The sequence below is a fragment of the Cellulosilyticum sp. genome (assembly GCF_982396655.1).
In genome coordinates, this window is record NZ_CEVXFV010000009.1 from 1 (window position 1) to 107,701 (window position 107,701).

The 107,701-nt window shown below is 33.7% G+C and carries 79 protein-coding genes and 1 pseudogene; 68 read left to right on the forward strand and 12 right to left on the reverse strand.

All coding sequences use genetic code 11. The features are described from left to right. Window positions 1–185 precede the first annotated feature (185 nt). The 3 genes from AC1VAQ_RS05650 to AC1VAQ_RS05660 all read left to right on the forward strand — a co-directional run bounded on the left by AC1VAQ_RS05650 (window position 186) and on the right by AC1VAQ_RS05660 (window position 1,600). Window positions 186–458, forward strand: a complete 273-nt coding sequence (locus tag AC1VAQ_RS05650) for a DUF1294 domain-containing protein (protein WP_302600160.1) — start codon at window positions 186–188, stop codon at window positions 456–458. A 63-nt stretch (window positions 459–521) separates the two neighbouring features. Next, window positions 522–785, forward strand: coding sequence for a hypothetical protein (locus tag AC1VAQ_RS05655; RefSeq protein ID WP_302600161.1), 264 nt, complete (start codon window positions 522–524; stop codon window positions 783–785). A 128-nt stretch (window positions 786–913) separates the two neighbouring features. After that, window positions 914–1,600, forward strand: a complete 687-nt coding sequence (locus AC1VAQ_RS05660) for an aquaporin (RefSeq protein ID WP_302600162.1) — start codon at window positions 914–916, stop codon at window positions 1,598–1,600. A 228-nt stretch (window positions 1,601–1,828) separates the two neighbouring features. On the opposite strand, the gene argC is transcribed toward AC1VAQ_RS05660, so the two are convergent. Further along, window positions 1,829–2,800: an N-acetyl-gamma-glutamyl-phosphate reductase gene (gene argC, locus AC1VAQ_RS05665; RefSeq protein ID WP_303244159.1), complete on the reverse strand. Its 972-nt coding sequence runs from the start codon at window positions 2,798–2,800 to the stop codon at window positions 1,829–1,831. A gap of 246 nt (window positions 2,801–3,046) precedes the next feature. Here argC and AC1VAQ_RS05670 point away from each other — a divergent pair, with 246 nt between their 5' ends. Both AC1VAQ_RS05670 and cls read left to right on the forward strand, forming a co-directional pair. Then, entirely contained in the window at window positions 3,047–3,874 is an 828-nt protein-coding gene (locus AC1VAQ_RS05670; protein ID WP_302600164.1) for an alpha/beta hydrolase, read from the forward strand. A 19-nt stretch (window positions 3,875–3,893) separates the two neighbouring features. Then, entirely contained in the window at window positions 3,894–5,423 is a 1,530-nt protein-coding gene (gene cls, locus AC1VAQ_RS05675; protein WP_302600165.1) for a cardiolipin synthase, read from the forward strand. Between the two features lie 190 nt (window positions 5,424–5,613). Here the strand turns inward: cls and AC1VAQ_RS05680 are convergent, their stop codons facing one another. Both AC1VAQ_RS05680 and pfkB read right to left on the reverse strand, forming a co-directional pair. After that, window positions 5,614–7,524 carry a PTS fructose transporter subunit IIABC gene (locus AC1VAQ_RS05680; RefSeq protein WP_302600166.1) on the reverse strand — a complete coding sequence of 637 codons (1,911 nt, stop codon included), beginning with the start codon at window positions 7,522–7,524 and terminating at the stop codon, window positions 5,614–5,616. A gap of 216 nt (window positions 7,525–7,740) precedes the next feature. Further along, window positions 7,741–8,643 carry a 1-phosphofructokinase gene (gene pfkB, locus AC1VAQ_RS05685; RefSeq protein WP_302600167.1) on the reverse strand — a complete coding sequence of 301 codons (903 nt, stop codon included), beginning with the start codon at window positions 8,641–8,643 and terminating at the stop codon, window positions 7,741–7,743. A gap of 364 nt (window positions 8,644–9,007) precedes the next feature. Here pfkB and AC1VAQ_RS05690 point away from each other — a divergent pair, with 364 nt between their 5' ends. The 11 genes from AC1VAQ_RS05690 to AC1VAQ_RS05740 all read left to right on the forward strand — a co-directional run bounded on the left by AC1VAQ_RS05690 (window position 9,008) and on the right by AC1VAQ_RS05740 (window position 21,321). Then, entirely contained in the window at window positions 9,008–10,015 is a 1,008-nt protein-coding gene (locus tag AC1VAQ_RS05690; RefSeq protein WP_302599513.1) for a LacI family DNA-binding transcriptional regulator, read from the forward strand. Between the two features lie 190 nt (window positions 10,016–10,205). Further along, window positions 10,206–10,403: a CLC_0170 family protein gene (locus tag AC1VAQ_RS05695; protein ID WP_302599512.1), complete on the forward strand. Its 198-nt coding sequence runs from the start codon at window positions 10,206–10,208 to the stop codon at window positions 10,401–10,403. 26 nt (window positions 10,404–10,429) lie between these two features. After that, window positions 10,430–12,073, forward strand: coding sequence for a spore germination protein (locus AC1VAQ_RS05700; protein ID WP_302599511.1), 1,644 nt, complete (start codon window positions 10,430–10,432; stop codon window positions 12,071–12,073). A 27-nt stretch (window positions 12,074–12,100) separates the two neighbouring features. Further along, the gene (locus AC1VAQ_RS05705) at window positions 12,101–13,174 is read left to right on the forward strand and encodes a GerAB/ArcD/ProY family transporter (RefSeq protein ID WP_303244158.1); all 1,074 of its coding nucleotides are present in this window, start codon (window positions 12,101–12,103) and stop codon (window positions 13,172–13,174) included. Then, window positions 13,164–14,318 (forward strand): Ger(x)C family spore germination protein, encoded by a 1,155-nt coding sequence (locus AC1VAQ_RS05710; protein WP_302599507.1) that lies wholly within the window; start codon window positions 13,164–13,166, stop codon window positions 14,316–14,318. Before AC1VAQ_RS05705 ends, AC1VAQ_RS05710 begins: the two co-directional genes overlap by 11 nt. Window positions 14,319–14,455: 137 nt before the next feature. Further along, on the forward strand, window positions 14,456–15,370 hold the full coding sequence (locus AC1VAQ_RS05715) for a transposase (protein WP_302599506.1): 915 nt from the start codon (window positions 14,456–14,458) through the stop codon (window positions 15,368–15,370). A gap of 124 nt (window positions 15,371–15,494) precedes the next feature. Continuing rightward, complete coding sequence (gene spoIIR / locus AC1VAQ_RS05720; protein ID WP_479903583.1) at window positions 15,495–16,187, forward strand: stage II sporulation protein R; 693 nt, start codon at window positions 15,495–15,497, stop codon at window positions 16,185–16,187. A 120-nt stretch (window positions 16,188–16,307) separates the two neighbouring features. Next, entirely contained in the window at window positions 16,308–17,360 is a 1,053-nt protein-coding gene (locus AC1VAQ_RS05725) for a D-alanine--D-alanine ligase family protein (protein WP_302599501.1), read from the forward strand. A 134-nt stretch (window positions 17,361–17,494) separates the two neighbouring features. Next, window positions 17,495–17,893, forward strand: coding sequence for a YwiB family protein (locus tag AC1VAQ_RS05730; protein WP_302599498.1), 399 nt, complete (start codon window positions 17,495–17,497; stop codon window positions 17,891–17,893). 167 nt (window positions 17,894–18,060) lie between these two features. Further along, a complete protein-coding gene (locus AC1VAQ_RS05735) occupies window positions 18,061–19,803 on the forward strand; it encodes a hypothetical protein (RefSeq protein ID WP_479903584.1) in 1,743 nt (580 codons plus the stop codon). Between the two features lie 9 nt (window positions 19,804–19,812). Next, window positions 19,813–21,321, forward strand: coding sequence for an S-layer homology domain-containing protein (locus AC1VAQ_RS05740; RefSeq protein WP_479903585.1), 1,509 nt, complete (start codon window positions 19,813–19,815; stop codon window positions 21,319–21,321). Between the two features lie 157 nt (window positions 21,322–21,478). Here the strand turns inward: AC1VAQ_RS05740 and AC1VAQ_RS05745 are convergent, their stop codons facing one another. After that, window positions 21,479–23,410 (reverse strand): polysaccharide deacetylase family protein, encoded by a 1,932-nt coding sequence (locus tag AC1VAQ_RS05745; RefSeq protein ID WP_303244381.1) that lies wholly within the window; start codon window positions 23,408–23,410, stop codon window positions 21,479–21,481. Window positions 23,411–23,619: 209 nt separating this feature from the next. Between AC1VAQ_RS05745 and AC1VAQ_RS05750 the strand changes: the two genes are divergently transcribed. The 9 genes from AC1VAQ_RS05750 to AC1VAQ_RS05790 all read left to right on the forward strand — a co-directional run bounded on the left by AC1VAQ_RS05750 (window position 23,620) and on the right by AC1VAQ_RS05790 (window position 45,013). After that, window positions 23,620–25,566: an LTA synthase family protein gene (locus AC1VAQ_RS05750; protein WP_302599492.1), complete on the forward strand. Its 1,947-nt coding sequence runs from the start codon at window positions 23,620–23,622 to the stop codon at window positions 25,564–25,566. A gap of 129 nt (window positions 25,567–25,695) precedes the next feature. Next, complete coding sequence (locus AC1VAQ_RS05755) at window positions 25,696–27,231, forward strand: phage tail sheath subtilisin-like domain-containing protein (protein ID WP_479903586.1); 1,536 nt, start codon at window positions 25,696–25,698, stop codon at window positions 27,229–27,231. A 488-nt stretch (window positions 27,232–27,719) separates the two neighbouring features. Next, window positions 27,720–29,906 (forward strand): stalk domain-containing protein, encoded by a 2,187-nt coding sequence (locus tag AC1VAQ_RS05760; protein ID WP_303244400.1) that lies wholly within the window; start codon window positions 27,720–27,722, stop codon window positions 29,904–29,906. Between the two features lie 456 nt (window positions 29,907–30,362). Then, window positions 30,363–32,537, forward strand: a complete 2,175-nt coding sequence (locus AC1VAQ_RS05765) for a stalk domain-containing protein (RefSeq protein WP_479903587.1) — start codon at window positions 30,363–30,365, stop codon at window positions 32,535–32,537. A gap of 389 nt (window positions 32,538–32,926) precedes the next feature. Next, the gene (locus tag AC1VAQ_RS05770; protein WP_479903588.1) at window positions 32,927–34,348 is read left to right on the forward strand and encodes a stalk domain-containing protein; all 1,422 of its coding nucleotides are present in this window, start codon (window positions 32,927–32,929) and stop codon (window positions 34,346–34,348) included. 346 nt (window positions 34,349–34,694) lie between these two features. Then, a complete protein-coding gene (locus tag AC1VAQ_RS05775; protein WP_479903589.1) occupies window positions 34,695–37,010 on the forward strand; it encodes a stalk domain-containing protein in 2,316 nt (771 codons plus the stop codon). 294 nt (window positions 37,011–37,304) lie between these two features. Beyond that, a complete protein-coding gene (locus tag AC1VAQ_RS05780) occupies window positions 37,305–39,704 on the forward strand; it encodes a stalk domain-containing protein (protein ID WP_479903590.1) in 2,400 nt (799 codons plus the stop codon). Between the two features lie 240 nt (window positions 39,705–39,944). Then, window positions 39,945–42,389 (forward strand): stalk domain-containing protein, encoded by a 2,445-nt coding sequence (locus AC1VAQ_RS05785; RefSeq protein ID WP_479903591.1) that lies wholly within the window; start codon window positions 39,945–39,947, stop codon window positions 42,387–42,389. A 257-nt stretch (window positions 42,390–42,646) separates the two neighbouring features. Next, window positions 42,647–45,013 carry a stalk domain-containing protein gene (locus tag AC1VAQ_RS05790; protein WP_479903592.1) on the forward strand — a complete coding sequence of 789 codons (2,367 nt, stop codon included), beginning with the start codon at window positions 42,647–42,649 and terminating at the stop codon, window positions 45,011–45,013. Between the two features lie 118 nt (window positions 45,014–45,131). Here AC1VAQ_RS05790 and AC1VAQ_RS05795 read toward each other — a convergent pair whose 3' ends face one another. Further along, window positions 45,132–46,583 (reverse strand): undecaprenyl-phosphate glucose phosphotransferase, encoded by a 1,452-nt coding sequence (locus tag AC1VAQ_RS05795; RefSeq protein WP_479903593.1) that lies wholly within the window; start codon window positions 46,581–46,583, stop codon window positions 45,132–45,134. A gap of 182 nt (window positions 46,584–46,765) precedes the next feature. On the opposite strand from AC1VAQ_RS05795, the gene AC1VAQ_RS05800 reads away from it, so the two are divergent. From AC1VAQ_RS05800 to rfbD, 23 genes are all read left to right on the forward strand, one after another. After that, complete coding sequence (locus AC1VAQ_RS05800; RefSeq protein WP_479903594.1) at window positions 46,766–48,709, forward strand: O-antigen ligase family protein; 1,944 nt, start codon at window positions 46,766–46,768, stop codon at window positions 48,707–48,709. A 199-nt stretch (window positions 48,710–48,908) separates the two neighbouring features. Next, window positions 48,909–49,769, forward strand: coding sequence for a glucose-1-phosphate thymidylyltransferase RfbA (gene rfbA / locus AC1VAQ_RS05805; protein WP_479903595.1), 861 nt, complete (start codon window positions 48,909–48,911; stop codon window positions 49,767–49,769). Between the two features lie 178 nt (window positions 49,770–49,947). Beyond that, window positions 49,948–50,925: a dTDP-glucose 4,6-dehydratase gene (gene rfbB, locus AC1VAQ_RS05810; protein WP_479903596.1), complete on the forward strand. Its 978-nt coding sequence runs from the start codon at window positions 49,948–49,950 to the stop codon at window positions 50,923–50,925. Window positions 50,926–50,996: 71 nt separating this feature from the next. After that, window positions 50,997–51,773 (forward strand): ABC transporter permease, encoded by a 777-nt coding sequence (locus AC1VAQ_RS05815; protein ID WP_479903597.1) that lies wholly within the window; start codon window positions 50,997–50,999, stop codon window positions 51,771–51,773. A gap of 14 nt (window positions 51,774–51,787) precedes the next feature. Then, entirely contained in the window at window positions 51,788–52,522 is a 735-nt protein-coding gene (locus AC1VAQ_RS05820) for an ABC transporter ATP-binding protein (protein WP_479903598.1), read from the forward strand. Between the two features lie 39 nt (window positions 52,523–52,561). After that, window positions 52,562–53,176 carry a CDP-glycerol glycerophosphotransferase family protein gene (locus tag AC1VAQ_RS05825; protein WP_479903599.1) on the forward strand — a complete coding sequence of 205 codons (615 nt, stop codon included), beginning with the start codon at window positions 52,562–52,564 and terminating at the stop codon, window positions 53,174–53,176. 689 nt (window positions 53,177–53,865) lie between these two features. After that, on the forward strand, window positions 53,866–55,800 hold the full coding sequence (locus AC1VAQ_RS05830) for a CDP-glycerol glycerophosphotransferase family protein (protein WP_479903624.1): 1,935 nt from the start codon (window positions 53,866–53,868) through the stop codon (window positions 55,798–55,800). Between the two features lie 13 nt (window positions 55,801–55,813). Next, window positions 55,814–56,227 (forward strand): glycerol-3-phosphate cytidylyltransferase, encoded by a 414-nt coding sequence (tagD, locus tag AC1VAQ_RS05835; RefSeq protein WP_479903600.1) that lies wholly within the window; start codon window positions 55,814–55,816, stop codon window positions 56,225–56,227. Between the two features lies 1 nt (window position 56,228). Continuing rightward, a complete protein-coding gene (locus tag AC1VAQ_RS05840; RefSeq protein ID WP_479903601.1) occupies window positions 56,229–57,407 on the forward strand; it encodes a CDP-glycerol glycerophosphotransferase family protein in 1,179 nt (392 codons plus the stop codon). A gap of 8 nt (window positions 57,408–57,415) precedes the next feature. Then, complete coding sequence (locus tag AC1VAQ_RS05845; protein ID WP_479903602.1) at window positions 57,416–58,594, forward strand: CDP-glycerol glycerophosphotransferase family protein; 1,179 nt, start codon at window positions 57,416–57,418, stop codon at window positions 58,592–58,594. 90 nt (window positions 58,595–58,684) lie between these two features. Beyond that, entirely contained in the window at window positions 58,685–59,686 is a 1,002-nt protein-coding gene (galE, locus tag AC1VAQ_RS05850; protein WP_479903603.1) for a UDP-glucose 4-epimerase GalE, read from the forward strand. 12 nt (window positions 59,687–59,698) lie between these two features. After that, window positions 59,699–60,658: a glycosyltransferase family 2 protein gene (locus AC1VAQ_RS05855; RefSeq protein WP_479903604.1), complete on the forward strand. Its 960-nt coding sequence runs from the start codon at window positions 59,699–59,701 to the stop codon at window positions 60,656–60,658. Window positions 60,659–60,902: 244 nt separating this feature from the next. Next, window positions 60,903–61,781: a glucose-1-phosphate thymidylyltransferase RfbA gene (gene rfbA, locus AC1VAQ_RS05860; RefSeq protein ID WP_479903605.1), complete on the forward strand. Its 879-nt coding sequence runs from the start codon at window positions 60,903–60,905 to the stop codon at window positions 61,779–61,781. Window positions 61,782–61,840: 59 nt separating this feature from the next. After that, window positions 61,841–62,899 (forward strand): dTDP-glucose 4,6-dehydratase, encoded by a 1,059-nt coding sequence (rfbB, locus tag AC1VAQ_RS05865; RefSeq protein WP_479903606.1) that lies wholly within the window; start codon window positions 61,841–61,843, stop codon window positions 62,897–62,899. A gap of 70 nt (window positions 62,900–62,969) precedes the next feature. Next, window positions 62,970–64,343: an ABC transporter permease gene (locus AC1VAQ_RS05870; RefSeq protein ID WP_479903607.1), complete on the forward strand. Its 1,374-nt coding sequence runs from the start codon at window positions 62,970–62,972 to the stop codon at window positions 64,341–64,343. Between the two features lie 15 nt (window positions 64,344–64,358). Further along, window positions 64,359–65,579 (forward strand): ABC transporter ATP-binding protein, encoded by a 1,221-nt coding sequence (locus tag AC1VAQ_RS05875; RefSeq protein WP_479903608.1) that lies wholly within the window; start codon window positions 64,359–64,361, stop codon window positions 65,577–65,579. Beyond that, a complete protein-coding gene (locus AC1VAQ_RS05880; RefSeq protein WP_479903609.1) occupies window positions 65,576–66,985 on the forward strand; it encodes a class I SAM-dependent methyltransferase in 1,410 nt (469 codons plus the stop codon). The genes AC1VAQ_RS05875 and AC1VAQ_RS05880 overlap by 4 nt, the downstream gene beginning before the upstream one ends. Before the next feature lie 11 nt (window positions 66,986–66,996). After that, window positions 66,997–69,447 carry a glycosyltransferase family 2 protein gene (locus AC1VAQ_RS05885; protein WP_479903610.1) on the forward strand — a complete coding sequence of 817 codons (2,451 nt, stop codon included), beginning with the start codon at window positions 66,997–66,999 and terminating at the stop codon, window positions 69,445–69,447. Between the two features lie 96 nt (window positions 69,448–69,543). Then, window positions 69,544–70,515: a glycosyltransferase family 2 protein gene (locus AC1VAQ_RS05890; protein WP_479903611.1), complete on the forward strand. Its 972-nt coding sequence runs from the start codon at window positions 69,544–69,546 to the stop codon at window positions 70,513–70,515. A 62-nt stretch (window positions 70,516–70,577) separates the two neighbouring features. Then, window positions 70,578–71,924, forward strand: a complete 1,347-nt coding sequence (locus tag AC1VAQ_RS05895) for a glycosyltransferase family 39 protein (protein ID WP_479903612.1) — start codon at window positions 70,578–70,580, stop codon at window positions 71,922–71,924. Window positions 71,925–71,997: 73 nt separating this feature from the next. Further along, entirely contained in the window at window positions 71,998–73,233 is a 1,236-nt protein-coding gene (locus AC1VAQ_RS05900) for a hypothetical protein (RefSeq protein ID WP_479903613.1), read from the forward strand. Window positions 73,234–73,295: 62 nt separating this feature from the next. After that, window positions 73,296–73,697, forward strand: a complete 402-nt coding sequence (locus tag AC1VAQ_RS05905) for a GtrA family protein (protein WP_479903614.1) — start codon at window positions 73,296–73,298, stop codon at window positions 73,695–73,697. A gap of 96 nt (window positions 73,698–73,793) precedes the next feature. After that, the gene (gene rfbD, locus AC1VAQ_RS05910) at window positions 73,794–74,630 is read left to right on the forward strand and encodes a dTDP-4-dehydrorhamnose reductase (RefSeq protein WP_479903615.1); all 837 of its coding nucleotides are present in this window, start codon (window positions 73,794–73,796) and stop codon (window positions 74,628–74,630) included. Between the two features lie 80 nt (window positions 74,631–74,710). On the opposite strand, the gene AC1VAQ_RS05915 is transcribed toward rfbD, so the two are convergent. Beyond that, window positions 74,711–75,061, reverse strand: a complete 351-nt coding sequence (locus tag AC1VAQ_RS05915) for a mannan-binding protein (RefSeq protein ID WP_302598874.1) — start codon at window positions 75,059–75,061, stop codon at window positions 74,711–74,713. A 324-nt stretch (window positions 75,062–75,385) separates the two neighbouring features. Between AC1VAQ_RS05915 and AC1VAQ_RS05920 the strand changes: the two genes are divergently transcribed. The 4 genes from AC1VAQ_RS05920 to galU all read left to right on the forward strand — a co-directional run bounded on the left by AC1VAQ_RS05920 (window position 75,386) and on the right by galU (window position 79,705). Next, on the forward strand, window positions 75,386–77,002 hold the full coding sequence (locus AC1VAQ_RS05920) for a hypothetical protein (protein WP_479903616.1): 1,617 nt from the start codon (window positions 75,386–75,388) through the stop codon (window positions 77,000–77,002). A gap of 93 nt (window positions 77,003–77,095) precedes the next feature. After that, window positions 77,096–78,136: a glycosyltransferase family 2 protein gene (locus tag AC1VAQ_RS05925; protein ID WP_479903617.1), complete on the forward strand. Its 1,041-nt coding sequence runs from the start codon at window positions 77,096–77,098 to the stop codon at window positions 78,134–78,136. A gap of 5 nt (window positions 78,137–78,141) precedes the next feature. Continuing rightward, complete coding sequence (gene rfbC / locus AC1VAQ_RS05930) at window positions 78,142–78,717, forward strand: dTDP-4-dehydrorhamnose 3,5-epimerase (RefSeq protein WP_302598870.1); 576 nt, start codon at window positions 78,142–78,144, stop codon at window positions 78,715–78,717. Window positions 78,718–78,832: 115 nt separating this feature from the next. Continuing rightward, window positions 78,833–79,705, forward strand: a complete 873-nt coding sequence (gene galU, locus AC1VAQ_RS05935; RefSeq protein WP_302598869.1) for a UTP--glucose-1-phosphate uridylyltransferase GalU — start codon at window positions 78,833–78,835, stop codon at window positions 79,703–79,705. Window positions 79,706–79,790: 85 nt separating this feature from the next. Here galU and AC1VAQ_RS05940 read toward each other — a convergent pair whose 3' ends face one another. Beyond that, the gene (locus AC1VAQ_RS05940) at window positions 79,791–81,293 is read right to left on the reverse strand and encodes a copper amine oxidase N-terminal domain-containing protein (protein WP_479903618.1); all 1,503 of its coding nucleotides are present in this window, start codon (window positions 81,291–81,293) and stop codon (window positions 79,791–79,793) included. Between the two features lie 403 nt (window positions 81,294–81,696). Here AC1VAQ_RS05940 and galE (AC1VAQ_RS05945) point away from each other — a divergent pair, with 403 nt between their 5' ends. The 14 genes from galE (AC1VAQ_RS05945) (at window position 81,697) to AC1VAQ_RS06010 (ending at window position 97,466) form a co-directional block, all read left to right on the forward strand. Then, window positions 81,697–82,701: a UDP-glucose 4-epimerase GalE gene (gene galE / locus AC1VAQ_RS05945; RefSeq protein ID WP_302598867.1), complete on the forward strand. Its 1,005-nt coding sequence runs from the start codon at window positions 81,697–81,699 to the stop codon at window positions 82,699–82,701. A 135-nt stretch (window positions 82,702–82,836) separates the two neighbouring features. Then, window positions 82,837–83,718 (forward strand): glycosyltransferase family 2 protein, encoded by an 882-nt coding sequence (locus AC1VAQ_RS05950; protein ID WP_479903619.1) that lies wholly within the window; start codon window positions 82,837–82,839, stop codon window positions 83,716–83,718. 57 nt (window positions 83,719–83,775) lie between these two features. Beyond that, on the forward strand, window positions 83,776–84,693 hold the full coding sequence (locus AC1VAQ_RS05955; RefSeq protein ID WP_302598865.1) for a diacylglycerol/lipid kinase family protein: 918 nt from the start codon (window positions 83,776–83,778) through the stop codon (window positions 84,691–84,693). A 666-nt stretch (window positions 84,694–85,359) separates the two neighbouring features. Continuing rightward, entirely contained in the window at window positions 85,360–85,698 is a 339-nt protein-coding gene (locus AC1VAQ_RS05960; RefSeq protein ID WP_302598864.1) for a hypothetical protein, read from the forward strand. Window positions 85,699–86,856: 1,158 nt separating this feature from the next. Next, window positions 86,857–87,051, forward strand: coding sequence for a DUF1659 domain-containing protein (locus tag AC1VAQ_RS05965; protein ID WP_302598863.1), 195 nt, complete (start codon window positions 86,857–86,859; stop codon window positions 87,049–87,051). A gap of 44 nt (window positions 87,052–87,095) precedes the next feature. Then, the gene (locus AC1VAQ_RS05970) at window positions 87,096–87,320 is read left to right on the forward strand and encodes a DUF2922 domain-containing protein (RefSeq protein WP_302598862.1); all 225 of its coding nucleotides are present in this window, start codon (window positions 87,096–87,098) and stop codon (window positions 87,318–87,320) included. Window positions 87,321–87,557: 237 nt separating this feature from the next. Then, window positions 87,558–89,564, forward strand: coding sequence for an S-layer homology domain-containing protein (locus tag AC1VAQ_RS05975; RefSeq protein WP_479903620.1), 2,007 nt, complete (start codon window positions 87,558–87,560; stop codon window positions 89,562–89,564). A gap of 99 nt (window positions 89,565–89,663) precedes the next feature. Further along, complete coding sequence (locus AC1VAQ_RS05980; RefSeq protein ID WP_302598859.1) at window positions 89,664–90,548, forward strand: LysM peptidoglycan-binding domain-containing protein; 885 nt, start codon at window positions 89,664–89,666, stop codon at window positions 90,546–90,548. Between the two features lie 77 nt (window positions 90,549–90,625). Further along, window positions 90,626–91,315, forward strand: coding sequence for a response regulator (locus AC1VAQ_RS05985; RefSeq protein ID WP_302598857.1), 690 nt, complete (start codon window positions 90,626–90,628; stop codon window positions 91,313–91,315). A gap of 4 nt (window positions 91,316–91,319) precedes the next feature. Further along, on the forward strand, window positions 91,320–93,107 hold the full coding sequence (locus tag AC1VAQ_RS05990) for an ATP-binding protein (protein ID WP_302598856.1): 1,788 nt from the start codon (window positions 91,320–91,322) through the stop codon (window positions 93,105–93,107). Between the two features lie 119 nt (window positions 93,108–93,226). Continuing rightward, window positions 93,227–93,775, forward strand: coding sequence for a hypothetical protein (locus tag AC1VAQ_RS05995; RefSeq protein WP_479903621.1), 549 nt, complete (start codon window positions 93,227–93,229; stop codon window positions 93,773–93,775). 13 nt (window positions 93,776–93,788) lie between these two features. Further along, window positions 93,789–95,207 (forward strand): hypothetical protein, encoded by a 1,419-nt coding sequence (locus AC1VAQ_RS06000; RefSeq protein ID WP_479903622.1) that lies wholly within the window; start codon window positions 93,789–93,791, stop codon window positions 95,205–95,207. Between the two features lie 10 nt (window positions 95,208–95,217). Beyond that, window positions 95,218–96,105, forward strand: a complete 888-nt coding sequence (locus AC1VAQ_RS06005; RefSeq protein ID WP_302597698.1) for a hypothetical protein — start codon at window positions 95,218–95,220, stop codon at window positions 96,103–96,105. A gap of 101 nt (window positions 96,106–96,206) precedes the next feature. After that, window positions 96,207–97,466 carry a UDP-N-acetylglucosamine 1-carboxyvinyltransferase gene (locus AC1VAQ_RS06010; protein ID WP_302597697.1) on the forward strand — a complete coding sequence of 420 codons (1,260 nt, stop codon included), beginning with the start codon at window positions 96,207–96,209 and terminating at the stop codon, window positions 97,464–97,466. Between the two features lie 128 nt (window positions 97,467–97,594). On the opposite strand, the gene AC1VAQ_RS06015 is transcribed toward AC1VAQ_RS06010, so the two are convergent. Beyond that, on the reverse strand, window positions 97,595–97,747 hold the full coding sequence (locus AC1VAQ_RS06015; protein WP_303244298.1) for a hypothetical protein: 153 nt from the start codon (window positions 97,745–97,747) through the stop codon (window positions 97,595–97,597). Window positions 97,748–98,167: 420 nt separating this feature from the next. Next, complete coding sequence (locus tag AC1VAQ_RS06020; protein ID WP_303244366.1) at window positions 98,168–100,252, reverse strand: methyl-accepting chemotaxis protein; 2,085 nt, start codon at window positions 100,250–100,252, stop codon at window positions 98,168–98,170. Between the two features lie 322 nt (window positions 100,253–100,574). Between AC1VAQ_RS06020 and AC1VAQ_RS06025 the strand changes: the two genes are divergently transcribed. After that, complete coding sequence (locus tag AC1VAQ_RS06025; RefSeq protein ID WP_302597689.1) at window positions 100,575–102,929, forward strand: ATP-dependent DNA helicase; 2,355 nt, start codon at window positions 100,575–100,577, stop codon at window positions 102,927–102,929. Between the two features lie 41 nt (window positions 102,930–102,970). Here AC1VAQ_RS06025 and asnB read toward each other — a convergent pair whose 3' ends face one another. From asnB to AC1VAQ_RS06040, 3 genes and pseudogenes are all read right to left on the reverse strand, one after another. Continuing rightward, window positions 102,971–104,809, reverse strand: coding sequence for an asparagine synthase (glutamine-hydrolyzing) (gene asnB / locus AC1VAQ_RS06030; protein WP_302597688.1), 1,839 nt, complete (start codon window positions 104,807–104,809; stop codon window positions 102,971–102,973). Between the two features lie 185 nt (window positions 104,810–104,994). Then, window positions 104,995–106,678 (reverse strand): annotated as a pseudogene (locus AC1VAQ_RS06035) (ammonium transporter). A gap of 198 nt (window positions 106,679–106,876) precedes the next feature. Continuing rightward, window positions 106,877–107,263, reverse strand: a complete 387-nt coding sequence (locus AC1VAQ_RS06040; RefSeq protein ID WP_302597684.1) for a hypothetical protein — start codon at window positions 107,261–107,263, stop codon at window positions 106,877–106,879. A 126-nt stretch (window positions 107,264–107,389) separates the two neighbouring features. Here AC1VAQ_RS06040 and AC1VAQ_RS06045 point away from each other — a divergent pair. Continuing rightward, a partial coding sequence (locus tag AC1VAQ_RS06045; protein WP_479903623.1) for a hypothetical protein occupies window positions 107,390–107,701 on the forward strand: 312 nt, incomplete at its 3' end.

Genomic DNA, 107,701 nt, shown 5'->3' on the forward strand with positions numbered 1-107,701 from the left:
TGCATGTTTAAAAGGAGTGCTATTCATTTTTAAACAGTAGTTTCGCAATTACCTAATTAAATGTATAGCTCCATATATACATATGAGGATAACCGTTGAAAAATTATTATTTTTGGAAAAAAGTGAAGAAATAATATAAAATAAAAAGGAGACAAGGATAACATATCAAATAGAAGGAGAGGACAATGGAAAAAATAATTATAATTTATCTTATACTTGTTAATATTATTGCTTATATAAGTATGTGGTCAGATAAAAAAAGGGCTATTAATCATAAATATCGTATCTCGGAAAAGACACTTTTTACTATAGCTATTATAGGTGGATCATTAGGCAGTATTCTAGGGATGAAGAAATTTCATCATAAAACTAAGCATTGGTATTTCAAATATGGTATGCCGTTAATTTTAATTATACAGATTATTATCATAGTCACATTAGTGGGGACAGGTCTTTAAAATTGATGTTTTTGTGCATACAAAAAATAAAGTAGTACATAATAATCCCAAGAGGTGATTACTATGCAAAATAATAATGGAAATTTTGAGAAGTACAAGAACCAAGTGGAAGGCTTTACACAAAAAATGATGGATGATGCTGAGGAATTAAGCTATAAAGCACTAGATGGTATGCAAGATTTAGGGCATAAGGCGATGGAAGGCACAGAGTATTTAGGTGCTAAAGCGGTAGAAGGAGCTAAAGCGCTTAAAAAGGGAACTAAAAATGTGATTAATAAAACCATTCAAGGAATGGAAAATCTAGAAGATAAAATGAAAAATAAATAAAAGAGAAAATAGGATAAGCATGAGCATAGTCATTTTAAAAGTAAACTTATATAAAATGAGTATGCTTTTATTTTGTACTGGCATAAATATTACTTTTAGATAGAGCCATAAGGAGGTTAGTTGTTTTTATGAGAAGGTATATAAGTGAGATGATAGGAACGTTTGTACTTGTATTTTTTGGATGTGGCAGTGCTGCGATTGGTGGAAGGGGATTAGGAAACCTTGGTATAGCAATTGCTTTTGGGTTTGCTTTCATAGCAATGGCTTATGCGATTGGAAATATTTCGGGCTGTCATATTAATCCAGCAGTATCTCTGGCGATGTATATGATAAATAAATTATCACTAAAGGATTTTTTTGCATATATAATAAGTCAGTTTATTGGTGGGATTTTAGCAAGTGGTGTATTAATGAGTATTATAAACTTATCATCAGGTCTAGGTCAAATTTCTGAAGTGGGCTTAGGGCAAAATGGATATGGAGCAGCATCACAAGTGGGGCTCGGACTGTTAGGGGCACTTATTGTAGAATTCATTTTAACTTTTGTATATGTAATAGCATTATTAGGTGTATTAGCATATGACAGAACGAGTCATTTAGGTGGTATTGTTATTGGACTAACATTAGTGGTTGTATATATTGTAGGAATCCCATTAACAGGAGGAAGCGTTAATCCAGCACGTAGCTTAGCGCCTGCAGTTTACTTAGGAGGAGTTGCACTTAGACAAGTATGGGTATTTATTATAGCACCATTTGCAGGAGCAGCAGGGGCAGCAGTATTTTGGAGCTTTATCACTAAGGAATTAACATTATAGAAATTATAAGATAAAGGCCGTTGGAAGACTATCCAACGGCCTTTATCTTATAATTTCTATAATGAGAAACAGCAATATTAGAGACCTGTCCCCAAGTATAGAACAGCAATATTAGAGACCTGTCCCCAAGTATAGAACAGCAATATTGGAGACCTGTCCCCAAGTATAGAACGCAATATTGGAGACCTGTCCCCAAGGGTATAAAAACCATATTGAGAAGTGTCTTTGTTAGATGAGGCTGATAGTTTCGTCTAGGCCGAGCATGATGTTCATGTTTTGGACGGCTGCACCTGAGGCACCTTTTCCGAGATTGTCTAGGCGGGTGATAAGCATAATTTGATCGTCATTTCCGAAGACAAATATTTCAGCATTATTTGTGTTATTGCAGGCGATTGGATTGAAGAAATTAGAGTCTAAGCATTGTGATGGATTAAATGGCATAACTTTTACGAAGTTTTGGTTAGCGTAGTAGTCACTTAGGAATGCATGAACATCTGCAGGTGATACCTTTTTGCTAAGTAATCTTGTGTGGAGTTGAATAGCAACCTCTAAGCCTTCGTAATAGTCGGCGATAATTGGCGAGAAGATAGGGGCATAGGTAAGACCGACTTTTTGTTGCATTTCTGGAATGTGTTTGTGATGAAGTCCTAGAGCATAGTGGCGTGGTGTATCATATGTAGGGAATAATGTAGAACGATCAGGGTTTTCATATTCAGCGATTGCTGATTTTCCAGCCCCACTAAATCCTGAAATACCATGGGCCGTAATAGGATAGTCTTTTGGAATAATACCGCCATTTACAAGTGGGTACATAGGAAGAATGAAAGCACTTGCATAACAGCCAGGTACAGCAGTACGAATGGAAGAAGCAATTTGCTCACGAGCTGATGAACTAAGTTCAGGAATTCCGTAAGTCCAATTAGGGTTTGTACGGTGAGCTGTGCTAGCATCAATGATTTTTGTATGTTTATTAGTTGATTCAATCATAGAAACTGCTTCAATAGAGGCAGCGTCAGGCAAGCATAAAAATACAATATCAGCTGCGTTAATAAGTTCTTTTCTTGCATTATAATCTTTTCTTTTATCGTCGGCGATTTTTAGGATATTAACATAAGGATGATTGACTAAACGCTCATTTATTTTAAGACCAGTAGTTCCGGCTTGACCATCCACATAAATATTAAATTTTTTAGTAGACATAGCATTCTCTCCTTTGAATAAAAATTTAGTAAGTGTATAATTATACATTATAGTTTGAAAAAATAAAAAATTCAACTATAAAAATATTTAATCTATATAAAACAAACTTGATTTAATGTTATACTTGAGTATGTATAAAATAAGCTAGATTGGTATTCAATATAATATTTATTTAAGCAAACTTATGAATGAAACAATATATTTTTTAGATGAAAGATTAGATTAATTCAAGAGGAGGAGATTTTAATGAAATATTTTCAAGTACCAATTAATGTAGCAACGAGTGGTAAGTCAGATTATGAAGCAATGTTAACGGGATATATACCAGATAATATTATGCAAGAACAAAAGGAACGTATGCGCCCAGCTGTATTAATTTTACCAGGCGGTGGTTATGAGTATACATCAGATAGAGAAGCAGAACCGATAGCCTTAGAATTTATACGCAGAGGTGTATGCGCATTTGTATTAAGATATAGCATAGCACCTGCTAGATTTCCACAAGCTTTATGTGAGGCACTTGAATCGATAGCGTATATTAGGGAGAATGCAAGTGAGTGGGATATTGATCCAGACAATATTGCAGTGTGTGGTTTTTCTGCAGGAGGACATTTATGTGCAAGTGTGGGGACATTTTGGAATAATTCTATATTAGATGCGTATATAAATAGAAGTAGAACTGTAATGAAGCCTAATATGCTGATACTTTCCTATCCTGTTATTACAAGTGGAGAATATGCACATCGAGGTTCTTTTGATGCACTTTTAGGAGAGAATCAGAGGGATGAAAGTTTGAGTCTTGTATCATTAGAGAAACAAGTTACGGCAGATGTACCACCAACATTCATCTGGCATACATATGAAGATGGATGCGTACCAGTACAGAATACAATGCTTTTTGCAAATGAACTTATTGCACATAATGTTCCAACTGAAGTTCATATTTATAGAAGAGGGGGGCATGGCCTATCACTTGGAAATTATTTAGTGGATACTGAAAGGCAGTTTGGGGAAGAACATATATCTAGTGAATGGATCAAACATGCAGTAAGGTTTATGTTTGATAATAAGTAGTAGTTTAGGAGAGTAGTGAATGAAATTAAAAAATATCTTTAATAGAATGGTGATAGTGGGAATTCTCATCTTGCTACAGCTAGGCCTTTTGGTGATGGTGATTTGGAAATTGAGTACATATTTCGTGTACTTCTATGGAATTTCTGTTTTACTAAGTGCTGTGGTATTGCTACATTTAATAAGTACGGATCAGAATCCGTCTTATAAGTTAGCATGGACAATACCAATATTACTTTTCCCTGTTTTTGGAGGCTTCTTTTATATATTGGCGGGTAATGCAAAAATGAATAAAAAATTAACCAAAGGATTGAGTGAGATTTATAATCGTACAGTTCCTTTTTTACAGCAAAACCCAGAGATAATAGAGGATATACAAAAACAAGATAAAAACGTAGCTAATCAGGCTAAGTACATTAAAGATTTTTCGTTATTTCCAATTTATAAAAATACAAGTAGTGAGTATTTATCACCAGGAGAAAAGTTTTACGAGAAATTACTAGAAGAGCTAAAAAAGGCTAAGCATTTTATTTTTCTAGAGTACTTTATCATACAGGAAGGAGTTATGTGGGATTCTATATTAGAAATATTAGAGGAAAAGGCTGAGCAAGGAGTTGATGTAAGGTTAATATATGATGATATAGGATGCTTAAAAACATTACCGTATAAGTATGATGAAAGAATAAGAAAATCAGGTATTAAGTGTATGGTATTTAATAGGTTGGCACCAGTTATATCATTTATTATGAATAATAGGGACCACCGAAAGATTACAGTTATAGATGGACATACAGGCTTTATGGGCGGTATAAATTTGGCAGATGAGTATATTAATGAATATGAACGATTTGGCCATTGGAAAGATGCAGCTATTATGCTAAAAGGTGAAGCTGTATGGAATCTAACAATGATGTTTTTACAGATGTGGGAACTTAATCATAAGGTAAAAGAAGACTATGAAATGTTTAAACCCTATAAGTATCATCCAGAACCATTTGAAAGTGATGGCTATGTACAACCATATGGTGATAGCCCATTAGATCATGAGACAGTAGGTGAGAATGTATACTTAAATATTCTTCATAAGGCAACAGACTATGTTTATATTGAGACACCATATTTGATAGTAGATAATGAAATGGTAGTAGCTTTAGAGTTAGCCGCTAAAAGTGGTGTGGATATTAGAATCATTACACCGCATATCCCCGATAAATGGTACGTACATACATTAACAAGAGCATATTACTTACCACTCATTGAGGCGGGTGTAAAAATTTATGAGTACACACCTGGATTTATTCATTCTAAGGCGTACGTAAGTGATGATGAAATCGGGGTAGTAGGTAGCATAAACATGGATTATAGAAGTTTATATCTACATTTTGAATGTGCAACTTGGTTATATAAAACAAAAACAGTTGCTCAGATAAAAGAAGATTTTCTAAAAACATTAGAATTATGTACCCCGATTACAGAAGATGACTGTATACGTATAGGTTGGGGGAAAAAACTTATAAGAGCAATTCTTCGCCTCTTCGCACCACTTATGTAAAAGATATAAGAAAAAGAGTGGGGACAGGTCTCTAATATTGATGTTAACATCAATATTAGAGACCTGTCCCTACTCTTTTTTGGATAAAGCTAGGGTGGTTGTATAGCTACCCTAGCGGAAATATTAAGGTAAAACAGTAATTTTAGAGACCTGTCCCTAAATATCTTGTCCCCAAGTATTTTACTTTCAATTATTTATCTAATGTTTTTTTGAGGAAGCCTAAGATGAGGGCTCCTACTACTGAACCTACTGCTAATGATACGAAGTACATTAATGGGTTTCCGATAACTGGAAGTACGAAAATACCACCGTGTGGTGCATTAAGTGTACATCCGAAGAACATTGCAAGAGCACCAGCGATACCTGAACCGATTACACATGATGGGATAACTTTTGCTGGATCTGATGCAGCAAAAGGAATAGCACCTTCTGTAATGAATGATAATCCCATTACATAGTTAACGATTCCTGATTCACGTTCTTTTTGTGTGAATCTGTTTTTGAAGAATGTTGTACAAAGTGCAATAGCAAGTGGAGGTACCATACCACCAATCATTACAGCGGCCATAAGGTTTAGGTTACCAGCTTCAAGCGCAGCAATACCTACTACATAAGCAGCTTTGTTGAATGGACCACCCATATCGATTGCCATCATAGCAGCTAAGAGGATACCAACGAAAACAGCACTACCTGTTCCCATATTTAATAATGTTTCTGTAAGCCATCCATTAACGAATGCTACTGGAGGGTTAACGATGAATGTAATTGCAACACCAATAAGACCGATACCTAATAATGGGTAAAGGAGAGTTGGTTTAAGTCCTTCAAGAGATTGTGGTAATACAGATAATGCTTTTTTAAGGCCAATCATTAAGTAACCAGCAGCGAAACCAGCAACTAATGCACCTAAGAAACCTGAACCACCAGCATTAGCAAGTGCGCCACCTACGAAACCTACAGCAAGAGCAGGTCTTTCACCAATACTCATAGCAATGTAACCAGCAAGTACTGGAAGCATAAATCCGAATGCAGCATCACCTACTGATTTGAACCAAACAGCAGCTGCAGCATTTGAACCAAGTGCATCTGTGTAACCAAGTAATGAGTCAATTAAGAAGGCGATAGCGATTAATAATCCGCCACCAATTACGAATGGAAGCATATGTGATACACCATTCATAAGGTGTTTGTATAATTGACGGCCAATGCCTTCGCTTGTAGCTGTTTCACTGTCAGTAGCATTACCAGCTTCTTTTGCGTGGTAAATTGGAGCGTCACCAGCAGCAGCTTTATTAACGAGTTCAGTAGCTTTGTGAATACCATTAGCTACTTTAGTAATGATAACTTTCTTACCATCAAAACGTGTCATTTCTACATTTTTATCAGCTGCAACGATGATACACGTAGCATTTTCAATTTCTTCTTTTGTAAGAGCATTTTTGATACCACTTGAACCGTTTGTTTCAACTTTACATGTAATACCAAGTTCATCAGCCTTGTTTTGAAGAGCTTCAGCAGCCATATAAGTATGAGCGATACCTGTTGGGCAAGCTGTAACAGCAAGGATCTGATAGCCACTTTGCACTTTCTCTTTAGTAGCTTCAGATTTTGGCGCTTCTGTTTTAGCAGTTTCAGCACCGAATTTTTCTGTTTCTTTAACATTGATAAGTCTTAGGAATTCTAAGTTATCTTTTGCATTAATAAGTGTTTCTCTAAATTTAGCATCCATAAGGATTGTTGATAACCTAGAAAGTACATCTAAGTGTGTATTATTTGCACCATCTGGTGCAGCAATCATGAAGAAAAGATGAGATGGTGCACCGTCTAATGATGCGTAATCGATACCATCTTTGCTAACAGCAGCAACTAGTGTAGCTTTTTTGACAGCACCTACTTTAGCGTGAGGAATAGCAATTCCTTCACCGATACCTGTTGTACTAAGATCTTCTCTCGCGAGGATAGCTTGTTTGTACTCTTCTTTATTACTGATATTGCCAGTAGACATCATAAGGTCTACTAAATTATCGATAGCTTCAGCTTTTGAATTTGCAGTGAAATTTAAGTTGATACTATCTTGGCTGAGTAAATCTGTAATTCTCATTGTGAGCCTCCGATTAGTCATAAATTAAGTTAGTGTTTTGTATTAGTGTATAGATTTCACATCTATAAATTTGGGTTATTTATTATATTTTAGTAATGTGAAATCATTAAGAGAAACAAATTTGTAAGGTGTATAATTCAATTTTATAGTTTGTTTCTCTGTGCATAATTTAAAGTGTATATTTTATTTTAGTGTGTTAATTAAGTTAGTGTATAATTAAAGTTGTGATAATAAATCATCCACTTTATCTGCAGTTGCAAGCCAAGGTGAGAATGCAGTTGCACTACCTGTAGCTGTAGCAAATTTGAGTGCTTCTTTTAAATCCTTAGATTTAAGATATCCAGCAATGAAACCAGCAACCATAGAGTCACCAGAACCTACAGTATTAATAACTGTTCCTTTTGGTACAGAAATTTTAACTACTTCACCCGCACTTGTAATTAAGATAGAACCATCTCCACCCATTGAAATAAGTACGTTTTGAGCGCCCATTTCTTGAAGTTTACGTGCATAAGTTACGATTTCTTCGTCTGAATTGATTTCTACATTAAACATTTCTGCAAGTTCGATGTGGTTAGGTTTAATAAGGAATGGTTTGTATTTAAGTACATTCTTTAATAAATCTTTTGTTGCATCGACAACTACATGAATGTTTTTGTGAGCGAGTTCTTTCATAATATCTTGATAGATACTATCTGGGACACTATTTGGAATACTTCCAGCAAGAACTAAGAAATCACCTTCTTGGATTTCATCAAGCTTAGCGAAAAGTTCTTTTAAGTCAGCTGGAGTAATTTGTGGCCCCATGCCGTTAATTTCAGTTTCTTTCCCTGCTTCGAGTTTAACGTTAATTCTAGAAATCCCTTGATCTAAAGTAATGAAATCACAGTTTGAGCCAAGATTAGTCATAACTCTTTCGATTTCTTTACCTGTAAAGCCCGCAATGAATCCAAGAGCTTTGTTAGGAACGCGTAAATTATTAAGTACGATTGAAACATTTACACCTTTGCCGCCTGGATATACTTCTTCTTTAAGACTTCTATTAACACTGTTAATATTCATGCCATCTAAGTGCATGATGTAATCTAAAGAAGGATTTAATGTTACAGTATAAATCATGTTGATTACCTCCTTACATAAAAATAAAGTAATGTAAATAATTGAAAGGTTTTTAAGCCATAGATATTATTATAATAATAATGTAGTTTTAAGTAAAGCAAAAACTACCGGATATGGAAATACAAGATTAGTATTTCCAAGAGAAGCAATAATATAAGTGAAATGGGCATAGTAGTTAGTTAAAGTAGGGGAATTAAATGCAAAATAAAACAAAATTATAAAAATAGATAAAGTATGCATTGATTATAAGAAAAATGTAGTTTATAGTAGTTTATAATGATAACCAGTGCATATAAGAGCATCAAATTACATGGATTTTAGACATATTAAGTGAAAAGTTTTTAATAATGTGGGAGATATAGATATGAATATAAAAGATATAGCAAAAATTGCTAAGGTAGGAGTTAGCACGGTATCTAGGGTTTTGAATAATCATCCAGATGTTAGTGATGAAACCAGAGAGAAAGTGTGGCAAATAATAAAAGAAAATAATTATATTCCTAATAATAGTGCTAGAGTACTCAAGCAAACTAATACAAGAAATATAGGTGTGTTAGTAAAAGGGGTATTTAACCCGTTTTTCTCAGAAATATTAAAAATTATTAGTGGTGGTGTAGAAGCAGCTGGCTATACAATGATTTTACAACATCATAATAATGAAAGTGATATTGATACATTGTTAGGATTTATTAAGGAAAAAAGATTGCAGGGAGTTATTTGTTTAGGGGGAAACTTTCTTGAATTAGATGATGAGCATTTAGAAGGTGCAGAAGCTGAGGTGGTATTGGTTTCAGTAGATTTAGTACGTATAAAAAATCTAAAGAAGTGTTCATCTATTAGTATTAATAATAAAAAGGCCGCATATGAAACAATTGAGTATTTAATCAATAATGGGCATAACCATATAGGCCTTGTACTAGGTGATAAAAAGGATATAGGAGTAGGTAAGGAGCGTTTTGAAGGTTATTTAAATGCATTAGAAGCACATAAGATTGAGTTTCGAGAAGAATATGTTACATATGGACAGTATGATAGTGGGACGGCGTATGAACGCACTAAAGAATTGTTAGAAGAGCAAAAAGATATTACGGCGATTTTCTGTACATCAGATATCATGGCTATTGGTGTAGCGAAAGCTATATTTGATAAAGGGCATAAATTAGGTGAAGATATTTCACTTATTGGATTTGATGGTATGGATGTAGCAAAATATTATGAGCCATCTATTGCAACAGTAAAACAACCTAAATATGAAATGAGTAATCTAAGTGTGGAGCTACTCCTTAAATTATTAAATGGGGAAGCTAAGCACCAACATATTATATTACCTGTAGAATTAGTCCAAGGAGGCTCTTGTTGCAAACGTAATTAAATAGTAATTAGATGGGGACAGGTCTCTAAAAGTGTGGTTTAAAGAAGGGGACAGGTCTCTAAAAGTGATGTCAACATCATTTTTAGAGACCTGTCCCCTTCTTTTTGATGTTTTTTGCATATTTTTTTTAGGACTACAAATAATTGTTATGTATATGCAGTAGTTTATGTAGAGGAAAGGGGTATAAAAAATGAGCCGGATAAATAATATTTTTTCTGTTTATATAGATGTAGTGATGTTGTGTATCGGTTTGTATATGGCTTTTGTACAGGGAACGAACTTGATACAAGTAGAACATATGGAACGAGAATCTAGGATTGTTAAAGTAATGGGCTGGATTTATATTGTGGTTTCTATTATTGGATTTATTATATTAGCAATATTTTAGCGTGATATAAGTAGGAAGGAGATAGTATGAAAAAGAAGGAAGACCCAACAAATGTAGTGAATGTGGAAGATCCTTATCATGATAGAGAGAATAAAATAGATATTCCATTATCATTGGATCTTGATGTAAATATAAAAAATGTAAATATACTTTTTGAAAACTGCATGGATGTCGTTAAGCGAGAAGTAGAGCTGGGTACGGATAAGAAAATTAGAATTTATGGTGTTTATACAGATGGGCTAATTAATAGGGATATATTAGAGAAAAGTTTGCTTGGTGTAGCATTTGAATATAAGAATTTAGAGGGAGAAATTGATGATAGTAGGACACCTACTCAAATTATCATGCAACATTTTTCTGCTACTTTTGATGTAAAAGAAGTAGATAAAATGGATGATTTAGTTACAGCAGTCTTATCTGGGGATAGTGCTATATTTGTAGATAAATCTACTAAGGGATTAGTGATAGCAACGCGTGGATGGCCAGGTAGGAGTATTGGTGAACCGAGCACAGAAAGTGTTGTAAGAGGACCTAGAGATGGATTTACTGAAACAATTAGGTTCAATACAGTGCTTGTTCGAAGACGTATTCGTGATACAAAGCTTAAATTTAAAATGATGAGCTATGGTACAAGGAGTAGGACAGATATAGCGATTGTTTATATGGAAGACATAGCAAAACCTGAACTTGTAGAGGAAGTAACTAATAGGTTAGATAAGTATGTAATTGATGGCGTTTTTGACAGCGGTTATATTGAACAACTAATAGAGGATAGCTGGAAGAGTCCGTTTCCACAAACACAGGCAACAGAAAGACCTGATAAGTTTGCATCGAGTTTATTAGAAGGAAAAGTAGGAATTTTGGTAGATACATCGCCTTTTGGGCTTATTGTACCTGCAACGTTAAATTCATTTTATCAAGCATCAGAGGACTACTATCAACGTTGGCAAATTATGAGTTTTATAAGGATACTGCGTTATTTGGTTTCATTTTTATCATTTACATTACCTGGATTGTACATTGCAACTTTAAATTTTCAGCCAGCTATGCTACCAACACCTTTTGCTGTCTCTATTGCTGCGTCGCGGGAGGGCGTATCATTTTCAACGGTAGGGGAGATTGTGGTGATGGAATTGATATTTGAACTGTTTCGGGAAGCAGGAATAAGGGCGCCGGGAGCGATAGGACATGTTATTGGACTCGTTGGTGGTATTGTTATTGGGCAAGCAGCTGTAGATGCTAATATTGTAAGTCCAATGATTATTATCATTATTTCACTTACAGCTATTTGTACATTTGCAGTGCCAGACTATAGTTTGACATCTGCTTTTAGATTGATTCGTTATATGTTTATTGCACTTTCAGCTTTTTTAGGATTATATGGATTCTTAATTGCATTTTTAATTATGCTCATTCATCTATCATCTCTTGAAAGTTTCAAGGTGCCATACCTTTCACCATATAATACTTGTGATCGTAATGAATTTAATGATTTAAAGGATACAATTCTTAGATTTCCTACATTTATGCAAACAATTAGACCTATTTATGCAAGGTCAAATCAAAGACGCCGTTTACGAGTAAAAGGGAAAAATGTACAGGATGTGCCTCCAGGACCTAATAGTGGCACTACTAATGGTCAAGTGGGTGAGAGAAAGGAGAGGAAGTAGATGTTTTCGCATAATGGGAAGATATCAGTGAGGCAAGTAGAGATATTTCTTATACTTCAAATGCTAAATACAGCAATATTGTTTTTGCCAAAGATTGCAGGAAGATATGTGGGGAGAAATGGATATATACTTCCCATTTTAGCTATTATACCTGGGATTATATATATATATTGTATAGATGCTCTTACAAGGCAATTTCCAAAAGAGACGTTAGTGGAATTTGCACCTAAAATTGTTCCTTCATTTATTGCTTATATTATATTAATTTTATTTGCAATAAAAATTGCTATTACAACGGGCCTTGAAGTAAGGATGTTGGGGGAAATGGTATCAGAAGTATTATTGCCCAAGACACCATTGCAAGTTATTATTTTAGTAATGCTCTTTACAGTAGCATATCTTGTAAAGTCAGGGATTGAAGCAACGGGAAGAATGGCAGAAGTGCTTATTTACTTTGTGGCTATACCTCTTATCCTTGTTTTTGTATTGATTGTGCCGCATGCAGAATATAAACAGCTTATGCCGTTTTTTCAAACTAATTTAAGAGGAATAGGGCTAGGGACATTTGTTGTGAGTCTAGCATTTTCACCTATTGAATTTATGTTAATGATGTCTGGACTCATGCAAAAGCCTAAGAAGGCTAAGCGGACAATGCTAGTGGCAGTAATTACGATAGGAGTTGTTGAAGCAATTATTGTGCTTTTAACGTATACAGGTGTTGGATTTAATGAAGTACAACGTCAAGTATGGCCGGTTTTAACGCTTATGCAAAGCATTAGTTTATCTAGCTCAATTATTGAAAATCAAGAGATTTTGATGATGACTGGATGGATATTAAGTATTTTTATGTATATCAGTGCAGGTATTTATTTTACTTCATTAATAGGGAGTCGGAGTTTGAAATATCAAAGGGAAAATGTGTTTATACTACCTCTTGTACCAGTTATTTATTTTATAGCAATGATTCCCGAAAATTTGGTTGCAGCTTATGATTATTATAATAGATTCCAACTTTATTTTGGAATATGGTTTTTATTGCCTATTCCTCTGATATTGGCGCTTATAGCTAAGGGGAAAAGGAGGAGTTTAGATGCAAAATAAATTAAAATGGTTACCTATTTTATTAATGCCTTTTTTATTAACAGGCTGTTGGGATAGTGTTGAAATTAATGAGAGAAATGTAGTCTTAGAAGTAGCTATAGACAAAAATAAAGATGCAGATCAAAGTCAACCTATTCATAAGCGGGATAGCTATCAGATAACCTACACTATTCCGGATATAGGAAAGCTTTCAGGTGAGGATAGCCTTGCAAAGGATGTAAAAACAGCAATCGTGACAAAAAGTCCAACGGTAGAGACGAGTGTAGATGAGGTGGAAAGCAAGTCTCAAAATACAATTACTTTTAGTCATACACAGGCTATTGTATTAGGTGAGGAACTTTTAAAGGATCCCGAACTTTTTAGAGGTGCAGTAGATGGTTTAATGCGAAACATGCAGATAAGTCGTGACACAGATATTTTAGCAGCCCAGGGAGAAGCAGGGGAATTAACACAAGGGGAAAACCCTCAGAATCCAATTTTAGGCTTATATATTATGAAATATTTCAATAACACAGAGCGCCCTGTAAGTTATGCTAAAGAACAAATTGCAGGTAATATGATAAAAGAGCTACAAGATACTAATATTACAACCATTCCACTTATTAGCACGGATGAAAAAAAGGATATTGAAATTGGTGGGGCCGCACTTATAAAAAATTATGAGTTAGTAGATTTCATAGGTAAAGATGTTGTGCGTGGTGAGTTGTTTGTAGAAGGAAAAATTAACCAAGTACCTATTGTTGTTGAGTATAAGGGGGTTCCCTTAACTTATGTGATAGATAAGGAAAACTCTAAAATTACATTTAATAATAATGGAAGTGAACTAGTAGCCAATATAGAAATACTAACAGAAGGGAATATTACGGAATATATCTCAACTAGTACAAAAAATATATTTAATATGGAAGATATTAATGAAATAATAACATTATTACAAGAAGAAATAAGGCATCAAGTCATGGTGGCTGTTAACAAATCTAAGGAACTAAACACAGACTTTCTAAATATAGGCTTACAAATGTACAGAAAACACCCTAAACAATGGCAAAACTATGCGCCAAATTGGAATGAACAAGGCTACAAAAACTTCCCAATTCAAGTTCAAATAATCCCAACTATCAAAAATACCGGAATAATGGATTAGGGACAGGTCTTAAAAAATGGTGTTATACGAATGGGGACAGGTCTCTAAAATTGGTCTTTAAAATTGATGTTTTAAGAGGTGAGGTGATTAGAAGGAGGTATGATGGGCAATACTTGCATTAAAAAAGGAGTATGCGCATGCCAAGGGTACGTAGGGAGAAATGTCCAAATAGCATATATCATCTTATTGTAAGAGGTAACAATCGGGAAAATATTTTTAGAGATTATATGGATCGTGAAGTTTATTTGAATCGAGTAAAACATTATAAAGAGAAGTTTCAAATGGAGATATATGCATATTGTATGATGACTAACCATGTGCATTTAGTGGTTTATGATAATGGACAGGATATTTCTAAGTTTATGCAGGGGCTTAATTTGAGCTATGCTATATATTTTAATAAAAAATATGATCGATGTGGGCATGTGTTTCAGGGGCGCTTTACAAGCGCGATGATAAAGACTGATGATTATTTTATTCATGTATCAAAATATGTACATTTAAATCCTGTAAAGGCAAATATTGTAGCGGATGCAATAGAGTATAATTGGTCTAGCTTTAAGTATTATATGGAGAATCAAGATAGATGGGGAATTGTGAATACAGAGCGTATATTAAAGTATTTTTCTGATGATTTTGGTGAGGCGAGAAAGCTATATTTAGAATATATTCATAATGGAGAAGATATGGATGAGGCTGAAGTAGCTATTGCACTTGAGACACTTCATGAAAAGCAAGAGATTCAAGGAACTAAAAAGGAAAGTAGTATAAGTGTTAGTATCAAAAAGGTTTTTGAGGTAATAGAGCGGGAACTTGAGATTCATAGATTAGATCTTATGAGACGAAACAATAGAAGTCAGGGGAGTAAACGAGATATTTGTATTTATTTAATGGCATTAACGACTAGATTATCTTATAAAGAATTAGCAGATATATTTTGGGTAAAACCTGCAGCTATAGGCAGTAGTATTAAGAGAATGGTGGAAAAAATGGTTTTTGATAACGAAATTTTACACCGAGTAGATAGAATGAGAGATTTAATAATGAATTAGAAATAAAGACTTCAAATAATATATTTTGATTCAAAACTATAAATGAGTTTAAAAATATGCATAACTTATCTCAAATATGGCAAGTATTAAATTAGAAAATATATTATATTTGGAGGGAACGGTAATGAGGAGATTAAGTCAGTTGTGGGGAGACGCACAAATTAGAAATAAAATGATATATATGATTGTATTAGTTTTAGCAATTGTCGTATGCGTGGGCACAGCAGCTATTACAATCTATACAGAAAAGGTAAGTCAGACACTATCTGAAAGTATACTTCGTTTTCATGTAGTAGCTAACAGTGATACTACAGAAGATCAGTTGTTAAAACAGCAAGTAAAAGACGAGATTATAGCATATATGGAACCTTTATTAAAAGATGCTAAAGATGTTGAGGAGAGCAAGGTATTTATTCAAACGCATACAAATGAAATTGCAGATGTGGCTAAAAATGTAGTTAATAAATGGGGAAAAGATTATGATGTTAGGGTGTTTTTAGATAAAGCTAACTTTCCAACTAAGTCTTACGGAGATGTTGTTTTACCTGCGGGAGAATATGAGGCATGTAGAGTTATTATAGGTGAAGGAAAGGGACAGAATTGGTGGTGTATTATGTTTCCTCCTTTATGCTATGTGGATGCAGCTACAGGGGTAGTACCTATAGAAGGGAAAGAGGAATTGCAAGAACAATTAACGCCAGAGCAATATGACCTTATTTGTAAAGAAGATAAGCCATATGAGATTCGCTTTAAAATTGTAGATACAGTAAACTCTCTTTTACACAAGGAAAATTATAAAGAGGCAGAGGTGCATTAAAGTTTTAAAGTTAAAATATGGGTTGTGTGGTTGAATAATAAATAATAACGTACTAAAATATAATAAATGACATATAGAAAAGTACTAGATAATATAGGTTCTGTAAATAGGAGGAACACGATGAAAAAGAATGTATTATTATTATTTGGAGGATGCTCATCAGAACATGAAGTATCACTTAAATCAGCTACAACTATTTTAACTAATATTGATAAAACTAAATATGAAGTACATCCAGTAGGAATTACTAAAGAAGGTAAGTGGTTATTATACAAAGGCAACGATTTAGACCTTACTAAAAACGGATGGCAAACAAATGGTATTCCAGCAATTCTTAGTCCAGATGCTACACAAAAATGTTTATGGATTTGTAAAGAAGGTAATACAGAACAAATTAAAATTAACATTGATGTAGTATTCCCAGTATTACATGGTAAAAATGGAGAAGATGGAACAATTCAAGGGCTTTGTGAGTTAGCACAGATTCCATTTGTAGGTTGTGGTGTATTAGCTTCAGCTGTTTCAATGGATAAAGCATTTACTAAAATAGCGGTAGCAACAAAGGGTGTTCCTCAAGCAAAATATGTAATTGTTAAAGAAAAAGAATTAAAAGATATTCATCAAGTGGTAGAAAAAATAGAAGCTGCTTTCGACTACCCATATTTCATCAAGCCAGCTAATGCTGGTTCATCAGTGGGTATCTCTAAAGCTAAAAACAAGGAAGAGTTAGTTGATGGTTTAAGAGAAGCGATGAAGCACGATAAAAAGGTATTAGTTGAAGAAACTATTATAGGTAGAGAAGTAGAGACAGCAGTATTAGGAAATGAAGACTTAAAAGTATCAGGTGTAGGTGAAATTTTAGCAGCAGCTGAATTCTATGATTTTGATGCCAAATATAACAATGCTGAATCAAAAACAGTTGTAGATGCTGATTTACCACAAGAGACAAAAGAACAGATTAGACAATATGCAAGAGATGTATTTGATGCAGTAGAAGGAAAAGGTATTTCAAGAATAGACTTCTTTGTAAAAGAAGATGGCGGCATTATCTTCAACGAACTTAATACATTACCAGGATTTACATCAATTAGTATGTATCCAATGCTTTTTAAAGCGGCAGGTATTGAAATAACAGAACTTATAACTAATTTAATCGAGCTTGCTAGTTTATAATAAATATAGGTTTAGAATATAATAAGGTTATTTGTGATAGACTATGTACCACAAATAACCTTATTGTGTTGCAAGGGAAAAGTTAAATAGCATAAGAAATAGAAGACGAAAACATAGATATAGAGGAAGAATAGATGAGACAAGTAGAAATAAAGGTATATGATAAACAAACATATGACACACATTTTGATACAAATGAAGTAAGTTATAGTGGTCAACTTACATTTAAAAATGAAGGTATATTTATTACCTATAAAGAAAAAGAAAACAATACGACAACGATGATCAAAGCTAGAGATAATAGAATCTCAGTAAAAAGATATGGCAATATGAAAGCAGACTTGCATTTTGATAAAGAGGTGCCACATAAAACAATATATCATACACCTTATGGAGAAATGGAGATTCAAATTAAGACACATAAATGTGACACATATATTTTAGAAAAAGGGATAAAAATAGCTATCGAATATTCAATTTGGATGCAAGATAAAAAAGTAAGTGATAACGTTTACATGCTCGTAGCTAACTAAAATTAATGGGGACAGGTCTCTAAAATTGCTGTTTGAAAATAAAACAGCAATTTTAGAGACCTGTCCCCATTTTTAGTTCCTATTTTTATAAGTGGAGGACTAAGTTTTTTGAGAATTTAACCGATATATAGGACAAGGTTAGAACTATATTAGGAGGGCAGAGAGTGATGAGAAAACAATGGTGTATACTGGGTTCGATGTTATTGGCTATGAGTATGAGCGTAAATACGATGGCAGATATTCCAGTATATTATGATCAACAAGAATATACAGATGCGTTGTATGATAATTATTCAGAAGATCGAGGGATTGTTGTTGAAAATAATCCGCAATTAGGATATATAACATATAGAAATAGTAGTGGAATAACAATTACTAGAAATTATTATGGAGATGAGGTTAGTGTAGAGAAACAGCCATATTATGAGACAGAGGATAAAATTGGCTATTTAGATGAGATGTTTCCTTATTTCAAATATGACCCAAGAGATACCACGATTAGTAGTATTAAAGCTGGGGATTGTATTTATATTAGAATGGATAAGGATAAGTATATAACATATATTAGTGCTTACAATGACTATATAATGCGCTATGCTAAGGTAAATTCATTTAACTTTAATACTGAGGGTACAGCAAGTATTTTGCTTGAAGATGAAAAGGGGAATATGTACTCATATGATTTAGGGCTTTCTACACCTGTAACTAAGGGTGGCACACCATATTCAATTAGTGCGATTAAGCCTGGAGATTGGGTTAAGGTGCTCGTTTCTCAAAAGATATTAGGTGAAGGAATAATAGAAGAAAACATTGAAGAAGTTGTAATTGACAACGATACGCGTATTATCTCTAATATTTATAGAGGACAGGTGACTTCTGTTGATAAGTATAAAAATGTATTGAATTTAAAGAATGCACAACCTTTAGGAAAGTTAACATGGGGAAGTTATAACAATCTATTAAGCCTAAATATTGACCCACAAAATATAAAATCATACTTAATAGGTAATCAGGTTTCTTTAGATTACGTAAGTAGAAATCTAAAAAATGCTTCTGGATATGCTTATGTAGCTGCTGAAAATTACAAAGGCAAAGAATCAGCTATTAAGCTTAACTTCCAAAGCAAGCTTCAAAATACATTAGCCCCATCAACAGTAACATATGCTTCTTCTGGCGTGATTAAGTTATTATCCGGTGAAACATTATATGTTGCTGAAGATGCTATTATTGTAAGAGATAATAAATTAGTAGAATCACATAACATTATGGTAGGTGATGTATTACAAGCAGTAGTAACTGGTGAAAACAAATTAGCAGTAGCCCAAATATCATCTGATTTAACAACTGCTTCATTGGAGGTATTTAGAGGAAGAATTAAGAAAATCACAGATAGTGAAGAATTCCAATTTGAAACATTCTCATTATTGGATGACAATACATGGTACTTCCATCCAACACCACGTACATTTTCAATTGACCCAGATACTAAATTCTATAATAAATCAGGACTTGTTGAAGATGGTATTGAAAAATTCTTAGCATATGGGGAAGACTCTGAAATCGGAAATGTTTACACAGTAGTAGCAATTGGAGATAAAGCATATATGATTATCGATATGCCATACATAACTAATGTAGCTAAGGGACAGGTCTACAAAGTTGATGGTGAAAACATTAGCATTAAGGATGTATATTATTATCATAAATCACAGAAAAAATGGTTGCAGTATAGTAATAAGAACGTAGGAGCGACTATTGAATTACAACCTAATAGTGTGATTATTAAGGATGGTAAGGTTGTTTCAGCCAAGAGTTTAGAGAAAGGTGATATTATTAGTGCTATGATAGAAACTAATCTAAAAGATACAGAGGGTAGTGTACCAGGTTATATTATAGTCGTAGAAAATTAGGAGGAGCCAATGAAAAAAATATTTGCATTATGCATAAGCTTTATATTAATGGCTAGTTCTGTTTATGGTGCAGAAGGTGAGATGGGATACTTTGGTGGTATTAGTTCGGGAATTAAATTACCAACATCAACATCTTTGGCACAGGCTAGCACAAAAAGCGTTTCTAAGTATACATTACCATATAAAGAGAATATTTATCTTTCAGGTAAAGCAGAAACAGTAGAGGGAACGATTGAGATTAAACCAGGCAAAGAAATGGATAAGGAAGCTGGAAGTGGAAGTTATACAGAAACATATGTAATGAGAGCGCAAAATGCTGGAAATACAGCTAGAGTTACGAGAACAATTACATTTGACACACAATATACATATGATTCAAATTTGAAACAAGCTACAAAGGTATCAAAAGTTAAAAAGTGGAGTGAAATAGTTACTGTAAATGGTAAAACATATAAATTAGATAGTGATAAATCTAGTTATACTAAAAGTATATTAGAAGATTATACACCAGGAGTTTTATATTATAGAGGTGATATCCAATATGATGCAGTATATACTTCAGGAAATGATACACAAGTAACAGTATCAGTTAACGGTCCAATTTACGGATATGATCAAGCTTTTGCAAAATCAGAAACTCAAAGAAGAACTATTACAATAGACCTTGGTAATGGAGATGGATATGCAATAGAGGAAACTCCGACATATACAGTTCATAGAGACATTCAATATGATAGTAATGAGCCTACTGCAATAAGTATGGCTGGAAACTATAAAGAGATTATTAGAGGTGAAGGTGTATTAAGTTATAACATATTACAAGGTAGTAAAAGTTTATATGATGATGAAATGTCAGGAATGATTAGCGTAGAAAGTACACCAACAATAGAACAACTATCTGTTCCAACGGTATTAAATCTTCAAGGACATCCGGCAGAAGCTCAGATTAAAAAAATGTATAGTATGAAATTATTTACTGATAATGCTAGTACATTTTCGGTTAATCAGGTAGTAACAAAAGGTGAATATATTAAAATGCTAGTTACAGCACTACAAATAGAGTTGCCTGAAGATACAACAAGTAAAAAGAGTTCATCTAAGAAAAAACAGACAGTAGTTTCACCATTTACAGATATAAATGAAGGTGATGCTAATTATAGATATGCAGTAGCAGCATATAATGCAGGCCTCATCAGTGGAGGCACATTTGGTGCTAATACATATTTAACACGAGAGATGATGTATATGTATAACATCCGTGCTATCGGATTAGAAAGATTAGGGTTAGGAACTATGGGTGCATATACGCCATTTGTTGATGATAATCAAATTTCATCATGGGCAAAAAGTTCACTTTATGCTGCTAGTAAGTTAGGTATTATAACTGTAAGCAACGGTTATATTTTTCCTAAAAAATATGTAACGAAAGCAGAATGTGCAGCATTTTTAGATCAATTCATTGATTATTTAAGATATGATTTACAAAAAGACTATAATGATAAAATGTTAATAGGATAATAAAAATAGGTTATTTCACACAGCGAATTGTGAAATAACCTATTTTTTATCTCATAATATTAGAGACCTGTCCCCAAGGATAAGACATCAATATTAGAGACCTGTCCCCAAGAGTAAGACATCAATATTAGAGACCTGTCCCTAAGAATTCGTGGAATTATTGGGTTAGGGTTTCTAGGGTTGAGATGAGGTTGGTTGGGGACATGGTGTTTGGCACGTTGATGCGTTTTAAACGCGAAGTTTTGAGATGTGTCCCGGGTTTTGCTAGTTTGGTGATTTGGAAGGTTACATCTTGGGAGATGAGGGTCTTGCGGGTGAAGTAGTTGTTGCGGAATTGTGGGCAAGCAACTGTGAAGACGTCACGGGTACCAAGGTTTTTTTCTAAAATACCTTTTGAGATAGAGATATGATATTTGAGATCTCTAATAGATAGTTTAGTAAATGGTGTGTGGTTGTAACCGTGTGATTCGATGTCTATGAGTCCGCTTTGTTCCATTTCTCTAGCAGCAGCGAAACCGAAGTGGCGCTCTGTATTTTGTTCTTGCATGTAATATGGGGATACAAACAAGGTAGCTGATATATTGTATTTTTTATAGATTGGATAGGCTATTGTATAGTTATTGAGATAGCCATCATCCATTGTAATTAGGATTGGTTTTTCTGGTAGTCCTGCATTGCCTTCTAGGTAGTTTTCTAGGTCGTAGAAGGTGATAGGGGTATAGTTGTTATCTATTAATGCTTTCATTTGGCTATCAAATACTTCTGTTTGTACACAGCTATTCTCATCTTCTGGAGCAACAGTATCTGCTATGGTGTGATACATGAGAATGGGAATATAGTCACCTTTATAAATTGGCGTTTGACCTAAAGGATAAGTGGCTTCAAGTCTAGGTGCACGAAGTGTAGCGTTATCATTGTTAACAATAAGATCAATGCTAGGGGCCTCGATAATTGTATCTGTATCGTTGTAGACTAATACTTTGAGTCTATTAATGCTATTTGGTAATGTGTTTGTATCAATAGTGAGTTCATAAGGGTAATAAGCTTGTACCTTGAATTGCTCTGTATTGATCCTATAATTTGCATAAGCCATGTTTTTTGCAGATTCTTTATGTGTTTTAAGTAAGGCAGAATGCGGTGATAATATGATTTCTTCTTGACCAGCAAGCATATCATAATCCTTTAATACTTGATAAGGTGATATATCTACTACTTCATTAGATTTTGTTGTAATCCAAGGCTTTGAGATAAGATGCTCATAAGTCGTAATATAGCGATTATCTAGTGATGGAAGCAGTGTAGCATCCACATCCTTTAGCCATTTGTTTCTGGTAAGTATCATATAAGGATTATAGATTGTTGTAATGCGAGGATATTCAATAGCTAAGGTATAGTAAATATAATTAAGATCTGTAGCACCATTTTTAATATCAGCAGTATAATGAGCTGGAACTGTATCATTGATGATTAATGTAGTTGAATCACTAAAGGCAGTATAGATTTGGTCTAAGACAGTTAAATCTGCAGATGAACCAATATTTATACCCACATATGATGGTGTAAGTTTTTTGTACTTATTAATAGAAGACCTACTTATTGTAGATGTTGCAGTGTTGGTAGCGTATTGAATTTTTGGATAGCATATAAGTTGAACATTTTCTAGGTTGGCATTTTTGAGTGCATCTGCTACAGCTGAAAATGTAGAAATATAAGCTTCATCAGTAATACCTGTAGTAGGCATTAAAGATAAGAAAATCGGAATATTATTTACAGATAATAATTGAAGGTCATTTAATAATTCACTTTCGTTAAAATCTGAGTTGGAAACCTCTAGAGATAAATTTAATGAAGAGGAACCTTGTAAATTACTAATAAAATCATTAGTTAGATCATGTTTATAAGGTAAAATAGGGGATAAGTTAAACACTGGGTCAGTAGATTGTATTAATTTCATGATTTCTACCGGTTTGTGGTAGCTTTTCCAAATGGGCCAAGTTATGGCTGCAGTACCTAGAATAATAAGCACTAGGATAAACGTTAAGCTAAACTTAAGCTTCTTTGTGTATAGTCTTTTTTTGTTAGAAGACATAATAACCTCCAATATAGTATAGTCTTGTTATATTATAATCTATATTTACATGAAGCTTCAATTAAACTTCAATTAAACTTCAATGAAACAAATGGGAATATATTTTAATTGATTTTAAGGCTCAAAAAATATAAAATTAAAGTTATAGTATGATTAAGATAAATACTTGTTTATGAGGGGTAAGCGAGTAATAAAAGAAGGAGGTACTTATGCAAGGAACGTTAGAAGAAGAAAAAGTTCAGCAGAAGGCGCAGCAAGTACACAGGAAATTTAGCTTAAGTAGTATCAAGAAACTTGAATTAAACTGGACATGGACTGTGATATTTGTATTAGCAATAGCAATGTTCATTACACTGACAACTTTTTATATACAGCCAGGTTCATCAAAAGCTGTTTTAAAACTAATAAAACAGCAACCACTTATATTATTAGTAAATTATTTACCACCATTATTAATGCTCACATTATTATATTTTGTAATCAATAACCTATTTTATTCAGCAGCAGTTACTAGCTTCATATTTAATGCATGTTCATTAATCAATAGACTAAAAATTGAACTCCGAGATGACCCATTTGTACCAAGAGATATACAACTTGTTCAAGAAGCAGTCAATACAGTATCAGATTTTCAAGTAGAAATAAAATATGATTTATTAGCATTGATTATACTAGCAGTTATAATGTTTTTAGTATCAGGTTATTTTGTAAAGGCAAAAAAATTACGTAGAAGTATAAGAATCATTGGCGTTATAACTACTCTTATTATGGCATTTTTAGCAAATAAATATATTTATAGTTCAAAGGTAGTATATTATGATAAGCTTCATGTAAGTAACAGAAGTTATATTACAAGAGTATTTAATGAGTTAGGATTTACATATTGCTTTTTATATAATCTTAATAGTTACCCAGTTGAAAAGCCTGAGAATTTTTCAAAAGAAGAGGTAGAAGGACTCATAAAGCAATATACAGTAGCTGATGCAGTAATGCCAGAAGAAAAGCCTAATGTGATATTTATTATGAATGAGGCATTTTCAGATATAGGGATGAGTGAGCAATTTACTTATACGGCAGAAAATGACCCATATAAATATTGGAGAGAAATTATCGCATCTGAGAATAGTATAGCTGGACATATTGTAACACCGGGATTTGGTGGAGGTACAGCTAATACAGAGTTTGATGTAATGACAGGAATGCAGACGAATATGTTAAATAGTATTCCAACATCAGCGTTTAGAGTAGTAGGTAAAAGTACACAATCGTTAGCTAGAATTTTTTCAAGAAATGATTATCAAACATTATTTATGCATCCAGGAGATAGCTGGTTCTATAATAGATATAGTGTTTATAAATACTTTGGCATGGAAGAAGAAATATTTAATGAAGCATTTAGCAAAGAAGATAAAAAAGGAAATATGATTGCTGATAGTGTACTTACCAAGCGTATTATTGAACAGTTTGAAGCACATACAGATGATGCCTCAAAAGGTCCATTGTTCTCATATATTACTTCTATTCAAAACCATATGCCATATACAACTAAGAAATATGGTGACTTACCAATAGAAGAGGTTCAAGTTTCTAAGACAATCTCACAAGAAGCAAAAGACTTTTTATCAGTTTACATGGAAGGTATTAAAGATGCCAACCAAATGATTAAGGATTTAACTGATTACTTTGAAGCACAAGATGAACCGGTGGTACTTGTATTCTTCGGAGATCATTTACCAAACTTAGGAGATAATTACTTATCTTATAAAGAACTTGGATTAAATATAGGCGATGAAACAAGTGCAGAAAATATCATTAACACTTATAGTACACCATATGTAATTTGGACTAATGAAGAAGCAGCAGAGCTTATTAATTTACAAGACAAAAAAGCAGAATTAGATTTACAAGCAGATAACAAAATTAGTGCTAACTTCTTAGGGGGAATGGTACTAGAATTATTAGGATATACAGGGCAAGATCCATATTTTGATTATATTAATGAAGTAAGAAAAGAAGTTCCAGTAATCTATAAAGAGAATTACAAAACAGCAGATGAAGGCTATACAAAAGACCTAGATGAGTATGACCAAACATTAGTGAACAACTTAAGAAACTGGGAATACTATAAGATGCGTTTTGAAAAGATAGAGAATTAAATAGAAATAAAAAGAGGGAATTTTTAATAAATTCCCTCTTTTTTTATACTTAAAAAAGTAGTAGAATAAAATAGAACATATGTTCGATAAAAAACTTGGGGAAGTCTATAGTAAAAGGGGATAAAGATTATGGAGATACAAAAAGAGATAGAGAACAAATATATAATTGGACAACCTAAAAATAGAGGAATTGTTGCAATGCCACTAGTTTTAGATTATGGAGAAAGTCACAAAGTAATAAGTCTACAAGCTAGTTCAAACTTTAAAGAAATATTAGGATATAGCTTAGAGGCATCGGAGCTAATTTTATTAAAAGAAGCATTTAAAAGGGCTAAACAAGTTTTAATCTATAGATTAAATTCAGGAGAACATGCTACCTGTAAGACGCCATGCTTAACACTCACAGCACAATATCCAGGGACAAGAGGAAATGCTCTCACCGTTTATATTGTTCCCTACAAACAATGGCAGCAAAAATGGGGACAGGTCTCTAAAAGTGGCGCTGAAGAAGAGTGGGGACAGGTCTCTAAAAACGGGGTTGAAGAAGAAAGGGGACAGGTCTCTAAAAGTGGCGTTGGAGAAGAAAGGGGACAGGTCTCTAAAAGTGGTGTTGAAGAAAAATGGGGACAGGTCTCTAAAAACGGGGTTGAAGAAGAAAGGGGACAGGTCTCTAAAAGTGGCGTTGGAGAAGAAAGGGGACAGGTCTCTAAAAGTGGTGTTGGAGAAGAGAGGGGACAGGTCTTTAAAAAGGGTGTTAGATATGTGGTTGTAACGAGGTTGCAGGGGGAGGTTGTAGATTGGCGGGGGGTTAATGAAATAGGAGAATTAAAGGAGAATAGTTATGTGAGGTTTGAGGTGGGGAATAAATTGTGGGAAGTGGATGATGTGATGGAGTTTAGGCTTGATGGTGGGATGGACTATAAGGTGAGTAGTAAGGAGTGGGAAGGATTCCTTGAGACAATTAGGCGATATGAATGGCGGGCTATGGCTATTGCGACGGAGGAGAATAGGGTGAAAAGGAAGGTGACTGAATTTATAAAGGGATTAAGGGAAGTAGAAGGCAGAGGTGTATATGCGGTGATGGCTCATTATGGAGAGGCTAATCATATGGGCGTTATATCTGTTGCGAATGGGGTGAAGCTTGCAGATGGCATGCAGTTAACGAGGTATGAGTGTACTGCATGGATGGCCGGTGTAGTGGCTAGTGCTGGGCTGAGGCAGAATGAAGCGCAGTTTATATACGAGGAAGCTGTGGAAGTGGATAAAAGATTTAATAAAGCACAGGTTAATAAGTTGATAGAAGATGGCCACATTGTATTTGTGAAGCGTAGTAATAAAATCGGTATTGCAGAGGACATAAATACGTTTAAGAAATTTACACCTAAATGGGGAGAAGCCTACCATAGAAATGCATTTGTGAGGATGATAGATGTTATGAAGTATGATTTTCATAGGATGATGAAGATTTATTATTTAGGGAGTATCAAAATGGGAAAAAGCATGCAGGAAAGTAAGTCGTGTTTTAAAGAAATATGTGTTAGATATATGGAAATGCTACAAAGCAAGCATGTGTTTGTTATACCAGGTGAATCCTGTTACGGATATAGAAGTATTTTTGGCAGAAGACATGAGGGGCGTAGATATAAGCTTGGTTTTAAAAGATAGTGAGATAGATAAGAAGACATATGTAAGCATTTTATATAATAAATTCATAGGATAAAGTTAAAAAATAAGATATAAATATTATAAGAATGTTAAATTTGTTAAGCAATTGATGGAAAAATAAACTTGTGTTTAATAAACTTGCAGCTTATAAATATCAAGGCCTAGGGCCTTGTTTTTTTATAAATATATACGTTACAAAAATGTAAATAACATATGAAAATACGTCGATTCCAAGAAATGGGTGTTGAAAAAGGAGCTAGGCCCACGCTATAATAAGCACATGGAGCACGGGAGTGTTCGAAAACGCAAAAGACAATTAGGGATTAAAAAAGTATTACGAAATATTACAGAAATATTAAAGTACATAAGCACATAAGTTGCTTATTAAATATAACAACGCACCATACCTCCCTAGAAGTATGTGTCTTTGCGAAACTTATAACTAACAATAACTTAAAACACACACCATATTAGGAGGCTTATATAATATGAAATTACGTCAAAAATTAGCAGTAGTTCTTGCATCAGCAATGGTAGTTACAGCTGTACCAGTAGTAACAATGGCTGCTTCAACAAATAGCTTAGTAAAAGAAACAGTAAAGGTACCTGAAAACACAGTTACAACAGCAAACTCTTTAAAAATTAACTTTAAAGATAACAATGGTTCAGCAAACGAAGTATTCTATTTAAAACTTACAAATGCTAAATGGGATGCAGATTCAGTTGCACAATTCGCACCAAAATATGCTAAAGATGCATCAGGTAATGCTGTAAGTTCATACGAAATTCAAAATGATTCAACAGTAAAAGTAACAGTTGATAAAACAGTTGCAAAAGACGCATCATTAACATTCCCAATTTTAGCAGAAGTTGAAACAGGAGATGCAGCAGTAGAAGTTGTTTCTATGGGTGGTTCAACAACAGTATCTAAAGGTTCATTCGTATTCGCTACAACAAGTGAAGCTACAGTAGATGTAACAGTAGGAACAACAATTCCAACATTCTACACAACAGGTGAAATCGCAGATATCGTAATCACAGAATCAATGACAGATGCTTTCAAAAACTTAGATGGCAAAAACAAAATCGAAATCGAACTTGACAACAGCGACTACAAATTCGTAGACGGTACAGGTGAAGTTACATTCGAATACGGATTCTCAGGAAAAGGAAATGACGCAGCTAAAGTAGCACTTAAAGCTGATGGAGATGTTTTAGAAGTTACATTACCAGCAGATCTTAAAGCTGATGGAATGGGTCAAATCAGAATTTCTGGTCTTCAAGTAACAACTAAAGAAAAAGCTCCAGAAACAGGTGATTTCACAGTTTCTATCTACGGTGACAAAACAACAACACAAACAGGTGTTAAAGTAGCTGAAATCACATCATACGGTAGTGAAGTTACAATTGACAAAGCTGATAAAGTAGAAATCAAAGCTGGTCAAACAAAAGATGTTAAATTCACACTTGCTGAAACAGAAAAAACATCATTCGTTAACGGTCGTGAAGTAGAATTCGTATTAGACAAAGGTTACATCATGGACCAAGTAGAAACAAACGACAAATATGATGAAGCAAAAACAATTGAAGCTGTTAAAAAAGCTGTAACATTAACAAATACAGTAGCTAAAAAAGACTTAACAATCACAGACGTTGTTATTAAAGATGAAAAAGTAGTTGGTTTCACAGCAGTTATGGCAGCTACAGATAGCAAAGATAAAATCGATGTTAAAATGCCAATCATCGCTGGTCTTCAAGAATCAGGTGATGTAACAGTTGCAATTTCAGGTCGCGCAATGGCTGAAGAAGTAAAAGCTGTAATCACAACAATCAATGATGTATTCGCAGTAAATTCAGAAGCAGCTGTACTTAAAGTAGGTCTTCAAGGACAAACAGCTGGTAAAATCACAGTAAAAGAAGCTGACAAAGCTATGTTAGCTACAAACAAAAAAATTGAAATCACAGTTCCAGTAGAAAGCGGAATCACAGTAACAGATGCTCCAGAAGTAAAAGTTACAGAAGGTGACATCCAAATCGGTGATGTAACATACAAAAAATCACAAGATGGAAAATCTGTAATCGTAACAGTTCCAGTTAAACGTGCTTCTAAAACAGCTTCTACAATCGAAATTGCTAACTTTGGTTTCACAGTAGATAGAACTGTAGCAGAAGGTAAATATGATGTAACTCTTGGTGGAGATGCTCTTACAACAACAGGACAAACACTTGAATTAGATGGATTCTTAACAGTAGGTACACCAAATACAGAAGATTTAGGTTCTAACGGATTAGCTAAAGGAACATCAACATTCGTAATCGGTGAAAACAAATACACAGTTAACGGTGTAGAAAAAGAAATGGATGCTAGATCATACGTTCAAGATCCAGGATTTACAATGGTACCAATGAGATATGTTGCTGAAGCTTTCGGAGTAACAGGAAACAATGTATTATTCTCAAACGGAGTAACAACAATCTTCGCTGGAAATAGAACAATCCAATTAACAAATAACAGTGATGTTGCAGTAGTAAACGGTGTTCAAGTAAAAATGGCTACAAAAGTAGTTATCAAAGAAGGTAGAACATACGCACCAATCGGTGAAGTAGCTCAACTTCTTGGCGTAAGCAAAGCTTGGGATAACACAACAAAAACAGCTACATTCACAAACAAATAATTAAGCCATATAACAAACTAGTAATTGTTTATTATAGAGAAAAGAGGATACATTTGTATCCTCTTTTCAGATTGTTGACAAATGAATTTTCCCAAAATAAACTCACAAATTAAGTGAGGATTATTCAAGAAAATCTATTAAAATAGGGGTAAAAAGAGCAGTTTAGGTCCATTTTTACCTCTGTTTTCTATTTCTAGACTAGTAAAATACTATGGAAAAGTTAATTGTCTACAGCCTGAAAGAGGATACATTTGTATCCTCTTTTTTAAAAGTAGATAATAAATTTTGAATAATGGAAAATATAACAATAATTTACAGGAAAGTTACAAGTTTGATATAAATATTGCATAAGATACATAATATGGATATAATAGTTAATACATGGTACAAAATGCCTAATATTGGTAAAGTTTTTAAGGGTGCCATTTAAAACTATACATCGGAGGAATAGACAAAATGAAATTACGTCAAAAATTAGCAGTAGCTCTTGCTTCAGCAATGGTAATCACAGCAGTACCAGTTGTAACAATGGCTGCTTCAACAAATAGCTTAGTAAAAGAAACATTAAAAGTTTCTAAAAATCAAGTTACAACAGAAAACTCTTTAAAAATTAACTTTAAAGATAACAATGGAACAGATTCAGAAGTATTCTACTTACAACTTACAAATGCTACATGGGATGATGAAGCACTTGGAAAATTTGTTCCATCAACAATGAAATACGAAAAACAAAATAGCACAACTGTAAAAGTAACAGTTACAGCTGATGCAATTAAAGATGCAAAATCAAATACATTAGCATTCCCAATCTTAGCTAAAGCTACAGGTGGAGATGCTACAGTAGAAGTTCTTTCTATGGGTGGTGCTACAACAGTATCTAAAGGTTCATTCGTATTCGCTACAACAAGCGAAGGTTCAGTAGAAGTAACAGTAGGAAAAACAATTCCAACATTCTACACAACAGGTGAAATCGCAGATATCATTATCACAGAATCAATGGCAAAAGCTATGGCTAACATTGAAGAAGGTAAAAACGTAATCGAACTTGAAATTGACAACAGCGGATACAAATTCGTAGACGGTACAGGTAAAGTTTCATTCGAATACGGTTTCTCAGGAAAAGGTAACACTGAATCACAAGTAAAATTAACAGCTGATGGAGATGTTTTAAAAGTTACATTACCAAACAACCTTAAAGCTGATGGAATGGGTCAAATCAGAATTTCTGGTCTTCAAGTAACAACTAAAGATAAAGCTCCAGAAACAGGTGATTTTACAATCTCTGTATATGGTGACAAAACAAAAACACAAACAGGTGTTAAAGTAGCTGAAGTTGCATCATACGGAAGTAAAGTAACAATCGCTGATTCTGATAAAGTAGAAGTTAAAGCTGGTCAATCAAAAACAGTTAAATTTACACTTACAGAAACAGAAAAAACATCATTCGTTAATGGACGTGAAGTAGAATTTGCATTAGACAAAGGTTACATCGTGGACCAACAAACAACAAATGACAAATATGATGAGCAAAAAACACTTGAAGAAGTTAAAAAAGCTGTAAAATTAACAAATACAGTAGAAGATAAAGCTTTAACAATTACAGATGTAACAGTTGAAGATAAAAAAGTAGTTGGTTTCACAGCAGTTATGGTAGCTGGAGAAAAAACAGATAAAATCGAAGTTACAATGCCAGTTGTTGGTGGAATTCAAGAATCAGGTGATGTAACAGTAACAATTTCAGGTCGTGCAATGGCTGAAAAATTAACTGCTGTAATCACAAAAATCAACGAAGGTATTAAAGTATCTACAGAAGCTGCAGTACTTAAAGTAGGTCTTCAAGGACAAGAAGCTGGTAAATTAACATTAACAGAAGCTGATAAAGCTATGCTTACATCTGGTAAAGATATTGAAATTGCAATTCCAGTAACAAGTGGAATTACATTAAAAGCTACTCCAGAAGTAAAAGTTACAGAAGGTGATATCCAAATTGGAGAAGTTACATATGCAAAATCAAAAGATGAAAAATCTGTAATCGTTAGAGTTCCAGTTAAACGTGCTTCAAAAACAGCTTCAACAATCGAAATCGCTAACTTCGGTTTCACAGTAGATAGAACTGTAGCAGAAGGTAAATATGATGTAACACTTGGTGGAGACGCTCTTACAACAACAGGACAAACAATTAAATTAGAAGGTTTCTTAACAATTGGAACACCTAACACAGAAGATCTTTCAGCATCTAACGGTTTAGCTAAAGGTACAGCTAAATTCGTAATCGGTGAAGCTACATACACAGCTAACGGTACAACAAAAGCTATGGATGCTCAATCTTACATCCAAGATCCAGGATTCACAATGGTTCCAGTAAGATACGTTGCAGAAGCTTTCGGTGTTAAAGCTAACGATATCTTATTCTCAAACGGAACAGCTACAATCTTCGCTGGTAACAGAACAATCCAATTAACAGCTGGTAGCAACGTAGCTATCGTTAATGGTGCATCTGTAACTATGGGAACAAAAGTAGTAGTTAAAGAAGGTAGAACATACGCTCCAGTTGGAGAAATCGCTAGAATTCTTGGAATCTCTACATCATGGGATTCAGCTACAAAAACAGCTACATTCGAAAACAAATAATATTTATTTGATAAATGAATAAAGCACAAAAAGCAGTCCGTAAGGGCTGCTTTTTTGTACTTATTATCTGGTATTTATCATAAGGTAAAAGAGAATATTGAAATATAAAACTAACTTAGTCCAAGATGTAGTAGTAAAGTATCCTATATAAATGGTATAATTAACTAAAAACTCTTACAATTGTGGCGGGAAATATAAATTCTAAGAAGACATATTTATAGAGAAACCAACTATAACTCTAAATTATACATCACATAAATAGATTTCTCCCAATGATTTTACATAGCTATAACATAATGATTAACTAAAATTTATAACTGTGAAATCTATATAGAGAAACCGATTATAAACTAACAAAAACTATAAAAATAAAAGGAGCGAAAATAGTTATGAGCAAACGATTAAGAATGAGTATTATAATTGCAGCACTATGCTTAGGGGTTATGCCGTTACAAGCGCAATCTGAGGCAGCACTTACAAGTAGTGTGGAAAATGTTAAAGAAGGTAGCACATGGACAGATAAAGAAGAAGCACCAGGACTTAAAATTACAATCAAAGATGCCTACAAACGTGCAGGAAAAACAGAAAAGATTATCTTAAAGTTAGACAATGCCGTATGGGCAGATCGCAATGGGACAAGTGTGCAGATTTATGATGCCAAGAATATTGATGCATATAAAGTGGCATTAATGAGCAGGGGTGAAGATTGTCTTCAACTTAATGTAGATATTCCAAGTGATATAGAAGAAGGAGATGAAGTAAGTTTTGTAGTAGCACTTATGATAGAAGCTAGGGATAAAGAAGTAAGTGTAGTTGTTGAACCAGGAGATGAAAGTGAACTTATTAGTACACAGAAGGTATTAGTTGGTGCACAAAGAGAAAGGAAGGTTACCTGGGAAGTTGAAGATATTCCATCTATGAAAAAAGAAGGAACTATTGCACCGATTACTTTTACAGAACTACGCCCTTATATTATAGAAGATGAAATTGAAATTACTTTAAAATTACAAAATACGAATTTAGCTTTTGGGGATTTTGATTATATCAGTGAAAAAGTTCATTCTGATGATACAGATTATGAATTAAATTCAGATGACTACATAACATATGGCGGTGGTTTTGCAGGAATGAATACAACTGTAATGTTAAAAAAGATTAATAATGATGATAAAACAATCATTTTTAAAGTTAAAGGTGGCAATACCTCAGAAGTAGGAAGCATTACACTTAAAAATATTCCAATCATCAATAAGTCATCTAATGTTCAAGAAGAAAGCGTACTCTTGACCTTAGAGGGAGATGCTATAGTTGATACCAAAAAAGACATTGTAGTAGGATATATTAAAACAAAAACATCAGAAGAAGAACAAGCAGAGCAAGATGCAATAATTGCAGAAGAAGAAAAACAGCAAACAGAAAAAGAAAAGAAAAAAGGCATTCAGTTCACAGTAGGCAAAAATTATTATAGTGTTGATGGTGAGCAATATGAAATGGATGCAGCAACCTTTGTACAAGAACCAGGATATATTATGGTACCGCTTAAATATGTTGCTTTAGCTCTTGGTGTATATGAAGAAGATATTCAATATAATAATGGGATGATTTATTTCAAGTATGGCAATAAAACAGTAGAACTTCGCGTAAATAGTGATGTAGCAACTGTTAATAGAGTAAATATCCCAATGGATGCACCTATTGTCGTGAAAGATGGCAGAAGTTATGCACCAATAGGCGAGGTAGCTAGATTACTAGGATTAAGTAAAGCGTGGAACAATGCAGAGAAGACTGCTACATTTGGCGGAGACTATTAAGTTATTAGAAATAGCGAAAAGCTAGATTAAAGTTTGAATTGATAACATAGTGTTAGTTGCTTTGTCTCCGCGAATGATGTGAATAAATCGATAAAAAGAAGTTGACCTAAAGAAATGGTATTAATGCTCTTAGGTTAACTTCTTTTTATATGCACATATACAAATAAATGGATATACTGGAATAAAATAGAAAGAAAAATATTTTAATTCATTTTCTTTCGACATTATGTTACAAAAATATTACATTTTGAAATTAAAATTGACTTAGAATAGTTAAATATATATAATCAATTTTGAGTTAATGATTATACAACTAGGAAACATAATTCGAAGGGAGAATTTATAGATGAAATTACGTCAAAAATTAGCAGTAGTTCTTGCGTCAGCTATGGTAGTAACAGCTGTACCAGTAGTAACAATGGCTGCTTCAACAAATAGTTTAACAAAAGAAACACTTAAGGTTAAAAAAGAAGTTGGGTTCTATGAAGCTTCAACAGCAAATGCTTTAAGAGTAAAATTCACAGATCATATCAGTGGTGATGAAGTATTCTACTTAGATCTTGATAACGCTAAATGGGATGAAGATGTATTAGCAGAAGCAGCTGCAAACGAAGGATTTGTTACAGTATCAGGTGGATACCAATTCACATCTAATGGTGCAACTGTTAAATATGAAAGACAAAATGATAATACAATGAAAGTTACTGTTTCAGATTTAGACAAATCAACATCAAACGGTGACCCAATTGTACAACTTCCACTTCTTGCAAAAACTAAAGATGGTGATGCAAAAGTATCTGTAGTAAGCAAAGGTGGTTCAACAACTGTATCTCAAGGTTCATTTGTATTCGCTACAACAGCAGAGAAAAAAATCTCTGTAAGTGCAGCTAACGATAAAGCATTCTACACAAGTGGTAAACTTGCTGATATCACAATCGAAGAAGCTTACAAAGGTGCTTTAGCAGAAGGTGCTACATTCACAATTGAATTAGCTGATAGCGACTTCAAATTTGATTCAGAATCATTCACATTAGAAGGTAAATATGGTTTCAGCGGTTACGGTTCACAAACTGTTACAGGTGAAATCTCTACTAAAGACAATGGTAAATTAACAATTACATTACCAGCAATGAAAGATAAAGATTCTGTTGGTACATTCGTAATTAAAGGTCTTCAAGTAAAATCTACAGTTAAAAATCCTGAAGAAGGTGATTTCCTTGTAGATATTAAAGGTGATGACTTAGTAGCAGAAAAAACAGACGTTAAAGTAGCTAAAGTAGCTAAATACGGTACATACATTTCAATGAAAGATGACAAAGCAGTAGATATCATTGCTGGTCGCATTGAAGATGTAGAATTCACAATTGGTGAAACAGTTGAAGATAGCATCGTTGGTGGTCGTGAATTTGAAATCACACTTGACAATGGTCACTTCGATTACAAAACATTATTAAACAAATACGGTAGTGATAAACTTGAATTAGATAAAGATGGTAAAGAAGATGAAGATCACTATGTATCAACACAATTAAACGTTGAAAAATTAATGAGTGCTGATCTTATCAAAGATGCTACATTCGAATTAAACGGTGTAGATACAGACCTCATCACAAAAATCTACTTCGATGAAGATGAAGATGGAGAAATCATTCCAGAAACATTAATCGTTGAATTAGACAAAAATGCTCAAATCAACAAAGAAGAAGACAAAATGACTTTCAAACTTCCAGTTTGCGTAGCAATTGGAAACAAAGATAAAGAAAGCGTTACTGTAAAAGCTTCTGGTCGTGCGTTAGAAAATGAAGTTTCAGTTAAAGCTGTAACAATCATCAACCCATTCAACGTAACATCTGAACAAGCTGTACTTAAAGTAGGTCTTCAAGGTCAAGTAAGCGGTACAATTACACTTACAGAAACAGACAAAGAAATGTTCTCTAAAGGTGATATCAAATTCGAAATCAAAGATAAAGATGAAAACGTTGGTATCTACTTAACAGACGTAACAGTAGAAACATCAGGCGGTGTTAAAGGTACATCATCTGAAGTAACAGAAGGTAAAAAAGGTAATGTAGTAGTTACTCTTAACAGAACTTCTAAAGAAGCTGCTTCTTTAACACTTAAAGATATGAAATTCACAACAGACAGAACAGTTCCAGAAGGAACATATGATCTTAAAATTTCTGGTACAGGTATTGATGCAGATGGTCACAGCTTAACAATCAAAGACTTCATCAAAATCTCTACATCAAATACACAAGATATCACAGCTAGTGGTTTAGCTAAAGGTACTGCTAAATTCGTAATCGGAGAAAGCAAATACACATTAAACGACAAAGAAGTAACAATGGATGCACCATCTTACATTCAAGACCCAGGTTACACAATGGTTCCAGTAAGATACGTAGCTCAAGCATTCGGTGTTGCAGAATCTGATATCTTATTCGGTAAAGGTACAGTAACATTATTCGCTGGTGAAAGAACAATTTCTTTAACATGCGGAAGCAACATTGCAGTAGTAAACGGAAACAACGTAGCAATGGCAACAAAAGTTGTAATCAAAGATGGTAGAACATTCGTACCAGCTGGTCAAATCGCTAGCTTACTTGGTATCAAATCTACATGGGATTCAGCTTCTAAAACAGCTACATTCGAAAACAACTAATAAAAACTTAGTGTTTTATGACATAAAGTAGATAGAAAAAGGCAATTCGTGAGTATACGAATTGCCTTTTTTGCGCTTGAAAATATAAAAAGGGAACATAAATATTGCGTTTGGTCAAAACAGGAGTAATATTTCCTAACATGTCACAAATATTACAGAAAAATTACAATAATCAAATACGTATTGATTTTAGGACGAGTTGTATGTAAAATGTAATCAATTAAATGAATTAATTATTTTATTAATTGTTTAAGTAAATTAAAAAATTCAAATATAATAAGGGGGATTTCAAAAATGAAATTACGTCAAAAATTAGCAGTAGTTTTAGCTAGTGCTATGGCTGTAACAGCAGTACCAGTAGTAACAATGGCTGCTTCTACAAACAGCTTAACAAAAGAAACTCTTAAAGTTAAAAAAGAAATTGGATTCTATGAAGCTTCAACAGCAAATGCATTAAGAGTAAAATTCACAGACCATATCAGTGGAGATGAAGTATTCTACTTAGATCTTGATAACGCTAAATGGGATGAAGATGTATTAAAAGAAGCAGCTAAAGCAAGTACTGACTTTAATGCAGTAGATGGAGGATATGAATTTACTTCTAATGGTGCAAAAGTTGTATATGAAAGACAAAATGATGATACAATGAAAGTTACTGTTTCTGGTTTAACAGGTAGTGACCCAATTGTACAACTTCCACTTTTTGCAAAAACTAAAGATGGTGATGCAAAAGTATCTGTTGTAAGTAAAGGTGGTTCAACAACTGTATCTCAAGGTACATTCGTATTCGCTACAACAGCAGAAAAGAAAATTTCATTAACAGTTGCTAATGATAAAACATTCTATACAAATGGTAAACTTGCTGATATCACAATTGAAGAAGCATACAAAGGTTCTTTAGCTGAAGGTGCTACATTCACAATCGAATTAGCAGATAGCGATTTCTACTTCACATCTGGAACATTCACATTAGAAGGAAAATACGGTTTCAGTGATTATGGTGAAAAACAAGTTTCTACTACTACAGATAAAGAGACAGTTGGACAAGCTGAAATCTCTAAAACAGATGATGGTAAAATCACAATCACATTACCAAAAATGCCAAATGCAGCTACAGCTGGTACATTCATCCTTAAAGGACTTGAAGTTAAATCTACAAATAAAAAACCTGAAGAAGGCGACTTCCTTGTAGATATTAAAGGTGATGATTTAGTAGCAGAGAAAACAGATGTTAAAATCGCTAAAGTTTCTCAATACGGAATCTACCTTAAAATGAAAGATGACAAAGCTGAAGATGTAAAAGCTGGTCGTATTGAAGAAGTAGAATTCGAAATTGGTGAAAATGTAGAAGATAGTATGATCACAGGTCGTGATTTTGATATCACATTAGAAAATGGTCACTTTGACTACAAAAAAATGGTAAAAGATTACTTCAAAAAAGAATCAGATCTTTTAGATGCAGCAGGTGTTAAAACAGCTAGTGACTTAGATGATGATGCTTACAAAAAAGCAGCAACAAAAATCAATTCATATTGGTTAGCACAATATATTATGGACAATGATGGTGACTGGAAAACAACAGATGCTACTCCAGGAGCTGATGATAAAAATGTATACTGTGAAGCTGAATTCGATGCAGATACAGATGGTAAAGCAATCGTAGAAACAATCACATTCACACTTGGTATGGAAGATGATGGAGATTTAGTTCAAAACAATGGTGACTGTGATAAAGTTAAATTCAAAACAAATATCTGTGTACCAGTAGATAACAAAGACAAAGAAAAAGTAACAATGAAAATTTCTGGTCGTGGTATCGAAAATGAAGCTACTACAACAGCTATCAATATCGTTAACCCATTCAATGTAACATTTGAACAAGCAGTTCTTAAAACAGGTCTTCAAGGCCAAGTAGCTGGTTCTATTGCATTAACAGAAACAGACAAAGATTGCTTCCAAAAAGGTGATATCACATTCAAAATCAAAAAAGATGATGAAGATTTCGGTATCTACTTAACAGATGTAACTGTAGAAGTATCTGATGGATTAAAAGGAACAAAATCAGATGTAACAAAAGGTAGCGCTAAAAATAATGCTAAAATCACATTAACATTAAACCGTGCTTCTAAAGAAGCTGCTACACTTACATTTAAAGATATGAAATTCACAACAGATAGAACTGTTCCAGAAGGAACATATGATCTTGAAATTGGTGGTACAGGTGTAGATGCAGATGGTCACACAATCACAGTTTCTGACTTCATCAAAATCTCTACAACAAATACACAAGATATCACAGCAAACGGTTTAGCTAAAGGTACAGCTAAATTCGTAATCGGTGAAAGCAAATACACATTAAATGACAAAGAAGTAACAATGGATGCTCCATCTTACATTCAAGACCCAGGTTACACAATGGTTCCTGTAAGATACGTTGCAAATGCATTTGGTGTATCTGATGCTGATATCTTATTCGGTAAAGGTACTGTAACAATCTTCGCTGGTGAAAGAACAATTTCTTTAACAACAGGAAGTAACATTGCAGTAGTAAATGGTAACAACGTAGCTATGGCTACAAAAGTAATCAACAAAGATGGTAGAACATATGTACCAGCTGGTCAAATCGCTAGCTTACTTGGTATCAAATCAGCTTGGGATTCATCATCTAAAACAGCTACATTTGAAAACAACTAATTAGTAGCTAAATAACTTGTCTATACGGCATATCGTCGATATATCAAGGAAAAGGACGCTTCACGCTAAAGTGAAGCGTCTTTTTTGTTTTTTGCAGTTATGTTACAAAATGGTTAAAACTGGAAGTAACTCTTGAAAAAATAAATAGAAGTATTAGAATATAGTCAATTAAGTTAATAAATTAATTATTCAGATATATAACTTAATTAGCTTATAAATTTTATTCAAGGGGGAGTTAAAATGAAATTACATCAAAAATTAGCAGTAGTTTTAGCTAGTACTATGGCAATGACCGCAGTACCAGTGGTAACAATGGCTGCTTCAACAAATAGTTTAGCTAAAGAAACACTTAAAGTAAAAAAAGAGGCTAAGTTTACAGATTATGCAACAGCAAATGCCTTAAAAGTTAAGTTTACAGACCACATTAGTGGAGATGAAATTTTTTACTTAGACCTTGACAATGCTAAATGGGATGAAGATACATTATGGGATGCATCTCAATATGCAGAAAACAAATTTATAGCATATGATAAAGATGGAAATGTAACAGCTAACAAAGGAGATGTAGAGGAATATAAATACATCTACAATGGTATTACTATTGCATTTGAAAGACAAAATGATGATACAATGAAGATTACCGTTTCAGGTTTACCATCATCAGGTGATCCAGTTGTTCAAATCCCAATCTTTGCAAAAGCTGATGATGGGGATGCAAAAATTAGTGTTGTAAGTAAAGGTGGCTCAACAACAGTATCTAAAGGTACATTCATATTTGCAACCACAGCAGAAAAGAAAATTTCAGTTAGTGCTGCGAATGACAAGACATTCTATACAGAAGGGTCTTTAAGTGATATTACTATTGAAGAAGCTTATAAAGGTGCTTTAAATGTAGATGGTGGTACAACATTTACGATTGAATTAGATGATTCAGATTACTACTTCACAGGCGCTTTTGAATATGAATATAAATATGGCTTTAGTGGAGAGACAGCAAAAGTTACAGCAACAGTTGAAGACAAAGATGACGGTGTATTAAAAGTTACAATTCCAAAAATCACAGGTGATAGTGGCGGTACAATCATACTTAAAAACATCAAAGTTAAATCTACAAACAAACATCCTGAAGAAGGTGATTTCCTTGTAGATATTAAAGGTGATGATTTAGTATCTGAGAAATCAGACCTTAAAGTAGCTACAGTATCAGAGTATGGCGTTTATGCTAAAATGAAGGATGAAAAAGCAGAAGACGTAAAAGCTGGACGTAAAGAAGAAGTTGAATTTGAAATCGGTGAAGCTGTAGAAGATAGTATGATTACAGGCCGTGAATTTGAAATGACATTAGATAATGGTCATTGGGATTACAAACAACTTGTTAAAGACTATGGTAGCAAGTTTGATGATGCAAAAGTTGATGGAAAAACATATGATTCAAGTAAAGACTACAGTGATGAAGACTATATGAGATGGGCAACTAAGATTGATTCATATTGGTTAGCACAACAACTTATGGATAATGATAGTGACTGGAAGACAACAAGTGGAATGCCATCAGGCACAGATAAACATACTTATTGCGAAGCTGAATTTGATACAGATAGTGATGGTTTAGCAATTCCAGAAACAATTAACTTTACATTAGGTGAGGATAAAGATGGTGATCTTATCCAAGATAATGATGATAATGATGTATTAAAATTCAAGACAAAGATTTGTGTACCAATTAATAATAAAGGCAAAGAAAAAGTAACACTTAAAGTAAGCGGTCGTGCTGTTGATAATGAAGCATCTACAACAGTTATTAATATCATCAATCCATTTAATGTAACATATGAGCAAGCAGTACTTAAAACAGGTCTTCAAGGTCAAGTATCTGGCTCTGTAACCATTAAAGAAACAGATAAGGATTGCTTACAAAAAGGTGATGTAACATTCAAGATTACAAAGGATGATGAAGACTTCAATATTTACTTAACAGATGCAACTGTTGAAGTATCAGATGGATTAAAGGGTACAAAGACAGATATTACTAAGGGTAAGGCTTCATCAAATGCTAAAATTAACTTAACGTTAAATCGTTCATCTAAAGAAGCAGCTACAATTACATTCAAGAATATGACGTTCACTACAGATAGAACAGTTCCACAAGGAACATATGATCTTGAAATTAGCGGTTCAGCCATTGATGAAGATGCAGGTTGGGTAGAAGATAATAGTACGGTAGATAATCATAAAATAGTTATCAAAGACTTTATCAAGATTTCTACAACAAATACTCAAGACATTACAGCAAGTGGTTTAGCTAAAGGTACTGCTAAATTTGTAATCGGTGAAAGTAAGTATACATTAAATGAGCAAGAAGTAACAATGGATGCACCATCATATATCCAAGATCCTGGTTACACAATGGTTCCAGCAAGATATGTAGCACAAGCATTTGGTGTATCTGAAAAAGATATCTTATTTAATAAAGGTGTCGTTACAATTTTCGCTGGTGAAAGAACTATCAACCTTACAACAGGCAGCAATATTGCAGTAGTAAATGGTAATAGCTTCCCAATGGCTGCAAAAGTAGTTAACAAGAATGGTAGAACATATTTACCAGCTAGCCAAATTGCTAGTCTTCTCGGTATTCAATCTTCTTGGGATTCAGCTACAAAGACAGCTACATTTGAAAATAAATAATAGTTAGGTTAAAGAATAAGTTTTATAAATAGAGTAGGGTTGTTACATTAGCAATTAATGTAACAACCCTGTTTTATTGTGATGAATTATTAGGATGTTTTTTGGTTAATGTTTATGAAGTGAGTTTGAAAATAGATCTATGATGTTAATAAAATTGCGGTTTAATAAGCTAGTTTATTTATATGTACAAGTGTATAATATATAATGTAAAATTTAAAAATGTTTAAATAAAAAGTGAATATACAAAGGAGGACATTATGAGGGAGAGAAAGGTACAAGCATGGTTACTAGTAGTCATTATGATTTTTACCACGATACAGTTTGATGTACAGGCAGCATCTGCTAATGGGTTAGCTAGGACAATGTTAAAGGTAGAAAAGAATCATGTGTTTAGAGACATAACCACGGCTAATGCTTTAAGAATTACTTTTAAGGATACAGAAGGGCAGGATGAAGAATTTTATTTAGAGTTAACAAATTCTAAATGGAGTGAAGAGGCATTAACTGGTGCCTTTGGTGAGGCCGGTATGAAAGAAGGTAAACCAACATGGCAGTTTGAGCAAACGAGTGGGGTAGTGGGTGTGCCTAAAGCTAAGATAACCTATATTAAAGAGTCGGATAAAGTGATGAAAGTCCTTGTTGATGGAAGTACACTTAATGAGAAGGGGAGATATTCATTTCCTTTGTTGGTACAGGTTACAGATGCCTTAGCTACAGTAAGTTTACAAGGCGGCACGACGATTACAAGTGGTAAGTGGACGTTTGCAACGGTATCAGATAAACAAGCAAGTTGGGCACTAGGAACAGTTAATACAATTGGTGTAAGTGGAAAATTAGCTGATTTAAAAATAGTAGAGGCCTATAAGGGTGCCATGAAGAAAGATGTTGAGTTTACATTAGAAATAGATAGCAGCGAATATGTATTTGATATATATGGCGAACATGTAAGTACGGAATATGATCAAAAAGGTTACACTACTTATAAAATTTCAGGAAAAGATTATGTAGAGTTTTTAAATGGATTTTATAATAAGGCAACTTATATTTATATGCTAGTTAATAATAGTGATAAGGGTATCGTGAAGGTTGTAATTCCAGGTATTAGTGGTGGGACAACAACTGGAACGGTTATGATTAAAAACTTGTATGTAAAGACTAAAGAAACAAAGCCTACAGAAGGAAATTTACTTGTAAATATTAATTCTGAGCAGTTATCGAATGCAAAAGATGGCGTTATTATGGCGAAGGTTGAGCAGTATGGAGCCTATGGCGAGATGTCAGGTAAGGCAGTAGAAGTAGGTGCTGGGCATATTGAGGAGATTAACTTTGTAATGGGCGAGAAGGTAGATGATAGTTTTAGAGAAGGACGTACATTAAGTATGACTTTAGATACGGCCCAATTTGATTATCGCAGCTTATTAACTAAATATGGTGAGACTGGGAAAAAAGCTGAAGAGATACAGAAGATGACGGACGATGAAGTTTTAGCTTTAAATCCTCAGTTAAAGTTAGAGGCCCTCAAGAAGGATAAATACATACAGCTTGTAAATAATATTGAGCTTATTAGTGATATCGCCTTTGAAAAAGATGAAGAAGGAAAAATTAATCCAAGTAGCTTGGTGGTAACAATCGCCAAAGGGATTAGTGGCAATAATAAAGTAGACAGGGTAAGGTTTAAATTGCCGGTTTATGTACCTATTGAAAATAGGCAACAGGGAAGTACTTTTATGACTATTGAAGGGCCGGCAGCAGAAGGTAGTAAGGTATTTCAGATTATATCTATTCGTAATCCAATTAATATTGTAACAGAGGGGGCTTCATTGAAGGTAGGGTTGCAGAATCAATATGCTGGTAAGATTACAATTACTGAAGTCCAAAATGGTATGTTACAAAGAGGAGAAATCTTATTTAAACTTGGTGATGAATATCAAGGGGTTATGCTTAAGGGAAGTAGCATGGAAATGCATACAGAAGGCGGCATTAAAGGTGTGAGAGCCAGTACATCTGAAGAAGATTGCTTCTTAGCATTGGTAACTCTTAAGGAAACGAAGGAAATTGGAAAGATTGAGATTGTTATGAATGAAGTAACAGTAGACCGCAGTGTGCCAGAAGGCAAGATTGATTTAGAAATTGGTGGTACGGCGATTGATGCATATGGTAAAAGTATTGTTATTGAAGACTTCTTTAATATAACGACTCAAAATACAGAAGACATAGATTATAAAGGGCTAAGTAAAGAGACTTTGAGATTTATAATCGGTTCAATGAAAGCTTATAAGGGAAGTGAAGAAATCTTGATGGATATAGCACCCTATATTGAAGAACCGGGCTTTACAATGGTGCCTATACGTTATGTTGCGCAAGGATTTGGCTTAGCGGAACAAGATATTACTTATAATAAAGAACAAGGTACAATTACGCTTTTTGCAGGTAATAGAATTATTCAGCTTACAAAAGGCAACAAACTTGCCATAGTAAATTCAGCACAAATAGAAATGCAGGTACCAGTTATTATAAAAGAAGGTAGAACCTTTGTATCCGTAAGCGAAGTGGGCAAACTCCTTGGCGTAAAAGCCTCATGGAACAACACCACCAAAGAAGCAACCTTCCAATACGGCGCTTAAATAATATAAAAAAACAGACGATATGAATATCATATCGTCTGTTTTTTAGTTATAACATTAAAAATAGAGACCTGTCCCCAAGGTTATAACATTAAAAATAGAGACCTGTCCCCAATGTTTAGTAGGCGTTTTTGTTGATGAAGCCTTTGAAGATTGTTAGGATGATGATTTTGAGGTCTAGGCCGAAGGTCCAGTTTTCTATGTAGTAAAGATCGTGTTCGATGCGATCTTCTATAGAAGTATCTCCTCGGAGGCCGTTAACTTGTGCCCAACCTGTAATGCCGGGGCGTACTTGATGTTTGATCATATAACGTGGGATTTCTTCTTTGAATTTATCTACGAAGAAAGGTCGCTCTGGTCTAGGACCGATAACGGACATATCACCTTTAAGCACATTGAAGAATTGAGGGAGTTCATCAATACTTGTTTTGCGCATAAAGTTACCCCACCAAGTTTTACGAGGATCGTTCTTAGTGGTCCACTTATCCATTTCTTCTTCATCTGTTTGAAGGCGCATGGAACGGAATTTGTACATATCAAAGTTCTTGCGATCTAGGCCTACACGTTCCTGCTTAAAGATAATAGGGCCTGGAGATGTGAGTTTGACCATAATTGCAGAGAAAACTAGGAGTGGACTTGTGAGTATGATGGCAAAGAGGGAAAAGACAACATCGAAACTTCTTTTGAGGAAGTTTTTAAATAAGTTATCCAGTGGGATGTGTCTTGTATCAATGATAGGTAAGCCATCTAAGTCATCAATGTAAGGTTTGGCTGGGACATATTTGTAGTAATAAGGTACAATATGTGTTTTGATACCAGCCTTTTCACAACAAGTAATGATATAGCCAAGTTGACCTGCATTATTTTCTTCAGTTGCAATCATCACAAGGTCGATATAGGTGTTTTCTAGTAACTCTGGAAGTTCCTCTAAGGTGCCAAGTATTTTGTGACCACAAAAAATTGGTTTTTTTGAAGGGGATACATTAGAGGATGTATTGATAGTTCCTGTAGAAGATGACATGGTAGTTTGTTCGGTATGTACAATTCCCACAATGCTATAACCCCAGAAGGCATGTGTTGCAAGTTTGTTAATGAGCTTAGCAGATGTCTCTGTAGTACCTACGATGAGGCAATGCTTAAGGTTATAGCCCTTTTTACGATATTTGCGCAGTAAAAAGCGTACACAGCTTCGGCAAGCAATCGTTAAAAGGCAGTTGTACATAAAGAAGTAAATTAAGACGTATCTTGCGAAGTTAGCTTCTTTGAACATATAAAGAAAGGCTACAAGGACAAGAACACCTACGGTATTGGAACCGATGATTTTAGTTGCTTCTTGGGTAACAGATTTGATACGTTTAGAAGTATATAAATCAAGCCAGCTGTAGAGTAGCAAGTAGACTGGAATCGTTGCAACGATGAAAGGCAGAGATTCTGCAAAGGTTACGGTAATGGTACCATCATCCATGATATAAAATCTGGTGAGGTATGCTCCTAAAAAGGAGATGAATATAATGACAATGTCCAAGAAGACTTGGAATCCATTGAAGTATTTCTGATTTTCCCGAATCATTTCGTTCCTCCTAAGAATAAAAAGATATAAGTATTATAACATAGATGAACAAGAGAGGGACAATAGTATAAAATGGGGAAAATATTGTCTTTCCTTAAAAAGGAATGGCTAATTTTATAGAATATACAGTAAAAGAATGTTATACTAGGAATAAATATGTTAAGGAGTTGAGGTGTTATTTTATGGCGGAAAATCAAACGCTAAGTAGGCAGCAAAGCAAACAAGAGAAGCTAGAAAAAAGAAACTTACTTATAAATAGAATCATGTTAATCCCACTTATTGTAGTTTTAGGCATTATCCCACTTATTGTGAGGCTGCAAATTACTACACCTGATGTAGATGTAGCTATTGCAATGGGAACAAGTAAGTTTGCAGATTTCTTCTCTAGCTATAAGGCAAGCTTCATTATATTAACGGCTGTTGCTATGTTAGTCGTGCTGTTCTTAGTGGCACAGAAAGAGATGTTTAAAGTAGATAAGACAACAATTACATATATGATATGTAGTGGGTTATTCATAATTACAAGTTTGGCAGCAACTGTGATGAGTCAGTACGGCTCAGCTGCATGGTGGGGAATACCAGATCGATGCGAAGGTATGGTAGTCACAGCTTGTTACATTTTAATTTTAATGTATGCACTGATGGTATTTAGAAAATACGATAGCTATAAGTATATCATTTTAGCACTTGCAGTAGTTGTTGCTGTGAATGCATTCTTTGGTTATTTCCAATACGTAGGAAAAGACCTTATTGTTAATAATCAGTTCGTTCAAAATTTAGTTATTTCTAAGACTGACCAAGCAAGTATCAATGGTTTATCAGGATTGATTGACAAAGGAACAATTTACGGTACAATGTTCCACTATAACTACGTAGGTTCATTTGCAGCAATGATGGTACCGCTTTTTGTAACGCTTACATTGTTCTTAAAAGGTAAGAAAAATAAAATTTTCTGCGGCATTGTAAGTTTACTAGCTGTTTTCTTATTGTTTGGTAGTACATCAAGAGCGGGTCTTATTGGTTTTGGTGTAGCACTTGTATTTGGAATCATTATTTTTGCAAGAAAGATGATGAGAAAATGGAAGATTGTTGTACCTGTTATTTTAGCGGCAATCGTTGTGGTATTTGGATTTAATGCAGCTACAAATGGTCAAATCTTTAGCAGAATACCAACACTTGTAAATGATATTACAAGCTTATTTAGTGGTGCAGATACAGATTTTGACTACAAAGATCATATTCCTGTACGAAATGTGATTATAGAAAATGGTACAGCGACACTTGAAACACAAGATGATGCTTTAACATTTAAAGCAGAAAGTGATGGGGTAGCAACATATGATAAATCAGGAAATCCTGTAGCTTATACAGTGGCTAATGGCACTTATACAACAACAGATTCTAGATTTAGCAATATCTCATATGTGATGGGACAAACAGAATTATTAAAAGAAAATGAAGTATCAGTACCAATTGTTCGCGTAACAGTAAATGGCATTGAAGCTTTCTTATTTAAAGTAGATCCTACTGAAGGACTTTATGCAATCAATGATATTGCAGAACAAAAGATTGAAATCAAAGATGCACCATATGTAGGTTTCAAAGGTAAAGAAAAATTAGGCTCTGCCAGAGGATATATTTGGTCTAGAAGTATTCCAATGTTAAAAGATACATGGCTTATTGGAAATGGTCCAGATACATTTGCTTTAGCATTTCCACAACAAGATATCTTAGCTAAATGGTGGGCATACAATACACCAAATATGATTATTGATAAACCTCATAATTTATATTTACAATTTGCACTTAATAATGGAGGGCTTGCACTGCTTGCATTCCTCGTATTAGTAGGCACATATGTTGTAAGCTGCTTTAAGCTTTATGCATTTAGAGGATTCTATGAAAATAAAGAAATTATAGGAATTGCAACATTCCTAGCAGTAATGGGTTACTTAGGCGCTGGATTCTTCAATGACTCTGTTGTTTCAGTCGCACCTATTTTCTGGGCATTACTTGGAGTTGGTATGGCAATTAACTATATGATTAATAAAGAGAGAATGGAAATTGAGCGAAGAGTAGCTCATGCTACAATTGATATGAAAACTAGGAAACATCTAGCTAAATAAGCTAGATGTTTCCTATGCAGAAAGATGGATGCATTTTGCCTAAGGTTATATGAAGTATTAGGTATAAATGCTTCTATCTTTATGTATAGGAAAATGGCTAGGGACTGTTATCTTATGCAGTTAAAAAAGATAGATACAAGTGAGAGAACATAGCATATACAGAGAGGTTATGAATAAATAATAAGGAGAGAAAGAGGGCATGAAAGGAATTATTTTAGCTGGTGGCTCAGGCACCAGATTATATCCGATTACAAAAGCGGTATCAAAACAAATTTTACCGATTTATGATAAGCCAATGATTTATTATCCTCTTTCAACATTAATGTTAGCGGGAATTAGGGAAGTATTAATTATTTCTACTAGCAGGGATGTACCAGTATTTCAAGAGCTTTTAGGTGATGGCAGTCAGTTAGGGATGCAAATAGAATATGCTGTTCAAGAAGCACCAAGAGGGCTAGCGGAGGCATTCATTATTGGAGAAAGCTTTATTGGCAGTGATCATGTAGCGTTAGTATTAGGAGACAATGTCTTCTATGGACAAGGCTTTAGTGGTATACTTCAAGAAGCAGTACAACTTAAGGAAGGTGCCATTATATTTGGTCATTATGTAAAAAGACCAGAAGCATTTGGTGTTGTTGAATTTGATCACAGAGGTCAGGTGCTTTCTATAGAAGAAAAACCTGAAAAACCAAAATCACAATATGCTGTACCAGGTCTTTATTTTTACGATAATGAAGTCATTCGTTTGGCAAAAGAGGTAAAACCCTCTGCAAGGGGTGAATTAGAGATTACTGATTTACACAAAGCATATCTTAAAGAAAATAAATTACAAGTTAAGCTTTTTGGGCGTGGTATGGCGTGGCTGGATACAGGGACTTGCGAAGGATTAGCTGAAGCCTCTAACTTTGTACAGGCTATTCAGAAACGACAAGGGCTTTATGTGGCTTGTATTGAAGAAATTGCCTATAGACAAGGCTGGATTAGTAAGGAACAGTTAGTAACGTTAGGTAAACAACTAGAAAAGACAGAGTATGGCATATATTTATTAAGCCTTATATAAAAGGTATAAATGATATAGAAAGATATTTAATATAGAAAGATAGTTAATATAGAAAGATTATTTATATATAAGGATTATTTATATATAAGGATTATTTATATAGAAAGATGTTAATATATCAATATAAAAATATATATTCCATAGACAACAAGAAATAAGGCAGCTAGAGGAGGAGAATATGAGAAATATACTAGTAACTGGTGGAGCCGGATTCATTGGTAGTAACTTCATTACATACATGAAGCAGCACTACGATTATAATATTATTAACTTAGATTGTTTGACTTATGCAGGTAATTTAGAGAACTTAAAGGAAGTTCAAGACGCGCCGAAATATACTTTTATAAAAGGCGATATAACAGATAGAGAATTAGTAGAAAGCCTTTTTGAAAAGTATGATATAGATGTTGTAGTGAATTTTGCAGCAGAGTCACATGTGGATCGCAGTATAGAAGACCCTGCTATATTTTTAAAGACGAATATACTGGGGACACAAACATTACTTGAAGCAGCGAAACGTCATTGGAAAGTTAATCCAGAAGATAAATATTGTAGGCTGTTTAAAGTAAACAAGAAGTTTATCCAGATTTCAACGGATGAGGTATATGGCACGCTTGGGGCAGAAGGCATGTTTACAGAGGAGACACCTTTAGCACCTAATAGTCCATATTCAGCCTCTAAGGCAAGTGCGGACTTAATGGTTCGTGCATATTATGAAACTTATGGTATGCCAGTGAATATTACAAGATGTTCAAATAATTATGGACCATGTCAGCATAATGAAAAATTGATGCCTCTTATTATCTCAAACTGTAAAAATAATCAAAAAATTCCTGTATATGGCGATGGCAAGCAGGTGAGAGACTGGTTATATGTAGAAGACCACTGTAGTGCCATAGCTGAAGTAATGCATAAGGGTAAAGTAGGTGAAGTTTATAATATCGGCGGGAATAACGAACGTCAGAATATAGAAATCGTTAAAGAGATACTTAAACTACTTCATAAGGATGAATCACTTATAGAATATGTAAAAGATAGACCTGGACATGATAGACGTTATGCTATTGATAATACTAAGATTACAACTCAGTTAGGGTGGATACCTAAGCATAGTTTTGAAGAAGGTTTAAAGAAAACAGTTGCATGGTATATGTAAACATAGGCATACCTCTTCAAATATAAGTATGCATAAGCAAGGAAATAGGTGGCTAGAAGGAGCATTCAGAGATGAAACAGAATATCAAGAACTTCTTGAAGTATAAAGATTTATTAATAGAACTTATTATCAAAGATATTAAGCTGAAATATAAGAATTCTATTTTAGGTATATTGTGGAGTATGTTAGATCCGCTGCTCACAATGATTGTGTTAACTATTGTATTTGGCGCAATTTTTAAAAGAGATATTCCAAACTTCCCTGTCTACGTGTTAATAGGAAGATTGGTTTATTCTTTCTTTTCACAAAGTACAACAGGTGCGATGGAAGCAGTCTTATCTAATAAACAGTTAATCAAAAAGATTTATGTACCTAAGTACTTCTTTCCATTAGCAAAAGTATGTTCTACATTTATTACATTTGTCATTTCATTTATTCCATTAATAATTGTCATGCTGATTACAAAAGTACCATTCCATAAAGTGAATGTGCTAATAATTTTCCCACTTATTTATTTACTAGCGATTAGTTTAGGCATTGGACTTATACTATGTACGATACGTGTATTTTTTGGCGATATAAAACATTTATATTCTGTGCTTTTATTAATGTTAATGTATATGACACCAATATTCTATCCTGCAGATATTATTGCAGAGCAATTTGTAGGTTTTATTAAACTCAATCCATTATTTACATTAGTAAATATGTTTAGAGATGTGCTCATGTACAATACAGTGCCAAGCCTAGAAAGTCATTTAACTTGTGCTATTTATTCAGTAGTTTATATGGCTATTGGTTTTGTAACATTTTATAAAGTACAAGATAAATTTATACTTCATATATAGTTAGGAGAAAGCATATGGAGAAACAAATTGCAATTAAAGTAGAAAATGTAGGCATGACCTTTAGAATTGTGAATAATAAAACACGTTCAATTAAGAACTACTTAATTCAACGTATTAAAAAGAAAATTAGCTATAAAGAATTTAAAGCCTTACAAGATGTAAACTTTGAAGTTTATAAGGGCGAGGTAGTAGGCTTAGTAGGACTTAATGGTGCAGGTAAAAGTACATTATTTAAAATCATAGCAGGTGTACTTAAACCAACTACAGGAACGGTGATTAAACATGGTTCAGTGGCACCACTTATTGAGCTGGGAGCAGGATTTAATGGGGAACTCTCAGGTATAGAAAATATTTATTTAAATGGATTACTACTAGGATATAGCAAAAAGTTTATCAAAGAAAAGATGGATGAGATTATAGCATTTGCAGATATTGGGGACTTCATTTACAATCCCGTAAATAATTACTCATCAGGGATGAAAGCAAGACTTGGTTTTGCCATAGCAACTGTTGTGCAACCTGATATTTTAATAGTAGATGAAGTATTATCGGTGGGAGATTATAAGTTTAGAGAAAAATGTGAAGCTAGAATTAATGAGATGATAAAAGGTGGTACCACTGTACTGATTGTATCTCACTCAGACTCCTTAATTAAAAAGATATGTACTAAGGTCGTTTGGTTAGAAAAAGGTCAGGTCAAAGAGATTGGTAACCCTAAAGAGATTTTAGCGAAGTATAGTCAGAAATAATTAGGAAATATGTTAGTTTGAATATAGAAGGAGTTAGAAATGAAAAGGATTAAAAGTATGTATAAATTTGCTAAGGGACCAATTAAGGATTATGTAAAAAGTGGTGAATTTAGACGTGGCGTGAGATATAGTAATGAGCTTAATAAGCCGGTATATGAGGATGTAATACTGTATGAATCTTTTCATGGAAAAGGATTAAGTGATAGTCCTTTTGCTATGTTTAAGTATATGCTAAATGACATAAAGTATAGGGATTTTAAGCATGTATGGGCAGTAACACAAAAAGAAGAAAAAATGCTGAGAGGTTATGAGAAATATAGTAATGTAGAATTTGTTATAGTACATTCAAGAGAATATATTAGATATTTAGCAAGAGCAAAGTACTTAATAAATAATACATCATTTTCGCCATATTTTATGAAGAGAAAAGAACAAACATATATTAATACATGGCATGGCACCCCTCTTAAACATCTTGGTAAAGATGTAAAGACAGCAGTAAAAAGTTATTCTTGTAATTTAGTTAGAAACTTTATAGCAAGTGATTACTTAATCCATCAAAATAGATATACAACAGAGATATTTAATCGAACATATGATTTACAGGATATTTATCCAGGAAAGATAATAGATGTGCGACACGTTGCAGTATAAAAAGTACTGCCTAAATATATAAATATTTAAGAACTAATGGTTTGAAAGGTCAAATGATAAGGTAACGCTTAGAAGGGCTTTCTCTGATACTCCGAATAGCTATTATATAATTAAGTATAGAATGGTTATAAGCTCGGTAAAGGCGGTTGAGAGTACACCCTAACAGTAAGGCTGAGGAAATGCGAACTAGAGGTAGTCGAGTGTATGATAGACCGGGAGTCTATAAAATATCTATGGTAAGAATGGAAACTGACAAAATCTCGAATGTACAAGTCTAAATATCAAACATATAGAAATGTATGTACCCTGAGAAAAGGGTGTGTGTGAGGAAAAGTAAAAGTGTCTATTATGAAATTCCTTATACTGTTATAGGCAGTATTTAGCATACAGGCTTATAGAGATTACCTAAGGATATATGTACAGATAGAACCATTGGAACGTGGTAAGCTAATAACATGGAGGACTTAATTCTGAAGAAGTGGTGATAAGGAAAGGTATAGACTATAACTTATCTTAATATTAGTGAAAGTAGTGACACAGTACTGATGAAATCTATGAAAGTAGATGAAGGGATAGTCACGAGTCAACAATAGTTTTGTTGATGGAACGCCGTGTGAGGTGAAAGTCTCATGCACGGTGTGGAGGAGGGGAAAAGATGGAGATAATTTCAAAGTTTTACCTATTCCTATATTGGATATCCAAGAACGGATTCAATTATTAATACAGATGTACAAAAAATGAAAAAAGAACTAGAAGAATTTGGTGTGAATACCAATAAAAAAATTGTACTATATGCACCTACTTGGAGAGGATTAGTAGGCAAAGTTGATCGTAATATAGAAAAATTAGTACAAGATATAGTAGTAATGAAAGAACAGATAGGAGAAGAATATGATCTAGTTGTTAAAGTTCATACATTACAATATAAATTTATTAAAGGTAAAGAAGAGTTTCAAGATATTCACCTAATACCAGATTATATGGATATTAATGAGGTGCTTAGTACAGTTGATATATTAATAACAGATTATTCAAGTGTATTTTTTGACTTCCTAATAACAGGAAGACCAATTATTTACTATATGCATGATAAAGAGAAATACTTTGAAGAAGTAGGAAGCTATATTAATGTAGAAGAAGAGAAATTACCAGGACCAATTTGTAGTAATATTAATCAAGTGCTTGAAGAGATTCAAGAAATGAAGAGTTATAATCAAAGATATGGCGATATATATCGTGAGTATCAAAATAAATACTGTAAGAACTTAAAAGGTGATAATACTAAAAGAATTGTAGATTATATTTTTAAGTCAGAGGGCAGTCTAACTCCAATTACTTGTTATGCAGAAAACAAAAAGCATATTTTAATATATGCAGGAGGCTTCTTAAATAATGGAATTACAACATCGTTAATTAACTTACTTAATTATATAGATTATGATAAGTATACTGTAACTATTATCGAATCTAATGCTAAAAATGATATTAGAGAGAAAAACTTAGTCCAACTGAATCCTAATGTAAAATTACTGTTCAGGAATGGACAGACTAATCATAAATTTATAGAGGCCTATCAAAATCGTTGGATATTAAGGATGGGATTAAGTAAGCAAAGTTCAAAAAATGTATTTCCAGAAAAACTCTATGAAAGAGAATATAGAAGAATATTTGGAAATCTAAAATTTGATATAGCCATAGACTATAGTGGGTATGTGCCATTTTGGAGTTTGATTTTTTCACATTGTAAGTCTATTAAGCAATCATATATATATCAACATAATGATATGCTTTCGGAGTACAATAAAGTTATTCAAGGTAAGCTTAAACATAGAGATAACTTAAAATTAATATTCTCAATATATGATAGATTTAATAAGGTTTTATCGGTGTCAAAACTTACAATGGAACTTAATAAAACAAATTTATCATCTTTCTGCAATGTAGATAATTTTGATTATATTAATAATCTCTTAGATATAGAGAAGATATTTAATAACAAAGATAAGTGTACGAGAGTAACAGTGGAAGATAAGGTATATATTGCAGTGAGTGATATTAATGAGAATGTTAAACAAAAAGTTGAGATAATGGAAAACTTATCTTCTGACTTTATAAATATTGTAACAATAGGTCGCCTTTCGCCTGAAAAAGATCATAAGAAATTAATTAATGCATTTAAAGTAATTAGTGAAGAATACACAAATATAAGACTTTATATAGTTGGAGATGGGGTAGAATACAAGTCTCTTGTAAATCAAATTAAAAAACTAAATTTACAAGAACAAGTAATATTAACAGGTCAGCTAAGTAATCCGTTTTATATTTTAAATCAAGCTAGTGCATTCATATTATCATCAAATAGTGAAGGGCAGCCTATGGTTTTATTAGAGGCATTAGCACTAAAGAAGAAAATTATTGCAACTAATATTCAGGCTAATGTGGATGTATTACAAGGTGGCTTAGGGGAGTTAGTAGATAATAGTGTAGATGGATTAGTAGAAGGTATGAGAAAGTTAATAAATAATCAAATACCAGACTATACATTTGATATAGAAGAATATAATAAACGTGCATTTAAACTTACTGAAGAAAAAATATTAAATGGAGTTAATAAGAATAGTTAATTTGGAGGGCAAAATGAAAGTAGTACTAACATATGGGACATTTGATTTATTGCATAAAGGGCATGTTAGACTCTTGAAAAGGGCAAAGTCGTTAGGTGATTATTTAATCGTAGCCATATCATCAGATGAATTTAATGCGATAAAGGGGAAAAAATCATACTTTTCTTATGAAGATCGCAAAGAGATATTAGAAGCGATGTCAGTAGTAGATGAAGTGATTCCAGAAATCTGCTGGGAGCAAAAAATAGAGGATGTCAAAAAGCATAATGTAGACGTATTTGTTATGGGAGATGACTGGGAAGGAAAGTTTGACTTCTTAAAAGAATACTGTGAAGTAGTTTATTTACCACGTACAGAAGGAATATCTGCCACTAAAATTAAGGGTGATTTAAATAAGGCGAACTATGTTCAGCCTAATCAGATGTAAGATGAAGCAGACTGTTAAAAATTGCATTAAGAAAGCAGTATTAGGAGTATATAATATTTTTTATTATATACTCCCTCTTCATAAGAAGGTGGTTCTTTTTGAAAGTAGTGTAGGACGTAACTACACAGGAAATCCAAGGGCAATATATGAAAAAATGGTGGCAGAACAATTAGATCAACAATATAAGTGCGTATGGATATTAGAAGATACAAGTGAAGAGATTCCAGGAAAATGTATTAAAGTGAAAAGACAACGATTAAAGTATTTTTATTATATGAGCATTGCAAAGTTTTGGGTGATGGATTCAAGACAACCAAGGTATTTAAAGAAGAAAAAGGGTAATATTTATATTCAAACTTGGCATGGGACACCCCTTAAGAAGTTAGGCCTAGATATGAGCTTTGTAAATATGGGGGGGTATCAAGATATTGAAGAATACATTAATATTTTTAAGCAAAATACAAGTAGATGGGATTATTTGATTTCTCAAAATGCCTATTCCACTAAGATATTTAAATCAGCTTTTAATTTTCATAAAGAAGTATTGCAAATTGGATATCCTAGAAATGATGTACTCTTTAACTCGGATAAAGTTAAAGTAGAACAGATTAAAGAAAAACTTGGCCTGCCAAAGAATAAGCAAATTTTACTTTATGCACCAACTTGGCGTGATAATGAATATGATGCATTAGGACGTTATAAGTTTATATTACCTATTGATTTAGAAGCTTTTAAGAAAGAACTTGGTGATCAGTATTACTTATTATTAAAACCACATTATTTAATAGCAGACCAAATTGATGTAAAAGGTTATGAAGACTGCGTAGGTGTTTGTGAGATTAAACAAGATATCCAAGAGTTATATTTAGTGGCGGATGCACTCATTACAGATTATTCTTCTGTGATGTTTGATTATAGTATTTTAGACAGACCCATTGTGTTTTATATGTATGACAAGGAAGTTTATCAAAGTGAAATACGTGAGTTTTACTTTAACATTATAGAGGAAGCACCAGGACCAATTGTTGCAAATAGTGAAGGACTTCTAGCGTGCCTTAAAGATTTAAATCAAGAGATGTTAAAGTATCAGGTGAAGTATGCGACCTTTAGGGAGAAGTATAGTTTAGTAGATGATGGACATGCAGCAGAACGCATTGTGGAAATCATTAAAAGAGGGTAGGTGAAGAGATGAAACAAATCCTTTATATGCTTTATGCCATGATGTTTTATATGTATCGTCTCTTACCTATTAATAAAAATAAAACGACGTTTATTATGACTCATGATGAAAGTATTAATGGTAATATTATGAGAATGTATCAAAAAATTAAAGCTGAAAGACCACATGAGCTTTGTAAGTTCGTTACTAAGAAAGGCTTTAAAGAAGAAAAAGGTTGGCGACTTTTCATAAAAGAAGTTGAATTTGTATGTAAATCCTCTTTTCATTTAGCAACTTCTCAGGCTATTTTCTTAGATAATGTCTTTTTACCTATGGCATTTATGCGATTTAAGAAACAGGTAAAGATTGTACAACTTTGGCATGGTTGCAATACACTTAAGAAATTTGGACAACTGAGTAATGTAGGACAACTTAAGAAGTTAGAAAAAAAGGCAAATAGCCATTATACCCATTTGATTACAAGTTCTAAAAAAATGAATAAACTGCATATGGAAGCCTTTGGTGTAGCGGAAGATAAAATTTATGCTTTGGGTTTGCCGAGAATGGATAGTTTATTTCAAGATGAAACAGTACTTCAAAGGGAAAAGGATGCTTTTTATAAGGATTATCCGCAGCTTAAAGGAAAAACGCTTATTTTATATGCACCTACCTTTAGAGATAATGATTTAGAAATTACAAATGACAATATGGATTTAACTCAGGTGGCAGAAGTACTCTCAGAGGAATATGTGATTATGACTAAGTTTCATCCATTTGTGGCACAAAACTATAGGTCAGTACAGGAATACAAGTTAGGCTATAAGGCAATACAGGATGATAAGCTAATAGAAGAAGGTAAGCTTGTGGATGTATCTCATTATGATGATTTAAATCGTCTTTTATTAGTAGCTGATATATTAGTGACAGATTATTCTTCAATTATTTTTGAATATGCCATTTTAAAGAAACCAATGATTTTTTACGCATATGATCAAGCAGAATATGGCAATAAGATTAGAGGGTTTTATTATGATTATAACAATTATGTGCCAGGTGTGATTGTGAGAAAAAGGGAAGAACTTATTAGATGTATACAAGATAAAGTTTATTTACAGTACAGCTATGAAGGTTTTATAAATGAATATCTAGAATATAAGGATGCTAATGCAGCACAACGTATATATGAAGCTGTCTATAAGAGTATATAAGTATAAAGATGCAAAGGCGTATAAAGAAATAGGACAAGAATTTAGCTAATATTAATAGAGTAAATACGAATAAGAAATAAGGGAGAAGAAATGAAAATTTTAGTCGTAGGTGGTGCGGGCTATATTGGCTCACATGCTGTTAAACAATTAATGGAAAATAACTACGAGGTAGTAGTAGTAGATAATTTAGAGACAGGCTACAGACAAGCTGTACCACAAGGAATTCCTTTTTATAAGGTAGATATTAAAAATCAAGAGGCCTTAGATGAAGTCTTTAAAAAAGAAAAAATAGATGGTGTAATTCACTTTGCGGCTAATTCTCTTGTAGGAGAATCTATGGTGAAACCATTAAAATATTATCATAACAATGTATATGGGACACAAGTTTTATTAGAAACAATGCTAAATAACAATGTAAAATATATTGTTTTTTCATCAACAGCAGCAACTTATGGCGAAGTAGAAGAAATGCCTATTACAGAGGATGTTAAGACTGAGCCAACCAATACTTATGGTGAAACAAAGTTAGCGATTGAAAAGATGATGAAGTGGACGAATAAGGCTCATGACTTAAATTATATGTGTTTAAGATACTTCAATGTAGCCGGTGCAGATGCAAGTGGGCAAATCGGAGAAGCTCATAATCCAGAAACACATTTGATTCCACTTATTTTACAAGTACCATTAGGAAAAAGAGAGTATATTAGTATATTTGGAACAGACTACCCAACGGTGGATGGCACATGTATCAGAGATTACATTCATGTGACAGATTTAGTCAATGCACATATTTTAGCTTTAGAGTATTTATTAAAAGGTGGAAAAAGTGAGATTTGTAATCTAGGAAGTAATAATGGCTACTCAGTATTAGAAATGATAGAAGCAGCAAGAAAGGTTACAGGCCATGCTATTCCAGCAAAGATTGAACCTAGACGTAGTGGAGATCCAGCTAAATTGATAGCTTCTTCAGATAAGGCTAAGTCTTTATTAAATTGGACACCACAAATTACAGATGTTAATCAAATTATTGCATCAGCTTGGAAGTGGCATCAAGGGCATCCAAATGGTTATGAAGTTATAGAATCGCATTAAAGGAGGCACAAGATGATCTCTATTGTTATTCCAAACTACAATGGAAATAAGTATTTAAAGCCGTGCCTAGATTCGGTCTATGCTCAAACTTATCAAGACTTTGAATTAATCATCATTGATAATGCCTCAACAGATGGTTCTTATGAGTGGTTAGAGGCATATCCAAATATTCAGTTTAAACGATTGAATCAAAACTATGGATTTAGTCGGGCTGTTAATGAGGGGATTTATTTGGCAAAAGGTAAGTACGTACTGCTTTTAAATAATGACACAATCATGGAAGCAGATTTCCTGGATGAAATCTTGAAAGAAATGGAAAATCATCCTAAAGCCTTTGCAGTGTGTAGTAAGATGATTCAATATCATCACCCAGACCTCATTGATGATGCGGGGGATGAATATACTTTGCTGGGCTGGACACGTAAAAGAGGGGATGGAGAATCTACCGCTAAGTATACAAAATCGGGGGCCGTTTTTAGTGCCTGCGCGGGTGCAGCATTATATCGCAAGGCAGTATTTGAAGAGATAGGTTATTTTGATGAAACCTTCTTTGCTTATATGGAAGATGTAGATATTTCTTATCGTGCTAGAATATATGGTTATAAAAATAGATATTGTGCTGATGCAAAAATCTATCATATAGGAAGCGCCACATCAGGAAGCCGATATAATGAATTTAAAGTAAGGCTGGCAGCACAAAATAATGTCTATGTACCTTATAAAAACATGCCACTTTTACAACTTGTTTTAAATAGTCCGTTTCTAATAGCTGGATACTTGGTGAAGTATTTATTCTTCATGAAAAAAGGATTAGGATGTGCTTATAAAGAAGGCATTATAAATGGCATTAAAGGATTAAAACATGTGAAGAAGGTGCCCTTTAGATGGTCGCATGTTGCTAGCTATATTAATATAGAAGGAATGCTTATTAAGAATACTATAAGCTTTTGTATAAATAAATTAAAAAGATAAGATGAAAAGAGCTGTATTTACTAAGATGAGATTAGTAAGTACAGCTTTTTTTAATTTTAAAATTAAATACTAGACTTTTGGCTGTGACGCACATAAAAGGAATAAAAAGTAAATAAAGTAAGAAAATATGAAAAAATATCCTATATTATAAAAATATAGAATAAATAGTCATGGTGTGATAATATATATACGTATGAAATTTTGAATTATCAACGATAAATAAACTTACGAGGTGAGATATATAATGAAGGGAATTATACTAGCAGGTGGTTCAGGCACGAGGCTTTACCCCATTACAAAAGCAGTATCAAAACAGATTTTACCTATTTATGATAAACCTATGATTTACTACCCACTATCTACATTAATGTTAGCTGGGATTAATGAAGTACTTATTATTTCTACACCAAGGGACTTACCAGTATTTGAAGAATTATTAGGTGATGGTAGTCAGCTAGGGATGAAAATAGAATATGCAATTCAAGAAGCACCGAATGGGTTAGCGGAAGCCTTTATTATTGGTGAGAGATTTATCGGAGATGATAGCGTAGCTCTCGTATTAGGAGATAACATTTTCTACGGTAAAGGCTTTACAGGAACATTACAAAATGCAGCTAAATTACAAGAAGGAGCTGTTATTTTTGGATACTATGTAAGTAATCCACATGCCTTTGGTGTTGTAGAATTTGATAGAGATTGGAATGTATTATCTATAGAAGAAAAGCCTAAAGAGCCTAAGTCACATTATGCAGTACCAGGACTTTATTTCTATGATAACGAAGTCGTACAAATCGCTAAGACTATTACCCCATCAGCAAGAGGTGAATTAGAAATCACAGCAGTTAATGAAGCTTACCTTAAGAAGAATAAGTTAAAGGTAGAACTCTTTGGCCGTGGGATGGCATGGCTTGATACAGGGACTTGTGAAGGATTAACAGAAGCAGCAGGTTTCGTACAAGCTATTCAAAACCGTCAATCTCTCTATGTAGCATGTATTGAAGAAATTGCTTATAGACAAGGCTGGATTACAAGTGAAGAACTTATGAGATTAGCAGAGCCTATGATTAAAACAGAATATGGCCAATATATGATGCAAATCGCTAATGAAAAAGAAGCAAGATAAGAAGATAGATTAATAAAGAAGATGTAGTAAAAATAATATTTTAAAAACAGGAGGACACCATGAAAAATATATTAGTAACAGGTGGCGCAGGATTTATTGGAAGTAACTTTGTAAAATATATGTTAGAAACTTATGAGTACAACATTATTAATATCGATAGCCTTACATATGCAGGAAACTTAGAGAACTTAAAAGAGGTAGAAAATAACCCTCATTATACATTTGTAAAAGGTGATATTAGAGACCGTGAAATCTTAGATGCAATCTTCAAGGAACACAACATTGATACAGTTGTAAATTTTGCAGCAGAATCACATGTTGACCGCAGTATTGAAGACCCAGAGTTATTCCTTAGTACAAATATATTAGGGACACAAGCGTTATTAGATACAGCTAAAAAATACTGGAAAGTAAATCCTGAAGATAAACACTGCCGTTTATTCAAAGAAGGCGTGAAGTATCTTCAAGTATCAACAGATGAAGTTTATGGTACATTAGGCAAAGAAGGCATGTTTACAGAAACAACGCCACTTGCACCAAATAGTCCATACTCAGTATCAAAAACTGGTGCAGACCTTATCGTAAGAGCTTATCATGAAACATTTGGTATGCCTATCAATATTACAAGATGTTCAAATAACTATGGGCCATACCAATTCCCAGAAAAGCTTATCCCACTTATGATTAATAACTGCCTTAAGAATAGGGAATTACCAGTATATGGTGATGGCATGCAAATCCGCGATTGGCTCCATGTAAAAGATCACTGCACAGGTATCAGCACAGTGCTTCATAAAGGAAAAGTTGGCGAAGTCTATAACATTGGTGGCAATAATGAAAAGGCAAATATTGAGATCGTTAAACTGATTATTGCAAACTTAGGGAAGTCAGAAGAACTTATTAAATATGTTCAAGATAGACCAGGACATGATAGAAGATATGCTATTGATAATACAAAAATCACTACAGAATTAGGCTGGAGCCCAAGTTATACATTTGAACAAGGGATTAAAGAAACAATTGAGTGGTATTTAGCTAATGAAGAATGGATGAATAAAATCGTGAGTGGTGATTATATGAAATACTATGAAGAGATGTATAGTGAGGTAGAAAAATAAATGCATATCATATAGAAATATTAATCCCTCATATTTAATGTGGAAATTGATAAGGGAGAGATCAGATATTATGAAAAAGCCTTTAATAAAAAGGATATTGATGGGATTAGCAATTATTATTGCTAATCTCCTTATATTGTGTTACACAATGCCTGAAGGCAGACAGGATTTAAAGTTACAGTACAAAGTCACAGCTAATCAAGAAACAACATATCAACTATTTTACAGTGAGGATGGTGTATTTGGACAGTATGTGGAGGATCAATCCTATAAAAGTGCAAATAAAGAAGTTACACTGACTTATCATTTACCAAAGACAGTACAACACATCAGATTAGACTTAGGTGAGACAGCAGCAGATATAAAACTCTCTCAATTAGAGCTAAGTTACTACAATCAAAAGATAGATATTACAGATCTAATCGGTACAAGTAATAAAGAGGAAATGCATGATATCAGTGTTTTACAAGAAGACGAAGATGGATATTCTATTATTTCTCAAGGAATTGACCCGTTTATAACTATTCATTTAAATGATATACAAGCTAGTATTATTGAAAAAGGAAATCATTTTATTAGTTGGATGTGCAAAGGTATACTTTTCCTAATATTTAATATAATAGTGCTCATAGTATATAAAAAGCGACGTATGATTAATGAATTAAGTGGAGAAGTATATAGAAGCAGAACGCTTATATGGAATTTAGCAAAAAATGATTTTAAAACCAAATATGCGGGATCATATTTAGGCATTACTTGGGCATTCGTACAGCCAATTGTTACGGTATTAGTCTATTGGTTCGTATTTCAAGTAGGGTTTAGGTCAGGGGATGTAGGAAACTTTCCTTTTGTACTCTGGTTAGTTACGGGTATTGTTCCATGGTTCTTCTTTTCAGATGCACTTACTAATGCAACCAATAGTATGCTGGAGTATAGCTATTTAGTAAAAAAGGTAGTTTTTAAAATTAGTATATTACCTATAGTGAAGATTATATCAGCGTTATTTGTTCATGCCTTCTTTGTCTGTTTTACAATATTCCTATTCATTCTTTATGGTTATAAACCTGATATTTATACTATACAGGTTATTTATTATACAGTATGTATGTTTGTATTTGTATTAGGAATTTCTTATGCGACATGTGCCATTGTAATTTTCTTTAAGGATTTAGGACAAATCATTAATATATTTTTACAAGTAGGAATGTGGATGACACCTATTATGTGGAAATATGATATGGTATCAGAACAGTATCAATGGATTTTGAAATTAAATCCAATGTATTACATAGTAGAAGGGTATAGAGATTCCCTTATTTATCATGTAGGATTCTGGCATCGATTTAATCAGACAATTTATTTCTGGATTGTAGCACTAGGATTATTTGCTATAGGTGCAGTTATTTTTAAAAGGTTAAAAGTACATTTTGCAGACGTATTATAGAAAGGGATAAGGCGTATGGAAGATATAGCAGTAAAAGTTGAGAGGTTGAGTAAATTATACAAACTTTACGATAATCCCATAGATAGACTTAAAGAATCACTAAGCTTATCTAAGAAAATATATTTTAAAGAGCATTATGCTTTAAAAAATATAAGCTTTGAAGTTAAAAAAGGTGACGCTGTAGGTATATTAGGTAAAAATGGTTCTGGTAAATCAACCTTATTAAAGATTCTAACAGGTGTTTTAAATGAAACAGAAGGATCAAAGGTTGTTAATGGGAAGATTTCTGCAATCTTGGAATTAGGAGCAGGATTTAATCCTGAATATACAGGTATAGAAAACGTATATTTAAATGGAACAATGATGGGATATACAAGAGAGGAAATGGATCAGAGGATTCCTAGAATCATAGATTTTGCAGATATAGGTGAATTTATCAATCAACCTGTAAAAACATATTCTAGTGGTATGTTTGCGAGACTTGCCTTTGCAGTAGCTATTAATGTAGAACCAGATATCTTAATTGTAGATGAAGCATTAGCCGTTGGAGATACTAGATTTCAAATGAAATGCATAGAAAAGATGAAGAGTCTGAAGGAAAGTAATACAACTATTTTATTTGTATCTCATGCTATAGAACAAGTTAAAAGATTTTGTAATGAAGCCATATGGATTGACGGTGGAGAAATAAAACAAACTGGGCCAGCTAGTGAAGTGTGTGATATATATGAATCCTTTATGCGAAATGGTGAGGCTAAACAAGAAATAGAAATGGAAGAAAAACAAGCTGAACATATCCAGGAAGAAGAAGCTGAAATTATTAGACCTAATGCAGATATATTAGCATCAATCACGGCAGTGGAATTAAGTAAAGATAAGCTAAAAACTTTTGACTCACTAGAAGTGAATGTAACATATGAAGTTTATGAAGAGAGAGTAGATGGATTCTTATTAGGTGTAGCCATATATACACCTGATAGAAACTATATATTTGGGCCTAATACTCACTTAGATAAAATATCAGTTCCTAATATAATGGGAAGACATAAAGTGAAGTATAAGATACCTAAGATAACATTATTAGGTGGCATTTACAATATTGATGTAGGTATATTTAATAATGAAGGGATAGTTAATTTAGATTATAAGAGTGATATCAAATCATTTACGATTACCAATGAATATTTTACAGAAGGGCAAGTATATATTGAACATAACTGGGAGGTGATTAAATGATAGAAGTATTATTTGATCAGTACCAAAGATATAAGAAAACACAAGAAATTATTAATGAGCTAAGAAATAAGGAAGAAAAATTTAATATCCTGGAAGTGGGAGCAAATGAACATAAAAATTTAGAAAAGTTCTTACCAAGTGATAAAATTACATACTTAGATATTCAGCTAGATGAAGAGTTTCAAAATGATCCTCAATATATACTTGGCGATGCAACTCAAATGAATTTAGAGGATAATAGTTATGATTTTATTGTAGCGCTAGATGTATTTGAACATATTCCTTCTGAAAGAAGAAAAAATTTTATTGATGAGATAAACAGGGTAGCAAAAAAAGGTTTCATATTAATGGGGCCTTTTGATACAGCTGGGGTAGCAGATGCTGAGAGAAATATAAATGCATTTTTTAAAGGACTAGTAGGCAATGATCATCCATGGCTTGTAGAACATATTCAAAACGGATTACCTAACTGGAAACAAACATTAGAGTATTTAGAAGAGAAAAATATCAAATATACATGCCTTGAACATGGTTCTATAAATATATGGGAAAATTTAATGCGTTATCATTTCTTATCTGTGTACAGCAGTGCAGTATTAGCAGAAGTTAATGTAATCAATCAGTTCTATAATGAAAAAGTATATCCAAGTGATACAGAGGGAAGATGTTATAGAAAAATTATAGTAGGAGTTAAGCAAGGCATACAGCAGTTGACTCAGAAAGAAAAAGCTAAACAAAATGATTTAGCAGAATTCAATTTACTTGAAGCTGAGTTTTATAAAAAATTATGTACTGCATATGCAAATAGTGAAATCCTTGAGTTAAAAGATAATCATATCCATAACTTGGAACAAGTTATTGGAATTAAGGAATCTCAAGTTAGAGAGTTAGAACAAATTATGCTGTTAAAGGATAATCATATAAGTAACATAGAGAAAAACCTTCAAATTAAGGAAAAGCAGATTGAGAATATAGAGGAGATGCTTCAATTAAAGGATAATCATATAAATAATATTGAAGCAATTATTAAAGATAAAGATGTTTATATAGAAAGTATAGAAGTATCTATTAAGGAGAAAGAGCAGCACATTCGTGAGACAGAGCAAGTTATTAAAGATAAAGATAATCATATCAGAAATATTGAAGATATAGTAAGACAAGACAAAAAAGAGCTACAGTTAAAAGATAATCACATCAAGAATATTGAAAGTATGGTAAAACAAGAAAAAGTAGAAATGCAGTTAAAGGATAACCATATAGATAATATTAGTATTGAAAATAAAGCATTGATTAATAAGATAGAAGACTTACAGCGCACACAAGATGAATATAAAAAAGAATTGGATTATGTATACAGTACATTAATGGGGAAGGTATTGAAAAAGCTAATGAATAGGAAGAGATAAGGATTATATTTATGGATAAGTTTAATGGCAAATATAATATTGATGAAGTAGTAATAAGCACGGGAAATAAGATAGTAGTCAGTGGTTGGATTTTATGTGATACAGACTATGATTTAAGAATGGTCTTAGGAGCAGGACAAAAAATAAGTATTAACAAAAAGAATGTAGAACGTATTGATGTACAGCGTACTATGCACACAGATGAAGTAAACTGTGGATTTAAAGATGAAATTACAGTTCAAGGCATGGACTTTGAAGAAGTGGAAATACAAATCTTATATAAAGGTGAATGGCAGACTTTATATAAAAAAGATATTGTAGCTTTAATGCAAGAAAGTGATTTTATCATACATCATATAGACAGTACCATTTTACATAAAGATAAAGTAGTGATACAAGGATGGGCATTTTCTAAACATGGTGATGTGCCCCAAATAAAGGTACCTCAAAGTAAAGGATATAAGATAGATTTTAAAGAACGCCAAGATGTATATAATGCATATCATACGATGTTAAATCACAATAATGTAGGTTTTGAAATAGTCATTACAGGTGATTTAAGAAGTTTGATGGACATAGAGTATAGCATTAACAATTATGTGGTAAAAGATAGCATTAATGTTGGAAGCCTAAAAAAGCAAAGAAATAAGGAAAGATTAAATAAGATATGTACATTAATTAAGCTGGCTAATCTAGATAAAGTAAAGAAGGCAATAGCATATTTTAGAACTAATGGATTAAAGAAACTTATTGAAAAGTTAAATGGTGTTTTAAAAGAAAATTCAGGATACACAAAATGGATTGCAAAGCAGCTGCCTACGTTAAGTGAGTTAGAAGAGCAGCGACAACACAAGTTTGCATATGAACCACTTATCAGCATTGTTGTACCCACTTATAATACACCTAAGCATTTTCTAACTGAGATGATTGATTCGGTGTTAGCACAGTCTTATAGTAATTGGGAACTATGCATAGCAGATGGAAATAGCCAGACGGCAGATACGATTAAGCTTTTAAAAGAATATGTACAAAAGGATAAACGTATTAAAGTAAGCTTCTTGGAAGAGAACTTAGGGATTTCAGGTAATACTAATGCATGCTTGGAATTAGCTGCCGGAGAGTATATTGGATTATTTGATCATGATGATTTATTAACTCCAAATGCACTATATGAAGTAGTTAAAGTTTTAAATGAAGACAAAAGTTTAGATTTTATATATAGTGATGAAGATAAAACGGATGAAGAAGGCAAAGAATTCTTTGATCCACACTTTAAGCCGGATTGGTCTCCAGATACGCTAAGAAGTTACAACTATATTTGCCACTTTACGGTTTTTAGAAGAAACTTGCTTGAGAAGGTAGGCGGATTTAATAAAGAGTTTGATGGCAGCCAAGATTATGATTTATTCTTAAGACTTACAGAAGCGACTTCAAGAATTTATCATATTTCGAAGATTTTATATCACTGGCGTGTACATAGAAATTCTACAGCAGCTAATTTAGATGCAAAAGAATATACAGTAGATGCAGCAAGAAGAGCCTTACAAGCACATTTAAACCGTCAAGGAATAAATGGAAAAATTGAACCTGGTTTAATAAGAGGAACACATCGTGTTAATTATGAGATTAAGGGTAATCCTAAGGTATCTATTATAATTCCAACTAAGGATCATATAGATGATTTAAGCCAATGCATAAATTCTATTAAGCAATCTACATATTCAAATTATGAAATAATCATTGTAGAAAATAATAGTACGGAAGAGTCTACTTTTAAGTATTATGAAGAACTTAAAAAAGAAAATAACATAAAAGTTGTAGTATGGAAGGATGAATTTAACTATTCAGCAATTAATAATTACGGAATACAGTTTGCAGAAGGTGAATATATCATTTTATTAAACAATGATATAGAGATACTTACAGCAAATTGGATTGAAGAAATGCTCATGCATTGTCAGAGAAAAGAAGTTGGCATAGTGGGCGCAAAACTTTACTACCCAGATGACACAATTCAGCATGCAGGTGTAATCATTGGTATCGGTGGTGTAGCAGGACATTCTCATAAATATTTCGAAAGAGAAGATAATGGTTACTTTAGCAGACTAAAAATCATACAAAACCTTAGTGCAGTCACAGCAGCTTGTTTAATGGTAAGGAAAGATGTCTTTGATAGTGTAAATGGTTTAGATGAAGCCTTTAAAGTAGCCTTTAATGATGTGGACTTTTGCTTAAGAGTAAGGGAAGAAGATAAATTAGTTATTTTTACACCTTATGTAGAAGCATATCACCATGAATCAAAATCAAGAGGTACAGAAGATACTCCTGAGAAAGTAGAACGTTTCCAAGGAGAGGTTAAACGATTTTATGCTAGGTGGGGAGAGTACAGGAAGGATCCGTATTATAATAAAAATTTAACGTTAGATAAAGAAGACTTTACTATATGTAGTAGTGAGCGATAAGAGGGGTAAAAGATTAAGGGATATAGAAAGTAGAGTAGGTATATTAGATTTAAAATAAAGTATAAAAACAAGAGATAGGATATTATAGGAGGAAAAATGAAAAGGATTAAGACAATATGGTTGGTAATTCCTTGCTACAATGAAGAAGCAGTATTGCCAGAAACAGCTAAACAGTTATATACAATAATGAGTGATTTAATTAATAGAAAAAAAATATCATCAGATAGTAAAGTGACATTTGTAAATGATGGTTCAAAGGATAAGACTTGGGAGATAATAAGTAACTTACATAGTGATAATAAGCTCTTCTCTGGTATTAACCTAGCACATAATAGAGGTCATCAGAATGCTTTACTAGCGGGATTAATGGTAGCAAAGGAATATGCGGATGCAGTGATTTCTTTAGATGCAGATTTACAAGATGATGTGAATGTAATTGAAAAATTTATTGATAAATATTATGAAGGATGTGACATTGTATACGGCGTAAGGTCTTCAAGACAGACAGATACATCGTTTAAACGTATTACAGCACAAGGTTTTTATAAATTTATGCAATTTATGGGCGTAGATATTATATCAGATCATGCAGATTATCGTTTGATGAGTAAAGTGGCATTAGAGGGGCTAGAAAAATTTAAAGAGGTTAATCTCTTTTTAAGAGGAATAGTACCAATGATAGGATATAAAACAGATATTGTTACATATGAGAGACATGAGAGATTTGCAGGTGAATCAAAGTATCCATTAAAAAAGATGCTCTCATTTGCAATAGATGGTATTACGTCATTAAGTATAAAGCCTATTAGAATGATTACTTCATTGGGAGTTACTATATTTACAGTAAGTATATTGATGCTTATTTACTTTATAATAATCTATTTATTCGGTCATACAGTTCAAGGTTGGACAACAATTGTTACATCTGTATGGGCTATTGGAGGGTTACAATTATTAGCCATTGGCATAATTGGAGAGTACGTAGGGAAAGTGTATTTAGAGACTAAAGCAAGACCAAGGTATATTATATGGGAAGTGTTAAATACGAATGATGATATTAACTTATAGTAGACGTTAGCCGTTTCTTTTTCGTATGAAATTCAAAAACAAACAGGCAGAGGAGAATATTAATGAAGGAAATGAAGAAAGAAAGGATAATGAGATGGGGAATATTAGGAATGGCAGTAATAATCTATTTAATGTGGACTAATGTCATTCCTTTTAATCGTGCACCGGATGAATATGGGCGATATTTAGTACCACAGTTTATTTTTGAAAATGGATGTTTACCTCAAGGAGGAGAGGAAAGTGTTAGGATACCTGGCTGGGGATTTTCATATGCACTTACCCCCATTCTAGGAGGGATAATAAGCAGTATATTTATGAAGGCTTATAGTATAATTGGTGGAAATACAGAGCAATTATATTTAGCGGCTCGTCTAGCAAGTGTTTGTTGTGGTGTAGGAACAGTTTACTTTATGTTTAAAATAGGAAAGGAAACGGTAGGAGAAAGATATAAGTATATATGTGCCAGTTTAATAGCATTTTGGCCACAGTTTACATTCATTTCTGCTTATGTAAATAATGATATAGTAGCAGTGTTTTCAATTAGCATTATAGTCTACTATTGGATACAAGGGATAAAAAGTAAGTGGTCTTTTAGAGCATGTATAGGATTGGGGATAGGTATTAGCATTTGTGCACTATCATACTATAATGCTTATGGATTTATACTTTGTAGTATGATTTTATTTATTAAATCTAATTTATTGATGCAACAGCGATGGAAAGAAATTTTTAAGCGAGGAGGTATTATAGCAGTTATTGTGATTATTTTAAGCGGTTGGTGGTTTATGCGAAATGGGATAATACATAATGGTGATATATTAGGCTTAAAATCTGTAACAGAATATAGTAATTTATATGGTCTACCAGAATTACAGCCGGCAAATCGAGATACACCTCATAATTTAAATGAAAGTTTATTATATATGTTAAAAGATAGAAAATGGATTGACCAAACTTATAAGAGTTTCATTGGAGTATTTGATTATATGAATATATATGTATATAACTGGATATATAAACTCTATGGTATTCTAATGTTAATAGGTGGAATTAAGATAGTTACTATAGCTACAAGATACAAGAAATCAAGGGGGGGACAATTAGATGACCCTAAACAGAACCTCTTATTTGAAATAATGCTTATTTTAGCAGGTGTTATTTCTATTACTTTAAGCTTAATTTATTCATATTACACAGACTTTCAACCTCAAGGTAGATATATTATGGGATGTATCATTCCTCTCATTTATTTTATAACTTTGGCATTAAAGAGTATTGATGAATGGCTTATGAGACATAAAATTAATTTAGGATTACCTTATATTATAGTTAGTATAATGACAATAGTTAATATAATTTGCTTAACAAAGATTTTATTTCCAAGTTATTTTGTAATATCTAAGATTTAGGTGAGATTAATTAAAGTTAGAAGCAGTTATTACATAAGGACATTTATATAAAAATTGAGGAAGAGGATAAAGAATGGATGGTTTAATAAACAAGAGATTCATAGAGTGGATAGAAAAAAATATGTTAGTCATAGCAACTATTTTGATAACTATTTTAGCGATAATAGTTAGATATATAGGCAGAGATAGTATGCTAGGGGATTACATTGGTTTTCTACAACCTTGGTATAATACTTTAAAAGAAAGTGGTGGTATTAGAGGCTTGCGTAGTACCATAGGGGATTATATGGATGGGTATATGTTATTTATGGCGATATTGACATATATCCCCATAAATCCTTTATATGGAATAAAAATTTTTTCTATTATATTTGATTTTATAATAGCAATTATGTCAGCAGTAATAACCTTAAATATATTAAAAGAGGATAAAAGTAAAAAATTATATGCAACCATAGTATATAGCATACAATTATTTTTGCCTACAGTCATTCTAAATGGTTCTTATTGGGGGCAATGTGATGCAGTTTATACAGGGATTATTTTGATAGTATTATTTATGCTTATAAAGAAAAAATATCGTGTTGCACTTTTTTTGTTTGGAATTGGTATGAGCTTTAAATTACATACAATATTATTTTTGCCGTTACTAGTAGTCGTTTATATACGAACGAAAGAGTTTAATATACTAGAATTTTTAAATATACTATTAGGATATTTCATAATGAGTATACCAGCATTGTTAGTAGGAAAACCAATAAAGGACGTACTAAAATTATTAGTCTCCTATGGGACAGGAGCAACATCAGTACTTACAGCTAACTTCAATAATTTTTACAGTCTAATTTGGATAGATAATGAGTATATAGCTACATATATGCGAAGGTTGGGGATATTAACAACTATAGCATTAATAGGAATATGTATGCTTATATTTATATATAAGAGGATTGAAATAAATGGTGAAAATCTAGTTGGTTTAGCGTTATTTTTTATTCTTCTAATTACATACTTTCTACCAGGAATGCATGAAAGATATTTATTCCCAGGAGATGTATTAAGTATATTGTATTTTATAATAAAAAAAGATAGGACAAAGTGGTATATACCACTAGGTGTTAATGTAGCTTCGGCTATATCTTATTTAAGATATGTTACTGGAATAGAGGAACCAAGACAAGGGTTCTTGTGGTTTAATGGAAGTATATCAATAATATATTTATTTATGCTAGTTTATATATTAATGGATATTTATAAAGAACTAGTAAGAAGTAAAATTATTATCCAAACAGAATCTACCGAGTATTAAATTTAAACTAGATATAGGATAATTAAAAGGTGTGTAGAAAAACATAAAAAGGATGAAAATAGATGGAGCAGTTTATTTTAAAGGTAAAGTCGACTTTTATGAATAAAGATTTTATTAAGTTTTTAATTATAGGAGTGATTAATACATTCAATAGTACATTATTTTCTATGATATATGGATTGGTGGTATCTGCTAATTTAGCTTTTATAGGTGGCTATGTAACAAATCTATGTATTGGATATGGTCTAAATAGTAGATTTATATTTTATAGTAAGTTTACTTTTATAGGACTTATTAAATTTATGATTTCTTATATACCTAATTTTATTATTCAAAATATTATTGTATTTTTGACGTATAATATATTGGGATTACCCAATATTGCAGCATATCTTATAGCTGCATGTATTGGTGTACCGGTTACATTTATTTTTGTGAAATTTTTTGCCTTTGAGAAGAAATAAAAAAATGGATAATGATTGTGGCTATAAGTTTATTGATGATATATTAGGTATAAGAAGAGAGTAAATTGTTTTGAGATTAAAATAGGAGAAAAGAAGATGAAAATACTTATAACAGGAGCAAACGGTCAACTAGGCCTTGAAATCCAAGCACAATTAGGACAAGCTCCTAATCAATACAAAGTAATCCCAACAGATTACACAACTTTAGATATCACAAATCTTAATCAAGTTAAAGCAGAACTTTTACTTGAAAAACCAGATGTAGTGATTAACTGTGCAGCACATACAGCAGTTGATAAGTGTGAAGAAGATATTGAAAATGCTTATAAAATAAATGCTATTGGACCTAAAAATCTTGCGATAGCATGTGATGAAATTGGTGCTAAACTTGTACAAGTTTCTACAGACTATGTATTTAGCGGTGATGATTCAGGGGCTAGACGTGAGGATGATGTAACTGGGCCACAAAGTATTTATGGAACAAGTAAGCTACTTGGCGAAGAGTATGTAAAGACATTCTGTAAGAAGCATTTCATTATTCGTACAGCTTGGCTTTATGGTGAAGGTAATAACTTCGTACGTACAATGCTTAAACTAGCTGAGACAAATAAGGAGCTCAATGTAGTAGGTGATCAATTTGGTTCACCAACTTCAACAGTAGATTTAGCTAAAGCAATTATTCAACTTATAGAGACTGAGTATTATGGTACTTTTCATGGTACATGTGAAGGGGAATGTTCTTGGTATGACTTTGCTTGTAAAATCTTTGAGCTTAAAGGAATTGATGTTAAAGTAAATAAAGTAACAAGTGAAGAATTTGTTAGACCAGCTAAACGCCCTAAGTTTAGTGTACTCGATAACTTTATGTTGAAGCTATATGGTTTAAATAGTTTTAGAAATTGGGAAGAAGCATTAGAAGAATATTTAAGATAATTAAAAGGTGCCATTGCGAAATTATGCAGGATTTCGCAATGGCACCTTTCGTTATTGGTATAGGATATTCCTAGGAGAAATTAAAACTTGAATTTACATTCGCAAACGCTCATTTTTCCCCATGTTTCTTGAGGAGTATGCCATGCACCAGTCCATTCGCCGCCATATGATGCACAAACAATAGGGCATTTTTCCTTAGCATCTTCGTTGTTCCAGATAGGGCCGGCAATGACATTGAGTTTTAATTCATTTGAGCCTTGAACGTCTGTATCAAATTCACATTCACAAACACTCATTTCACCAGGTACAACAGTAACCCATTGACCTGTCCATTTTCCAAGATGTGCAGCGCATACGATAGGGCATTTTTTCTTAGCATCTTCATTATTCCAAATAGGACCAGCAGGGATATTAACAGTATATTTAGCCATGATAAAGGCCTCCTTTAAATATGTAATGGTTTTGAAGTTTACTTTTCCGGAGAAGTAATTCTTGAGTAAATAATAGCATGAAATAAATATGATTAGGCTGTTTATAGCTAAGAGGAGAAAATTAAGGTTGAACAGTTGAAAAATTGGGTGAAGAGGAAAATAATATTGTGCACAATATTATGGTGATGAGCTAAGAGGAGAATAAAAGTAGAGTAAGTAAAATATAAATTAGAAGTACTAAATGTCCTATGATGAAAATACAATAAATAGAAGGAAAGGACAATGTATTGGCATAGTGAGATTTTGAGGAAAGGAGATTGTGAGATGTTAAAGAAAACAATTAACAAGTTTGAGCTTACAATAACGCCTTTAGGAGATAGGAAAGCTATCAGGTTAAGCTGGCATAAACCCGATGAAGAAAATAATTATATATATAAAATTTATGGTAGGCATACAGGAGAAAAAGATGAATTTAGTGAGTTAAGACAATATAAGATTCGTGTATTAGAAGTGCATCCAGGAGAAGTGCATCTTAGAAATTGGGTATCAGAGTATGGACTAGGTCAGATTGAATGCAATACTATGTATATAGATGAATTTAATAAAAGGCCTGAAGAAATGTGGAATTATGATGTGATTGCATTTGGCTTTGCAGATGTCAATGGTAATAAAGATTTAAATATGAAGAGTGCCATTATGTTAAAGGAATACATTAGGGCAGGCGGAGGCGTACTATTTGGGCATGATACAGTAATGATACATAAAAAGCACTTTCAAGCTTTTGCACCAGACCTTAATTTAATGCTTGAAGAGAGTGACGATAGGCAAATTAGTTGGTGTAGTACCATTTGTGTAGCTCAAAAGGGCCTGATTACTACAGTACCTTATGAGATGGGTCAGGTAAATACTAAATATAGAATTCCCACTTCTCATAGTTATTTTCAATATCCATATGGCGATGTATGGGTGAAGTTTGAGTCAGACCAAAGTCCTTATTTAACAACTTGGAAAAACTGTGCACTTATTCAAACGGGACATGCAAATGGAGAAGCAACGGATGAGGAACAAAAGTTAGTAATCAATACTATTTTTTACTTGGCACGCAATTTAAAGGCGGAGACGTACCTAAATGAAAATACGGAAGTAAGAAGGATACCTACCATGCCACAAGTTGAAGTGCTAAAGGTAGAAGGAGAGAAGATTAGCTTTAATATTAAGGAAGCAGAAAGTGGTATAAGGTATGAGTATTATGTAGAAGCCACACGTATTGATACAGGTTATAAGATGAAATCGACAATAGAAAGTATTCATATAGGACCAAGTATCATAGGCTATGCTATTGTGATGGATACCAATCCAGATACAATACCTAATGATATAGTTACTGTAGAAGGAAATAGTTATGAGGGAACTTTAACGAGTTTAGGCGGTGTATATATCCATATTAAAGCAATAGATGAATTAGGTAAGAGTTCAGAAACCTTACATTACTTCGTAAAATCTAAGTTGATGAAAGCTGGAAAAGTTTATAAAGAAACAGAAATCGGTTGGCAAAGATTTGATGATAGAGACCCACATATTTTAAAGATTGGAGAAAATTGGACTTACGAGACAGAGAGTAGTATGGGAACGTATAAGAATACGCAAACAATGATTAGTGGCAGCAATAGTAGGCAGCATTGTCTGATGTTTAATTTTGTGGGAACCAGGTTAAGGGTGATTCAAAGTTTAGGAAGTAATTATTCAACACAAGTTGTGTGTGAAATAGATGGCATCCCACATATGTATTCTGTACGTAAAAATGTAAGGCTTTACCAAGTACTTACTTTTGAAAAGATAGGGTTACCATATGGTGAACATCAAGTAAAAATTTATGCTAAAGATGGCGCAAAATTTGATTTAGATGCTATTGAGATTGATGTAGAAGGAAAAATAATGTAAACTTGGGAAAGGTTCTCTGAAAATTTTAAATTTTAGAGGACCTTTTTATATGTTATAGGCCTCAGATAGTATATAATAATACTTGGTGATGATATGGGAAAAATAGATATAACCATTGTGATTCCTAATTACAACGGAGAAAAGTACTTAAGAACATGTCTTGAGAGTATTTACAATCAAGGATATAGTAATTATGAGATTATTATCATTGATAACAATTCAACTGATAGTGATTATAAGTGGCTTAAGGACTACGGAGAGATTAGATTTAAACGCTTAGATAAGAATTATGGTTTTAGTAGAGCCGTTAATGAGGGTATTAAAGCGGCTCAAGGAAAATATGTATTACTACTTAATAATGATACACAGTTATGTCCTGAATTCTTAAGCACCATGTACATTGCTATGGAAAAAGATGATAAGATCTTTAGTGTCAGCAGTAAAATGATACAATATCACAACAAAGAACTTATTGATGATGCCGGTGATGGATACACGTTATTGGGGTGGGCATATAAGCGAGGTGATGGAAAGTCAATTAATCAGTATGAGAGGCAAGAACGTATATTTAGTACCTGCGCAGGTGCAGCGCTATATCGGAGAGACGCTTTTGAAGAAATAGGTTATTTTGATGAAAGCTTCTTTGCATATATGGAGGATGTGGATATAAGTTATCGGGCGAATATATATGGTTATAAAAATATTTACTTACCAGCAGCAAAGGTATACCATATAGGGAGTGCAACAAGTGGTAGTAAGTATAACGATTTTAAAGTTAAATTGGCTGCGAGGAATAATTTATATGTGCCTTATAAAAATATGCCAATGATTCAATTACTTATTAATCTACCGTTTTTATTAATCGGTATGCTCATAAAGGCAATATGGTTTAGTAAAAAAGGATTTGGAAGGACATATGTTCTTGGTATAAGGGAAGGCTTAAAGGGGCTAAAGTTAATAAAGCGTATACCATTTAAAGTGAGTCATTTAAAATATTATATTTATATAGAATGGTTGCTTATTAAGAATACGTTCATATATGTTATGGATAAAATGATGCCAAAACATAATGTAATAAAAAAGTATGAAGAGATACATAAGTATGAAGAGATACATAAGGAAGAAAGGATATAATAAAAATGGGTAAATTTAATTTTATAGAAACATCAATCAAAGATTTATACATCATTGAACCAACAGTATTTGGGGATAATAGAGGCTACTTTATGGAAAGCTATTCAAAACGTGACTTTGAAGAAGCAGGACTTACAATGAACTTCGTTCAAGATAATGAAAGTAAATCCAAAAAAGGTGTACTTAGAGGGCTTCACTTCCAAACAAAACATACACAAGGGAAACTTGTACGTGTCGTTGAAGGAGAAGTTTATGATGTGGCTGTTGATTTGAGAGAAGGTTCACCTACTTTTGGTAAATGGGAAGGTGTACTTCTAACAGCAGAAAATAAGAGACAGTTTTATGTCCCAGAAGGCTTTGCACATGGCTTCTTAGTATTGTCAGAAACAGCAACTTTCCAATATAAATGTACAGATTACTATGCCCCAGAATATGATGGTGGTGTATTATGGAATGATCCAGATATCAATATTACTTGGCCACTTGACGATATAGAAGAAGTATTACTTTCAGATAAGGATAAAGTACAACCAACTTTAAAAATGTTTATGCGCAAAGAAAATCCTTTCAAATATAGATAGAAAATTTAGAAAAATTGTTGCGCAACTAGTGTAAGTTAATATAAACTATTTATTGTAAAAAATTGGTTTATGGGTTATAGAAGAAATATGAGAAGAAGAAAGTTGAGGGAAGAATATGAGTAAAATTAAAAAGGCAATTATACCAGCAGCTGGACTAGGGACAAGATTTTTGCCGGCAACTAAAGCACAACCTAAGGAAATGTTACCAATTGTAGATAAACCTACAATTCAGTATATTGTAGAAGAAGCTGTGGCCTCTGGGATTGAAGATATCATTATCGTAACAGGACGTACAAAGAAGTCTATTGAAGACCATTTTGATAAATCAGTGGAGCTTGAGATGGAGCTTGAAAAACATGGTAAAAAAGAACTTCTTGAAATCGCACGTGCTGTATCTGATATTGCTAATATTTATTACATCCGTCAAAAGGAACCAAAAGGACTTGGTCATGCGATTTTAACAGCTAAGACATTTATTGGTGATGAGCCTTTTGCAGTACTTTTAGGAGATGATGTCATTACATCTGAGACCCCATGCCTTAAGCAAATGATGGATAAATATGATGAATATGGCAGCAGTATTTTAGGTGTACAAACAGTAGCACGTTCAGAAGTTAATAAATATGGTATCGTAGATGGACAACAAATTGGTGAACGTATGTACACAGTTAATAACATGGTTGAAAAACCAAAAACAGAAGAAGCACCATCTAATGTAGCTGTACTTGGTCGTTATATCATCAATCCAACAATCTTCAAATATCTAGAAAAACAAGAGATTGGTGCAGGTGGCGAAATTCAGCTTACAGATGCACTTTGCAAACTCGCACAAGAAGAGCCTATGTTTGCTTATGACTTCGTGGGTAAACGTTATGACGTAGGAAATAAAATGGGATTCCTTCAAGCAACTGTAGAATTTGCATTAGAGCGTGATGACTTAAAGGATGAGTTTAAGCAATATCTTTTAGATATTACAAAGACATTTTAATAAATATATAATATATAATATATAAATAATCTATAAGATTAAAAACTAAAAGGGAAAGCCGTGGGCTTTCCCTTTTTTAGTTTTATTATTGTGCTGAATGAATTTGAATTTCACCGTTGTTAAAGTTAACTTTTAAGTTTAATTGTTCAGCAATGAAACGAATTGGTAAGTAAGCTCTATTATCTTGAATTGTAGATTTGACATTAGAATCTTCAGAGTCAATTTGAATAACTTGACCGTTTACAACAGCAACATTATAACCAAGAGGCATTTCAATAAGTGTATCGCCACTTTGGATGATAGCTGTTTTTGTGCCTGCATTATATTGAATTGGTAAGCCGAGTGCTTCTGAAAGGACTCTTACTGGTACTAAAGTTCTACCATTGCTTACTAAAAGTTTATTTTTTAAATCTACTTTTTTGTTGTTGACAGTAAGTCCATAGTTAACAGGTGTAGCATGAGTTGTTAATTCTCTTGCTTGCGTTTGAATAAGTTTTTCTACAGTACTAGAAACAGTAGTTGGTGCAGTAGGTGCTACTGAAAGTGTCGGATTTTCTGGTGTTACTGGTGTTTCTGCTATTGGAGCAGTAGTATTTGATGAAGAAGTATTACCAGAACTAATAGATCCCCCAGATGATGTTGGCACTTTGTGAATAACAGGGACACTTACTGTAAGTGCTTTTCCTTTGGTTAAAAGTTGCCCAGGGACAGTGAATGTTAACACATCTGGAATAGAAGTCGTATCAATGTTATCGGCACGCATAGCAAATACAAATTCAGATGCATTGTTAACTTTAACACTTGATAGACCAGAAGGTTCTTCACCATTAGTTGTTTTTAAATTAAGTGAGCTAAGGATAGATGAATGTAAAGAACCAGCTGCGTATTTAGGATCTTTAAAAGCAGTATCTTCTAAGCGTACACCAATTTCGAAACGAGAAGAAGCAATATCAGAAGCATAAATAGGGCCTGTGATTACAGTAGCTGAGCCGCCGAGTAAAGCATTTTCTATGATAGGTACACTTACAGTTACATCTTGCGTTGTAGTTAATAATTGTTTTGGAAGTGTAAATGAAAGTGTATCAGTGATTGAATCTATATCAAGTACACTAGTTTTGATATTAATTAAGAATTCATGTTCATTATAGATATAAACGCTAGAGACCTTTTTATAATCTTCTTCAGATGCAAGCGTTTTTAAGTTAAGTGAACTAGTGATGTAAGAAGCAATAGAACTGCCATCCCACTTAGGATCTTTGAGGCTAGTATCTACAAGCTTTACACCAATAGATACATAGTCATTTAAGAAGTTTGAAGTATATAAAGTATTATTGTATGTACAGTTAGAGTCAGCAGTTACATCAACCACTACATTAGCCATATCTATGCTAATAGCAGGCCCAGTAGTAGTTGGCATATCTACATCTAATCCTGGTTTAGTGGTTACATCAATTGCAGAATCTGTAGTTCTTGATGTAAATTGCTTTGTGTGTAGAGCTGGTTGTTGCTGATAAGCTTGTGCAAAAATTGGAGAAGCAGATTGAGCAACTAATGTGGCTAATAATAAATAAGTCATTCGTTTGTTCATATTAAGTTATCCTTTCATGCTGTAATATTATAGATTTCACATTTATAACTTTTAGTTATTCATAATTTTTAGTAATGTGAAATCATTGAGAGAAACCTATTTACGTTGGTTTCTCTATATAGATTTATAGAAACCCTTTTGCATGTAAAATTCTACCATTTATCTAAATCTTTTACAAGATATGTAATAATCCATAGGCAGTTTATCGTTTTAACATGAAAATTAGAGACCTGTCCCCAAGTATTTATACCCCAAGTATTTGTCTCAAAATATGGTAGTGGGGTGGAAGATTATATGTGGTGAATCCGAAAGATTGGAAGTATTGTTAATTGTAGTTTAAAAAAGAAAAGTGATATAATATTTAACGGAGATAAAATATTATGGCGTGATGGGAGATGTAAATATGGCAATACTAGTGACTGGTGGTATGGGGTATATCGGTAGCCATACTGTTGTTGAACTTTTAGATAAAGGTGAAGAGGTTATTATTGTTGATAACCTTAGTAATTCGAGTATAGATGTATTAGATAAGATTGCTGCAATTACAGGCGTGAGACCTACGTTTTATGAGGTGGACTTATTAGATAAAGAAAAACTTGAATTTGTATTTAAGGAGCATCATATTGAGTCCGTGATTCACTTTGCAGGGCTTAAAGCTGTAGGTGAATCGGTGCAAATACCGCTTACATATTATCATAACAATATTACAGGCACATTAATCTTATGTGAGTTAATGGATAAGTACAACTGTAGAAACCTTGTATTTTCTTCATCTGCAACAGTATATGGGATGAATAATGAGGCGCCATTTGAGGAGACAATGCCACTTTCTACAACGAATCCTTATGGGGCAACTAAGCTTATGATTGAGGATATTTTACGTGACCTTTATAAATCAAATCATGAGTGGCACATTGTACTTTTAAGATACTTTAATCCAATTGGTGCACATGAAAGTGGTTTATTAGGAGAAAATCCAAAGGGAATTCCAAATAATCTTTTACCATATGTCATGCAAGTCGCTGTAGGTAAATTAGAGTGCTTAAGCGTTTATGGTGATGACTATGATACAAAGGATGGAACGGGTGTACGTGATTATATTCATGTGGTGGATTTAGCTAAAGGACATCTTTCAGCACTAGAATATGCAAGAGAGCATGCGGGTGCAGAGGCGATTAATCTGGGAACAGGAAATGGTTACAGTGTACTTGAAGTTGTTAAAGCCTTTGAGGAAGCAAGTGCCACACATGTTAATTATCGTATTGCACCAAGGCGAGCTGGAGATATTGCAACATGCTATGCAGATGCCAGCAAAGCTAAAAGGTTATTAAACTGGGAAGCCCAAAAAACGATTGATGAAATGTGTGCTGATAGTTGGAGATTTATAGAAAAGTTATCGCATCAATAGATGAAAAAATCGAGGTTCTTTAGAGAAGATGAAGCTGTCTTCTCTAGAGGACTTTTAGTTTTTTACTTGAAGGTTGAGGTTTTTTTGATATAATAAACTTTATTATAAGACTAAAATAGAGACGGAGAAGATAGGATGAAGTTATCCATTATTATAGTGAACTACAATACGTATAAGCTCACTAAACAAACAATTGAAGCTGTTATTAGTCAAGAAGTAAGTTTTAAATATGAAATAATATTAGTAGACAATGCTTCAACAGATGGAAGTATTCAAAACCTTCAAGAAGACTTTGAGGAAATTATTGCAGAAGAGAAGTTGAGAGTCTTTAGAAACGGACAAAACTTAGGATTTGCTAAGGCTAACAATCAAGGTATGAGAGCAGCTAAAGGTTTATATATATTATTACTCAATTCAGATACGGTGGTAGGACCGAACTGCCTTGAAAAATGTGTCGTGCAAATTGAGAGTGATAATAAAATTGGAGCATTAGGGTGTAAGGTAGTTTTACCAGATGGGAAACTTGATCATGCGTGTAAGCGTGGCTATCCGACACCGCGAGCGTCTCTTTATTATTTCTTAGGACTTGATAAAAAAGACCCTATTAAGTATGGACAATACGATGCGCTTTATTTAGATGAGGATGAAGTAGGTGAAGTAGATGCCTTAATGGGAGCCTTTATGATGATGCCTAAAGCTGTACTTGATAAAGTAGGGTTATTAGATGAAGACTTCTTTATGTATGGTGAAGACATAGATTTATGCTTTAGAATAAAAGAGACGGGACTACGTATTTTATATTACCCAGAGGTGTATATTACACATTATAAGGGTGGTAGTTCAAAGAAAAGAAGAAACAAAGTTATCTACGACTTCCACAATGCAATGTGGATATTTTATAAAAAACATTACTATGATAAATATAATATGTGGATAACCGGTTTAGTTTATGCAGGTATATGGTTGAAGTATGCATTAGAGATTTGTAAAAATTTCTTTAGGGGAATCTTACATTAAAACTTTATAATAAACGACTAAACTTAAGACAAAATTAGAGTGGAGAGAGTTGGGAATATGAAAAAAGAAGCGATATTACTTTACAATCCAAAGGCAGGACATAGAACAATCAAGTTTCAAATTGATTTAATTGCCCAGCAGTTACAAGAGTTAGGTTATGGCTTAAGGCTCTTTAGAAGTGCAAAGCCTGGTGATATTAAGGAATATATCATTGAGCATATTACAACAGACAATACAGATCTCATACTCATCGCTGGAGGAGATGGGACTGTTAATGAATGTATTACAGGGATGGGCATTAAAGACATAGATATTCCTATCTTAATCCTACCAGTAGGTACAGCGAATGATTTTGCTAATTCAGCAGGTATTCCATGTAAAATACAAGATACACTTAACTTAATTAAAGAAGATAACTTAAAGTATATTGATATTGGCAAAGTAAACGATAAGTATTTCGTTAATGTATGTAATATGGGACTCTTTAGTGGCGTATCGCATACAGTAGATTTAGAAATGAAAAAACGCTTTGGTAGATTAGCTTATTACTTTAAGGGATTTGAAGAAGTACAAAACTATCAGGCAATGGATATGACGATTACTACAGATCATGGCGTTCTAAATGAAAAGTATATTCTTGTACTTGTCTTTAATGGGAAAGGTGCAGGCGGTATGCTTAAGCTTGCTAAAGATGCGGACATTAGGGATGGTAAGTTTAATTTAGTTTGCATTAAAGATGTAGGCTTCTTTGAAGTACCAGGATTATTCCTTAAAGTATTACAAGGAGAACATTTAGACGATAGTCGTATAGATTACTTTACTTCATCTCAAGCTAAGATTGAGTGCCATAATCAAGATGCAAATGGTACGCACTTTGTAACGGATGTGGATGGTGAAGAAGGACCAGCATTTCCACTCAATATTGAGGTAATAGAAGATAAATTCCGAGTTTACTTGCCTGTAGGAGATGAGTAGGAGAAGGGCCGGTGAGTTTTAGTACCATGTCTGGCTGCACCTTACGTAATTTGTGATGCTCTAAGCTTATGAAATAAAGCAACGCTAAAACCGCTTTAATTCACTTCGCTAAGAGCATCAACAAATTACTCCGGAGAGGCAGACCAGCCATGGTGCTAAAACTCACCTCTTCTTCTAATCACTGGAGCTTCAGGCAAAACTCTACATTGCGTTTAAAGCGTTTAAAGTGAATTAAGTTTGCTTGAAGAGAAGTGGCGTAGCGCTCGTTGCACTGCGCTGTTGGAACGGCAATGGTTAGATAAAGGAATCGGGTGTACTTGAGATAAAGTAAATAATATAAAGTAGAATATGAGATAGATTAAATAAGAAGACATATTAGTTAAAGCTAGTATGGCTTCTTATTTTTTGTGTATGAGGAAATACTTTAGGCTCATGTGGGTGGGTGATGTGTTTCTTCATAAAGTTGTTAAAGTTAGCATAAAGTGAGGTTAAAGTGTAAAAATTTTCAAAAAAGTACTTGATTTTGGAAAAAATATCCTGTATAACATGATTATAACCTTTGCTTGTGGTAAAAAAAGTAAAAAGGGAATGCTAGTGAATTACAAATACATATATAAGATAGATGGAATGCAGAAATACAAACGATAAAAGTTTGGAGGGATACATATGTTGTGGGAGATGCTATATTGTGTAGTATTTTTTATATTACCTTTAGTAGGGATGTTTACAGCTATTGCTGTGAAGGCTTTTGGAAATAGTAATAATGAAGAAGTTGAGTTAGAGGAAGTTGTAGATCGCATTGTAGGAGGTAACAATGATATAAGAGTTGCTGTTGGTGGCGCTAGAGCAAGAGAAAGATATTACTATGAGAGTAGGATGCGGCCGTGTGAAGGTTTTGAGCAGGGGGCATTGGTGATAGATTTTTATGCCTATAGAGAATTGGGAGTCATTAAAATCTTAAAAAGAAGGATGTATGCTAGGGATGGTCCTGGAGACACGAGTTAAGGATAGGAACATATTTACATAGATGAGGAGTATGAGGGCAGCTAGAAGGCAGAAAAGAAATAGAAAAGAAATAGAAAACAGAAGGATAGTAAAGTATAAAAAGTTAAGAATGATGTGAGTCAAGAATGATGTGGGTTGTCGGATAGGGTGACTTGGAGACGTACACTAGAGATGATGAGTAATGAGAGGGCCTGCGATAGAGGCCAAAGAGAGTGAGACGTACTGAAGGCACTCTGGATGACTTAGGGTATGTAGTCAGAAAGAAGAGGTAAGTAGTAATAAATGTAGGGTTGTAAAAGCGTGGGTGTATAAGGTATAAGTGCGTAGGTATATAGGTATATAGGTATATAGGGATGTAGTATGAGGCCTGTGGAGGGGCTGTTGATAATAATAGTGAGGAGAGAGGGAAAATTGTGAGAGGTAAATAGGAAAAGTAGAGAGGCTATAAAAGTAACGAGGATATGTCATTAGCGCAATGTAACTAATGCGTAGTAACGCGACTAGACTATAGATATAAACTATTATGTTTGCTTTATAAATGATTATGTAGCCCATTTTGCATAGGCAAATGGCGGCAGTGTACCGCCCTAGAAGAGGGTTTGACGATAACATTTGTAGATTAAATGAGTAGCTTATAAATTGGCGGCTATAGTGTAGGAAGGTGAAGTCAGAGGTGCAAAGTGCTGATGAAGAATTCAGATGTAAGGAAGAAGAAACCTAGTAGACCGTCTAGGTATGTGAGAGGAATAAGTGAGGTAAAAACAGTTTTCTGTAATTATGGGAAAGCGGAGCCCGTGTAGGTTGCAGAAGGCTAGGTGAGTTTATGAGACGTGATAAGTCATAGTAGGAAAGGAGGAAGAGTTTTAAAATCCCTTTAATTGAAAATAAATAACCATAGCGAAGGTTTACGCAGGGCCATTTTATAAATGATACGGCATTTATAAAATGGCCTATTTTTTAACGTTGAAGAAGTAAGTATTTCCCGGAAAATGTTTATAAAATGAATGTTTTGTAGAAAAAGATACAAAGAAATCATAGGAATAACTAGATTTTATAGATGTGAAATCTATAGAAGAAAAAGATTATAAAAAATTTTAAAAAATATATAGGGAAAGTTTTTTTGAAGGACATATATAAGGGTGTAAGGAGGTGATAAAGATGGCAATCACAACAGAACTTAAAGGAATTAAGTTAGTGCTTGATCTAGAAAAAGGTTCTCAAACTATTCCAAACTGCAATCCATCTGCAACAGATGAAAGCTTAAACGCTTTAGGCAAAGCAGTTGCTGGTTTAGTACAGTCTCCTGTGGAAGCAATCGTTAAGGTTGAAGAAACAGTACTTATTGAGGAGTAATCTAGAAGGAGCAGCAAAATCTTAAATGAAAGGAGGTCATAAATATGGCTGAGATTACAAAGAAAAATCTTGTGTTATCTTTTAATACACCAGCAGGTGCAACACTTAAACTAACAATCAATACACCAAATGAATCACTTACATCTGAAGAAATCAGCAAAGCTATGGATGCAATTGTTGATGCAAGAGCTTTTGGTGAAGAGCAAGTTGTAGCTACTAAGGAAGAAGCTAAATATGTTATCCAAGAAGTAGAAGCAATTGAACTCTAAGATTTAGTCAGAAGAGTTGATTGATGCAAAATGGAAATAATTTCATTATATATGGAACTAATCATGAGAAGGAGTCGTCTATATTCAATAGACGACTCCTTTTTATCATGCCTCTTATTGTATTTTCAATGAGTTTAGACTAGAATAGAGATAAGATGTGACTAGAATGTAAATAAAAAAGGAAGTTTTCATAAATAGAAATCAAGAAACTGATATAAAAAGAAAAGGGGACAAATAATGAGTAGAAAAATTATGAGCAAATGGCTTATGATCTTAGGACTTAGCGCGATATATACAGTTAATACTTTTGCAGCAACAATAAGTGATGTACCAAGTTCACATTGGGCATACAATTCGATTGTAGATATTGAAGAGAGAGGATTCATGTCATTAAATAGTGCAGGAAACTTCTTCCCAAGTGCTACAATGAACTACTTTGAGGTAGCAGATGTTATGGCAAAAGCTACAGGCTATGTAGATGTTGAAGTCAATAAGAATGTAGATGAGACATTTAAAAAGCAAATCATTGCCAACTATGAAAAACAAAAACCAACCCTAGAAGCGTATGCGAAAAAGTATAGTGCTTGGGATAAATTATATGACCAACAAGTAGCTTATCTTTTAGGTAGAGGTTATATTTCTACAAGTGACTTAGATAGCTTTGTAACATCATCAGGTAAACAAACAATGACTAAACAAGATTTAGCTGTTTTAATTGTAAGATTCTTAGGTAAAGAAACAACAGCTAAAAATACATATAAATCAACTGGTTTTGCAGATGAAAGCAGTATTAAAGAAGCAAATAGACCACACGTAGCTTACCTTAAGAGTTTAGGACTTATTAATGGGACAGGAAACTTTGAACCAAATACAAAGGTAACAAAAGCATTATGTGCAAAAATGTTTAGTGATGCAGCTATTTATAAAGAAAAGTCAAATGGAACAACAGGTAATTCTAACAATACAAATAATAATACAAATGCAGCAAGTGAACAGGTTACTATTAAAAAAGTATTGACTAAAAATGCAAATGAATATTATGTATCATTAGTAAGAGGAAATAATACATCTTACTATACAATTAAAAATACAGTACAAGTTTTAGATGCAAATGGAAAAGCTATCAATATCCTAGATGTGCCAGCAGAAACAAAAGCAACAGTTACAATTGCTCTAGAAAATAGTACAGAATATATTACAAGCATGCGTTTAGTAGGCGATGCAACAAATAGTACAGATAACTCAGAGACAACAGGCTCAGATACAAATACAACACTTCAGACAGTTTCAGGTACGCTTGTTGAGCCAAGTAGCAATGGCATTATGCGTATCGCACTAGCTGATGGTACAATTAAAGTGTACATTTTAGATGCAAACAATGTTACTTTCTTAAATGGTGTAGTAGCTTCAGCTGATGATATTGCAGTGGGTGATAAAGTAACACTTACGCTACAAGGAAATTCTGCGCTTAAAGTACAAGCTACAAGTTCGACGACAGGTAGTACAGGTGGAAGTAACAATAACGGTACAAATACAGGCGTATCAGCTGTAAATAGTGGTGAAGTTATAAGTAAAACATTTACAACTAAAGGCTATGTTTTTACAGTGAAAAATGGTAGTACAGAAATGGATATTACAGTACCTTCAACAGCTAAAATCACAAGAAATAACAAAAGCAGTGAAATTGTAGACATTAGAGTAGGTGATACATTAGCTTTCACAAAAACAAATGGTGTTGTAACGGCTGTGCAAGCAACTGGTGTTAAGAAAACAGTAGAGGGAACATTAAATGCCTTTACATTATCTGCAAATCCAACGCTTACAATTAAAACATCAGCAGGGCTTGAAACTTATCATGTAGGTACAGATGCAGAATTTTATGATCAAAAAACTAGAAAGTATATTACACTTAGAGAACTTCACTTAGGTCAAAGCTTAGAGGTTGTTTTAGATAGTAAAGAAGCTATTTCTGTAGATGTGGTATCAAACAATGGCTATGCCAACTATAAAGCAACAATTAGTGAAGTAGGTTCAGGTTATAGCTATATTGATGTAGTTGTAGATTATGACCCAATCTCAGGAGGCAGCCAAGTACCAAAACGCATTTATACACCAGTAGATTTAACAATCACATTAAATGGAAAAGTACAAAGTAGAAGTGTGCTTAGAGAAGGTATGGAGCTTGTAATAACATATGAATATTTAGATGATACAGCACCACAAAAAATTCTTATTTTAGAATAAAGACTTTAGGAAAGTGTAAAGTTTCAAATTAAAACAACGTAGGGGTGGCATGGAAAAGTGTGTCACCCTTACGTCATTATTAAAGAAAGGAAAATGAATATGCTAGACAGAGGGCGAAGAAGCAAAAAGGTTATCAAAATATCAGATCGCAGAAGAAAAGGTCATACAGTACGAGTAGACAACCATATGATACGAATAGCAGTTGCCGTAGGAATTGTAATAGGAATTTTATTAACCTTCATGCCAAATGCATATCAAATTACTATAGATGGCACCGTAGTTGGGGCAATTAAAGATAAAAAGGTCATAGAACATGCAAAGGAGACTGTAGAAGCACAGTTAAAAAGTGAATATGGCACAAATATACAGTTTGAAGATGATCTTGTTTTAAAAAGATATAAAGCAAATAAAAAAGATTATATCCAACCAGAATACCTTGTAAGTTATATGCGTAATTCTATGGGGATACTAATAGAATTTAAGGAAATCCTTGTAGATGGTGAATCTGTGGGGATTGTAGCTACAGATAAAGAAGTCGAAGCGTTAAAAGCGGCGCTTAAAGAAAAATATTATGGTGATAGTGATGTAGAGGTGGAGTTTGGCAAAGATGTAAAGATTGTAAATACATTTGCTAAAGAAAGTGACCTTACAAGCATTGAAAGACTTGTAGAGATTTGTAGTGCAACGACACCGAAATCTGTGACTTATACTGTGAAATCTGGGGATACATTATACGGTATAGCCCTATCTCTGGGGATAACTGTAGATAATCTTAAAAGTGCAAATCCACAGATGAATGATAAAACTGTACTTAGTATAGGCGATGAACTAAATGCCAACATTTATGAACCGCTTTTACCACTAAGAATAGTAGAAAAACAGAAAACAGAGGCACAAGGTGGAAATAAGGCGACTCAAACAGAGGCAGGAAATCAAGCTGAAAGTAGTGAGTCAAATACAAGTAAAACAAATACAAATAGCTAGTGACATATAATGATTTTATATAGGCAAATCTGTATAGGCAGAAATAATTTGATAATATACAATAGGGGGATTATGAAATGCAAAAAATCGCAGTAATTGAAGATGAAAAGACAATCTCGGACATTATTAAGTACAACCTAGAAAAAGAGGGATATGAAGTTCATGTGGCTTATGATGGAGAGGAAGGCTTAAGGCTTATTAATAAAGTAGACCCAGACCTTATTATGTTAGATATTATGATGCCTAAGCTTGATGGGCTTGAAGTATGTAAAACTGTAAGACAAACTAAAAATACGCCAATTATTATGCTGACAGCAAGGGCAGATGAAATTGACAAGGTACTAGGTTTAGAATTAGGTGCAGATGACTATATTACAAAGCCATTTGGAATGCGTGAATTAATCGCAAGAGTTAAAGCAAACCTTAGAAGAGTAAGTAGTAAGTCAATTGCAGCAGAAAATAGTAGTGATATTTTAATAGAAGATAATCTAACAATGGACCTTTCTAAATATGAAGTTTCTAAAGAAGGCAATGTAATAGATTTAACGCTTAGAGAATTTGAACTTCTTAAATTCTTATGGCTAGAAAAAGGTAAGGTCTTTTCAAGAGAAACACTTTTAGAAAAGGTTTGGGGTTATGAGTATTATGGAGATGTAAGAACAGTAGACGTAACCATTAGAAGACTTAGAGAAAAAATAGAAGATGATGCATCAAAGGCTAGTTTTGTATTAACTAAGAGGGGTGTGGGCTACTATTTTAAAGGATAAGGAAATGAAACTTAGTATACAAGCAAAGATTGTAATGATTTATTTATGTACGATTGTTATTATCATGCTAATCAGCGGAACTTTCATTGTTTATTCAACAGAGCAGCGTGACTACAAACAGGTTCAAAGTGAGATGGAGCAGCTCACAGATTCCATCGCTACCAGATATGAATGGAATCAGAAACAAGATGACATTGATGAGATGCTAAAAGAGTATCTCAATTTAACAAATGGTAAAAGTAAGATTTACCGATTGGATGCTACAGGAAAGGTAGAATGGGGAACAAGTAATGCAATCCCAGAAGGCGAAACAGTATCACAAGAAGTGGTTATTCGTGCGATTAATACAAAAGAATTTGCAATGGCATCAGTGAATCACTTTGGAGGTATTTTAAGCGGTCGCAAAGAAACAGATTGTGCAAGACCTATTTTAAATGCACAAGGAGACAGCATTATAGCCATTATCTATGTTGTATCAGATATTACTCAAATCTATGATAATATGGAACGTATTATGGGAACAATCGCAACGAGTTTAGTTGCTTCTATGTTCATTATGATTGTTTTCGGTGTATTTTTCTCAAAAATGATTACAGCGCCAATCAAAGCATTAACAGTAAGCGCGAAGAAGCTGGCAAAGGGAAATTCCATTACGCGTATTCCAGTAGAGGCAAATGATGAAATCGGTGAGCTCACTCAAAGTTTCAATTACATGGCAAGCCAACTGAGTAATACGATGGAAGTCATTACTAGTGAGAAGAACAAGTTAGAGAAAATCTTCGAACATATGGCAGATGGTGTGATGGCCTTTAATAGACAAGGGATGCTAATCCATGTGAACTCTGTATGTTATGATATGATTGGGGTCTTAAATATGGGCCACCGTTTTAATGCGATCTTTGAGAACATTGATGCAGAGATGGATTTTGAAAGACTTTTATTAGGTGAGGCGAATAATACTTTAGAAAAGTTGGTTGTTGTAAATGGGAAATATTTAAATATGCATTTTGATGTGTATCTCAATGCGAAGCAGGAACCAGATGGACTAGTTGTAGTCATTCAGGATGTTACCAAACAGCAAAAGCTAGATGAAATGCGAAAAGAATTTGTGGCCAATGTGTCCCATGAACTTAGAACACCACTGACGACAGTTAAGAGCTATACAGAAACTTTAATAGATGGTGCCATTGAAGAAAAAGAGATGGCCCTTCATTTCTTAAATGTTATGGATAAAGAAACAGACCGCATGACAGCACTTGTACATGACTTATTAGAACTTTCACGTATTGATAATAGACAGATTCAGCTTAATTTAGCAGAAATAGATATGAAGGCGCTAGTAGATGAAGTATTAGAGGCACAAATCATACATATTGATAAAAATGGTCATAAGTTAGTTTATAAAGTAGATGAGACTCAGGAATATTATATTTATGGTGATAGCACAAGAATTAAGCAAGTGCTTCATAATATCATGTCTAACGCCATAAAATATAGTATTGACCCAGGCACAATCACTGTTTCACTTAGAAAAGAAAAAGCACGAATTATTGTAGAAGTAGCAGATACAGGTATTGGGATACCCGCATCGGATCTCGCACGTATATTTGAGCGTTTTTACCGTGTAGATAAGGCGAGGTCTAGAAAGCTAGGTGGTACAGGACTTGGTTTATCTATTGCAAAAGAATTAGTTGAACTACATGGCGGCAATATTCGTATTGATAGTGAAATAGGAAAAGGAACAGTTGTTACATTAAATTTTCTTGATTATGATGCACCACTAAATAACTAGTAACATGTGTAAAAAAAACGTTATTATGATGTAATGCATTTGTAATATATATCTTATATAATGTAAGTGTAATAAATTATCTATTAAAAAAATGTTGTTAGAAAGGGGGATTCGTAACTATGAAGTGTATTAGAAAAGTCATTGTGCTACTCATGCTAAGCTTAATTGGTGTATTTGGTACAACAATTTATGCAGCGGAAGGAAACGAAGGCTCTAATGTAGTTGTTAAGTCAGAACAGAAGGATGGCAAAACCATTGAGTATTTGGCAAGCGAAGATGGGTACATCTCTCGAATCACCCAGCCTAATAAAATTAATATGACAACTTTCGAAAGTAAAATTAATTTAATGGGTGAAGCCTCATCTCAAGGAACAGAAATCACAATAGAGATTTATAATACAAAGACAATCACTAAAGCAGGCAAGAGCGAAACTGTATTTAAGAGTGAACCTACTTATACTTATAAACTTGGCAAAGTAGGCACAACTTGTACTTTCAACCAAATCTTAGATTTAGTTGTAAGTGACAATAAAATCGTCGTGAAGTATACAGATGCTACAGGCAAAGTAAATGATGAAATGGCATTTTATATTACACGTGAGTCAGAAGAAAGTAAACAGCAAATTAAAAATTACGTTGTTTTTCAAAGTGTAAAAATATCTCAATAAATAAGGTGAGACGATGAGAAGTAATATACTTAAAGTATTTGTTTTAGGTATACTCATTGTAGGGTGCATATGGCAAACAACGATATTATGGCTTGGCGATCTGTCAAGCCATAATTTTTTACAACAAACTGAGTCTATGCATCATATAATAGTTCAACCTAAGGCAATATGGGTAAATGTAGGCAGCTTAGCCTATAATATCCAAGAGGTGAAAAGTGAATATGAAACAAGGTTAACAGATGAGTTTACTGAGCAGCTTAAGGGACAGGAAATTAAACTAGAGGTAGATAAAAGTTTGACCTTTGAAGATGCATTTAATAAGCGTGGCATTATTTACGAGTATGGGACATATCTTACTTTAGATGAGATTGTGGGTATGGAAGTCACTAAATCGGCAGGAGAAATACGTATTAATAATATTTTAGTAGACTTAAGTGACTACAATGAACATAAGACCTATCTCTATTTAATAGGTAGGGAATCTGACCCAATTTACAAAGTGACACTTTCAAGTAAGTTGGAGGCACACTATAGGGTATTGAAGAATGTTGATTTAGATAACAATGAAATCACATATCAGCCAAGTAATACATGGACAACAACGACTAAAGAATACATCCAAGGTAATGTTTTTTTACCTAATATTAGTACCAGTACACCAATGATTTATGAACAGCTTGTGCTTACGAATAATGTACAACAAGATACAATGGAGGAAACTAAAAACAGACTTTCAAACTATGTCAATACGTTCTTCTCCAATCCGCTTGTTAAAGAAGTAGAAAGTGCAGGAGATGGCAGTATCATTTATCGTGAAGGACAGAAAACAAGTGTCAGATATAATCCAGTGGGAACATTGGAATTTAGTATCGCGACGGCCACAGAAGCAGACCGCTTATCAAGTGTGGAAAAGATGGTCGCTGTGAATTCGTTTGTGGAAAAGAGTCCAAGCATTCCAAGATCTATTAAGCAGGGGCTTTACTTAAGTAACATTATAGAGCAAAAGGGAAAAGGTGAAACGACTTATCAGTTCGATTATCAGTATGAGGGCATGAGTGTACTTCTAACGGAGCGTTTTAAAGATGAGCTTGGTATCAATGCGATGCTGGAATTAGTCGTAAAAAATAATCAGATTGTTAAAGGAAAGTGGCTTTTACTAGACATTGAGGTAGACACTGAAGGGGCGCAGAAGAAAGGCGAACTGACAAAGAGCTTCAATAGTGTGATTGATGATGTTTATAAAGGACAGAAATTACAAGATTTAAGGTGTAGTTACATTATTAACAGCATGAATGAACCGATTACATTTAACTGGGTAATAACATATAGTAGTGAAGCAGATTTATCAGATAATAATACTGATAATGAAAGTAATAACATAAAGGGCAATATTACGACTGGTAATAGTGTCAATGCAAGCGTTAAAGAATAGGGGTGAGGAGATGAATGGTAGAAAGATATTAAATGAACTCATTGCTATTTTTATATTTTTAAATGTAGCGCTATTTACTTTTAATGTAATCAAGACTGTGGCTAATTATAGATTAAGTGAAGCACGTATTAATAATGTTATTTACGCATTAGAACAAAAGCAAATTTATTTAGAAACAAAGCTTCCAAGGAATTTTGGACCTAAAGAGCAGGCAACTTTAAGTGACCTTTTAGGAAGTAGCACAACAGTAGAAAGATATGACTTAGTAAGTGCTTTATTTGGCGCTAAAAATGGGAATATTACTGTATCTAAGGATAGTAATGAGCCAGATGTTATTATTCATAAGTTTCAAGATGAAGCTTTAGAATTTAGTAGAAATACAATTACATATACAAATAGTAGTGTCCCTGATAAGGGAACGCAGAAGATTAGCATTCAAAATGCAAAAAAGGTGTGTAAGGCATTTATAAAACGGTTAAACTATAGTAAAGTTTTTGAAAATTCAGACATACAATATAGTGAAGTAGAAAATTGTCTAGAAATGACATTTTTTGAAAGACATAAAGGATTACCAGTGTTTGATACCTATATTACTTTTGAAATCGTAGATGGCCAGATTAAAAAGGCAACAATGAAGCTTGGTAAAATAAGTAAGCTAGAAGGAGAAGTAGGCAAAAAAACTATTTACCCAATAGACTTAGTACTATTTGGCATAGATGATGATTTAGAAGTAGAAAAGCCAATTTATATTACAAATATTACACTAGGTTATAAAACGATAAATCAAAAAAATATAGCCCTTTTAGGCGCACAACTTATACCCGTGTATAAAATAGAGTTCAAAGGTTTAAATAATCCTATATATGTGAATGCTTATACTAATAAACGAATAGAATAATATTAGTAGAATAAGCTTTTTATTTAAGGTGTTTAATGATATAATACAATGTGGTATAGAGCGTAATGTTTTGTTTAAATAATTATTAAGAGGTGTTAAGGTTGAGCGAGTTGTATATAAATGGTGGCAAACGCCTAGTTGGAGAAGTAACTATTAATGGAGCTAAAAATGCAGCAGTTGCTATTTTACCAGCAGCTCTTTTAGTAGATGGAATAAGTGAAATTGAAAATTTACCATATATAGATGATGTACAAAAGTTAACGAGAGCTATGGAGGACTTAGGTGCAGTAACTACATTAGAGGATAAACATACTTTAAAAGTAGATGGCTCTACTTTATTTAATCATAGAGCAGTTAATGATTATGTAGGACATATCAGGGCTTCTTATTATTTAATAGGAGCTTTATTAGGGCGCTTCAAAAAAGCTGAAGTAGCTATGCCTGGTGGTTGTGATTTTGGCGGCAGACCAATCGATCAACATATCAAAGGATTTGAGGCACTTGGTGCAACAGTTGTAGTAGAAGATGGTGTCATTAAAGCACATGCGGACAAATTAATTGGGACAGACATTTACTTAGATGTAGTAAGTGTAGGTGCAACAATTAATGTCATGCTTGCAGCAACACTTGCTGAAGGTACAACAATTATTGAAAATGCAGCAAAAGAACCTCACGTAGTAGATGTGGCAAACTTCTTAAATATGATGGGTGCTAGTATCAAAGGTGCAGGTACAGATGTTATTCGTATTAAGGGTGTAGAACGTTTAAGTGGCGGCAGATACTCTACAATCCCAGATCAAATAGAAGCTGGTACTTATATGATGGCAGCAGCTATTACAGGTGGGGATGTATACGTACGTAATATCATTCCAGAACATATGTATTCTGTAAGTTTAAAAATGATGGAGATGGGTATCACTATCGAAGAAGGTGATGACTACATTCGTGTAGTAGCACCACAAAAGCTAAAGGCAACAAATATAAAAACATTACCTCATCCAGGGTTCCCTACAGATTTACAACCTCAAATGGCTACACTTTTGAGCATTGCTGAAGGAACAAGCACAATTATCGAAGGTGTATGGGACAATCGCTTCCAATACATTGATGAACTTAAGAAAACAGGAGCCGAGATTACAGTAGAAGGACGCACAGCTACTGTAACCGGAGTAAAAGCACTTCATGGTGCAGAAGTAAAAGCAACAGACTTACGTGCTGGCGCGGCATTAGTTTTAGCAGGTCTAAGAGCATCAGATGGTAATCCAATGATTATCAGCAACGTTAAATTCATCGACCGCGGCTACGAAGCCCTCGAAGAAAAGCTCACAGCCCTAGGCGCAGATATCGTTCGTAAGAACTAATTATAATTTATTAAAACAAAAGAGCATCATAACAGATATAAAAAAGCTACAGATGATAACACCTCAAAGGTTTATTTCTGTAGCTTTTTTATATCTGTTATCCAAGCATAAGCTTATGCTATACCATTTTATTTTTCAGGTGGTGTATTGCGAGATACCCATTGATTATTAGTAGCTGTCTTTTGCGCTTTATCATGAAAGTACTTAGTACCTTCTGTACTTTGATAAGGATTTTGTCCCACCCATTCATTATCAGTAGCAGATTTCTTTGCTTTATCCATAAGTATTGCCTCCTTTTATGTCCACAAACATTATAAATCTATTATCCCACCAACAAATAAAAAAATACTGGCATATAAAGCCAGTATTTTTTTATTTGTTGGTAAATCAAGCAGAAAATATTAGCTTTATGCTGACCCATAAAGAAAACACTTACAACTGTAACTGCCCTAAGCTTTTGCAAGGCAGAACTCTTGCATAAAGAAAGTTTAAAATTAACACCCGGATTAGTCTGTATATGGAGCAATTTGATGAAACACTTAACGAAGGGGAATGAAGCGGTGTTAGCGGTGCTGTTTGAACGGAGCGTAGCGCAGTGAGTTCACCGCGTTGCTTTGTTCACCAAGTTTAGCGTTTCACAAATTGCGTAGTCAGCAGCTAAGGAGGGCGTTAATTTTAAACTGAGCTCTTACGTAAGAACCCTACTCCAGTGTAAATTTACCCACAATATCTTCTAATACTTCCACACACTTCATATTTGTAGTAGCAAGTGCATTGGTTTGAGTGGTTGTACGTACCATATCACTTGTTTTTTCGGCGATATCCATGACACCTTTGCTAGCTTCTGTGATTGTGGCATTAATGCCTTGAATAGATTCATTAATTTGCATCGTAGTTGTAGAAAGTGTATTAATAGCTTCAAAGATTTGTGACATATGACTTTGAAAGGCGTTAGCATCATTGGCATATTGTTTGCTGACATTCATGAAATCCTCATAGTCACTAAGTACAACATTTTCTAAGAAGTCACTAGTATCCATTAAGCAGTTAGACATATTAGAGAAGGCGTCATGTACTTCTGTAATAATGCTGCTGATATCACTGACAGCTTTGCTAGTTTGAGAAGCTAGGGTAGAGATTTCAGTAGCAACTACAGCAAAACCTTTACCGGCATCACCGGCGCGAGCAGCTTCAATAGAAGCATTAAGTGCAAGTAGGCTTGTTTGAGAAGAAATACTCGTAATGGTATTGGTAAGTGCATTTATTTTTTCAACGGCCTGAGCTTTTTCAATAGCAAGGGCTGTTTTATCTTTTACACTAGTATAAACATCAGCCGTTTTATTTGTAGCAGAAGCTGTTTTATCATAAAGCGCATTGGCACGATTTAAGACTTCTTCTGAAAGTTCATTACCAGTACGTGAGAGTGTACTGATGGCAGTTGTATTTTGATTAATAAGTTGTGTGTTATCACTAATTGTTTCAGTGGTGGCAGCAGTTTCTTCCATACCAGCAGCTAGCTCTTCAGATGTGGCAGAGTTGTCCATGCAGTTTGTATTGACGTGCTCAATAGCAGAAGAAAGTGAATTCATATTATTTGTAAGCGTAGTACAAGAGGTATTCATATTCTTAACAATATCACGAAGCGCTTCACGCATGGTATGAACAGCGCGTGCCATATCGCCTGTTTCATCTCGCAAGGTATAGAGACTATTACTATCATGTGTTGGCCTGAAGTCAAAGTGAGCAGTCTTTTCGATGATGGCAGTAAGTTTAGTGATAGGGCCTGTAATACGTTTACTTAGGAAGAAGCTTAAGATAAATGAGATAATGACAGCGAGTACACTAACGAGTAGAAGTTTTAAGGTGAGGTAAGTAGAACTTGCATAAATCTCAGAATTAGGCGCTGTTAAGACTAACTTCATACCATTATTAAGTCTTGTATAAGTCATACTTTTAGATTGGTGACTATATGTATAATTAGAAATAATGTTTTGGGCATTTTCATCATTTAATATGTCTAGAAGTTGTGTAAGAGAGAGGTCTTCTAAATTAGTATTAGGGTCTAAATCTTTGTGATATAAAATGTTGTTATTGGCATCAGTAAGAAAGGCATAACCGGAATTGTAGAGCGTAGTTGAAGAAAGGATATCTTGAACTGTTTTAAAATCAATATCCATACCAACAACACCAATAGAAGTGCCATCTTTAAAAATGGGGACAACATAAGAAATCATATATGTATTAAGGTTTGCATTCATATAAGGATTCATCCAAGTAGCGGCTTTGTTTTGAGTGGGAATATAGTACCAGCCGACATGCTCTGTATCGCTAGGATCATAAGTACTAAAATCTGTAGGCGTGGAAGTTTCAAAATTGCTATTTGTATCAGAACGCACTAAGAATAAACCAGATGTTGGCTGTGTAAATTCTGGATTAAAACGAACATAAACACTTAATGCACCAGTAGTATGTGTTCCAAAATCAATGGCAATGTTTGTAAGTTCATCTGTGTAGTGATTAACATAAGTTGTACTCCGCTTAAAGATATTTACATCAGTTAAGCTATCTTCAGCTATAAGTGCCAGGGTGTCTACAGATTGTTCGATTCGAGAGATAAGGGTGTTGATTTCGTCGCCTTTGTTGCCACAGGTGAGTTGCATAAATTGATTGGAGTTAGTGGTAGCAATTTGCGTGGCATCAAAAATACTAATTGACCCAATGATGAGAGAGGTAAGGATACTACCGATGACAAAGATAAAGATAATTTTTGCCTTTAATGACTTCATTATAGAGACCTCCTTGTATAATATAATAAATTCACGGAACTTCTAGCCTTATATTTCAAGGCTTTTCATTTCGATTATTTTAAAGATTATTTGATTTGAAAAACTACTATTTAGAAAATAATGAATTATTAAAATTATACCATATAAGGGCATAATTATCTATATCATAAAGCATTTAGATTTTGGACAAATTAGGAAGCCAAAAGAAAAATACTTATAGTTTTTAAGGTCTTTTTTGCCAGTATAAGTTGAAATGCGTATAATGTTATTAGCGCATTGTGTAAACTACATAATAAACAAGAGAAAAAGGCGGTGAGAAGGCATGCGTATTTTAGAAGGCTTAGTGAAGATTTCTGTAAGAGAGCTTGTGGAATTTGTTTTAAGGCAAGGGAGCATCAATGCATCAGCCATTAGTAGCAGTAATAGAGCTGTACTTGGAACGTTGGCACATAAAAAGATTCAAAAAAGCATGGAAGCCAATTATGAAGCAGAGGTTAGACTTGTTCATGAATGTGAAATAGAGGGAATCGTTTATGTTGTAGAAGGTCGGGCAGATGGGATTATCAAAGATTTGGTAAGTGTGACCATAGATGAAATAAAGACGACAACGACAAGCCTTGATCAAATTGATGAAAACTATAACCACTTACACTGGGCACAAGCAAAATGCTATGCTTATTTTTATGCGAAGCAAAATGACTTGCCAGAAATGCAAGTAAGGCTCACTTATTACAATATCGACACCAAAGAAATTAAAAACCTTCAACGCAGCTTTTTCTTCTCAGAATTAGAAGCCTTCTTTACCCAGATTATTCAAAAATACAACAAATGGATTAAGTTCTATATGGCATGGACGAAGGAGAGGGACAGGTCTCTAAAATTGGTGGCGTTTCCTTTTGAGAATTATCGGGAGGGGCAGAGAGCCTTAGCGGTGAGTGTGTATAAAAGTATTCAAAAGGGCGAAAGATTATATGCTAGTGCACCAACGGGAATTGGAAAGACCATTTCCACGTTGTTCCCTTCCTTAAAGGCTATGGGGGAAGGGTATGGCACGAAAATCTTTTATCTAACGGCGAAGACGATTACAAGAACGGTGGCAGAACAGGCGGCGCATTTACTTTATAATAATGGGGCGAAGGTGAAGGTTGTAACGCTAACGGCTAAAGATAAAATTTGTTTTATGGAGAAGACGCAGTGCAATCCGGAGTATTGTCCTTATGCAAATGGGCATTTTGATAGAGTGGATGATGCGGTATATGAGATTATTAATCAGAGTGATTTATGGAATCGTGGTCAGATAGAGGAGCTAGCTAAGAAATATCAGGTATGTCCCTTTGAACTATCATTGGACTTATCGGTGTGGGCAGATATAGTGATTTGTGACTATAACTATATGTTTGACCCAACAGTAGGACTTAAACGCTTTTTAGATCATAGTGATTTCATTATATTAGTGGATGAGGCACATAATTTAGTGGATAGGGCGCGCGAGATGTATTCAGCTAGTTTGTCGAAGCGTCAGTGTCTGCAAGTAAAGAAGACATTAGGCAAACAGTTTCCAACCATTAGTAAAGAACTTAACAAGATTAATGAGTATATGTTAGACCTTCGTAAGGATTATATTGAAATGACTGGCAGTTATATTAGTAAGGAAGCACCTAAAAAGCTTTATACAATTCTTAGAAAATTTATAGGTGCAGTAGATAAGAAATTACAACAAGGACAAGCTGGAGATATGCCTAAGGAACTTATTGACTTTTACTTTGAAGCTTTTCAGTTTAATAAAATATATGAGTTTTTTGATGATCATTATGTGACTTATGGCGAAACAAATGGTCATGAGGTGATGATGAAAATGTACTGCATTGACCCTTCGGCAGCAATTGAAACGGTGATTGAGTCTGCTCAAAGTGTGATATTCTTCTCGGCCACATTACTTCCTATTGATTATTATCAGTATATGCTAGGTGGCGGTGAAGATAAAGCGATTGCCTTGCCATCACCTTTTGAAGAGAAGCATGCGCTTAAGATGGTAGCAACTGATGTAGCCACAAGATACCGCGTAAGAGAGAGTAGTTATAGTAAAATTAGTGCTTATATCGATGCCATGGTGAAAACTAAGGTAGGACATTATATGGTATTCTTTCCTTCTTATAAATATATGTTAGATGTGTACGAGGCTATGGCAGAAATCCAAAAGGATTATGAGGTGTATATTCAGGAAAACAATATGGATGAAGAAGCGAGAGAAGCTTTCCTTCAAAGGTTTGTACCAAATCCGGATAAAACTACAGTAAACTTCTGCGTTTTAGGCGGGATTTTTTCAGAAGGCATTGATTTAACAGAAGATCGTTTAATAGGTGTAATGATTGTGGGTGTAGGCTTACCACAGATAGGATTAGAGCGCGATTTGATTAAGAATTATTTCGATGAACTAGGCAAGGATGGCTATCATTATGCCTATACGTATCCTGGTATGAATAAGGTGCTTCAAGCTATTGGCAGGCTTGTACGTACAGAGAAGGATAGAGGTATTATCTTGTTAATGGACGAACGGTTTACAAGTCCATTTTATGAAAGTCTTTTTCCACCAGAGTTAAGCCAGAAATACTATATTAATTATAGACAGTTGCCACAGGTAACAAAGCTTATAAATGATTTCTGGGAACAAACATAATATTAAAAAGCCTGTCACGAGTTCGCGGCAGGCTTTTAGTGTTATACCAATTTTACCTTATAGGTTTCAAGCCATATATTAAGCTGAACGAGATAAGCCATAAGTTGTGGGCCTGTCATAAGTTGGCCAAACCAAGGCCTTGTATAAGCTGCACCTTTGGTATTTAAAAGTTCCGTGGCAAAAGTATGATCGATAATATCGAAGAGTGGTGCATTAGGATTCTTTAAAACTTCAGCTAACATTTGGCATACAAAGTCTGTGTAAACTGGATTATGAGTTTTAGGGTACGGACTCTTTTTACGATAGATAATATCATCTGGTAAGATACCTTGAAGACATTTACGAAGTAATCCTTTTTCACGTCCCTCATAAAACATATAGTCTATAGGAAGGTTGAAAGCATATTCTACAAGTCTATAATCCGCAAAAGGTACACGAACTTCTAGGCTATTAGACATACTCATACGATCCTTTCTATTAAGAAGATTAACCATAAACCATTTGATATTAAGGTAGAAGAGCTCACGCATACGGTGAACATTGGCTGGTTCATTAGGTAGATGTGGTACACGTTTTAAACTATCTAGATAGTTTTCATTAACCATATCTGTAATAGGCAATGTTTTAAATTCATCAGAGAGAAGCTTGCGACGACTTCGGACAAAGTTAGACCAAGGGAATGTATTTAGATTCATGAGTTCAGGTCTAGTATACCAAGGATAACCGCCAAAGATTTCATCGGCACATTCACCAGAGAGAGCGATTACGAAGTCTTTGCGAATTTCTTTACAGAAGAGGAAGAGAGAAGAGTCGATATCTGCCATACCAGGCAAATCCCTAGCGATAACGGCATCCTTTAAGGCCATTGCTAAATCTTCATGTTTAATGGTAAATATTCTTTGATTGCTATGAATGAATTCAGCCATCTCATGTGCCCAGTAAGGATCAGAGGTAGGCTCAAAACTGGTAGGCTTGAAGAACTTGGAGTTGTCTTCGTATTCAAGAGAGTAGGTTGTAAGCACCTTGTTTTGTTTTTTGTAGGCGTTAGCAGCAACAGCTGAGATAGCAGAGGAATCTAAACCGCCAGACAAAAAGGTACAAAGAGGCATATCACCTACAAGTTGTCTTTCAATAGCATCTATTAATAAACTACGTAAATGGTCAGTAGCTTCTTCTAAAGTTTCATGATTTTCTTCTGGCTTAAGCGTCCAATATTCCTTAATGGAGATTTGATCAGGCGTGATGATAGCAAGATGGGCAGGTGGCACTTCTTTAATTTCCTTAAAGACGGCACTACCTGGTTTGACTGCAGGGCCAAGAGCAAAGATTTCTGTGAGGCCCTCTTTATCTAAGATAGGTTCTACATAAGGATGGGCAAGAACGGTTTTGATTTCTGAACCGAAAATAAAGGAAGAACCTTTAATACTATAGAAGAGAGGTTTAACACCTAAAGGATCACGTACTAATAAAATGCGTTGTTCCTTTTCATCATAAACTGCAAATGCAAAAATACCATTGAGCTTACTTACACAATCTATTCCCCAGCACATATAAGCTGTAAGAAGAACTTCTGTATCAGAGTAAGAATCGAAGGTATAGCCTTTTTCTAAAAGTTCTTTTCGAATGTCTTCTGTGTTGTAGAGTTCCCCATTATAAACGAGGGTGTAGTGGAAGTTACCCTGCATTTTTGTCATTGGTTGGAGGCCGCCATTAGGGTCTACAACAATAAGTCTTCGGTGACCAAGGAGAACATGGGTAGTAGTATGATAACCATGCTGGTCAGGGCCCCTCAGCTTTAAGGTATCTGTCATGGCTTCTATAATAGAAACTTCATTAGTAAGGTCTTTTTGAAAATCAATCCATCCGGCAAAACCACACATTAAAGAAGCACCTTCTTTCTACATATATGTAATATATATATTACACATATGTTGCATATATGAGCCCACAAAGAGGAGGCAATAAGCCTCCTCTTTAGTATATGGGTTAGGAAAAAATTTAGAACACATATTTACGCTATGACTTTTAGAAGAAAGAGCTAAAGTCATGCATATAGAAATATATATTATAGGGCTTTAACCCCTTCTTCACCAGTACGGATTTTAATAACATTTTGAACAGGGTAGATGAAGATTTTACCATCACCAATTTTTCCTGTGTTCAGTATACGTTTAGCTGTATCAACAACAAGTTGAACAGGGACTTCGCATACACAAATCTCGATTTTAACTTTAGGTAATAAATCGATAGTGAGTTCATTACCACGATAAACCTCTGTTTTACCTTTTTGATTACCACAACCAAGTACTTGATAAACTGTCATACCAGTGATGCCAATTTCATTTAAGGCATCTTTGAGTTCATCAAACTTACTTTGTCTCGTGATAATATCAATTTTAGTAATAGGTGTTGTTTCCATAAAGCGCTACCATTACATAAAGCATTTATAATTTTTATAGAAGCTTTATGCCCTTTCTTTTTTAGTTTTATAGTTATTTAATAAATTAACCTTTGATTTGGAAATCAGCATAACTGCTTGCAAGTCCATGCTCGCAAGAGTCGAGTCCTTGAACTTCTTCTTCCTCAGAAACACGAAGTCCAATTGTAGCTTTAATAATGTAGAAGATAATAGTGATACAAACAATTGTCCAAACAGCTACAGCGATAATACCAAGGAGTTGTGTGCCAAGAAGTTTGAAACTGCCTGTGTAGAATAAACCATTTGTTGTATCAAAAAGACCAACACAAATTGTACCTACCACACCGCAACCACAGTGAACACCGATAGCACCAACTGGATCATCAATTTTAAGTTTTTTATCAACAAGTTCAACAATGAAGAATACTGTAAACCCTGCAATGATACCGATGAAGAAAGCACCAGAAATACTTACAACATCACAACCAGCTGTAATAGCTACAAGGCCAGCAAGGGCGCCATTTAGAGACATAGAAACATCAGGTTTTTTGTATTTAATCCAGCTGATGAACATTGTTGTAATAGCAGCTACTGCAGCAGCCATGTTAGTTGTCATGAATACAAGGCCGTTTTGCTCTGTAGCCATACCAGAAAGCGAAGAACCAGGATTAAATCCAAACCATCCAAGCCAAAGAATGAATACACCAAGTGCACCAAGTGTTAAGCTATGCCCTGGAATAGCGTTAATCTTGCCATTTTTACCGTATTTGCCAATACGTGGTCCAAGAATCTTAGCACCAACCAAAGCACACCAACCCCCAATAGAGTGAACAACAGTAGAACCAGCGTAATCATGGAAGCCAAGATTAGCAAGCCAACCACCACCCCAAATCCAGTGACCAGCAACAGGATAAATGAAGGCTGAAATACAGAAACTATAGATAAGGTAAGCTGAGAATTTAGTACGTTCAGCCATAGCACCTGAAACAATAGTTGCCGCTGTTGCACAGAAGACAGTTTGCCATATAATAAATGTATTCATATCAAGATTCATCCATTCTTTAAGTGAAGAAAAATCACCTTTACAAAGAAGTGTAGGCGTACCGATGAAACCACCAATACTATCACCAAACATAAGAGAGAAACCTAAAATCCAAAATATAATAGATCCTACGACGAAATCCATAAGGTTTTTCATAATAATGTTTCCAGCGTTTTTAGCTCTTGTAAAACCTGTTTCAACCATACAGAACCCAGCCTGCATGAAAAATACTAAACATGTACCAAGTAATACCCATACAGTATTAATTGCTAATTCGTAATTCTCCATAAAAAACCCCCCTAAAAAGTTAATATATCTTTTTAAATAAATGGTTAATGAGCCTAGGCCTATAAGTTCATTACAATTCGGTAAAAATAAAAAGAGGCCTATACATACACAGATGTGCACATATAGACCTCTTTGTCTAAATTGTCGAATTTATTTATTGATTTATAATACTATATTAAATATAAAATAAGTGTTTTGTCAATAGTTTTTTGAAAAGTCATCTTCTGCAGTGGGTTTTTCAGTGATACATTCATCAGTATTATCAGGTGTATAAGAAATATGAATATGATTTAGAAGAGAAAGATCGTGTTTTTTATCTGTTAGTTTATATTTATATTCAAATAAAGCAGTTTCATCAGGCGCTAAGTTACCAAGTTCTAGGGTACATAAATCTTTATCACAACACAATGTGCCACGTTCCCTAATAATTGTTTGTTCTACAAGCGGAAAATCTGTGGTATCAATATTAAGTTTGAGATCATTAATAAATTGATTGGAAGTATTAGTGATTTTAATTTGATTTTTTTGTAGTAAGCCTTCGCCAGTATCGATAGTAGTTTCTTGGATATTTAAGAAATTAGGCATTTACTCACCCCCTAATTTAGTATATGCAAGGCACAAGTGTTGTATTTTATAGAGTAGGAGGGTATGATTTTTAAACTTTTCCGACTAGGTAATGACGTAGTACCAGTAGTTTTATAAAAAAAGGAGGTGAAACACCTCCTATATAAATTATTTTCTACAGCAACAGGTTCTACAAGGATTGTATTTGTATTGTTTGTTATCACAGTTGTAAGAAGATTTCTTGCAGCAGTCACAATTAGAGTCATAAGAAGATTTCTTACAGCAATCACGATCAGGATTGTAAGAATTTTTCTTGCAGCAGTCGCAATCAGGATTGTAAGAATTTTTCTTGCAGCAATCACAATCAGAGTTGTAAGAAGGTTTCTTGCAGCAGTTACAATCGGAGTTGTAAGAAGATTTCTTGCAGCAGTCACAATTAGAGTCATAAGAAGATTTCTT

Excerpts from the sequence above, each read along its gene's own strand:
- AC1VAQ_RS05650 (WP_302600160.1), top strand. The coding sequence starts at position 186 with ATGGAAAAAATAATTATAATTTATCTTATACTTGTTAATATTATTGCT.
- AC1VAQ_RS05655 (WP_302600161.1), top strand. The coding sequence starts at position 522 with ATGCAAAATAATAATGGAAATTTTGAGAAGTACAAGAACCAAGTGGAA.
- AC1VAQ_RS05660 (WP_302600162.1), top strand. The coding sequence starts at position 914 with ATGAGAAGGTATATAAGTGAGATGATAGGAACGTTTGTACTTGTATTT.
- argC (WP_303244159.1), bottom strand. The coding sequence starts at position 2,800 with ATGTCTACTAAAAAATTTAATATTTATGTGGATGGTCAAGCCGGAACT.
- AC1VAQ_RS05670 (WP_302600164.1), top strand. The coding sequence starts at position 3,047 with ATGAAATATTTTCAAGTACCAATTAATGTAGCAACGAGTGGTAAGTCA.
- cls (WP_302600165.1), top strand. The coding sequence starts at position 3,894 with ATGAAATTAAAAAATATCTTTAATAGAATGGTGATAGTGGGAATTCTC.
- AC1VAQ_RS05680 (WP_302600166.1), bottom strand. The coding sequence starts at position 7,524 with ATGAGAATTACAGATTTACTCAGCCAAGATAGTATCAACTTAAATTTC.
- pfkB (WP_302600167.1), bottom strand. The coding sequence starts at position 8,643 with ATGATTTATACTGTAACATTAAATCCTTCTTTAGATTACATCATGCAC.
- AC1VAQ_RS05690 (WP_302599513.1), top strand. The coding sequence starts at position 9,008 with ATGAATATAAAAGATATAGCAAAAATTGCTAAGGTAGGAGTTAGCACG.
- AC1VAQ_RS05695 (WP_302599512.1), top strand. The coding sequence starts at position 10,206 with ATGAGCCGGATAAATAATATTTTTTCTGTTTATATAGATGTAGTGATG.
- AC1VAQ_RS05700 (WP_302599511.1), top strand. The coding sequence starts at position 10,430 with ATGAAAAAGAAGGAAGACCCAACAAATGTAGTGAATGTGGAAGATCCT.
- AC1VAQ_RS05710 (WP_302599507.1), top strand. The coding sequence starts at position 13,164 with ATGCAAAATAAATTAAAATGGTTACCTATTTTATTAATGCCTTTTTTA.
- AC1VAQ_RS05715 (WP_302599506.1), top strand. The coding sequence starts at position 14,456 with ATGCCAAGGGTACGTAGGGAGAAATGTCCAAATAGCATATATCATCTT.
- spoIIR (WP_479903583.1), top strand. The coding sequence starts at position 15,495 with ATGAGGAGATTAAGTCAGTTGTGGGGAGACGCACAAATTAGAAATAAA.
- AC1VAQ_RS05725 (WP_302599501.1), top strand. The coding sequence starts at position 16,308 with ATGAAAAAGAATGTATTATTATTATTTGGAGGATGCTCATCAGAACAT.
- AC1VAQ_RS05730 (WP_302599498.1), top strand. The coding sequence starts at position 17,495 with ATGAGACAAGTAGAAATAAAGGTATATGATAAACAAACATATGACACA.
- AC1VAQ_RS05735 (WP_479903584.1), top strand. The coding sequence starts at position 18,061 with ATGAGAAAACAATGGTGTATACTGGGTTCGATGTTATTGGCTATGAGT.
- AC1VAQ_RS05740 (WP_479903585.1), top strand. The coding sequence starts at position 19,813 with ATGAAAAAAATATTTGCATTATGCATAAGCTTTATATTAATGGCTAGT.
- AC1VAQ_RS05745 (WP_303244381.1), bottom strand. The coding sequence starts at position 23,410 with ATGTCTTCTAACAAAAAAAGACTATACACAAAGAAGCTTAAGTTTAGC.
- AC1VAQ_RS05750 (WP_302599492.1), top strand. The coding sequence starts at position 23,620 with ATGCAAGGAACGTTAGAAGAAGAAAAAGTTCAGCAGAAGGCGCAGCAA.
- AC1VAQ_RS05755 (WP_479903586.1), top strand. The coding sequence starts at position 25,696 with ATGGAGATACAAAAAGAGATAGAGAACAAATATATAATTGGACAACCT.
- AC1VAQ_RS05760 (WP_303244400.1), top strand. The coding sequence starts at position 27,720 with ATGAAATTACGTCAAAAATTAGCAGTAGTTCTTGCATCAGCAATGGTA.
- AC1VAQ_RS05765 (WP_479903587.1), top strand. The coding sequence starts at position 30,363 with ATGAAATTACGTCAAAAATTAGCAGTAGCTCTTGCTTCAGCAATGGTA.
- AC1VAQ_RS05770 (WP_479903588.1), top strand. The coding sequence starts at position 32,927 with ATGAGCAAACGATTAAGAATGAGTATTATAATTGCAGCACTATGCTTA.
- AC1VAQ_RS05775 (WP_479903589.1), top strand. The coding sequence starts at position 34,695 with ATGAAATTACGTCAAAAATTAGCAGTAGTTCTTGCGTCAGCTATGGTA.
- AC1VAQ_RS05780 (WP_479903590.1), top strand. The coding sequence starts at position 37,305 with ATGAAATTACGTCAAAAATTAGCAGTAGTTTTAGCTAGTGCTATGGCT.
- AC1VAQ_RS05785 (WP_479903591.1), top strand. The coding sequence starts at position 39,945 with ATGAAATTACATCAAAAATTAGCAGTAGTTTTAGCTAGTACTATGGCA.
- AC1VAQ_RS05790 (WP_479903592.1), top strand. The coding sequence starts at position 42,647 with ATGAGGGAGAGAAAGGTACAAGCATGGTTACTAGTAGTCATTATGATT.
- AC1VAQ_RS05795 (WP_479903593.1), bottom strand. The coding sequence starts at position 46,583 with ATGATTCGGGAAAATCAGAAATACTTCAATGGATTCCAAGTCTTCTTG.
- AC1VAQ_RS05800 (WP_479903594.1), top strand. The coding sequence starts at position 46,766 with ATGGCGGAAAATCAAACGCTAAGTAGGCAGCAAAGCAAACAAGAGAAG.
- rfbA (WP_479903595.1), top strand. The coding sequence starts at position 48,909 with ATGAAAGGAATTATTTTAGCTGGTGGCTCAGGCACCAGATTATATCCG.
- rfbB (WP_479903596.1), top strand. The coding sequence starts at position 49,948 with ATGAGAAATATACTAGTAACTGGTGGAGCCGGATTCATTGGTAGTAAC.
- AC1VAQ_RS05815 (WP_479903597.1), top strand. The coding sequence starts at position 50,997 with ATGAAACAGAATATCAAGAACTTCTTGAAGTATAAAGATTTATTAATA.
- AC1VAQ_RS05820 (WP_479903598.1), top strand. The coding sequence starts at position 51,788 with ATGGAGAAACAAATTGCAATTAAAGTAGAAAATGTAGGCATGACCTTT.
- AC1VAQ_RS05825 (WP_479903599.1), top strand. The coding sequence starts at position 52,562 with ATGAAAAGGATTAAAAGTATGTATAAATTTGCTAAGGGACCAATTAAG.
- tagD (WP_479903600.1), top strand. The coding sequence starts at position 55,814 with ATGAAAGTAGTACTAACATATGGGACATTTGATTTATTGCATAAAGGG.
- AC1VAQ_RS05840 (WP_479903601.1), top strand. The coding sequence starts at position 56,229 with ATGAAGCAGACTGTTAAAAATTGCATTAAGAAAGCAGTATTAGGAGTA.
- AC1VAQ_RS05845 (WP_479903602.1), top strand. The coding sequence starts at position 57,416 with ATGAAACAAATCCTTTATATGCTTTATGCCATGATGTTTTATATGTAT.
- galE (WP_479903603.1), top strand. The coding sequence starts at position 58,685 with ATGAAAATTTTAGTCGTAGGTGGTGCGGGCTATATTGGCTCACATGCT.
- AC1VAQ_RS05855 (WP_479903604.1), top strand. The coding sequence starts at position 59,699 with ATGATCTCTATTGTTATTCCAAACTACAATGGAAATAAGTATTTAAAG.
- rfbA (WP_479903605.1), top strand. The coding sequence starts at position 60,903 with ATGAAGGGAATTATACTAGCAGGTGGTTCAGGCACGAGGCTTTACCCC.
- rfbB (WP_479903606.1), top strand. The coding sequence starts at position 61,841 with ATGAAAAATATATTAGTAACAGGTGGCGCAGGATTTATTGGAAGTAAC.
- AC1VAQ_RS05870 (WP_479903607.1), top strand. The coding sequence starts at position 62,970 with ATGAAAAAGCCTTTAATAAAAAGGATATTGATGGGATTAGCAATTATT.
- AC1VAQ_RS05875 (WP_479903608.1), top strand. The coding sequence starts at position 64,359 with ATGGAAGATATAGCAGTAAAAGTTGAGAGGTTGAGTAAATTATACAAA.
- AC1VAQ_RS05880 (WP_479903609.1), top strand. The coding sequence starts at position 65,576 with ATGATAGAAGTATTATTTGATCAGTACCAAAGATATAAGAAAACACAA.
- AC1VAQ_RS05885 (WP_479903610.1), top strand. The coding sequence starts at position 66,997 with ATGGATAAGTTTAATGGCAAATATAATATTGATGAAGTAGTAATAAGC.
- AC1VAQ_RS05890 (WP_479903611.1), top strand. The coding sequence starts at position 69,544 with ATGAAAAGGATTAAGACAATATGGTTGGTAATTCCTTGCTACAATGAA.
- AC1VAQ_RS05895 (WP_479903612.1), top strand. The coding sequence starts at position 70,578 with ATGAAGGAAATGAAGAAAGAAAGGATAATGAGATGGGGAATATTAGGA.
- AC1VAQ_RS05900 (WP_479903613.1), top strand. The coding sequence starts at position 71,998 with ATGGATGGTTTAATAAACAAGAGATTCATAGAGTGGATAGAAAAAAAT.
- AC1VAQ_RS05905 (WP_479903614.1), top strand. The coding sequence starts at position 73,296 with ATGGAGCAGTTTATTTTAAAGGTAAAGTCGACTTTTATGAATAAAGAT.
- rfbD (WP_479903615.1), top strand. The coding sequence starts at position 73,794 with ATGAAAATACTTATAACAGGAGCAAACGGTCAACTAGGCCTTGAAATC.
- AC1VAQ_RS05915 (WP_302598874.1), bottom strand. The coding sequence starts at position 75,061 with ATGGCTAAATATACTGTTAATATCCCTGCTGGTCCTATTTGGAATAAT.
- AC1VAQ_RS05920 (WP_479903616.1), top strand. The coding sequence starts at position 75,386 with ATGTTAAAGAAAACAATTAACAAGTTTGAGCTTACAATAACGCCTTTA.
- AC1VAQ_RS05925 (WP_479903617.1), top strand. The coding sequence starts at position 77,096 with ATGGGAAAAATAGATATAACCATTGTGATTCCTAATTACAACGGAGAA.
- rfbC (WP_302598870.1), top strand. The coding sequence starts at position 78,142 with ATGGGTAAATTTAATTTTATAGAAACATCAATCAAAGATTTATACATC.
- galU (WP_302598869.1), top strand. The coding sequence starts at position 78,833 with ATGAGTAAAATTAAAAAGGCAATTATACCAGCAGCTGGACTAGGGACA.
- AC1VAQ_RS05940 (WP_479903618.1), bottom strand. The coding sequence starts at position 81,293 with ATGAACAAACGAATGACTTATTTATTATTAGCCACATTAGTTGCTCAA.
- galE (WP_302598867.1), top strand. The coding sequence starts at position 81,697 with ATGGCAATACTAGTGACTGGTGGTATGGGGTATATCGGTAGCCATACT.
- AC1VAQ_RS05950 (WP_479903619.1), top strand. The coding sequence starts at position 82,837 with ATGAAGTTATCCATTATTATAGTGAACTACAATACGTATAAGCTCACT.
- AC1VAQ_RS05955 (WP_302598865.1), top strand. The coding sequence starts at position 83,776 with ATGAAAAAAGAAGCGATATTACTTTACAATCCAAAGGCAGGACATAGA.
- AC1VAQ_RS05960 (WP_302598864.1), top strand. The coding sequence starts at position 85,360 with ATGTTGTGGGAGATGCTATATTGTGTAGTATTTTTTATATTACCTTTA.
- AC1VAQ_RS05965 (WP_302598863.1), top strand. The coding sequence starts at position 86,857 with ATGGCAATCACAACAGAACTTAAAGGAATTAAGTTAGTGCTTGATCTA.
- AC1VAQ_RS05970 (WP_302598862.1), top strand. The coding sequence starts at position 87,096 with ATGGCTGAGATTACAAAGAAAAATCTTGTGTTATCTTTTAATACACCA.
- AC1VAQ_RS05975 (WP_479903620.1), top strand. The coding sequence starts at position 87,558 with ATGAGTAGAAAAATTATGAGCAAATGGCTTATGATCTTAGGACTTAGC.
- AC1VAQ_RS05980 (WP_302598859.1), top strand. The coding sequence starts at position 89,664 with ATGCTAGACAGAGGGCGAAGAAGCAAAAAGGTTATCAAAATATCAGAT.
- AC1VAQ_RS05985 (WP_302598857.1), top strand. The coding sequence starts at position 90,626 with ATGCAAAAAATCGCAGTAATTGAAGATGAAAAGACAATCTCGGACATT.
- AC1VAQ_RS05990 (WP_302598856.1), top strand. The coding sequence starts at position 91,320 with ATGAAACTTAGTATACAAGCAAAGATTGTAATGATTTATTTATGTACG.
- AC1VAQ_RS05995 (WP_479903621.1), top strand. The coding sequence starts at position 93,227 with ATGAAGTGTATTAGAAAAGTCATTGTGCTACTCATGCTAAGCTTAATT.
- AC1VAQ_RS06000 (WP_479903622.1), top strand. The coding sequence starts at position 93,789 with ATGAGAAGTAATATACTTAAAGTATTTGTTTTAGGTATACTCATTGTA.
- AC1VAQ_RS06005 (WP_302597698.1), top strand. The coding sequence starts at position 95,218 with ATGAATGGTAGAAAGATATTAAATGAACTCATTGCTATTTTTATATTT.
- AC1VAQ_RS06015 (WP_303244298.1), bottom strand. The coding sequence starts at position 97,747 with ATGGATAAAGCAAAGAAATCTGCTACTGATAATGAATGGGTGGGACAA.
- AC1VAQ_RS06020 (WP_303244366.1), bottom strand. The coding sequence starts at position 100,252 with ATGAAGTCATTAAAGGCAAAAATTATCTTTATCTTTGTCATCGGTAGT.
- AC1VAQ_RS06025 (WP_302597689.1), top strand. The coding sequence starts at position 100,575 with ATGCGTATTTTAGAAGGCTTAGTGAAGATTTCTGTAAGAGAGCTTGTG.
- asnB (WP_302597688.1), bottom strand. The coding sequence starts at position 104,809 with ATGTGTGGTTTTGCCGGATGGATTGATTTTCAAAAAGACCTTACTAAT.
- AC1VAQ_RS06040 (WP_302597684.1), bottom strand. The coding sequence starts at position 107,263 with ATGCCTAATTTCTTAAATATCCAAGAAACTACTATCGATACTGGCGAA.